General features: G+C 53.5%; 103 protein-coding genes, 3 tRNA genes, 2 pseudogenes and 1 other annotated feature (2 of these 109 only partly in view). Of the genes and pseudogenes, 56 read left to right on the top strand and 52 right to left on the bottom strand.

What is annotated here, in order from left to right:
- Window positions 1-2,477, bottom strand: partial view of a type I DNA topoisomerase gene (topA, locus tag IV433_RS02585; RefSeq protein WP_195812561.1) — the 5' portion only. The gene continues 121 nt to the left of window position 1, outside the view; the window shows 2,477 of its 2,598 coding nt (coding positions 1-2,477); the start codon lies at window positions 2,475-2,477; its stop codon lies beyond the left edge, outside the window.
- A 461-nt stretch (window positions 2,478-2,938) separates the two neighbouring features.
- Between topA and IV433_RS02580 the strand changes: the two genes are divergently transcribed.
- A complete protein-coding gene (locus tag IV433_RS02580) occupies window positions 2,939-3,190 on the top strand; it encodes a YciN family protein (RefSeq protein WP_152325942.1) in 252 nt (83 codons plus the stop codon).
- A gap of 115 nt (window positions 3,191-3,305) precedes the next feature.
- On the opposite strand, the gene sohB is transcribed toward IV433_RS02580, so the two are convergent.
- Window positions 3,306-4,349: a protease SohB gene (gene sohB / locus IV433_RS02575; protein WP_195812562.1), complete on the bottom strand. Its 1,044-nt coding sequence runs from the start codon at window positions 4,347-4,349 to the stop codon at window positions 3,306-3,308.
- A 357-nt stretch (window positions 4,350-4,706) separates the two neighbouring features.
- On the opposite strand from sohB, the gene IV433_RS02570 reads away from it, so the two are divergent.
- Both IV433_RS02570 and cobO read left to right on the top strand, forming a co-directional pair.
- Window positions 4,707-5,468, top strand: a complete 762-nt coding sequence (locus IV433_RS02570; protein ID WP_195812563.1) for a YciK family oxidoreductase — start codon at window positions 4,707-4,709, stop codon at window positions 5,466-5,468.
- Between the two features lie 11 nt (window positions 5,469-5,479).
- Window positions 5,480-6,070 (top strand): cob(I)yrinic acid a,c-diamide adenosyltransferase, encoded by a 591-nt coding sequence (gene cobO, locus IV433_RS02565; RefSeq protein WP_195812564.1) that lies wholly within the window; start codon window positions 5,480-5,482, stop codon window positions 6,068-6,070.
- A 42-nt stretch (window positions 6,071-6,112) separates the two neighbouring features.
- On the opposite strand, the gene cobT is transcribed toward cobO, so the two are convergent.
- From cobT to rnm, 7 genes are all read right to left on the bottom strand, one after another.
- Entirely contained in the window at window positions 6,113-7,156 is a 1,044-nt protein-coding gene (gene cobT, locus IV433_RS02560) for a nicotinate-nucleotide--dimethylbenzimidazole phosphoribosyltransferase (RefSeq protein WP_195812565.1), read from the bottom strand.
- A 27-nt stretch (window positions 7,157-7,183) separates the two neighbouring features.
- On the bottom strand, window positions 7,184-7,780 hold the full coding sequence (gene cobC, locus IV433_RS02555; protein WP_195812566.1) for an alpha-ribazole phosphatase: 597 nt from the start codon (window positions 7,778-7,780) through the stop codon (window positions 7,184-7,186).
- 16 nt (window positions 7,781-7,796) lie between these two features.
- Entirely contained in the window at window positions 7,797-8,549 is a 753-nt protein-coding gene (gene cobS / locus IV433_RS02550) for an adenosylcobinamide-GDP ribazoletransferase (protein WP_195812567.1), read from the bottom strand.
- Between the two features lie 14 nt (window positions 8,550-8,563).
- Complete coding sequence (gene cobU / locus IV433_RS02545) at window positions 8,564-9,118, bottom strand: bifunctional adenosylcobinamide kinase/adenosylcobinamide-phosphate guanylyltransferase (protein ID WP_195812568.1); 555 nt, start codon at window positions 9,116-9,118, stop codon at window positions 8,564-8,566.
- A 122-nt stretch (window positions 9,119-9,240) separates the two neighbouring features.
- Window positions 9,241-10,161: a 23S rRNA pseudouridine(2605) synthase RluB gene (rluB, locus tag IV433_RS02540; protein WP_259228644.1), complete on the bottom strand. Its 921-nt coding sequence runs from the start codon at window positions 10,159-10,161 to the stop codon at window positions 9,241-9,243.
- A gap of 567 nt (window positions 10,162-10,728) precedes the next feature.
- Window positions 10,729-11,349, bottom strand: coding sequence for an L-threonylcarbamoyladenylate synthase (locus IV433_RS02535; RefSeq protein WP_195812569.1), 621 nt, complete (start codon window positions 11,347-11,349; stop codon window positions 10,729-10,731).
- Window positions 11,350-11,420: 71 nt separating this feature from the next.
- Window positions 11,421-12,344: an RNase RNM gene (gene rnm / locus IV433_RS02530; RefSeq protein WP_229893160.1), complete on the bottom strand. Its 924-nt coding sequence runs from the start codon at window positions 12,342-12,344 to the stop codon at window positions 11,421-11,423.
- Between the two features lie 337 nt (window positions 12,345-12,681).
- Window positions 12,682-12,784 (top strand) — a sequence feature (Trp leader region).
- Between the two features lie 42 nt (window positions 12,785-12,826).
- Here rnm and IV433_RS02525 point away from each other — a divergent pair.
- From IV433_RS02525 to IV433_RS02495, 6 genes and pseudogenes are all read left to right on the top strand, one after another.
- Complete coding sequence (locus IV433_RS02525; protein ID WP_195812570.1) at window positions 12,827-14,389, top strand: anthranilate synthase component 1; 1,563 nt, start codon at window positions 12,827-12,829, stop codon at window positions 14,387-14,389.
- A 1-nt stretch (window position 14,390) separates the two neighbouring features.
- A pseudogene (gene trpD, locus IV433_RS26085) lies at window positions 14,391-15,994 on the top strand (bifunctional anthranilate synthase glutamate amidotransferase component TrpG/anthranilate phosphoribosyltransferase TrpD).
- A gap of 3 nt (window positions 15,995-15,997) precedes the next feature.
- Entirely contained in the window at window positions 15,998-17,362 is a 1,365-nt protein-coding gene (gene trpCF / locus IV433_RS02510; protein WP_195812571.1) for a bifunctional indole-3-glycerol-phosphate synthase TrpC/phosphoribosylanthranilate isomerase TrpF, read from the top strand.
- Window positions 17,363-17,405: 43 nt separating this feature from the next.
- Window positions 17,406-18,596 carry a tryptophan synthase subunit beta gene (gene trpB / locus IV433_RS02505; protein ID WP_152325927.1) on the top strand — a complete coding sequence of 397 codons (1,191 nt, stop codon included), beginning with the start codon at window positions 17,406-17,408 and terminating at the stop codon, window positions 18,594-18,596.
- Complete coding sequence (gene trpA / locus IV433_RS02500; protein WP_095921656.1) at window positions 18,596-19,402, top strand: tryptophan synthase subunit alpha; 807 nt, start codon at window positions 18,596-18,598, stop codon at window positions 19,400-19,402. The genes trpB and trpA overlap by 1 nt, the downstream gene beginning before the upstream one ends.
- A 224-nt stretch (window positions 19,403-19,626) precedes the next feature.
- Window positions 19,627-19,941 carry a BON domain-containing protein gene (locus IV433_RS02495; protein ID WP_152325925.1) on the top strand — a complete coding sequence of 105 codons (315 nt, stop codon included), beginning with the start codon at window positions 19,627-19,629 and terminating at the stop codon, window positions 19,939-19,941.
- A 72-nt stretch (window positions 19,942-20,013) separates the two neighbouring features.
- On the opposite strand, the gene ompW is transcribed toward IV433_RS02495, so the two are convergent.
- Window positions 20,014-20,646, bottom strand: a complete 633-nt coding sequence (gene ompW / locus IV433_RS02490) for an outer membrane protein OmpW (RefSeq protein ID WP_195812572.1) — start codon at window positions 20,644-20,646, stop codon at window positions 20,014-20,016.
- A gap of 292 nt (window positions 20,647-20,938) precedes the next feature.
- Between ompW and IV433_RS02485 the strand changes: the two genes are divergently transcribed.
- From IV433_RS02485 to yciA, 4 genes are all read left to right on the top strand, one after another.
- Window positions 20,939-21,340 carry a YkgJ family cysteine cluster protein gene (locus IV433_RS02485; RefSeq protein WP_195812573.1) on the top strand — a complete coding sequence of 134 codons (402 nt, stop codon included), beginning with the start codon at window positions 20,939-20,941 and terminating at the stop codon, window positions 21,338-21,340.
- 88 nt (window positions 21,341-21,428) lie between these two features.
- Complete coding sequence (locus tag IV433_RS02480; protein WP_152325922.1) at window positions 21,429-22,184, top strand: YciC family protein; 756 nt, start codon at window positions 21,429-21,431, stop codon at window positions 22,182-22,184.
- A gap of 99 nt (window positions 22,185-22,283) precedes the next feature.
- Window positions 22,284-22,823, top strand: coding sequence for a septation protein A (locus IV433_RS02475; RefSeq protein WP_152325921.1), 540 nt, complete (start codon window positions 22,284-22,286; stop codon window positions 22,821-22,823).
- A 78-nt stretch (window positions 22,824-22,901) separates the two neighbouring features.
- Window positions 22,902-23,342, top strand: coding sequence for an acyl-CoA thioester hydrolase YciA (gene yciA / locus IV433_RS02470; protein WP_104921632.1), 441 nt, complete (start codon window positions 22,902-22,904; stop codon window positions 23,340-23,342).
- 78 nt (window positions 23,343-23,420) lie between these two features.
- Here the strand turns inward: yciA and IV433_RS02465 are convergent, their stop codons facing one another.
- A complete protein-coding gene (locus tag IV433_RS02465; protein WP_195812574.1) occupies window positions 23,421-24,152 on the bottom strand; it encodes an energy transducer TonB in 732 nt (243 codons plus the stop codon).
- Window positions 24,153-24,365: 213 nt separating this feature from the next.
- Here IV433_RS02465 and IV433_RS02460 point away from each other — a divergent pair, with 213 nt between their 5' ends.
- From IV433_RS02460 to IV433_RS02450, 3 genes are all read left to right on the top strand, one after another.
- Window positions 24,366-24,662, top strand: a complete 297-nt coding sequence (locus tag IV433_RS02460; protein WP_104921630.1) for a YciI family protein — start codon at window positions 24,366-24,368, stop codon at window positions 24,660-24,662.
- Between the two features lie 174 nt (window positions 24,663-24,836).
- Window positions 24,837-25,127 (top strand): TFIIB-type zinc ribbon-containing protein, encoded by a 291-nt coding sequence (locus tag IV433_RS02455; RefSeq protein WP_195812575.1) that lies wholly within the window; start codon window positions 24,837-24,839, stop codon window positions 25,125-25,127.
- Between the two features lie 116 nt (window positions 25,128-25,243).
- Window positions 25,244-25,405: a YnfU family zinc-binding protein gene (locus IV433_RS02450; protein ID WP_015697086.1), complete on the top strand. Its 162-nt coding sequence runs from the start codon at window positions 25,244-25,246 to the stop codon at window positions 25,403-25,405.
- Here the strand turns inward: IV433_RS02450 and IV433_RS02445 are convergent, their stop codons facing one another.
- Entirely contained in the window at window positions 25,406-25,588 is a 183-nt protein-coding gene (locus IV433_RS02445; protein ID WP_195812576.1) for a YciY family protein, read from the bottom strand.
- A gap of 289 nt (window positions 25,589-25,877) precedes the next feature.
- On the opposite strand from IV433_RS02445, the gene cls reads away from it, so the two are divergent.
- Both cls and IV433_RS02435 read left to right on the top strand, forming a co-directional pair.
- Complete coding sequence (cls, locus tag IV433_RS02440; protein ID WP_195812577.1) at window positions 25,878-27,338, top strand: cardiolipin synthase; 1,461 nt, start codon at window positions 25,878-25,880, stop codon at window positions 27,336-27,338.
- A 75-nt stretch (window positions 27,339-27,413) separates the two neighbouring features.
- Entirely contained in the window at window positions 27,414-27,743 is a 330-nt protein-coding gene (locus IV433_RS02435; RefSeq protein ID WP_195812954.1) for an HI1450 family dsDNA-mimic protein, read from the top strand.
- Window positions 27,744-27,814: 71 nt separating this feature from the next.
- On the opposite strand, the gene oppF is transcribed toward IV433_RS02435, so the two are convergent.
- The 6 genes from oppF to IV433_RS02405 all read right to left on the bottom strand — a co-directional run bounded on the left by oppF (window position 27,815) and on the right by IV433_RS02405 (window position 35,379).
- On the bottom strand, window positions 27,815-28,819 hold the full coding sequence (gene oppF / locus IV433_RS02430; protein ID WP_152326347.1) for a murein tripeptide/oligopeptide ABC transporter ATP binding protein OppF: 1,005 nt from the start codon (window positions 28,817-28,819) through the stop codon (window positions 27,815-27,817).
- Window positions 28,820-28,848: 29 nt separating this feature from the next.
- On the bottom strand, window positions 28,849-29,874 hold the full coding sequence (gene oppD, locus IV433_RS02425) for an ABC transporter ATP-binding protein (protein WP_195812578.1): 1,026 nt from the start codon (window positions 29,872-29,874) through the stop codon (window positions 28,849-28,851).
- Between the two features lie 11 nt (window positions 29,875-29,885).
- Window positions 29,886-30,794 carry an oligopeptide ABC transporter permease OppC gene (gene oppC, locus IV433_RS02420; RefSeq protein ID WP_152325915.1) on the bottom strand — a complete coding sequence of 303 codons (909 nt, stop codon included), beginning with the start codon at window positions 30,792-30,794 and terminating at the stop codon, window positions 29,886-29,888.
- Window positions 30,795-30,809: 15 nt separating this feature from the next.
- Window positions 30,810-31,730 (bottom strand): oligopeptide ABC transporter permease OppB, encoded by a 921-nt coding sequence (gene oppB, locus IV433_RS02415; RefSeq protein WP_152325914.1) that lies wholly within the window; start codon window positions 31,728-31,730, stop codon window positions 30,810-30,812.
- A 187-nt stretch (window positions 31,731-31,917) separates the two neighbouring features.
- The gene (gene oppA, locus IV433_RS02410) at window positions 31,918-33,558 is read right to left on the bottom strand and encodes an oligopeptide ABC transporter substrate-binding protein OppA (RefSeq protein WP_195812579.1); all 1,641 of its coding nucleotides are present in this window, start codon (window positions 33,556-33,558) and stop codon (window positions 31,918-31,920) included.
- A gap of 1,176 nt (window positions 33,559-34,734) precedes the next feature.
- On the bottom strand, window positions 34,735-35,379 hold the full coding sequence (locus IV433_RS02405; protein ID WP_104921625.1) for a YchE family NAAT transporter: 645 nt from the start codon (window positions 35,377-35,379) through the stop codon (window positions 34,735-34,737).
- 531 nt (window positions 35,380-35,910) lie between these two features.
- Here IV433_RS02405 and adhE point away from each other — a divergent pair.
- Window positions 35,911-38,580: a bifunctional acetaldehyde-CoA/alcohol dehydrogenase gene (gene adhE / locus IV433_RS02400; protein WP_195812580.1), complete on the top strand. Its 2,670-nt coding sequence runs from the start codon at window positions 35,911-35,913 to the stop codon at window positions 38,578-38,580.
- 120 nt (window positions 38,581-38,700) lie between these two features.
- On the opposite strand, the gene IV433_RS02395 is transcribed toward adhE, so the two are convergent.
- Window positions 38,701-39,309, bottom strand: coding sequence for a thymidine kinase (locus IV433_RS02395; protein ID WP_195812581.1), 609 nt, complete (start codon window positions 39,307-39,309; stop codon window positions 38,701-38,703).
- A 614-nt stretch (window positions 39,310-39,923) separates the two neighbouring features.
- Between IV433_RS02395 and hns the strand changes: the two genes are divergently transcribed.
- Window positions 39,924-40,331 carry a histone-like nucleoid-structuring protein H-NS gene (gene hns / locus IV433_RS02390; protein ID WP_013575950.1) on the top strand — a complete coding sequence of 136 codons (408 nt, stop codon included), beginning with the start codon at window positions 39,924-39,926 and terminating at the stop codon, window positions 40,329-40,331.
- Window positions 40,332-40,536: 205 nt separating this feature from the next.
- Here hns and IV433_RS02385 read toward each other — a convergent pair whose 3' ends face one another.
- The 4 genes from IV433_RS02385 to rssA all read right to left on the bottom strand — a co-directional run bounded on the left by IV433_RS02385 (window position 40,537) and on the right by rssA (window position 45,133).
- Entirely contained in the window at window positions 40,537-41,544 is a 1,008-nt protein-coding gene (locus IV433_RS02385; protein ID WP_195812582.1) for an NAD-dependent epimerase, read from the bottom strand.
- A gap of 9 nt (window positions 41,545-41,553) precedes the next feature.
- The gene (locus IV433_RS02380) at window positions 41,554-42,897 is read right to left on the bottom strand and encodes a UDP-glucose dehydrogenase family protein (RefSeq protein ID WP_152325909.1); all 1,344 of its coding nucleotides are present in this window, start codon (window positions 42,895-42,897) and stop codon (window positions 41,554-41,556) included.
- A 214-nt stretch (window positions 42,898-43,111) separates the two neighbouring features.
- Window positions 43,112-44,125, bottom strand: a complete 1,014-nt coding sequence (gene rssB, locus IV433_RS02375) for a two-component system response regulator RssB (RefSeq protein WP_195812583.1) — start codon at window positions 44,123-44,125, stop codon at window positions 43,112-43,114.
- Window positions 44,126-44,221: 96 nt separating this feature from the next.
- Window positions 44,222-45,133 (bottom strand): patatin-like phospholipase RssA, encoded by a 912-nt coding sequence (gene rssA, locus IV433_RS02370; RefSeq protein ID WP_195812584.1) that lies wholly within the window; start codon window positions 45,131-45,133, stop codon window positions 44,222-44,224.
- Between the two features lie 138 nt (window positions 45,134-45,271).
- Here rssA and IV433_RS02365 point away from each other — a divergent pair, with 138 nt between their 5' ends.
- The 3 genes from IV433_RS02365 to IV433_RS02355 all read left to right on the top strand — a co-directional run bounded on the left by IV433_RS02365 (window position 45,272) and on the right by IV433_RS02355 (window position 46,919).
- Window positions 45,272-45,736 (top strand): YchJ family protein, encoded by a 465-nt coding sequence (locus IV433_RS02365; protein WP_195812585.1) that lies wholly within the window; start codon window positions 45,272-45,274, stop codon window positions 45,734-45,736.
- Window positions 45,737-45,782: 46 nt separating this feature from the next.
- The gene (purU, locus tag IV433_RS02360) at window positions 45,783-46,631 is read left to right on the top strand and encodes a formyltetrahydrofolate deformylase (protein WP_101076920.1); all 849 of its coding nucleotides are present in this window, start codon (window positions 45,783-45,785) and stop codon (window positions 46,629-46,631) included.
- Between the two features lie 203 nt (window positions 46,632-46,834).
- Window positions 46,835-46,919: transfer RNA gene (locus tag IV433_RS02355), tRNA-Tyr, on the top strand.
- A 55-nt stretch (window positions 46,920-46,974) separates the two neighbouring features.
- Here the strand turns inward: IV433_RS02355 and IV433_RS02350 are convergent.
- The 3 genes from IV433_RS02350 to IV433_RS02340 are packed head-to-tail and all read right to left on the bottom strand — an operon-like array spanning window position 46,975 to window position 51,382.
- Entirely contained in the window at window positions 46,975-48,795 is a 1,821-nt protein-coding gene (locus IV433_RS02350) for an ABC transporter ATP-binding protein (protein WP_195812586.1), read from the bottom strand.
- A 1-nt stretch (window position 48,796) separates the two neighbouring features.
- Window positions 48,797-50,230: a M81 family metallopeptidase gene (locus IV433_RS02345; protein WP_195812587.1), complete on the bottom strand. Its 1,434-nt coding sequence runs from the start codon at window positions 50,228-50,230 to the stop codon at window positions 48,797-48,799.
- A 12-nt stretch (window positions 50,231-50,242) separates the two neighbouring features.
- Complete coding sequence (locus tag IV433_RS02340) at window positions 50,243-51,382, bottom strand: ROK family transcriptional regulator (protein ID WP_195812588.1); 1,140 nt, start codon at window positions 51,380-51,382, stop codon at window positions 50,243-50,245.
- Window positions 51,383-51,606: 224 nt separating this feature from the next.
- Here IV433_RS02340 and IV433_RS02335 point away from each other — a divergent pair, with 224 nt between their 5' ends.
- From IV433_RS02335 to IV433_RS02320, 4 genes are read left to right on the top strand one after another with little or no spacing between them, the layout of a single operon-like run.
- Window positions 51,607-53,151, top strand: coding sequence for an ABC transporter substrate-binding protein (locus tag IV433_RS02335; protein ID WP_195812589.1), 1,545 nt, complete (start codon window positions 51,607-51,609; stop codon window positions 53,149-53,151).
- 27 nt (window positions 53,152-53,178) lie between these two features.
- The gene (locus IV433_RS02330; protein WP_195812590.1) at window positions 53,179-54,099 is read left to right on the top strand and encodes an ABC transporter permease; all 921 of its coding nucleotides are present in this window, start codon (window positions 53,179-53,181) and stop codon (window positions 54,097-54,099) included.
- The gene (locus tag IV433_RS02325) at window positions 54,099-54,965 is read left to right on the top strand and encodes an ABC transporter permease (RefSeq protein WP_101076926.1); all 867 of its coding nucleotides are present in this window, start codon (window positions 54,099-54,101) and stop codon (window positions 54,963-54,965) included. Before IV433_RS02330 ends, IV433_RS02325 begins: the two co-directional genes overlap by 1 nt.
- Window positions 54,962-55,891 carry an ROK family protein gene (locus IV433_RS02320; RefSeq protein WP_195812591.1) on the top strand — a complete coding sequence of 310 codons (930 nt, stop codon included), beginning with the start codon at window positions 54,962-54,964 and terminating at the stop codon, window positions 55,889-55,891. The genes IV433_RS02325 and IV433_RS02320 overlap by 4 nt, the downstream gene beginning before the upstream one ends.
- A gap of 61 nt (window positions 55,892-55,952) precedes the next feature.
- Here IV433_RS02320 and IV433_RS02315 read toward each other — a convergent pair whose 3' ends face one another.
- Together IV433_RS02315 and IV433_RS02310 are read right to left on the bottom strand one after the other, a co-directional pair.
- Window positions 55,953-56,843 carry a dihydrodipicolinate synthase family protein gene (locus IV433_RS02315; RefSeq protein ID WP_195812592.1) on the bottom strand — a complete coding sequence of 297 codons (891 nt, stop codon included), beginning with the start codon at window positions 56,841-56,843 and terminating at the stop codon, window positions 55,953-55,955.
- 44 nt (window positions 56,844-56,887) lie between these two features.
- On the bottom strand, window positions 56,888-57,604 hold the full coding sequence (locus IV433_RS02310) for an N-acetylmannosamine-6-phosphate 2-epimerase (RefSeq protein WP_195812593.1): 717 nt from the start codon (window positions 57,602-57,604) through the stop codon (window positions 56,888-56,890).
- 142 nt (window positions 57,605-57,746) lie between these two features.
- Between IV433_RS02310 and IV433_RS02305 the strand changes: the two genes are divergently transcribed.
- The 3 genes from IV433_RS02305 to IV433_RS02295 all read left to right on the top strand — a co-directional run bounded on the left by IV433_RS02305 (window position 57,747) and on the right by IV433_RS02295 (window position 61,436).
- The gene (locus tag IV433_RS02305; RefSeq protein WP_195812594.1) at window positions 57,747-58,619 is read left to right on the top strand and encodes an N-acetylmannosamine kinase; all 873 of its coding nucleotides are present in this window, start codon (window positions 57,747-57,749) and stop codon (window positions 58,617-58,619) included.
- 159 nt (window positions 58,620-58,778) lie between these two features.
- Entirely contained in the window at window positions 58,779-59,606 is an 828-nt protein-coding gene (locus IV433_RS02300; RefSeq protein WP_229893185.1) for a MurR/RpiR family transcriptional regulator, read from the top strand.
- Between the two features lie 300 nt (window positions 59,607-59,906).
- Window positions 59,907-61,436: an MFS transporter gene (locus tag IV433_RS02295; protein ID WP_195812596.1), complete on the top strand. Its 1,530-nt coding sequence runs from the start codon at window positions 59,907-59,909 to the stop codon at window positions 61,434-61,436.
- A gap of 39 nt (window positions 61,437-61,475) precedes the next feature.
- Here IV433_RS02295 and IV433_RS02290 read toward each other — a convergent pair whose 3' ends face one another.
- Complete coding sequence (locus IV433_RS02290; RefSeq protein ID WP_195812597.1) at window positions 61,476-62,054, bottom strand: GNAT family N-acetyltransferase; 579 nt, start codon at window positions 62,052-62,054, stop codon at window positions 61,476-61,478.
- Between the two features lie 192 nt (window positions 62,055-62,246).
- On the opposite strand from IV433_RS02290, the gene dapF reads away from it, so the two are divergent.
- From dapF to aroQ, 5 genes are all read left to right on the top strand, one after another.
- Window positions 62,247-63,086 carry a diaminopimelate epimerase gene (dapF, locus tag IV433_RS02285; protein WP_195812598.1) on the top strand — a complete coding sequence of 280 codons (840 nt, stop codon included), beginning with the start codon at window positions 62,247-62,249 and terminating at the stop codon, window positions 63,084-63,086.
- 324 nt (window positions 63,087-63,410) lie between these two features.
- Entirely contained in the window at window positions 63,411-64,790 is a 1,380-nt protein-coding gene (locus tag IV433_RS02280) for an MFS transporter (RefSeq protein ID WP_195812599.1), read from the top strand.
- A gap of 92 nt (window positions 64,791-64,882) precedes the next feature.
- Window positions 64,883-66,145 carry a gallate dioxygenase gene (locus IV433_RS02275; protein ID WP_195812600.1) on the top strand — a complete coding sequence of 421 codons (1,263 nt, stop codon included), beginning with the start codon at window positions 64,883-64,885 and terminating at the stop codon, window positions 66,143-66,145.
- Complete coding sequence (locus IV433_RS02270; RefSeq protein ID WP_195812601.1) at window positions 66,142-66,975, top strand: amidohydrolase family protein; 834 nt, start codon at window positions 66,142-66,144, stop codon at window positions 66,973-66,975. The genes IV433_RS02275 and IV433_RS02270 overlap by 4 nt, the downstream gene beginning before the upstream one ends.
- Window positions 66,976-66,990: 15 nt before the next feature.
- Window positions 66,991-67,431: a type II 3-dehydroquinate dehydratase gene (aroQ, locus tag IV433_RS02265; RefSeq protein WP_195812602.1), complete on the top strand. Its 441-nt coding sequence runs from the start codon at window positions 66,991-66,993 to the stop codon at window positions 67,429-67,431.
- A gap of 73 nt (window positions 67,432-67,504) precedes the next feature.
- On the opposite strand, the gene IV433_RS02260 is transcribed toward aroQ, so the two are convergent.
- The 3 genes from IV433_RS02260 to IV433_RS02250 form a co-directional block, all read right to left on the bottom strand.
- Window positions 67,505-68,755, bottom strand: coding sequence for an O-antigen ligase family protein (locus IV433_RS02260; protein WP_195812603.1), 1,251 nt, complete (start codon window positions 68,753-68,755; stop codon window positions 67,505-67,507).
- Window positions 68,748-69,860, bottom strand: a complete 1,113-nt coding sequence (locus IV433_RS02255; protein WP_195812604.1) for a glycosyltransferase — start codon at window positions 69,858-69,860, stop codon at window positions 68,748-68,750. Before IV433_RS02255 ends, IV433_RS02260 begins: the two co-directional genes overlap by 8 nt.
- 202 nt (window positions 69,861-70,062) lie before the next feature.
- Window positions 70,063-71,280: a LysR family transcriptional regulator gene (locus IV433_RS02250; protein WP_195812605.1), complete on the bottom strand. Its 1,218-nt coding sequence runs from the start codon at window positions 71,278-71,280 to the stop codon at window positions 70,063-70,065.
- A gap of 151 nt (window positions 71,281-71,431) precedes the next feature.
- Here IV433_RS02250 and galB point away from each other — a divergent pair, with 151 nt between their 5' ends.
- The 4 genes from galB to IV433_RS02230 are packed head-to-tail and all read left to right on the top strand — an operon-like array spanning window position 71,432 to window position 74,914.
- Complete coding sequence (gene galB / locus IV433_RS02245; protein ID WP_195812606.1) at window positions 71,432-72,178, top strand: 4-oxalmesaconate hydratase; 747 nt, start codon at window positions 71,432-71,434, stop codon at window positions 72,176-72,178.
- A complete protein-coding gene (locus IV433_RS02240; protein WP_195812607.1) occupies window positions 72,175-72,900 on the top strand; it encodes a 4-carboxy-4-hydroxy-2-oxoadipate aldolase/oxaloacetate decarboxylase in 726 nt (241 codons plus the stop codon). Before galB ends, IV433_RS02240 begins: the two co-directional genes overlap by 4 nt.
- A 9-nt stretch (window positions 72,901-72,909) precedes the next feature.
- Entirely contained in the window at window positions 72,910-74,034 is a 1,125-nt protein-coding gene (locus IV433_RS02235) for a 4-oxalomesaconate tautomerase (RefSeq protein ID WP_195812608.1), read from the top strand.
- Complete coding sequence (locus tag IV433_RS02230; RefSeq protein ID WP_195812609.1) at window positions 74,027-74,914, top strand: NAD(P)-dependent oxidoreductase; 888 nt, start codon at window positions 74,027-74,029, stop codon at window positions 74,912-74,914. Before IV433_RS02235 ends, IV433_RS02230 begins: the two co-directional genes overlap by 8 nt.
- A gap of 629 nt (window positions 74,915-75,543) precedes the next feature.
- Here IV433_RS02230 and IV433_RS02225 read toward each other — a convergent pair.
- The 7 genes from IV433_RS02225 to IV433_RS02195 all read right to left on the bottom strand — a co-directional run bounded on the left by IV433_RS02225 (window position 75,544) and on the right by IV433_RS02195 (window position 82,717).
- Window positions 75,544-76,500, bottom strand: a complete 957-nt coding sequence (locus IV433_RS02225) for an oligopeptide/dipeptide ABC transporter ATP-binding protein (RefSeq protein ID WP_195812610.1) — start codon at window positions 76,498-76,500, stop codon at window positions 75,544-75,546.
- A complete protein-coding gene (locus IV433_RS02220) occupies window positions 76,500-77,513 on the bottom strand; it encodes an ABC transporter ATP-binding protein (RefSeq protein WP_195812611.1) in 1,014 nt (337 codons plus the stop codon). Before IV433_RS02220 ends, IV433_RS02225 begins: the two co-directional genes overlap by 1 nt.
- 1 nt (window position 77,514) lies before the next feature.
- Entirely contained in the window at window positions 77,515-78,426 is a 912-nt protein-coding gene (ddpC, locus tag IV433_RS02215) for a D,D-dipeptide ABC transporter permease (RefSeq protein WP_152326901.1), read from the bottom strand.
- 4 nt (window positions 78,427-78,430) lie between these two features.
- Window positions 78,431-79,447 carry an ABC transporter permease gene (locus IV433_RS02210; protein ID WP_101076946.1) on the bottom strand — a complete coding sequence of 339 codons (1,017 nt, stop codon included), beginning with the start codon at window positions 79,445-79,447 and terminating at the stop codon, window positions 78,431-78,433.
- Between the two features lie 158 nt (window positions 79,448-79,605).
- A complete protein-coding gene (locus IV433_RS02205) occupies window positions 79,606-81,186 on the bottom strand; it encodes an ABC transporter substrate-binding protein (protein ID WP_195812612.1) in 1,581 nt (526 codons plus the stop codon).
- A gap of 46 nt (window positions 81,187-81,232) precedes the next feature.
- Window positions 81,233-81,814 (bottom strand): D-alanyl-D-alanine dipeptidase, encoded by a 582-nt coding sequence (ddpX, locus tag IV433_RS02200; protein ID WP_101076948.1) that lies wholly within the window; start codon window positions 81,812-81,814, stop codon window positions 81,233-81,235.
- Window positions 81,815-81,844: 30 nt separating this feature from the next.
- Window positions 81,845-82,717, bottom strand: coding sequence for a MurR/RpiR family transcriptional regulator (locus tag IV433_RS02195; RefSeq protein WP_195812613.1), 873 nt, complete (start codon window positions 82,715-82,717; stop codon window positions 81,845-81,847).
- 407 nt (window positions 82,718-83,124) lie between these two features.
- Here IV433_RS02195 and IV433_RS02190 point away from each other — a divergent pair.
- Window positions 83,125-83,200: transfer RNA gene (locus tag IV433_RS02190), tRNA-Asn, on the top strand.
- A 50-nt stretch (window positions 83,201-83,250) separates the two neighbouring features.
- Here IV433_RS02190 and IV433_RS02185 read toward each other — a convergent pair.
- Entirely contained in the window at window positions 83,251-85,014 is a 1,764-nt protein-coding gene (locus IV433_RS02185; protein ID WP_195812614.1) for a sensor domain-containing diguanylate cyclase, read from the bottom strand.
- A 398-nt stretch (window positions 85,015-85,412) separates the two neighbouring features.
- Between IV433_RS02185 and IV433_RS02180 the strand changes: the two genes are divergently transcribed.
- On the top strand, window positions 85,413-86,171 hold the full coding sequence (locus tag IV433_RS02180; protein WP_195812615.1) for an EAL domain-containing protein: 759 nt from the start codon (window positions 85,413-85,415) through the stop codon (window positions 86,169-86,171).
- 68 nt (window positions 86,172-86,239) lie between these two features.
- Here IV433_RS02180 and IV433_RS02175 read toward each other — a convergent pair whose 3' ends face one another.
- Complete coding sequence (locus IV433_RS02175; RefSeq protein ID WP_195812616.1) at window positions 86,240-87,154, bottom strand: GGDEF domain-containing protein; 915 nt, start codon at window positions 87,152-87,154, stop codon at window positions 86,240-86,242.
- Window positions 87,155-87,880: 726 nt separating this feature from the next.
- Here IV433_RS02175 and IV433_RS02170 point away from each other — a divergent pair.
- Window positions 87,881-89,170: a glycoside hydrolase family 68 protein gene (locus IV433_RS02170; protein WP_195812617.1), complete on the top strand. Its 1,290-nt coding sequence runs from the start codon at window positions 87,881-87,883 to the stop codon at window positions 89,168-89,170.
- Between the two features lie 338 nt (window positions 89,171-89,508).
- Window positions 89,509-89,598 (top strand) — tRNA-Ser (locus IV433_RS02165).
- Window positions 89,599-89,912: 314 nt separating this feature from the next.
- On the opposite strand, the gene astE is transcribed toward IV433_RS02165, so the two are convergent.
- Genes astE through IV433_RS02140 form a run of 5 tightly spaced genes read right to left on the bottom strand, consistent with a single transcriptional unit; the run spans window position 89,913 to window position 96,080 of the window.
- Window positions 89,913-90,893 (bottom strand): succinylglutamate desuccinylase, encoded by a 981-nt coding sequence (gene astE, locus IV433_RS02160; RefSeq protein ID WP_195812618.1) that lies wholly within the window; start codon window positions 90,891-90,893, stop codon window positions 89,913-89,915.
- A gap of 18 nt (window positions 90,894-90,911) precedes the next feature.
- Window positions 90,912-92,255, bottom strand: a complete 1,344-nt coding sequence (astB, locus tag IV433_RS02155) for an N-succinylarginine dihydrolase (protein WP_195812619.1) — start codon at window positions 92,253-92,255, stop codon at window positions 90,912-90,914.
- An 11-nt stretch (window positions 92,256-92,266) separates the two neighbouring features.
- Window positions 92,267-93,745 (bottom strand): succinylglutamate-semialdehyde dehydrogenase, encoded by a 1,479-nt coding sequence (gene astD / locus IV433_RS02150; protein WP_195812620.1) that lies wholly within the window; start codon window positions 93,743-93,745, stop codon window positions 92,267-92,269.
- Window positions 93,742-94,815 (bottom strand): arginine N-succinyltransferase, encoded by a 1,074-nt coding sequence (gene astA, locus IV433_RS02145; RefSeq protein ID WP_195812621.1) that lies wholly within the window; start codon window positions 94,813-94,815, stop codon window positions 93,742-93,744. The genes astD and astA overlap by 4 nt, the downstream gene beginning before the upstream one ends.
- A 44-nt stretch (window positions 94,816-94,859) precedes the next feature.
- Window positions 94,860-96,080: an aspartate aminotransferase family protein gene (locus tag IV433_RS02140; protein ID WP_195812622.1), complete on the bottom strand. Its 1,221-nt coding sequence runs from the start codon at window positions 96,078-96,080 to the stop codon at window positions 94,860-94,862.
- A 764-nt stretch (window positions 96,081-96,844) separates the two neighbouring features.
- Here IV433_RS02140 and IV433_RS02135 point away from each other — a divergent pair.
- From IV433_RS02135 to IV433_RS02105, 7 genes and pseudogenes are all read left to right on the top strand, one after another.
- Complete coding sequence (locus IV433_RS02135; protein ID WP_195812623.1) at window positions 96,845-97,834, top strand: autoinducer 2 ABC transporter substrate-binding protein; 990 nt, start codon at window positions 96,845-96,847, stop codon at window positions 97,832-97,834.
- 150 nt (window positions 97,835-97,984) lie between these two features.
- Complete coding sequence (locus IV433_RS02130) at window positions 97,985-99,502, top strand: sugar ABC transporter ATP-binding protein (RefSeq protein ID WP_195812624.1); 1,518 nt, start codon at window positions 97,985-97,987, stop codon at window positions 99,500-99,502.
- Entirely contained in the window at window positions 99,495-100,484 is a 990-nt protein-coding gene (locus IV433_RS02125; RefSeq protein WP_101078742.1) for an ABC transporter permease, read from the top strand. Before IV433_RS02130 ends, IV433_RS02125 begins: the two co-directional genes overlap by 8 nt.
- 1 nt (window position 100,485) lies before the next feature.
- Entirely contained in the window at window positions 100,486-101,439 is a 954-nt protein-coding gene (locus IV433_RS02120) for an ABC transporter permease (RefSeq protein WP_195812625.1), read from the top strand.
- A 29-nt stretch (window positions 101,440-101,468) separates the two neighbouring features.
- Window positions 101,469-103,109, top strand: coding sequence for an FGGY-family carbohydrate kinase (locus IV433_RS02115; RefSeq protein ID WP_195812626.1), 1,641 nt, complete (start codon window positions 101,469-101,471; stop codon window positions 103,107-103,109).
- A complete protein-coding gene (locus tag IV433_RS02110; RefSeq protein WP_195812627.1) occupies window positions 103,106-103,714 on the top strand; it encodes a KpsF/GutQ family sugar-phosphate isomerase in 609 nt (202 codons plus the stop codon). Before IV433_RS02115 ends, IV433_RS02110 begins: the two co-directional genes overlap by 4 nt.
- Before the next feature lie 142 nt (window positions 103,715-103,856).
- Window positions 103,857-104,341 (top strand): annotated as a pseudogene (locus tag IV433_RS02105) (Hcp family type VI secretion system effector).
- A gap of 24 nt (window positions 104,342-104,365) precedes the next feature.
- Here IV433_RS02105 and IV433_RS02100 read toward each other — a convergent pair.
- Entirely contained in the window at window positions 104,366-104,695 is a 330-nt protein-coding gene (locus IV433_RS02100) for a DUF1493 family protein (protein ID WP_195812628.1), read from the bottom strand.
- Window positions 104,689-105,138, bottom strand: a complete 450-nt coding sequence (locus IV433_RS02095; protein WP_195812629.1) for an STM2901 family protein — start codon at window positions 105,136-105,138, stop codon at window positions 104,689-104,691. The genes IV433_RS02100 and IV433_RS02095 overlap by 7 nt, the downstream gene beginning before the upstream one ends.
- Before the next feature lie 252 nt (window positions 105,139-105,390).
- On the opposite strand from IV433_RS02095, the gene IV433_RS02090 reads away from it, so the two are divergent.
- Window positions 105,391-105,876, top strand: a complete 486-nt coding sequence (locus IV433_RS02090; RefSeq protein WP_195812630.1) for a YbjP/YqhG family protein — start codon at window positions 105,391-105,393, stop codon at window positions 105,874-105,876.
- A 52-nt stretch (window positions 105,877-105,928) separates the two neighbouring features.
- Here the strand turns inward: IV433_RS02090 and IV433_RS02085 are convergent, their stop codons facing one another.
- Window positions 105,929-107,362, bottom strand: coding sequence for an aminotransferase-like domain-containing protein (locus IV433_RS02085; protein ID WP_195812631.1), 1,434 nt, complete (start codon window positions 107,360-107,362; stop codon window positions 105,929-105,931).
- Window positions 107,363-107,730: 368 nt separating this feature from the next.
- On the opposite strand from IV433_RS02085, the gene spy reads away from it, so the two are divergent.
- The 3 genes from spy to IV433_RS02070 all read left to right on the top strand — a co-directional run bounded on the left by spy (window position 107,731) and on the right by IV433_RS02070 (window position 110,910).
- Window positions 107,731-108,240, top strand: a complete 510-nt coding sequence (gene spy, locus IV433_RS02080) for an ATP-independent periplasmic protein-refolding chaperone Spy (protein ID WP_195812632.1) — start codon at window positions 107,731-107,733, stop codon at window positions 108,238-108,240.
- 305 nt (window positions 108,241-108,545) lie between these two features.
- Complete coding sequence (locus tag IV433_RS02075) at window positions 108,546-110,612, top strand: carbon starvation CstA family protein (protein WP_195812633.1); 2,067 nt, start codon at window positions 108,546-108,548, stop codon at window positions 110,610-110,612.
- Window positions 110,605-110,910 carry a YbdD/YjiX family protein gene (locus IV433_RS02070; RefSeq protein WP_195812634.1) on the top strand — a complete coding sequence of 102 codons (306 nt, stop codon included), beginning with the start codon at window positions 110,605-110,607 and terminating at the stop codon, window positions 110,908-110,910. The genes IV433_RS02075 and IV433_RS02070 overlap by 8 nt, the downstream gene beginning before the upstream one ends.
- Before the next feature lie 53 nt (window positions 110,911-110,963).
- On the opposite strand, the gene nac is transcribed toward IV433_RS02070, so the two are convergent.
- The 3 genes from nac to IV433_RS02055 form a co-directional block, all read right to left on the bottom strand.
- Window positions 110,964-111,890, bottom strand: coding sequence for a nitrogen assimilation transcriptional regulator NAC (gene nac / locus IV433_RS02065; protein ID WP_195812635.1), 927 nt, complete (start codon window positions 111,888-111,890; stop codon window positions 110,964-110,966).
- Between the two features lie 318 nt (window positions 111,891-112,208).
- On the bottom strand, window positions 112,209-112,994 hold the full coding sequence (locus tag IV433_RS02060) for an SDR family oxidoreductase (protein WP_195812636.1): 786 nt from the start codon (window positions 112,992-112,994) through the stop codon (window positions 112,209-112,211).
- Between the two features lie 49 nt (window positions 112,995-113,043).
- Window positions 113,044-113,943 (bottom strand): GntR family transcriptional regulator, encoded by a 900-nt coding sequence (locus IV433_RS02055; protein WP_195812637.1) that lies wholly within the window; start codon window positions 113,941-113,943, stop codon window positions 113,044-113,046.
- A 192-nt stretch (window positions 113,944-114,135) separates the two neighbouring features.
- Between IV433_RS02055 and IV433_RS02050 the strand changes: the two genes are divergently transcribed.
- Window positions 114,136-114,954, top strand: a complete 819-nt coding sequence (locus tag IV433_RS02050) for an ABC transporter substrate-binding protein (RefSeq protein WP_195812638.1) — start codon at window positions 114,136-114,138, stop codon at window positions 114,952-114,954.
- Between the two features lie 49 nt (window positions 114,955-115,003).
- Window positions 115,004-115,343: the 5' portion of an amino acid ABC transporter permease gene (locus tag IV433_RS02045; protein WP_195812639.1), read on the top strand. Its footprint extends 374 nt past the window's final position; 340 of the gene's 714 nt are visible here — the first part of the coding sequence; it begins with the start codon at window positions 115,004-115,006; its stop codon lies beyond the right edge, outside the window.

Genomic DNA, 115,343 nt, shown 5'->3' with positions numbered 1-115,343 from the left:
TTATTGCCTTCCGGGTCAGCAACTGGCGCATCGGCCAGATAGCTCAGTTTTTCCGGCAGACGATCTTTAAAGCGCTTCAGTTCTTCCACCAGCGGCGCACGGGTTTCGCGCGATTTAGGGAAAGTATTGGCCGCCAGGAAAACACCCGCCGCGCCATCACGTAAAACGAAATAGGCGTCAGACTTTTCACATTGCAGCTCCGGCAAGGGAACCGGATCTTCTTTCGGCGGCGCAACGTCACCGTTACGCAGGATCTTACGGGTATTTTTACACTCGTCGTTGGTGCAGCCCATGTACTTACCGAAACGCCCCATTTTCAGGTGCATTTCAGAACCACATTTCTCACACTCAACGATCGGGCCGTCATACCCCTTGATACGGAATTCGCCTTCTTCGATTTCGTAGCCGTCACATTCCGGGTTGTTACCGCAGACATGCAATTTACGCTGGTTGTCGATCAGGTAGCTGTCCATCGCCGTGCCACATTTGCCGCAACGACGTTTGGCGCGCAGCGCATTGGCTTCCGCTTCATCACCTTCAAGGATGTTCAGAACTTCAGCATCTGCAATCAGATTGATGGTGGTTTTGCAGCGCTCTTTCGGCGGCAACGCATAACCGGAACACCCGAGGAACACACCGGTGCTGGCGGTACGGATACCCATCGGGCGGCTGCACGTCGGGCATTCGATGCTGGTCAGAACCATCTGATTCGGGCGCATACCGCCTTCTTCAGGGTCTTTCTCGGCGGTTTCAAGCTGCTTGCTGAATTCGGTGAAGAACTCATCCAGAACCGCTTTCCATTCCGCTTTATTGTTCGCGACCTGATCCAGCCCGTCTTCCATACGCGCGGTGAAATCGTAGTTCATCAGTTCGCGGAAATTATCTTCCAGACGATCGGTGACGATTTCACCCATTTTTTCCGCATAGAAACGGCGGTTTTCAACGTGAACGTAACCACGATCCTGAATGGTCGAAATGATCGACGCATAGGTAGACGGACGGCCAATGCCACGTTTTTCCAGCTCTTTCACCAGTGACGCTTCGCTAAAACGCGCAGGCGGTTTGGTGAAGTGCTGAGTTGGCAGCAGCTGTTGCAGTTCGAGTTCGGTACCAACTTCAATGGCTGGCAGCGTTCTGTCTTCGTCGCCTTTACGCAACGCTGGCATGACTTTCGTCCAGCCATCGAAACGCAGCGTACGGCCTTTGGCGCGCAGGGAATAATCGCCCGCTTTCACCGTCAGCGTGGTGGAATCGTACTGCGCCGGTGTCATCTGGCAGGCCACAAACTGGCGCCAGATCAGCTGGTACAGACGCTGCGCATCCGCTTCCATATCCTTGAGCTGCTCAGAAACCACGGCAACGTCAGAAGGACGGATCGCTTCGTGCGCTTCCTGAGAGTTCTCTTTGTTGCTGTACTGCAACGGCGCTTTCGGCAGGTATTTATCGCCAAAATTTGTGCCGATGTAGCCGCGAACCATTTCTACAGCGTCCTGGCTCAGGTTGGTGGAGTCAGTACGCATGTAGGTGATGTGACCGGCTTCGTAGAGACGCTGCGCCATCATCATGGTTTTCTTCACGCCAAAGCTCAGGCGCGTACTTGCCGCCTGCTGCAACGTGGAGGTAATAAAAGGAGCACCCGGTTTGCTGCTGGTCGGTTTATCTTCACGATCCACCACCTGATAACGCGCTTTTTCAAGCAGCGAAACAGCCGCGTGGGTTTGCTCTTTATTGACCGGTTTGAACGGCTTATCGAGGTGATGCGTCACTTCCATTTGCAGGGCGGTTTCTTTCTTCGCCAGCAAATCAGCGTGCAGCTCCCAGTATTCTTCCGGCACGAACGCTTTGATTTCTTTTTCGCGCTCAACCACCAGACGAACCGCTACGGACTGAACACGGCCAGCGGATAAACCACGGGCAATTTTCTTCCACAGCAACGGGGAAACCATGTAACCCACCACGCGGTCCATAAAGCGACGCGCCTGCTGAGCATTAACACGATCAATATTCAGCTCGCCCGGTTCTTTAAACGCATTCTGAATCGCGTTTTTGGTAATTTCGTTAAATACGACGCGGCTGAAACGTTTGTCATCACCGCCAATCACTTCCCGCAAATGCCAGGCAATCGCCTCTCCTTCGCGGTCAAGGTCGGTTGCGAGATAGATGTGGTCAGCTTTTTCCGCTAACGCTTTTAACTCAGCAACGACTTTTTCTTTACCGGGAAGTATTTCGTATTGCGCTTCCCAACCATGATACGGATCGACGCCCATGCGATTGACCAGCGCGGTTTTCTCATCCTTTTTTACTTTTTTCTTTGTTTTTTCTTCGGTTGAGTTGGCGGTCTTTTTAGCAGCGGATCCACTGGTTGGTAAATCACGGATATGACCGACGCTGGACTTAACCACGTAGTCATTTCCTAAATATTTATTAATCGTTTTGGCTTTTGCCGGGGACTCAACTATTACGAGAGCTTTACCCATAATTACCTTTACCTGAATGATTCTTCATCATCTGAAGAAGATTTTGTCTAGTTATGCCGCGGCACAATATCACGTCTTTTTTTATATTGCGGCAGTGAGTCAGAACGTCAACTCATTTCTTTAAAAGAAAGAGCAAACTGACTTCCAGAGGTTCAAAACACTGATTCTGCGAGGGATTAACCAGACAGGGTTCAGCAGAATGTGCTCTTTCCTATGTCAAATAATGACCAAGCGTAAACAAAACATTCCACCTGAAGCCACAAAATCCCACACTCTACCTGATTAAAATCGTCACGCAAACTAATTAACACGGAAACGCCCTTTTCGCCAATGTGTTCAATCTTTTCGGCGAATCGTTCAAATAATAACCATAACATAAAGCCATTACCCACAGCCGATTTGCGGTTTTAACAACGTCAGGATTACAATAACGTCAGCAATTATAGTGGGGAGTAAATATCATGCACGAAAATACATCGGCAATAAGTCGCGAAGCTTTACTGGCAGAAGCGAATAAGGTTATCCGTGAGCACGATGAGTATCTTAGCGGAATGGCTGCGACAGAAGTTGAACAGAAAGGCAATGTGCTGGTTTTCCGCGGTGAATTCTTCATGGATGAAAACGGTTTACCGACCCGAAAAACCACCGCGGTATTTAATATGTTTAAACACCTGGCCCATCTTTTTTCAGAAAAATACCATCTCGAAGATTGAGATAAAAAAGCCGCTATAAATGAAAGCGCAACCGGTTAGCTTTCTCAGTAAATCGAGCCGATAAAAAAAGGGACCGAAGTCCCTTTTTCTTTGCGCTTTTAATGAGGAAAACCGTTTACAGCAACGGCTTCTGACTGCGCTGCAACCAGCGCAGGAACAGACGGTCAGCGCTTTCTGCCGCGCTGCTGGTGAATCTGTCCATCATGCGTTTACGGCGGGCATAACGCACCGCAATCACTTCATGATTTTTCATTTCAGCAATCAGTAAATCATCACTGGTGCCGATGGCGTCAATCAGGCCATTTTCACGCGCCTGCGTACCAAACCAGTGTTCACCGGTTGCCACGGTATCGATATCCAGTGACGGACGATTCTGATGCACAAATTCCTTAAACAGCACGTGCGTTTCGTTGAGATCTTCGCGAAATTTCTCGCGCCCTTCTTCGGTGTTTTCACCGAGCAGCGTCAGGGTGCGTTTGAATTCTCCCGCCGTATGCAGTTCAATATCAATATCGTTCTTTTTCAATAAGCGGTTGAAGTTAGGGATCTGCGCAACAACGCCAATTGAACCGATAATGGCAAACGGTGCGGCGACAATGCGGTCAGCTACGCAGGCCATCATATATCCTCCGCTGGCGGCGACTTTATCTACCGCTACCGTCAGGCGGATACCGCTCTGGCGCAAACGAACCAGCTGCGAAGCGGCCAGACCGTAACCGTGAACCACGCCGCCCGGGCTTTCCAGGCGCAACAGCACTTCGTCTTCCGGCGTGGCCACCGCAAGCACGGCTGAAATTTCTTCGCGCAGCGAAGTCACTTCATGTGCGTCCATACTGCCTTTGAAATCGAGAACATACAGGCAAGGTTTGGATTGGGTTTCCCCTGCTTTTGCCTGTAATTTTTTCTGTTTCGCTTCCGCTTTATCCTTTTTCTTCAATTCTTTACTGCGGATTTTCAGCTTCGCAGGACTCAGACGCGCGCTGCGCATTTCACGCTGCATTTCGCGGTACTGCTCCCCTAAATCGACCAGCTGCAACTCACCTTTTCCGTGAGATTTGCGATGACGAAGGCCAACCACCAATACCACCAGCGCACCAATGGCGATCACTACGGTCACTACTTTGGCCAAAAACAGCCCATAAAGAGAAAGTAAATCCACACAAACCGCCTTTTCGATGTGGTAATAAAACCGTTATGAAAGATGCTGAACATTCTAGACAATCGGCGCCGCGTCGTCTTGTTCGAAGATGACATCATGCCAGAGACTAAAAGTGAGTGCGCCATTGTTCCAATTTTGTTACAAAAGAGCTGTCTGTTTTTGGGTTAATTATTGAAACTCCAGCCCATTTAAGGCATATAACCGGTGATCAATTCCGAAACACCCCAAATTCACGCCAAAATGTCGGGCTCCGGTCGAGCGCAACTTCTCCCGTTCCCGGCATTTTTGATACTCAGCGCCCCTGATGTGAAGACGGCCATCGCTGCCACATCGCGCCCCGAACTATGAGGACTACCCATGCATTACCATCCGAAATCTGACCTGCTCAACAACCGTATTATTCTGATCACCGGCGCAGGTGACGGCATCGGGCGCGAAGCGGCGCTGACCTACGCCCGCTTTGGCGCGCAGGTCATTTTACTCGGGCGCACCGAAAGCAAACTGGCCAGCGTTCAGCAGGAAATTGCCGCGAAAAACCTGCGTCCTGCGTTCATTTATGCGCTCGATTTACTGACCGCCAGCGAGCAGGATTGCCAGCGCGTCGCCAGCCAGATTGCCGGATGGGTGCCGCATCTCGACGGCGTTTTACATAATGCCGGGCTGCTGACGGAGATTACGCCGATGGCCGAAATCAGGTTGCAGGACTGGATGAACGTGATGCAGGTGAACGTCAATGCGACGTTTATGCTGACACAGGCCTTGCTGCCGCTGCTGCTCAAACCGGCCAGCGCGTCGCTGGTGTTCACAACGTCCAGCGTAGGGCGCGAAGGTCGCAGCGGCTGGGGCGCGTACGCGGTATCGAAATTCGCCACCGAAGGCATGATGCAGGTGCTGGCCGAAGAACATAAACACACTGGTCTGCGGGTGAACTGCATTAATCCGGGCGGAACACGCACCGGCATGCGCGCGTCGGCGTTCCCTGATGAAAACAAAGATAAACTCAAAACACCGGCTGACATCATGCCGCTGTATCTCTACCTGATGGGCGATGACAGCCGTCGTAAAACCGGTATCAGTTTTGATGCCCAGCCGGGCCGTAAAGCCGGTCCAGCCGAATAACGGAGCCGAACATGACTGAAGATCGCCACAAGCAGCGCCAGCAAAAGCTGAAAGAACAGGTTGATGCGCGCATTGACGCGGCAAAAGAGCAGCGCGGCATTTTGATTGTGTTTACCGGTAACGGCAAAGGCAAAACCACCGCGGCTTTCGGGACGGTGACCCGCGCCGTCGGGCACGGAATGCGCGCGGCGGTGATCCAGTTTATTAAAGGCGAATGGCCGAACGGCGAGAAAAATCTGCTGGAACCGCATGGCGTCGAATTTCAGGTGATGGCGACCGGTTTCACCTGGGAAACACAAAATAAAGAAACAGACACCGACGCCTGTCAGGCCGTCTGGCAGCATGGAAAACGCATGCTGGCCGATGCCACATTAGATCTCGTCGTGCTCGATGAACTGACGTATATGGTCAGTTTCGGCTATCTGGATTTGCAGGAAGTGGTTGATGCGCTGAATGCCCGCCCGGCGCACCAGACGGTGATTATCACCGGCCGCGGCTGCCATCGGGATCTGCTGGAGCTGGCCGATACCGTCAGCGAACTGCGTCCGGTAAAGCATGCTTTTGATGCGGGCATTATGGCGCAGCAGGGCATTGACTGGTAACACCCTGCTTTGCTTTTAAACGTAAGCGTTAAAACTTAAGTTTCAAAGCGCTATCTGACACTCCGCCAGTGTCGCCATTTCATTATGGACAGCACAGGCAGCATCAATCAGCGGTAACGCCAGCGCGGCACCGCTGCCCTCGCCCAGACGCAAACTCAGATCAAAATAAGGCTGCAAACCCAGCGCCTCCAGGGCAATAGTCGCGCCCTGCTCCGCCGAAAGATGTGACGGAATAAGATACGGTTTCAGCGCCGGTGCCATCTGACAGGCCGCCAGTGCCGAGGCGTAAGACAGGAATCCGTCCAGCACCACCGGAATTCCCGCCGCCGCCGCACCGATCATTGCGCCCGCCATACCGACAAGCTCAAACCCGCCGACTTTCGCCATGACATCCAGCGCATCCGCAGCATCCGGCTGATTCACCGCAATGGCTTTTTCCACCACGCTGATTTTATGGGCCAGCCGCTCCGGCGGAAGATTAGCGCCCAGCCCGACCGTTTGCGCAGAGGCTGCGCCGGTGAGCACCGCCACCATCGCCGCCGCGGGCGTGGTGTTTGCCATGCCCAGCTCACCGACCGCCAGCAAAGATAACCCGCTTTCCGCTTTTGCGATCACACGCTCTGCGCTCCAGATCAGCAGCGATTCCGCCTGCTCACGGGTCATCGCCGGGCCGGTCGCAATATTGCCGGTGCCTTGCGCGACTTTGTGGTTCAGCGTGCCGGGAATATCCGGGCCGAGTATCCCGCAGTCGACCAGCGTCACCTGCGCACCGGCGTTACGCGCCAGCACGGAAACACCGGCTTTTCCCTGCACAATATTCACCGCCTGAATTGCGGTGACGACCTGCGGCGAAGGCGTTACGCCTTCGTGCCATACGCCATGATCGGCGGCCATCACCAGAATTTCTTTGCTGGGGAATTTCAGCGGGGCTTTACCGCGAATCGACGCCAGCTGAACGGCCAGTTGTTCCAGACGCCCGAGACTGCCCAGCGGTTTAACCAGGCTGTCCAGACGTTCTGCGGCAGCCCGTGCGGCCTCTGCGTCGGGTTCAGCAATCTGACGGATGATATTTGCCAGCGAAGCCATCGGTGTTCCTTATCGTGATTAAAAAAGTTAAATACCGCTGTCGTTGAAACGTTGGATAACACAGGCGCCCGGGCTTAAATCGATCTCACACAGGCAGCCTTGTTTAAACGGAAAGCGCCACATGTCAGCGGGCGCGAGTTTGAGCATCATCGCCAGCAACAGGCTGAGTGAACCCTGATGCGCCACAATAGCCACGCGGTTTCCCTGCGGACACAGGTGAATTTGCTGCAACGCCTGACGGATCCGCCCGGTGAATTCGGTGAAGGATTCGCCCTGAGGCACTGCCGCTTTTTGCCAGTCCTGACACCACTGCTGATAACCTTCTGCCTCCGAGGCCTCCAGCTCTTTGTGATGGCGCATTTCCCATTCGCCGAATCCCATTTCCCGGAGAAGAGGCTGGCTTTCTACAGCGATTTCACGCCCTTTAACGATAAATTCTGCCGTGGCCAGGCTGCGCCGCATGCCGGAGTGGATCACGCAATCGAGCGGTGTTTCCGCCAGCTGGCGGGCGACGTGCTGCGCCTGCGTTTCGCCCTGCGCGGTCAGCGCGATATCGCTGCTGCCGCAGAAAACGCCGTCAACATTTGCCTGAGTTTGTCCGTGTCGTATCAGATACAGTTTCATTTATTTTTTCCGGATCTCAGTGCCATAAAAGGAAGAACAGAAAAACCAGTTCGCTTAATTCGCAGGCCGCGCCTAACGTGTCACCGGTTTGTCCGCCTATGCGGCTGGCGACAAAGCGGCGGAAGGCGAAGGTTAAGCACAGCGTCACCAGCAGGGCGAACAGAGTGGAGAAACCGGCGATAAACAAAACCAGCGCGGCCATCAGCAGCAGCGTCGCATAAAAGCGCCCTTCGCTGATTTTGCCGATAAACAGGTTGCCCATGCCCGATTCACGCGCGTAAGACTGCCTGAACATCATGACGGACATCATTCCCCGCCCGATAACCGGCGTTACCACCAGAACTGCAAACACTGCCAGCCCGTCGGCGCTTAACTGATAAATCAGCGCCGTGCGCAGCAAAATAGCGACAATCAGTGCCAGTGCGCCGTTGGTGCCAATGCGGCTGTCGCGCATAATTTCCAGAATGCGCTCCCGGCTGCGTACCGAAAACAACCCGTCGCAGGTGTCCGCCAGCCCGTCAAGGTGCAGTGCGCCGGTCAGCATAATGTGAGCGATAACCGCGGCAACCGCCGCCGGAAATGCGCCGACATGCGGAACCAGAATCCCCCAGACCAGCGCAGAAAGCAGGCCGACAACCAGCCCGACGAAAGGGAAACACACAATCCCGCGCGGGTAATCTTTCATTTCAACACCGTCACACCAGCGTTCTTTTACCGGTATGCGGGTGAGAAACTGCAACGTCGCGAGAAACAGACGCCATGTCATCATCGTAATATCCTTTTTTACGCAGAAGTTTTTACCGGCACCGGGATCCCGGAAACCACCAGATATACGTCATCCGCCGCAGCCGCCAGTTGCTGGTTCACCCGCCCGGCGATGTCACGAAAGCGCCGCGACAACAGGTTATCCGGCACAATCCCCATACCGACTTCATTGGTGACGATAATCACTTCCGTTTCACAATGCTGCGCGGCGTCCGCCAGTTCAGTGATTTGCGCCAGAATATGCTGTTCGATGGCGGTGAAATCCATGGCTTCCGGCTCAGCTTCACCGGCCATATCAAACAGCAGATTTGTGATCAGCGTTGTGATGCATTCAATCACGATCGTCGGGAATTCAGTCTGCTTCAGGCGCACAACGTCGCCTAAATCACGATGACTTTCAAACGTATGCCAGTGCGCCGGACGCTGCTGCTGGTGGAAGCGGATCCGCTCGGCCATTTCCGCATCCGTCACCGCTGACGTGGCGATATACAACACGTCTCCGCCCCGTTTTTCTGCGATCTGTTCAGCAAAACGACTTTTACCGCTGCGCGCACCGCCGGTAATCAGCATCATAATCGGCTCCCTTTGGATTGAGCGAACAATCATGTTTCGCCCTGATTTTTGTGCAAAAAAAACCGCAGCCGGTGAGAGCTGCGGTTTATGAGCATAACGGTTAGCCTTTCGCTTGTCAGCGATTAACCCCGTTTAGCCGGTCCGGTGGTACGACGTGCCGGAGCCACAGACGTGTGGCGCTTCACGGCGCGACGGATCTGGTTAGCTTTAACACGACGACGATCGCGCTCAACCGGCAGTTTGCTGACGGTTTCTTCGGTCATATCGACCAGTGTGCGCAGATAGTTGATGTCCGGCAGATCCAGCTCTTTATAGCCGCCGCGAGGCAGGCCTTTAGGCAGGTTCAGGTCACCGTAACGCACGCGGATCAGACGGCTCACCTGAACACCGACGGCTTCCCACAGACGGCGAACTTCGCGGTTACGCCCTTCTGTCAGGGTCACGTTGTACCACTGGTTCAGGCCTTCGCCGCCCTGGAATTTGATGGAGCGGAAAGCGGCAGGGCCGTCTTCCAGCTGTACGCCACGGCTAAGTTGTTTGATTTTTTCATCATCAACCTGACCGAATACACGTACCGCATACTCACGTTCCACTTCACGGCTCGGGTGCATCAGGCGGTTAGCCAGTTCACCGTCGGTGGTGAATAACAGCAGACCGGAGGTGTTAACGTCCAGACGACCCACGGCAATCCAGCGTGAACCGCGCATTTTCGGCAAACGGTCAAAGACGGTCGGACGCCCTTCCGGATCACTGCGCGTACACAGTTCGCCTTCCGGTTTGTAATACGCCAGCACGCGGCAGACGGTGTCCTGAGACTCCATCACCGACAGGATGTGGCCGTCGAGACGGATTTTTGTCCCGCCGGTGACTTCAACACGATCGCCCAGCGTTGAAATTTTACCGTCAACGCTGACGCGGCCAGCCTGGATCATCGCTTCAACTTCACGACGTGAACCGTGGCCCGCACGCGCGAGAACTTTTTGCAGTTTTTCAGTTTGCCCTTCGGTGCTGTCCAGCGCATTTTTCGGCTTCTGGTACTTCACTTCTTCTTCGTCACCGTTTTCATCAAACAATGCTTCAGCTTTAGGCTTGGTGCCACGCGGTTTCAGCGGACGCTTTTTATCATCGCGCGCGTTGTCCGGACGTGCCGGTTTACCCATGCGGGGTTTTTCAATGCGGGAATCAGAACGTGAATCGCTGCGACCTGCGTCAGCACGCGGTTTATCGGTACGCGGTTTGTCAGAACGTGGCTTATCGGTACGTGGTTTTTCACCACGCTTTTCAGCCCGCGACGGTTCCGGACGGCTTTTCGCTGCGCCGGAATTTCTGCCGCTTTTAGGCTTGTCACCAGACGAACGTGCCGGTTTGGATTTGTCGCTGGTGTGCTTCTGGGAATTATACTTCTCGCTCATTGAGCAGCCTCATTTGTCGCCTTCACAGGCGTCGGGGGGAGCCGGCAGCACAATGTGACCCATTGTCTGCCCGCCAAAATTCGTTTATTGCGCTTTAATACAACGACTTACAAAAAAGTCAGCCCGCCATTATACACATTTATCCGCAATTTGTATCCTGCTAAGGGATTTGCGGGCTGATTATTTTTCAAACAGCAGTTACCGGAACGGTGTGGGATCGCCCGCGCCTTCACGGACCACTTCCGGCGATGACTCGGTCAGATCGATGACCGTGGTAGGCTGCTGGCCCAGCGAACCGCCGTCAATGACCAGATCGACCAGTTTGCCCAGGTGATCTTTGATGTCTTCCGGATCAGATTCCGCAAAGTCATTGCCCGGCAGCATCAGCGTGGTGGACATCAGCGGCTCGCCCAGCGCGTCGAGCAGTGCAATTGCAATCGGGTTGGACGGCACACGTAAACCGATCGTCTTACGCTTTTCGCTCATCAGACGGCGCGGCACTTCTTTCGTCGCTTTCAGAATGAACGTGTAGTTGCCCGGCGTATTATTTTTGATCAGACGGAAAGCTGAGTTATCCACGTACGCGTATGTGGAAAGCTCGGACAAATCGCGGCAGACCAGCGTGAAGTTGTGGTTGCCGTCCAGCTGACGGATACGGCAAATGCGCTCCATCGCGTTCTTTTCTTCCAGGCGACAGCCCAGCGCGTAGCCCGAATCGGTCGGGTAAACGATCACATTCCCTTTGCGCAGCAATTCAACCGCCTGACTGATCAGGCGTGGCTGCGGATTTTCAGGATGAATATAGAAATATTGACTCATTGTTCCTCTCAATTCTTTTCAGGTCTGCCCTCTGTGACGTCAGCGTAAAACATGACGTCATATAGCAGGGTTCAGACCAGTTCAATTTCAGGCTGTTTTTCAGTGACCGGCCAGTTTTTCCACACCGGTTCCACACCTGCGGGAAGCCAAAGTTTGCGCCCCAGCTCAATCCACGAGCAGGGCTGATGGAAATCAGAACCTTGCGAAGCCAGCAGTTGATAATCGCGGGCAAAGGTCGCCAGCTGCGCGCGTTCGTTCGGCGCCTGCTGACACTGCGCGACTTCCATCGCATCACCGCCGTGCTCAGAAAAATAGGCCAGCAGGCGTTTCAGCCATTTTGTCGACAGGTCATAACGTCCCGGATGCGCGACAACGGCCTGCCCGCCAGACTGATGAATAGCTTCAATAGATTGTTCTATTGTACACCACTGTGGCGGAACGTAGCCGGTCTTGCCTTTGGCGAGGTACTTTTTGAAGACCTGCGCAATGTTATCCGCCGCACCAAATTCAACCAGATACCGGGCAAAATGTGCGCGGGTTACCGCACCGCCCTGCGCCAGACGCAACGCGCCTTCCCACGCACCTTCGATGCGTGCTTTCGCCAGCCGGCGGCCCATTTCCTGCGCGCGCTGCTGGCGGAGTTCAGCCTGACTTTTCAGCAGGCTCACCATCGCCGGATGTTCAGGGTCGATGCCTAATCCGACAATATGAATCTCATGGTTTTCCCACAGCGTCGAAATCTCAACGCCGTTCACCAGTTGCAGCGGAAGTTGCTGGCTGGCTATCGCCTGCGCCGCACGCGCCAGCCCTTCAGTGCTGTCGTGATCGGTGATCGCCAGAACGCCAACCCGCATTTCAACGGCGCGGGCCACCAGCGCTTCGGGCGTTAAATAGCCGTCCGATGCGGTCGTGTGGCTGTGGAGATCGTAGATCCTGAATGCAGTGCCGGAAGTCTGATCGTCTGCTGAGGGTGAAGCTGTTGTTGGCGAAGTCATCGTCACGTCGGGGATTTAACCTGTTTCTGAATGCAGCACTTATCATAACGCGTTAGCGCTGTGCACGTTAGGGATGATTTCACCCGGTTTTTACGCACGGTTACGGTGCTGTAACAATCTGACCGCACTAAAGGTGTGAAATCAGACAAATTGAGGGTTGACTTTGCCTTCGTGAACTAGTTTACTAGTACGCAAGTTCACGGGATGATTCAGTAATGAACGGCGTGACAAACGAATTCAGAAAGTTTAGGTTTTAAGAACGCGCAGTTCTTATAAACACGAACTTTCCCAAACTTAAAAAGAGTGTCTGATGATGAAAACTCACATGATGGCGGTTCTCAGCTGGTGGCGTACTTCCCCTTGTCGGGCGGAGTAATCACGCATAGCTGTCATCAGACGCTGCAAGATTTCCGAAGCCCGCTTAACGCGGGCTTTTTTGTGGCCGTCTGTTTGAAAACGTTCAGAAAATTTCAGGAAGCAAAATGACTATTCAAAAACCACGTTTAGAATTGCTGACCGCACAAGGATGTTACCGCGGCGATCCAACGGCCATCTTTCATCAGTTGTGCGGCGCGCGTCCGGCGACCCTGCTGCTGGAATCCTCAGAAGTCACCAGCAAGGAAAACCTGAAGAGCCTGTTGATTGTCGACAGCGCCCTGCGCATCACCGCGCTGGGTTCCCGGGTTTCCATTCAGGCACTGACGCCGAACGGTGCGTCGTTGCTGCCGCTGATCGACAGCGCGCTGCCGTCTGAAATTTGCATTGACGTTCGCCCGAATGGCCGCGAACTGACTTTCCCGGCGATCGACCAGATGCAGGATGAAGATGCCCGTCTGCGTTCCCGCTCTGTTTTCGATGCCCTGCGCAGCATTCTGACTTCGGTAGAATCACCGGCACACGAGCGTGAAGCGATGTTCCTCGGCGGCCTGTTTGCTTATGACCTTGTTGCCGGTTTTGAAGATTTGCCGCAGTTAGCGTCCGACCAGCGTTGCCCGGATTTCTGCTTCTATCTGGCAGAAACCCTGCTGGTGCTCGACCACCAGAACCGCACCTGTCGTTTGCAGGCCAGCCTGTTTACGCCGTCTTCTGAGGAAAAACAGCGTCTGCATGAGCGTCTGGAACAGCTGCAACATCAGCTGCAATTGCCGCCACATAACATCCCGCACCAGAGCGTGCCGGAAATGCAGCTGAGCGTGAACCAGACCGATGAGGTGTTTGGTGCCGTGGTTGAGAAAATGAAAGTGGCAATCTGCGCCGGTGAAATCTTCCAGGTTGTGCCGTCACGCCGTTTCTCCCTGCCATGCCCTGCTCCGCTGGCGGCCTACGAAACGCTGAAAAACAACAACCCAAGCCCGTATATGTTTTTCATGCAGGACAACGATTTCACGCTGTTCGGCGCGTCACCGGAAAGCGCACTGAAATACGATGCAACTAACCGCCAGATTGAAATTTATCCGATTGCCGGTACCCGCCCGCGTGGTCGCCGTGCTGACGGCTCACTGGACTTGGATCTCGACAGCCGCATCGAGCTGGAAATGCGCACCGACCATAAAGAGCTGGCCGAGCATCTGATGCTGGTGGATTTAGCCCGTAACGATCTGGCGCGTATCTGCGAGCCAGGCAGCCGTTACGTCGCGGACCTGACCAAAGTTGACCGTTATTCCTTCGTGATGCATCTGGTGTCCCGCGTTGTCGGCACGCTGCGCGCCGATCTGGATGTGCTGCACGCTTATCAGGCCGTCATGAATATGGGCACGCTGACCGGCGCACCAAAAGTCCGCGCCATGCAGCTGATTTCAGCCTCTGAGCAAACCCGTCGTGGCAGTTACGGCGGCGCAGTGGGCTATTTCACCGCACACGGTGATCTGGACACCTGCATCGTCATCCGCTCCGCGTATGTGGAAGACGGCATTGCCACCGTTCAGGCGGGCGGCGGCGTGGTGCTCGATTCCGTACCACAAGCCGAAGCTGACGAAACCCGTAATAAAGCCCGTGCCGTGCTGCGCGCCATCGCCACTGCCCACAATGCGAAAGAGGTATTTTAAGATGGCCGACATTTTACTCATCGATAACGTGGATTCCTTTACGTACAACCTGGTCGATCAGCTGCGTTCCAGCGGCCATAACGTGGTGATTTACCGTAATCAGATCCCGGCTGACGTGATTATCGAAAAACTCAGCCAGCTGGAAAAACCGGTGCTGGTGCTTTCTCCGGGCCCGGGTACACCGTCTGAAGCGGGCTGTATGCCGGAACTGCTGAAACGCTTGCGCGGTCAGTTACCGATTATCGGTATCTGTCTCGGACATCAGGCGATTGTGGAAACCTACGGCGGTTTCGTCGGTCAGGCAGGTGAAATCCTGCACGGTAAAGCCTCTTCTATTACGCATGACAACGAAGCGATGTTCGCGGGGATGAATAACCCGCTGCCGGTGGCGCGTTATCACTCGCTGGTCGGCAGTCAGATCCCCGAAGGGCTGACGGTTAACGCCCGTTACGGCGACATGGTGATGGCGGTGCGTCACGAAGAAGATCGCGTTTGCGGCTTCCAGTTCCATCCGGAATCCATTTTAACTTCACAGGGTGCGCGTCTGCTTGAGCAGACACTGGCCTGGGCTTTGGCGTAAGGAGAACTGTCATGAAAACGCAAACTATCCCCGGCATTCTCGAAAATCTGTATCAGGCTCAGGCGATGACGCAGGAAGAAAGCCAGCAATTATTTACCGCCATCGTGAACGGTGAGCTGGAACCCGCGCAGTTAGCGGCGGCGCTGATCAGCATGAAGGTGCGCGGCGAGCAGCCCGCTGAAATCGCCGGTGCCGCAAAAGCGTTACTGGCACACGCCGAACCGTTCCCGCGCCCTGATTATCCGTTCGCGGATATCGTCGGCACCGGCGGCGACGGCACCAACAGCATCAATATTTCCACCGCCAGCGCCTTTGTGGCGGCGGCCTGTGGCGCACGCGTGGCGAAACATGGTAACCGCAGCGTGTCCAGCCGTTCAGGTTCATCGGATTTACTGGCCGCTTTCGGCATCCGTCTGGATATGCCAGCGGAAGAATCCCGCGCGGCGCTGGACGATTTGAATGTGTGCTTCCTGTTCGCACCGCAATATCACACCGGTTTCCGCCATGCGATGCCGGTGCGCAAGGCGCTGAAAACCCGCACGCTGTTCAACGTGCTCGGCCCGCTGATTAACCCGGCGCGTCCGCCGCTGGCACTGATTGGCGTGTACAGCCCGGAACTGGTGAAGCCGATTGCAGAAACCCTGCGCGCCCTCGGTTACGAGCGTGCGGCGGTGGTTCACGGCGGCGGAATGGATGAAGTGGCGATTCACTCGGCAACACAGGTTGCTGAACTGAAAGACGGCGAAATCACCACCTATGAAGTGACACCGCAGGACTTCGGGCTGGACAATTATCCGATCGAATCCCTGCTGGGCGGCGAGCCGGAAGAAAACCGTGACATTCTGGCACGCTTATTACAAGGTAAAGGTGATGCGGCCCATGAAGCCGCGGTAGCCGTCAATGTGGCGATGTTACTGCGTCTTTTCGGTCAGGAAGATTTGAAGCAAAACGCTCAACAGGCTTTAGATGTCATGCGCAGCGGTGAACCCTACCAGCGCGTGACTGCATTGGCAGCAAGAGGATAAGTGATGCAGCAGGAAACCGTGCTCCACAAAATTGTTCGCGATAAGGAAGTTTGGGTCGCGGCACGCAAAGAACAACAACCGCTGGCCAGCTTTCAGAACGAAATAACTCAAAGCCAGCGCAGTTTTTACGACGCGCTTCAGGGCGCAAGAACGGCTTTTATTCTTGAGTGCAAGCAGGCTTCTCCTTCCAAAGGAAAGATCCGTGAGAACTTTGATCCGGTAGAAATTGCCGGTGTTTACAAAAACTACGCATCGGCCATTTCCATTCTGACGGACGAAAAATACTTCCAGGGCAGCTTTGATTTTCTGCCGCTGGTGAGCAAAACCGTCACGCAGCCGGTGCTGTGCAAAGACTTCATTATCGACCCGTATCAGATTCATCTGGCGCGCTTTTATCAGGCCGATGCCATTTTGCTGATGCTCTCCGTACTCAACGATGAACAATACGTGCAGCTCGCCGCCGTCGCGCACAGCCTGAATATGGGTGTGCTGACCGAAGCCAGTAATGAAGAAGAGCTGGAACGTGCGGTGAATCTGAAAGCGAAAGTGGTCGGTATCAATAACCGTGATCTGCGCGATCTGTCGATTGACCTGAACCGTACGCGTGAACTGGCACCCCGCGTGCCGCACGGCGTGACGGTCATCAGCGAATCCGGCATTAATACCTACGGCCAGATCCGCGAACTCAGCCGTTTTGCTAACGGTTTCCTGATTGGCAGCGCGCTGATGTCAGAGCCAGACCTGAACACCGCCGTCAGCCGTGTGCTGCTTGGCGACAACAAAGTGTGCGGCCTGACCCGTGCGCAGGATGCGAAAGCCGCCCATGATGCCGGTGCGATTTACGGCGGACTAATTTTTGTCGACGCCTCTCCGCGTTTCGTGACGCAGCCGCAGGCGAAAGAAGTGCAAAACGGCGCACCGCTGAAATACGTCGGCGTGTTCCGTGATACGCCACTGGCTGACGTCGCGCAAACCGCTCAGGCGCTGAATCTCACCGCCGTGCAGCTTCATGGCGATGAAGATCAGGCGTATATCGACGCGCTGCGCAGCGAGCTGCCTTCTGCGGTGCAGATCTGGAAAGCGCTGAGCGTGAAAGACACGTTGCCGGCACGCAATCTGAATCACGTTGACCGTTATGTTCTCGATAACGGTAAAGGCGGAACAGGGCATCGTTTCGACTGGAGCAAACTGGCCGGGCAAGACCTGAGCAATGTTCTGCTGGCCGGTGGCCTGAGCGCAGATAATTGCGTCGAGGCCGCGCAGCTCGGTTGTGCGGGTCTGGATTTTAATTCAGGCGTCGAGAGCGAACCGGGCATTAAAGATGCGGGTAAAATTACCGCCGTATTCCAGACACTGCGGGCTTATTAATTCCCCGCAGTGACGCAAAAATTGACAGACAGGATGGAATCACATGACTTTACTTAATCCCTACTTCGGCGAATTTGGCGGCCAGTACGTCCCGCAAATTCTGATGCCTGCGCTGGTGCAGCTGGAAGAAGCTTTTGTCAGCGCGCAGCGTGACCCGGCGTTTCAGGCTGAATTCATCGATTTACTGAAAAACTATGCAGGCCGCCCGACGGCGCTGACATTGTGTAAAAACCTGACCGCAGGTACCAAAACCAAGCTGTATCTCAAGCGTGAAGATCTGTTGCACGGCGGCGCACACAAAACGAACCAGGTGCTGGGTCAGGCGCTGCTGGCAAAGCGCATGGGCAAGACCGAAATCATCGCTGAAACCGGTGCCGGTCAGCACGGCGTGGCGTCCGCTCTGGCCTGTGCCCTGCTCGGCCTGAAATGCCGGATTTATATGGGCGCAAAAGACATTGAACGCCAGTCACCGAACGTGTTCCGTATGCGTCTGATGGGCGCTGAAGTGATCCCGGTTCACAGCGGTTCTTCCACGCTGAAAGATGCCTGTAACGAGGCACTGCGCGACTGGTCTGGCAGCTATGAAACCGCTCACTATATGCTGGGAACCGCTGCGGGCCCGCATCCGTATCCGACGATTGTGCGTGAATTCCAGCGCATGATTGGCGAAGAAACCAAAGCGCAAATGCAGGAACGCGAAGGCTGTCTGCCGGACGCCGTGATCGCCTGCGTCGGCGGTGGCTCTAACGCCATCGGCATGTTTGCTGATTTCATCGATGACACCAGCGTGAAGCTGATTGGTGTTGAACCGGGCGGGCTGGGTATCGAAACCGGGCAACACGGCGCGCCGCTTAAACACGGACACGTTGGTATCTATTTCGGGATGAAAGCCCCGATGATGCAAACCTCAGAAGGCCAGATTGAAGAATCTTATTCCATTTCTGCCGGTCTGGATTTCCCGTCTGTCGGGCCGCAGCATGCTTTCCTGAACAGCATCGGCCGCGCGGAATATGTGTCGATTACCGATGACGAAGCGCTGGACGCCTTTAAAGAATTGTCCCGCCATGAAGGGATTATTCCGGCACTGGAATCTTCACACGCGCTGGCTTACGCGCTGAAACTCATCAAGGAAACGCCAGAGAAAGAACAAATTCTTGTGGTGAATCTTTCTGGCCGCGGCGACAAAGATATTTTCACCGTACATGACATCCTGACTGCCCGGGGAGAAATTTAATGGAACGTTATCAGCAATTATTTAAGCGTCTGGAAAGCAAAAAAGAAGGGGCCTTTGTTCCCTTCGTGACGCTGGGCGATCCGGGCGTTGAGCTGTCGCTCTCTATTATCGACACGCTGATTGAAGCCGGTGCCGACGCACTGGAGCTGGGCATTCCGTTCTCTGATCCGCTGGCCGACGGTCCGACGATTCAGAACGCCAACCTGCGCGCGTTTGCCGCCGGTGTGACGCCAACGCAATGCTTCAATATGCTGGCGCGCATTCGCGAAAAACATCCGGATATCCCGATTGGCCTGCTGATGTACGCCAACCTGGTGTTCCATAACGGCATTGAAACTTTCTACCAGCGTTGCGCTGAAGTGGGCGTGGACTCCGTGCTCGTCGCCGACGTGCCGTTTGAAGAATCGGCCCCGTTCCGCGCGGCGGCGTTACGTCACGGCATCGCGCCGATCTTCATCTGCCCGCCAAATGCGTCAGACGATCTGCTGCGTGAGATTTCCTCCCATGGCCGCGGCTACACCTATTTGCTGTCACGCGCCGGTGTGACCGGGACGGAAAAACGCGCGCTGACGCCGCTGAATCACCTGGTCGATAAGTTGCGCGAATATAACGCAGCGCCGCCTTTGCAGGGCTTCGGTATTTCAGAACCTTCACAGGTGAAAGAAACGCTGGCCGCCGGTGCGGCGGGTGCGATATCCGGTTCCGCGACGGTACGCATCATCGAGAATAATCAGCATCAGCCATCAGAAATGCTGGCTCAGCTTTCCCGTTTCGTCAGTGAAATGAAAGCCGCCACCCGCGCATAATCACAAGCGTTTCGGTGAACAGAACCTTATTCAATGCCTGACTAAGGTTCTGTTTCTTTTAAATTCTTACGTTTTTTTTCTCCATTCGATTTGTATAAACCCCGCCAATAATCCAAACTAAAATCACTCGGCAAATCAATAACAATACGGGTGCTCGAAGTATTGTTTGCCTGAGTCTGAATCGGGTGACTTTTGGTTTTATAACAAAGCATGGAGAGTTATTTATGAAGCTATTCAAGACATTGTCTGCTTTCTGCATGGCCGCTGTGGTCGTCATGGCCGTGGCTGCCTGCGCACCGACAAAAAAATCTGAAGGCACGGGTGGTTACATCGATGACACCGTAGTCACCACGAAAGTCAAATCCGCCCTGCTGGCCGATAAGACCATCAAATCACGGGAAATCAGCGTTGAGACCTTCAAAGGCCGCGTTCAGTTAAGTGGTTTCGTGACGTCAACGGCAGATGCAAACCGTGCGGTAGAAGTCACGCGTGGCGTGGCGGGTGTACGTTCCATCGAGAACGATATGCGACTGAAATAATCAGAGATCTTTCTGATGAAATGCGAAGAGGCGCCAGAGCGCCTCTTTTTTTATGCAACGTGACAGGCAATATCAGAAACGATAGCCGACGCCAAACATAAAGACCCATGGATCAATCCGGGTGTTGATGTTTTGCTGCTCGCCGCCCGCTTTGAATTTAACTTCTGTATCGATATCCATCCACCAGACAGACATGTTGATCAGCCAGTTATCATCCAGGTTGTAATCCAGACCCGCCTGCGTGGCCACGCCCCAGGAATCTTTCACGCTCAGATCAGAAAGCCCGGCATCGCGCCCGGTCTGGTTGAAATTCGTATCGTAGAACGTGGTGTAGTTGATACCCAAACCGAGGTACGGACGCAGTTTGTCACGCTTATCCCCGAAGTAGTATTGCGCCATCAATGACGGCGGTAACTGTTTAACTTCAGCGATTGTTCCGGTGCTATTCAGACCGACTTTATGCTGGAACGGCGTCGCAGCCAGCAGTTCCATCCCGATGTTGTCGGTGAACATGTAGCCGAGCGTCAAACCCATCTGCGTGTTGTTATTGATGTTAAAAGAACCCAGCCCCAGCACGTTGTCTGAACCTTCGGTTGGACGAACGGTTGCTGTCCCTACACGAACAATCACATCCCCTGCTTCATGTGCGCTCGCGATTGCCGGAAATGCCGCTGCTGCCACTAATGCCCAATATGCTGCTTTCATTGTCCCTTCCCTTTGTATGGTTTATTTATTGGCCGCGCGAATGATACCTACTCTTTGGTACGGTTTGATCAATGCGGGATCACATCTTTAAAACAATTTTTCAGAAATTGCATCTTTCTCAATCCGATCTAAATATCTAAAAACAAAGGAATTGATCTGCATCAAAAACGAGGGGATTTTGCTGTTTCATGAAAGCCCAAAATTTCAGTTGCTAAAAAAAATGCCGCTGCGTAATTTGCCTGAACCCTGTTGGTTTTGGTTTGGTGCCGTAAGGAGTCGGTAGCTTCCCAAGATGAGCGAAATTAATAATCCTTGTATGACCTGTGGCGCATGCTGCGCCTATTTCCGTGTTTCATTTTATTGGGCTGAATCTGAAGAGGCTGGCGGCGTTGTTCCGCAGTCACTGACAGAACAAGTCACGCCTTTTTTGAGCTGCATGAAAGGCACCAACAGCAAGACGCCTCGCTGTGTGGCTCTGGAAGGGGAAGTGGGACAATCGGTTTCCTGCTCTGTTTACCTTAACCGCCCGACACCCTGCCGCGAGTTTGATCAGTCGGGGCTGAACGGTGTCGGCAATACGGCCTGCGATCGCGCACGTGCGCGTTACGGCCTGCCGCCGCTGGATGTGGATTTACCGATGATCGATGTCGGGGCTTTCACGCCAGAGCTGGCAGAGGTTCATCAGGCTGACTGACAGGAAGTCAGCGCAAAAGTATCGGCGGGGACCTATTACAGGTTACAATCCCTGCCTTGTTATTTTTAGCTTGTGCCAAGGAGCGTCCATGTCTATCACGGCCAGTACATTGTACCGTGACAGTTATAATTTTTTGCGTAATCAGCTGAGTAGCGTTTTCGCGCTTTCCCTGCTGGCCGCATTAATTACCGTCATATTGAGCTGGATTTTAAGCCCGTCAGCCGATCAGCTTGATGCTATCGGGCAACTTATGAACAACATGGCGGGCATGAGCGTCGCCGATATGATGGGTTTCATTGAACAACAGGTCACGCCGGAACAGCAAAGCGCCATTTTCCGCTATAGCATTGCGGCGCTGTTCTCTACGCTTGCCGGAAATGTGATTCTGGTTGGCGGGATCCTGACGCTGATCCAGCTGGTTTCACAGGGCGTGCGCGCCAGCGTAACCCAGGTGGTGACCGCTTCTTTGCCTGTGTTGCCGCGCTTAATCCTTTTGCTGTTCGTCTTCAGCGTGATGTTCCGTCTCGGTCTGGCACTGCTTTTCGTGCCTGCATTTCTGATTGCTATTGCCTGGTCAATGTCGCCAATCATCGCCTGTAAAGAGCAGGTCGGGATGTTTAAAGCGATGCGTCTGAGCACCCGTCTGGCCTTCAGCCATGTGCGCCTGGTTGCGCCGGGCGTTTTGATGTGGATTCTGGCGCAGGTGGTTCTGATGCTTTTCGTCGGCGCGTTAAGTGCGTTGAATCCGATGATAAGCGCGGTGATTTTCGGCGCGCTCAGCAATGTCATCACGGCATTTATCCTGATTTATCTGTTCCGTCTTTACATGAAATTACATGTTTAATAGTGACATAACTTTTTAAGGGGCGCTCCGGCGCCCTTTTCTTTTGTCCGGTAAATGATTCCGGTATAGTCATCACATATATAAAACATGGAATGAAGTATGAAGCAGCTCCTCGATTTTCTTCCCCTGATTGTCTTTTTTGTGGTTTATAAGCTTTACGACATTTTTGTCGCATCAGGCGCGTTGATCGCTGCCACTGCGCTGGCGTTAGTCATCACCTGGGTGATGTATCGCAAAATTGAGAAAATGACGTTAATCACCTTCGCCATGGTGGCTGTTTTTGGCACCCTGACGCTGGTCTTCCATAATGATGAATTCATTAAATGGAAAGTCACCGTCATTTACGTTCTGTTCTCCGGCGCTTTACTGATAAGCCAGCTGGTTCTGAAAAAGCCTCTGATTCAGCGCATGTTAGGCAAAGAGCTGACGCTTCCCGACCACGTCTGGAATAAGCTGAATGTCAGCTGGGCGATTTTCTTCCTGCTGTGCGGTCTGGCAAATATCTACGTGGCTTTCTGGCTGCCACAGAATATCTGGGTTAACTTCAAAGTGTTCGGGCTGACTGTTCTGACGCTGGTCTTCACGCTGCTCAGCGGCATCTATATTTACCGGCACATGCCGGATGATGAAAAAAAATAAGCATTCTTCTGCACGGGCCTTCTTTTGAAGGCCTTCGTTGTTTTGAATAAAACATTGATCACTGTGAAGCAATCAAACATGAACGAAAAACAAAGTTTACCCAATGGTGAAATGGTACTGCGCACGCTGGCAATGCCGGCTGACACCAATGCAAACGGCGATATCTTTGGCGGATGGCTGATGTCACAGATGGACATGGGCGGCGCGATCCAGGCGAAGGAAATCGCCAAAGGCCGCGTAGTGACCGTTCGTGTGGACGGCATGACGTTCCTCAAGCCAGTAGCGGTAGGTGATGTGGTGTGTTGTTATGCGCGCTGTATTCGTACCGGTAACAGCTCGATCACCATCAACGTCGAAGTGTGGGTGAAGAAGGTCTCCTCAGAGCCTATCGGACAGCGCTACAGAGCCACTGAAGCGGTGTTCACGTACGTTGCGGTGGATGAATCTGGAAAATCCCGTCAGTTGCCTGACGGCCGCAGCAATTTCAGTGTCGATTCTGGCGGTGTGTCTCAGGATTAAACAGAACACGAACAGTATGAAAGACAAAGGTCGCCATGAAGGCGACCTTTTTTATGGAGCAACGGGCACGATGCCGCTTTATTCGACGGTGGTGCCGCCTTTGATTTTGAACACCAGGTTAACCACTAAGTTGCTGGCGGCCTTCGGTTCGTAACGCCATTTCCCCATCGCCTGTTTCACTTCACGCTCAAACATATTGCGCGGCTCAGCGGAAAGTACGCGGATATTTTGTACGCGGCCATCACCGTCGACATCAAACTGCACGCGGACACGCCCTTCGATACGCAGCGCCAGCGCACGCGCCGGATACATGGGTTCACCACGTTGCAGCGGTCGCGGCCCGGTATTGCTCTGGGCATTGGTGGACGCAGGTGGCTGGCTCACTGGCTTCGTAACCGGCTGATTGCTGGTCACGGGCGCGGTTTGTACCGTTTGCGTTGGTTTTTCTACCGGACGTTCAACCGGTTTCACTTTTGGCTTCACGACCGGTTTTTTCACCGGCTTAGGTTTAGGCTTCGGCGGTTCCGGGATCACAACCGCTTCCGGCGGCGGCGGAGGCTCTGGCACCACTTCCGGTTCAGGCTCAGGTTCCGGCGGTGTTGGCTCAGGCTGTGGCGGCGGCGGAGGTGGCGCAAAGTCAGCCGGGTTGACCATCGTCACACTCATGACTTTTTGTTCCTGCGTCGGCAACTTAATTGACTCACCGACTGCCATGTACAAAACACCCGCAATAACAGCAATGTGCAAAGTGACAGAAAGAACGGCAGGCAACGTAACCTTGCGGATAAATCTAAACTTTTTTAGCGGCATAATGATTCATTTTCCCCGTGAAGCCGCAAGTTTAAATGTAAATAGCAATCATATTCAACACCGAGATGACAACTATTCTCAAATAACCTTTGCTTTGATCCCACGCAAAGCACTTTCCCCGGGCTTCAGGTTTAGCTATGTTGATTCTGCAAAATGATCTGACTGCCGATGGCGGCCAGAAATTGCTCAATAAAAACCCATTAAAGGTGACTCATGCTTTACGTTATTTATTCTGAAGACGTTTCCGACTCACTGGAAAAACGCACGCTTGCGCGCCCGGCGCACATCGAACGTCTGAAAAAATTACAGGAACAAGGCCGCGTCCTGATTGGCGGCCCGACACCGGCCATCGACAGCGAAGATCCGGGCGCTGCGGGAATGACCGGTTCCCTGCTGGTCGTCGAATTTGAAACGCTGGAAGCCGCCAAAGTGTGGGCTGACGCTGATCCGTATGTTGCCGCAGGTGTTTATAAATCGGTGACGGTGAAACCGTTCAAACGCGTATTCTGATTTCCGGCGGGCAGTCTCAGGCTGCCCGCCTTCTGCTTATCTGCGCTTCATCCCTGCCGCTGCCCTTCTTTTAAGCAACTTTACTTTTGCTTACAGCAATTGATTGTCTAAATATCCGGTTACCTGAACATTCACTGCATCACTTATTAATTAATACCGAGCGGAGAGCCCGATATGCAATGTCCTGTATGCAAAGAAAGTCAGCTGGTTATGTCTGAACGTCAGGGGATAGAAATCGACTATTGCCCGGATTGCCGTGGCGTCTGGCTGGATCGGGGAGAGCTGGATAAAATCATCGAAAAATCCGCCGTGATCCAGCAGACGGAACGCCCTTCCGCACCGCGCTATGAAGAACCCGCGCGCCGCGACGATCACCGCCATCACAGCGGGCATGACAATCGCGGGCACTATTCCTCACAAAAGCCGTATAAAAAGAAGAGTTTTCTTTCTGAGCTTTTCGACTGAGTAACGGAAAGCGCGCGCCGCAGCAGAAACGCTCTGGCGCCATTTCTCCAAAGCCGTCACATTGCTTTCATCCGTTGTGTGTTAGGATGCCTACCCCTGCCCACGAGGTAAGCACTATGTCATTCTTCGACGGATTGAAGTTTCTAACCAGTACGACCACGAAGGTCACCTGCCCGGAATGCGGTTACGTTTCTGAACAGATGAGCGCTAAAGTTCGCAAAAACTCCACGCTGGTGTGTAAAAAATGTGGCGCGCTGTTTCAGCCTAAATCCCGCTAATCACGCATTCCATTCGTAGTTCACGGCATACAATGACAAACGCTGATGTTGCTGATGATGAATCTGACGAATTCGGTAGATGTGACGATAGCGTCTCGACTGACCTTCCAGCCAGCGGCTTCTCCGGCGCTGAGTCTGGCGTAACATGCGCCAGCGGCTGACTTCATTTTTACTGCGTTTCATTCACCTGTGTCCCGTGATGACCGTTATTAACGGAAGCGTTTCTTAGCCGGAAAATTTCTCATCGTAAAAAACTGCGGGGACATTATAGGCCGATGACGTTGTGATCCAAGTCTTGTTTTTCCCTTATTCAGCGTTATCAGCTAACCTTGATGTCAGGACAGTGAAAGTTTTATTAATCGGATACAGATTTAAGAGGTAGCTGATTGATTGGTGGGATAAAGTTGGTTAAAAGTTCCCCCCTTTCCCGTACACTCACTTCGACAACTTGCGAACAGGATTTTTCGCCTTTATGACAACATTTTATACGGTAATCAGCGGACTTCTGGTTTTCGGTTACTGGTTACTGATTGCCGGCGTGACCTTGCGCATTTTGATGAAACGCCGCGCAGTGCCTTCTGCCATGGCGTGGTTGCTGATTATCTACATCATTCCGCTGGTCGGTATTATTGCCTATCTTTCATTCGGTGAACTGCATTTAGGTAAACGCCGCGCCGAGCGCGCTAAAGCCATGTGGCCTTCAACGGCGCGCTGGTTGAACGATCTCAAAGACTGCAAACGAATTTTTGCCACTGAAAACAGCGAAATTGCCGCGTCGCTTTTCCAGCTTTGCGAACGCCGCCAGGGCATTGCCGGTGTTAAAGGCAATCAGCTGCAATTGCTGACAACCAGTGATGACGTGCTGAAAGCCATGATGCGCGACATCGGGCTGGCACGCAGCAACATTGAGATGGTGTTTTACATCTGGCAACCCGGCGGGCTGGTGGATCAGGTTGCAGAATCGCTGATGGCCGCATCGCGTCGCGGCATCCACTGCCGTCTGATGCTGGATTCCGCAGGCAGCGTCGCATTCTTCCGCAGCCCTTATCCGGCTATGATGCGCAATGCCGGTATTGAAGTTGTGGAAGCGTTGCAGGTGAATCTTTTCCGCGTGTTCCTGCGCCGCATGGACTTACGTCAGCACCGTAAAGTCGTGCTCATCGACAATTATGTTGCCTATACCGGCAGCATGAATATGGTCGATCCGCGCTTCTTTAAACAAAATGCCGGCGTGGGTCAGTGGATTGATCTGATGGCACGTATGGAAGGCCCGGTGGCGACCACCATGGGCATTGTGTATTCCTGTGACTGGGAGATTGAAACGGGTAAACGCATTCTGCCGCCCGAACCCGATCTCAATCAGATGCCGTTCGAGCAGGAAAGCGGCCATACGATTCAGGTGATCGCGTCCGGTCCGGGTTTCCCGGAAGATATGATCCATCAGGCGCTTCTGACCGCCACGTATTCTGCGCGTGAACAACTGGTGATGACCACACCGTATCTCGTGCCGAGCGATGATTTATTGCACGCGATTTGTACCGCCGCACAGCGTGGCGTGGACGTCAGTATTATTCTGCCGATGAAGAACGATTCAATGATGGTTGGCTGGGCGAGCCGGGCATTCTTTGGCGAACTGCTGGAAGCCGGTGTCAAAATTTATCAGTTTGAAGACGGTCTGTTGCATACCAAAAGTATTCTGGTCGACGGCCAGCTCAGCCTGGTCGGCACCGTGAATCTGGATATGCGCAGCCTGTGGCTGAATTTCGAGATTACGCTGGTCATTGATGATGCCGGATTTGGTGATGATCTGGGGCGTGTGCAGGAAGATTATATTGCCCGTTCGCATCTGCTGGATGTTGAGGCGTGGCTGAAACGGCCTTTCTGGCACCGCATCGTCGAACGTTTGTTCTACTTTTTCAGTCCGCTGCTGTAAAAGCCGCTTCGGGCGTGATGTAATACACGCAGTACCGGCTTGTATAAGCCTGAATACATTCATCTGTAAACGAGAATTAATATGGACCTGAATAATCGCCTGACCGAAGACGAAACGCTTGAACAAGCCTATGACATCTTTCTGGAGCTGGCCGGAGATAACCTTGATCCGGCAGATATCCTGATCTTCAATCTGCAATTTGAAGAACGCGGCGGCGCTGAATTATATGATCCGGCGGAAGACTGGGTTGAGCATGTTGATTTCGACTTAAACCCGGATTTCTTCGCCGAAGTTGTCATTGGTCTGGCCGATGCGGAAGACCAGCCGATTAATGATATTTTCGCGCGCGTTTTATTGTGCCGCGAGAAAGATCACAAGCTGTGTCATATCCTCTGGAAAGAATGATTTGTCACTCCGGACGAAAAAAAACCTGCCAATGGCAGGTTTTTTTATGCGTCAGTTTTGGCGCCTGATCATCAGAGCGGATCAACTTTCAGGCAGGAAACCGCATGGCGGAAACTACCTTCCAGCAACGGGCGGGTTATCGCACATTCCGGCCCGGCAATCGGGCAGCGCGTACGGAACACGCAACCGGATGGCGGGTTGATCGGCGAAGGCAACTCCCCTTCCAGCAGCTGGATGGTTTTGTTGCGCTCTTTGTCCGGGTCCGGAACCGGCACCGCAGACATCAGCGCGCGGGTATACGGATGCTGAGGATTGTTATATACCTCGTCATACGTGCCCAGCTCAACCGCGTGACCCAGATACATAACCAGAACACGGTCAGAAATATGTTTAACCACCGCCAGATCGTGCGCGATGAATATCAGTGACAGTCCCATTTCACGCTGCAATTGCTGCAACAGGTTGACGACCTGCGCCTGAATGGAAACGTCCAGCGCTGAAACCGGTTCGTCACAGATAATCAGTTTTGGCTCAAGGATCAGCGCGCGGGCAATACCGATACGCTGGCACTGGCCGCCCGAAAACTCGTGAGGGTAACGGTTGATCAGGTTAGGTAACAGCCCGACCTTCAGCATCATCGCCTTCACTTTTTCTTTCACCTCGGTACGAGGCATTTTCGGGTTATAGGTTTTCAGCGGCTCGGCGATGATTTCGCCGATAGTCATACGCGGATTCAGGGACGCCAGCGGATCCTGGAAAATCATCTGGATATCGCTGCGCGTGTGACGCCATTCGCTGTCAGACATGTTCAGCAGATCTTTGCCCAGCCAGGCCACACGCCCGTCTGTGGCTTTAACCAGGCCAATCAGTGCGCGGGCAAACGTCGATTTGCCGCAACCCGATTCGCCTACCACGCCCAGCGTTTCGCCTTCGTAAAGACGCAGCGTCACGCCGTCTACCGCTTTCAGCGTTTTGGACGGTTGCCAGAACCATTGTTTACCGTCTTTGATGTCGAAATGGACTTTCAGATCTGCCACTTCGAGCAGAACTTTTTTCTCGGGCGCGAACGAATTCATAGCCGCACTGTTCATTACTGTGTTGTCTGTCATACCAGTTCCTCCAGCGGCTTGTAGCAGGCACGTAAGCGACCATCACCGAAACGCTCAAGCGGCGGCGCAGAGGCACAAATATCCATGGCATGCGGGCAACGTGGCTGGAACGGGCAGCCTTTCGGCAGACGCAACAGGTTCGGCGGGTTGCCAGGAATAGTCAGCATCGCCCCACCCTCGGCATCCAGACGCGGAACTGCATTGAGCAGGCCGATGGAATACGGATGGCAAGGCTCGTAGAAGACATCGCGTGCGCGGCCATATTCCATGGTGCGACCGGCATACATCACCAGCACTTTGTCGCAAATACCGGCAACAACACCCAGGTCATGGGTAATCATGATAATGGCGGTATTAAACTCAGCTTTCAGCTCGTTGAGTAACGTCATAATCTGCGCCTGAACGGTCACGTCCAGCGCCGTGGTTGGCTCATCAGCAATCAGCAATTTCGGGCGGCACAGCAAGGCCATTGCAATCATGACACGCTGGCGCATACCACCAGAGAATTCATGCGGGTACATTTTCATACGCTTGCGGGCTTCCGGCATTTTCACCGCATCCAGCATCCGCACGGACTCTTCAAACGCCTCGCGTTTGCTCATCTTTTTGTGCAAAACCAGGACTTCCATCAGCTGTTCGCCAACGCGCATGTACGGGTTGAGGGACGTCATCGGATCCTGGAAAATCATCGAAATCTGTTCTGCACGCAGCTTGTTCAGCTGGTTTTGTGGCAGATTCAGGATTTCGCGACCGTTGAATTTCGCCGTCCCGCCGATGCGGCCGTTGCTGGCCAGCAGCCCCATCAGGGCGAAGGCGGTCTGGGATTTACCGGAACCGGATTCCCCGACAATACCGAGCGTTTCACCGGCACGCAGATCGAAGTTAAGGTCGTTAACGGCGGTAACATCACCGTCCGGGGTTCCGAAGGTCACGCGCAGGTCTTTGACATCTAAAAGAATCGGCGACGCTGTGCCCTCAGTTGCGGCAGGTGCTGCAAATGTGGAATTTTCAATTGTGCTCATGGTCGCACTCCTTAACGATCTTTCGGGTCGAGGGCATCACGCAGGCCATCACCGATAAAATTGAAACAGAACAGAGTGACAACCAGGAAACCTGCCGGGAACAGCAGCAACCAGGGTGAAACTTCCATCGAGTTGGCGCCGTCGCTCAGCAACGCGCCCCAGCTGCTCAGTGGCTCCTGCGTGCCCAAACCCAGGAAGCTCAGGAAGGATTCGAACAGGATCATGCTTGGAACCAGCAGTGACGCATACACCACCACAACGCCCAGCACGTTAGGAACGATGTGACGCAAAACGATATTGCGCGTGTTCACACCACTCACCAGCGCGGCTTCGATGAATTCTTTGCGTTTCAGGCTGAGGGTCTGGCCGCGAACAATACGCGCCATGTCCAGCCAGGACACCATCCCGATTGCCACGAAGATCAACAGGATATTCTGCCCGAAGAACGTCACCAGCAGGATAACGAAGAACATGAACGGGAAGGAGTTAAGGATTTCCAGCAGGCGCATCATGGCGGAGTCGATTTTACCCCCCAGATAGCCGGACAAAGATCCGTACAGCGTACCGAGGATCACCGCCACCAGGGCTGCAGCCACACCGACCATCAGGGAAATGCGTCCGCCGATAGCCACACGCACCAGCAAATCACGGCCAGAAGAATCGGTGCCGAAATAGTGGTGAGAGGCGAAATCAGGCGCGCCAGACATCATGTTCCAGTCAGTATCGTCGTAGGCAAACTGTGACAACATCGGCGCAAACGTAACGAAGAGTGCGATAAAGGCCAGCACAATCAGGCTGGTGACCGCCGCGCGGTTATGCATAAACCGGCGTCGCGCGTCCTGCCACAAACTGCGGCCTTCAACTTCCAGCTTTTCGCTGAAGTTTTCGACGACGTCGCTATTTTTTTTACTTAAGATCATTGACGTACTCCGGCATTAATAACGGATTTTCGGGTCGATGACGGCGTACAGCACGTCGACGATTGCATTGAACAAAATGGTCAATGCGCCCACCAAAATGGTCAGGCTGAGAACCAGCGAGTAGTCACGGTTTAATGCTCCGTTAACAAACAGCTGGCCAATACCCGGCAATCCGAAAATGCTCTCGATAACCATAGAACCGGTGATAATCCCAACGAAAGCCGGCCCCATATAAGACAGTACCGGCAGCAGCGCGGGTTTCAGTGCGTGACGCAGGATAATGCGACGCAGCGGTAAACCTTTGGCGCGAGCCGTACGGATGAAGTTGGAGTGCAGAATTTCAATCATAGAACCGCGGGTGATACGCGCGATACTGGCAATATACGCCAGTGAGAGTGCGACCATCGGCAGGATCATGTATTTCGCTCCGCCGCCATTCCAGCCACCGCCCGGCAGCCATTTCAGGGTAATCGCAAATATCAGCACCAGTAACGGCGCAACCACGAAACTGGGGATAACCACCCCGGTCATCGCGACGCCCATCACGGTATAATCCCATTTCGTGTTTTGATTCAGCGCAGCAACAACTCCCGCCGAGACACCAAAGAAAATCGCCATGATAAATGCCGCCAGTCCGAGTTTCGCGGAAACCGGGAACGAGGCCGCAACCAGATCATTAACGGTGTAATCCTTGTATTTGAACGACGGGCCAAAATCGCCTTTCGCCAGCTGTTCTAAATAGTGGAAATATTGCTTATACATCGGGTCATTGAGGTGGTATTTCGCCTCAATGTTCGCCATCACTTCTGGCGGAAGATTACGCTCACCCGTAAAAGGGCTGCCCGGTGCGAGACGCATCATAAAAAACGAGATGGTGATCAGAATGAATAGCGTCGGAATCGCTTCCAGACAGCGGCGTAAAATAAACTTTAACATTGCCCGTACCTGTTTCTAAGCCTGTCACTACAGCTTGATAGTTTATGGCTTGGTCACGACGGCCATCGGGTGATTACCGTCGTGGTGGCTCTTTGCTTCAGCACGAAAATTTCGCGCTAAAAACTTTACCTTCATCAAAATATAACGAGCAGGGCAGCTCGGGGATGCCCTGCTCAGCACTATTTAATTAGTGTTTGATGATGTACAGATCTTTCACGTAGACGTTGTCTTGTGGATCTTTACCGGTGTAACCCCCGACGTAAGGTTTCACCAGACGGGCGTTCACATAGTAATAAACAGGTACGATGGCAGAGTCTTTATCCAACTGAGTTTCCGCTTTCTGATAAAGCGCTGCGCGTTCTTCGTCAGTTTTCACATTCAGAGTATCAGCGATGTCTTTATCAAACGCCGGGCTCTTATAGTGCGCGGTGTTGTTGCTGCTGTCAGACAGCATGGTGTTCAGGAAGGAAGAAGGTTCGTTGTAGTCAGAGCACCAGCCCGCACGCGCAACGTCGAAGTTGCCCTGATGACGGCTGTCGAGGAAGGTTTTCCATTCCTGGTTTACCAGTTTAACGTCGACGCCCAGGTTTTTCTTCCAGATAGCGGCAGCAGCGATAGCCAGTTTTTTGTGCAGATCAGAAGTGTTGTACAGCAGATCAAACGTCAGAGGCTTAGCGGAAGTGTAACCTGCTTCGGCCAGCAGTTTTTTCGCCTGCTCGTTACGTTGTTCCTGTGTTTCTTTGAACCAGGCCGGAGGCGTCAGTTTTGCACCATCGGTGTAAGGCGGGGTGTAGCCGTACGCTGGCAGATCGCCCTGCGCTTTCACTTTGTTCACGATGATGTCGCGATCCAGGCCCAGTTTCAGCGCTTCACGAACGCGGGAATCGGTGAATGGTGCTTTCTGGTTGTTGATTTCGTAGTAGTAAGTACACAGATACGGGTCAACATGAACTTCAGCCGGGATTTCTTTTTTCAGTTTCTGGAACAATTCGATCGGCATGTTGTTGTAAGTCATGTCGATTTCGCCGCTGCGGTAGCGGTTTACGTCTGTCACTTCAGAAGAGATTGGCAGGTAAGTCACCTGGTTGATCACAGTTTTCGCGTTGTCCCAGTAAGTCGGGCTACGTTCCAGGACGATACGTTCGTTGACGGTCCAGGCTTTAAGGGTGTACGCGCCGTTGCTCACGTAGTTTTCAGGCTGAGTCCATTTGTCACCAAATTTCTCAACCACTTTTTTATTTACCGGCTTCATCGCGGTGTGAGACAGCATTTTTACGAAATACGGAACAGGTTCGGTCAGTGTCACTTGCAGGGTATGGTCATCAATCGCCTTCACACCCAGGGTATCAGGGCTTTTCTTGCCGCTGATGATGTCATCGATGTTTTCGATGTGCCCGTATTGCAGGTAGCTCTCGTATGGAGAAGCGGTTTTCGGGTCAGCCAGGCGCTGCCAGCTGTAAACGAAATCTTCTGCAGTGACAGGATCGCCATTTGACCATTTAGCTTCCGGACGCAGGTGGAAGGTCCAGACTTTAAAATCTTTGTTATCCCAACTGGTTGCTACGCCAGGAATTACGCTGCCGTCTTTGCTGTCGGTATTGACCAGGCCTTCAAGCAGATCACGGATGACGTTTGATTCCGGCACGCCTTCAACTTTATGCGGGTCAAGTGACTGAACTTCAGAACCGTTATTACGCACCAGTTCTTGTTTTGCAGCCAGTGTCACGCCAGCAGGCACATTGGCCGCAAATGCGTTATTGACAGAAATTGTGCCCACTGCAGCCATGATGCATGCAGCCAGCAGATTTTTTTTTGTGATGTTGGTCATTTTTATTTAACTCCAATTTTTATTATGAACTTGCACGCCCGGGTGCAAGATAAACCCTTGCTGGGTCAATGGGTTTCAAAAGCAGGAACGAATTGCTCGAGAAAGGCCCCCCATGTAGTACCATCCGCAGATGGCTGTCCCCTATTACTGCATATTGCTACATCTCAGGTTTGATGAAACGTCAGGCTGTATTCGCCGTGCGGTTTCCGGGATCGATGAGGATGATCCCACTCCATTTGATAACCCCGTACGCCACTCCACAATGTTCAGTCGTACACCAGGCGATCACATTCTGTTATTTCTGTACTTCACCCGATTATTTTCTTTTAACCCGAATTAAGGCGATAGAAAATCCGTCGCAGTTAAGCGCTGTCATTCATTTTAATCTGAAGAAGTACTGAAGATTTGTTTTGTTGAATCGGGAGAGTCAACACAAGGTTGTTAATTGTCGTCATCTCAGTGCCTGACTTTCTTTTCACGGAAAGCGAGCGAGGATAATTTTGTGATACGCATGATGACACGACACTCTCCAAAACAAATGAAATTGCTTCAATCTCTCTATGCCTGGCAAGATTCATTCTCACTCAGAGCATGACTCTAAACAAAATTCCATTTTTGAAGACGATTTGAAAATTATCAGAAGCCTGATACGGGCGCCAATAAATTTTGCAAATTTGTTACGTAATTCTCTTTTATGCGTTAAGTGTGCCAGAAGGACACCCGCGACCTCGCATCAGAAATGGCACTTAACCCATTGTTATATGTCGAGTTAACACGCTATTTCTCACACCTTTTTGTAAAGGCGGTTGTTCAGGAACTGCTCTGACACAATCAGTTAACAATGGGATGATTTCAAGGATAAAGCGCTGTTAACTGCTGTGTTAACACTAATAACATCTCGGTACGGCCTGCACAAGCCTTACAGAATGATGTGGATAAATTAACGGCAATACGGGCAATAAATAACAGTATTTAGCGAAGAATTAGCTAAGTTTATTAGAATAAATGGAGACTTGGATTAAAAAGGAAGGTGAGACGGAGATTTACGCCACATTAGGGTGCAAATGCTCTCAATTAAGCCATTAGCTGCACTATATTAATGCACAGGATTATAAGAAGGGATAATAATTCTCACGGATAACGTTAATGTATCCGCGAGAATTTGCTGGCTAAGAATCAGAGCAAACCGGGGAAAATAGCTTTAATACCGGTGACGATAAACTCAATACCGAGTGACATCAGTAAAAGACCCATGATACGGGTAATGACGTTGATGCCGGTTTGCCCTAACAGGCGGACTAATAAAGGTGCCGCACGGAACAGCAGCCAGCAACAAAATGCAAAGAAGATTATAGCAACGGTCAGCCCCAGCAGATTCTGCCAGCCGTTGTAGCGTGAGCTCCAGACAATCGTCGAGCTTATCGCACCCGGCCCGGCCATCAGCGGTAACGCCAGCGGAACCACGCCAACGTTTTCACGGATCGCCGTTTCTGACTTCTCCTGTTTATTCTGCTTATCTTCACCCAGCTTGCCGCTGATCATCGACATCGCTATCGTCACCACCAGGATCCCGCCGGCAATACGGAACGAATCAATGGAAATCCCGAACAGGTGCAAAATCGCATCGCCAAGGAAGAGCGCCGTCGACAAAATAATGGCCACTGACAGGTTGGCTGTCATGTTGGTCTTATTACGCCCTGCCGCTGCCTGATAGCTGGTCATGCTGATAAACACCGGCAAGATCCCCACCGGGTTGACCAGTGCAAAAAGGCCGACGAAAAATTTGATATACCCTGAAAAATCTAATAAAGATTGGCTCACGCAGAACTCCGCACAAATATGCCAGCAGAAGAAGGTTTTGATGGGCGCTAATGTACTGGAATCCCCGTAAAGGCGCCACGCCGTTTCATAGTTTTTATCACCAGATTTCGAAATAAAGGTAGTGAATAAGGCTTTTGTTAAAAATGAGTTTTTTTATTGATAACTTTAGCTACTAAACTGTATTATCCATGGGTAAATTTGATAATCATTCTCAACAACACCCTGCTGAAAGGTGTCAGCATCGGTATTTAGTGATCCAGATCAAATTCACCCTGCCTACAAATAGGTAAGCTCAGTACATAGTCACTCAGCGTTACTTGAAGACAAAACGTTCAGTGATAAAGGTGATTTAAAAGATATCGACTTTACCCGGTGCTTCACAACTGAAAGCTCTTTGAGCAAATAAAGAGACAAAGACAACACATTGAGATCCTTAGCATTAATTAGTTTCTCACGGTGACTGATAGCAGGTCTATACTAGCCTTTGGCGGATTATTTACTAAAAGAGTTTAACTTTATCAGGAGAGCATTATGGCTGTAACAAATGTCGCTGAACTAAACGCACTCGTAGCACGAGTCAAGAAGGCACAGCGCGAATATGCCAACTTCAGTCAAGAACAAGTAGATAAGATTTTCGCTGCCGCCGCCCTGGCTGCTGCCGATTCTCGAATTCTCCTTGCCAAACTGGCTGTTGAAGAATCCGGAATGGGTATCGTCGAAGACAAAGTGATCAAAAACCACTTCGCCTCTGAATATATCTACAATGCTTACAAAGATGAAAAGACCTGTGGCATTCTGGGTCAGGATGATACTTTCGGTACCATCACTATCGCTGAGCCAATCGGCCTGATCTGCGGTATCGTTCCAACCACCAACCCGACTTCCACTGCGATTTTCAAAGCGCTTATTAGCCTGAAAACCCGTAACGGCATCATCTTCTCCCCGCACCCACGTGCAAAAAATGCGACCAACAAAGCTGCTGATATCGTGCTGCAAGCCGCTATCGCTGCAGGTGCACCAAAAGACATCATCGGCTGGATTGATGAACCAAGTGTAGAACTTTCTAACCAATTAATGCATCACCCTGACCTGAACCTGATTCTGGCAACCGGTGGTCCTGGCATGGTTAAAGCCGCATACAGCTCTGGTAAACCCGCCATCGGTGTAGGTGCAGGTAACACCCCAGTTGTTGTTGACGAAACTGCCGACATCAAACGTGTTGTCGCTTCTGTTCTGATGTCTAAAACCTTCGATAACGGCGTAATCTGTGCTTCTGAACAGTCAATCATCGTCGTTGATTCTGCTTATAACGCAGTTCGCGAACGTTTCGCTTCCCATGGCGGCTACATGCTGCAGGGCAAAGAACTGAAAGCGGTTTCTGATATCATCCTTAAAAACGGTGGCCTGAATGCTGCTATCGTAGGTCAGCCAGCAGTCAAAATTGCTGAAATGGCCGGCATCAAAGTTCCTGCTAACACCAAAGTGTTAATCGGCGAAGTCAGCGTTGTTGACGAATCTGAAACGTTTGCACACGAAAAACTGTCCCCTACCCTGGCAATGTACCGTGCTAAAGATTTCGAAGATGCGGTAAACAAAGCTGAGAAACTGGTAGAAATGGGCGGTATCGGCCATACCTCTTGTCTGTACACAGACCAGGACAACCAACCAGAACGTGTGAACTATTTTGGCAACAAAATGAAAACCGCACGTATCCTGATCAACACCCCGGCTTCACAGGGTGGTATCGGTGACCTGTACAACTTCAAACTTGCTCCTTCTCTGACGCTGGGTTGCGGTTCATGGGGTGGTAACTCCATCTCTGAAAACGTCGGTCCTAAACACTTGATCAACAAGAAAACTGTAGCGAAGCGAGCAGAAAACATGTTGTGGCATAAACTTCCGAAATCAATCTACTTCCGCCGTGGCTCACTGCCAATCGCGCTGGAAGAAGTGGCAACGGATGGAGCGAAACGCGCCTTCATCGTGACTGACCGTTACCTGTTCAACAACGGCTATGCTGACCAGATCACCAGCGTTCTGAAAGGTCATGGCATTGAAACTGAAGTGTTCTTCGAAGTTGAAGCGGATCCAACACTGAGCATCGTTCGTAAAGGTGCTGAGCAAATGAATTCCTTCAAACCAGACGTTATCATCGCTCTGGGTGGCGGTTCCCCAATGGATGCCGCGAAGATCATGTGGGTTCTGTACGAACACCCGGACACTCAGTTTGAAGATTTGGCGCTGCGCTTTATGGATATCCGTAAACGTATCTACAAATTCCCGAAAATGGGCGTGAAAGCAAAAATGATTGCGGTCACCACCACTTCCGGTACAGGTTCTGAAGTCACTCCGTTCGCCGTTGTCACCGACGATGCAACTGGTCAGAAATATCCACTGGCTGACTATGCACTGACACCTGATATGGCTATCGTTGACGCAAACCTCGTCATGAACATGCCAAAATCACTGTGTGCCTTCGGTGGTCTGGATGCAGTGACTCACGCACTTGAAGCTTACGTTTCTGTACTGGCTAATGAATATTCTGACGGTCAGGCTCTGCAGGCACTGAAATTGCTGAAAGAAAACCTGCCAGCAAGCTACAAGGACGGCGCTAAAAACCCGGTTGCTCGTGAACGTGTTCACAATGCGGCAACTATCGCGGGTATCGCGTTTGCCAACGCCTTCCTGGGGGTTTGCCACTCAATGGCCCACAAACTGGGCTCTGAGTTCCATATCCCGCACGGCCTCGCTAACGCCATGTTGATTTCTAACGTGATTCGCTACAACGCCAACGATAACCCAACTAAACAGACTGCTTTCAGTCAGTATGACCGCCCGCAAGCGCGTCGCCGTTACGCAGAAGTTGCTGACCATCTTGGTCTGGGCGCTCCTGGTGACCGTACTGCACAGAAAATTGCAAAACTGCTGAACTGGTTGGATGAAATCAAAGCGGAACTGGGCATCCCAACGTCTATTCGTGAAGCTGGCGTTCAGGAAGCAGACTTCCTGGCTAAAGTAGATAAACTGTCTGAAGATGCGTTCGATGATCAGTGTACCGGTGCTAACCCACGTTACCCTCTGATTGCAGAACTGAAACAGATTCTGATGGATACCTACTACGGTCGCGAATTCAGCGAAGAAGTTGCTGAAGAAGTGGTTGTTGCAGCGCCTAAAGCTGAGAAGAAAACCAGCAAAAAATAATCTGCTGAGATTCTGATAGCAAAAAACCCGCCGAAAGGCGGGTTTTTTATTTCAGGAAACAAAGTAGGCTAAACGGTTTATCCTGACGACATCATCCTTTCCAGACGCGCTGTAATGGCCTCAGACGGACTTAGGGTCATCCTTCGTGTCAATAGCCGCCATCGCCTCTTTGTAATGCTTACGGCACACGGAGACGTAGCTTTCATCCCCACCAATAACAACCTGTGCGCCATCATGCAGCGCATTGCCATTTTCATCTAAACGCAGATTACGGTTTGCCTTACGGCCACAATGGCAAATCGTTTTGAGCTCAACCAGCTTGTCCGCCCAGGCCAGTAAATATTCGCTGCCTTCAAAAAGCTCTCCACGGAAATCCGTCCGCAGCCCATAACAAAGCACAGGCACATCCAGATCGTCCACAACGTCTGTGAGCTGCGATACCTGCAACTTGGTAAGAAACTGGCACTCATCTATCAAAACGCAGCTCAGACGCTGTGAGCGGTTCTCCTGCGCTATCAGATTAAAGAGCTCAGTGTCTTTGTTATAAAGCTCTGCATCGGACGACAGCCCGATACGGGAGCTGACTTTCCCGACGCCAAAGCGATGATCTAATTCTGCGGTCAGCACCAGTGTACGCATACCACGTTCTTGATAATTATATGAAGATTGCAACAACGAGGTAGACTTACCGGCATTCATTGCCGAGTAATAAAAATAAAGCTGAGCCATGAAACAGTGACCCCATATGTATTGGATGGCATAAATTTTCGGCGGCTATTGTACCACACGCCAGCCAGCCTATAACAATAAGTAGAAAGGGATTATCCCCTTCCGGTCGATGTGACATTGCATTTGAAAAAAACACAGAAATTTACAAACAGAGATTATAAAAGCATTAGATGATAATTAGTTAACGTTACTCATTACCTACGGATGTACTCCTTATATGTTACAGGGTCGGCATAATTGTATTGTCTATACATTAATGGGCGATCCCAGGGAGATCCAATGTATTGATCATTCGCCGGGCAGGATCTTCGCGCTCTCATTTGCCATATCTTTACATTGAATGTCTTCACTTATCCTTTAATTTTGTGAACAATCGCATGCTTATAAAACTCCCTATGAAAAGCAACAATAACCTCTGGCAAAGTATTGAAACGCGGGTTATGGCCCCCAGATAAATAGCCGGTCTGGCCCCAACTATATTTTCATACGATAAACACTATTTGCTTTAAATGCGTAAATTAAGGTCAGGCAAACAAATTGGCTATTGCAGAATAGCAAAGAGCATTCTATTATTAGCCAAACGCCCCCCACCAATATAATTCGAGACTAGTATAATGAGCGAAGCATTAAAGATTCTGAACAACATCCGTACTCTGCGTGCGCAAGCAAGAGAATGCACTCTGGAAACTCTGGAAGAGATGCTGGAAAAATTAGAAGTTGTTGTGAACGAGCGTCGCGAAGAAGATTCTCAGGCAGCTGCTGAGATTGAAGAGCGCACACGTAAACTGCAACAATATCGCGAAATGCTGATTGCTGACGGTATTGATCCTAACGAATTGCTGCAAACTATGGCTGCTACTAAAGCAACCGGTAAAGCAAAACGTGCAGCACGTCCTGCTAAATACAAATACGTTGATGAGAACGGCGAAAACAAAACCTGGACTGGCCAGGGTCGTACTCCAGCTGTAATCAAGAAAGCAATCGAAGAGCAAGGTAAATCACTGGACGATTTCCTGCTGTAATTGCCCTTATTAACAGCAATGTTAATACAAAAAGCCCGTCATCACTGACGGGCTTTTTTTTACTTTTAAAACCGCGCGTTTTCTCATTCGCAATTCACGCTTTTAAACTACGCAAAGCAATAAATCAGCACGATTAAATAACCATCAGAATAAGCTGAATTCATAAAAAGGCCGCCCGCAGGCAGCCTTCAGCGAAAAAACAAACTCAGACCTGATAGAACCCGCGATACCAGTCGACAAAGTTCTGCACGCCCTGCTCCACCGGAGTTTCGGGCTTGAAGTTAATAGCCTTATACAACGGCGCTGTATCAGCGCTGGTGTCTTTTACATCACCAGGCTGCATCGGCAACAGATTTTTATCCGCCACCGTACCCAGAGCCTTCTCCAGCGCACTGATATACGTCATCAGCTTAACCGGATTGTTATTACCGATATTATAAACAGCGTATGGCGCAGAACTGCTTGCCGGAGAACCGTTTTCTACTGTCCACTCTGCATCAGGCTGCGGGATAACATCCTGCAAACGTACAATCGATTCCGCGATATCATCAATATAAGTAAAGTCACGGTACATTTCGCCGCGGTTATAAACATCAATACTCTGCCCGGCAATCATGGCTTTGGTAAATTTAAACAATGCCATATCCGGACGGCCCCACGGACCGTATACGGTAAAGAATCGTAATCCGGTCGTAGGAATGCCATAAAGATGTGAATAAGTGTGAGCCATTAATTCGTTGGCTTTTTTGGTCGCGGCATATAATGAAACCGGATGATCGACAGAATCATCCGTTGAGAAAGGCTGTTTTTTGTTCAGGCCATAAACCGAGCTGGACGAGGCATACAACAAATGCCCGACTTTATTATGACGACAACCTTCCAGAACGTTAACAAAACCGATGAGGTTAGAATCAGCATACGCTAAAGGGTTTTCGATGGAATATCGGACACCAGCCTGCGCAGCCAAATGAATAACGCGCTCAAAACGCTGCTCTGCAAACAATGCCGCCATACCTTCCCGGTCAGCCAAATCCAGCTTAATAAAGGTAAAGTCGTCTTTATTCTCAAGCTGAGCAAGCCGGGCAAGTTTGAGGTTGACGTCATAATAGTCATTCAGATTATCAAGACCGACAACTGAATGGCCTGCCGCCAGCAAACGTTGTGACACATAGAACCCAATAAAGCCCGCTGCGCCGGTTACCAGATATTTCATGAAGTCTCCTTACAAAACGGGATTGATTGATGCACCACGGCCAATGCCATAGTAAGTAAATCCGCGTTTTTCCAAACGTTCCGGATCGTATAAATTACGACCGTCAAAAATGACCGGCTCTTTCAATGCCTTTTTAATGGCATCAAAGTCTGGCGCGCGGAAATTCTGCCACTCGGTACAAATAATCAACGCATCGGCATTTTGTAATGCGGACTCTTTTGTCCCCATCAATTCCAGATCGTCACGTTGCCCGTAAATACGCTGAGTTTCATTCATCGCTTCTGGGTCATACGCTTTGATTTTTGCACCTGCAGCCCAGAGCTGTTCCATTAATACGCGGCTGGATGCTTCACGCATGTCGTCGGTATTTGGTTTGAATGACAGGCCCCATAGCGCAAATGTTTTGCCTTTCAGGTCATCACCAAAGTGGCGCTGAATGAACGTTGGCAATTTATATTTTTGCTGATAATTGACCTGCTCAACAGCCTGAAGCAGTTTTGGCTGGTAGCCAATGTGTTCAGCGGTACGGATCAGCGCCTGAACGTCTTTCGGGAAACAGGAACCGCCGTAACCGCAGCCTGGATAAATGAAGTGGTAACCGATGCGGGAATCAGAACCAATGCCCTGACGCACTTTTTCGATATCTGCGCCCAGCATTTCGGCCAGATTGGACATCTCATTCATGAAGCTGATTTTGGTCGCCAGCATGCAGTTTGCAGCGTATTTGGTCAGCTCTGCGCTGCGGATATCCATCAGGATCATGCGGTCGTGATTGCGGTTGAACGGCTCGTACAGTTCACGGATAGGGTCAATGGCATCCGGATTATCCGTACCAATAACGATACGCTCAGGTCGCATGCAGTCAGCCACTGCCGCGCCTTCTTTGAGGAATTCAGGGTTAGAGACCACGTTAAAATCGATATCAACGCCGCGTTCTTTGAGTTTTTCCGTCATCACAGCGCGAACTTTATCGGCGGTGCCAACAGGAACGGTGGATTTATCAATGACCACTTTAGGTTCGGTCATGTGCTCGGCGATGGTGCGCGCCACAGCCGTGACATATTTCAAGTCTGCGGAGCCATCTTCATCCGGAGGTGTACCGACAGCAATAAACTGAACCGTTGCGTGCGCCACGCCTTCAGCCGCATTGGTGCTGAACAACAAACGCCCTGCTTCATAGTTCTGCTGAACCAGCGGAGTTAAACCTGGTTCGAAAATTGGGATCTGCCCATTTTTCAGGTTTTCTACCTTTTTAGCATCAACATCGATGCACAATACTTCATGCCCGACTTCAGCAAGAACCGCCGCCTGAACAAGTCCGACGTAACCGATACCAAAAACTGTTACTTTCATCAGCGAATTCCTATTTGTTATTTATAATCAACGCAAAATAGACAGCCAAAATTCCGAACCGGATTATACCAGTTTCAGCCGCTCGTGCCGCTGGAAAGGCATATTTTGCATAAGATAGGTCTTAGAAGAAGGGGATAAAACAGAAAGGCAAAATAACCTGCGGAAAAAATACTCAATATTATGAAGACATTGATATTAATACGTCAGAATTTGCTCACTCAACCGAGAGCATTAATCTCAGACGTCCACCCGATCCCCACACCTGACACTGCCACGCCTCACACCGCTGACTGATCTGATTGGAATACGTTGCGCCGGTGGTGCCCAGCGGAACGCCATTACTCAGCTGAATCATATTTGTCCCGGTATTTACGTTTGCGTGTAATCCCGCAGACACCAGAATGAGGTTTTTTTGTTCAGCGTGATAATAACCCAGCAACAACGGGAATTGTCCGTCGAGATTGGCTTGTTTGAATACATGATTCACTTGTTTCAGTAATGTCGACATTTGCGGTAAACGCTGATGCTGATTACTCAAATGCTCCCGCAACAAACTGTTGAAAATAGCGCGCAGTAATAATGCCGCGAGAACGCCATTTTCATTTGCACGCGTCACATCCAGACAATAAAAACCCAAATCTTTCGAAGACAGCGCCGCAATATCGAGCACCAGTCCCGGCTTATCCGCCGTGGTCAGTTGCCGGTAATTAATCCGGCAATGCGCCAGCGTTTGCTGAACCGGCGGCTGCAATTCCTGCAATAAACGCTGCGCCTCGTTGGGATTACGGCACAGCGCTTCCCAGTCCTGGACCAGCGAACTCTCCTCCATCGCCTGCGATGAAAACAGTTTGGGATATAAAGAAGAGAGCAGCGCCTCGCGCAAACGCTGGAGATCATTAATCGGTTTGAGCAGAACATCTTCGACGCCAAGCCGCAGCATCGACGCCACGTCGGTCATTTTATCGGTCGCGGAGATCACCAGAACGGGGATTTTATTGCCCTGCAATCTTAAGTTTTCGACAAACTCCATGCCGCCCATTTCGGGCATCGCTAAATCGCAGAGGATGAGATCAGGGGGATAATCTTCGACCAGAGACAATGCTTCCAGCCCGTTTTGCGCTTCTGTAAAGGTGGCACCCAGGGAACTTACATAGCCAGCAAGGAGAGATCGAAAAACCGCTTCGTCTTCAACGATGAGAATATGCTTGCTTGTAAGTGGCTTGTCCATCAGGGTCCCCCAGAATTTCTTATTCTAATAGTGGCTCATAAAGCCTGTTTCTGCTTGGCAGAATTGTCAGATTCCGGCAATCACATTTTAAACCATTCAGAACTGTCTATTTTTTATCAGGGGCAGCAAATGCTCTCTCTGTTTTTCAACGGCGAGGCGTCCGGCCTCAATCGCTTCTTCAGCACGATGGAAATCCAGCGTCGAGATTTGCGGACAATAAGGCTGGATCAGCACATCCGGCGGATCCCCTGCCATACGGTTACGTTTGAGCCGGTTTTCCAGCACCTGAATGGACGTGGACATAATCTCCATCGCCGACGGGCTGACATTCGGTTTGCGTGCGTTAGGCCGGGTCAGGCGCTGGCGAATTCTGTCACGCCAGCTCAGATCTTTCTCGGTATCCAGTGCTTCGTCCGTAGGTTGTACGGTCAGTAAATCCTGTTGCATCAGATGAGCGTCATGCTGCAAATCGACGGCAATCACGATATCCGCCCCCAACGCGCGGGTCAGCGAGATGGGTACCGGGTTCACCACCGCGCCATCGACCAGCCAGTAACCGTTATGCCAGACCGGTGCCAGCAGGCCGGGCATACTACAGGACGCGCGCACTGCCTCAGGCAAATCCCCTTTGGTCAGCCACAACTCGCGCCCGGTGCTCAGGTTTGTCGCCACCGCGCCGAATTTCTTCGAACACTTTTCAAAATCCGTGATGCGGATAATCTGCCCGACGGCGTTAAACACGCGCTCGCCGCGCAACAGGCCACCGCGTTTCCAGGAGAAATCCATCAGCCGCAGTACGTCCCAGTAACTGAACGAACGCACCCAGCTTTCCATCGACGGCAAGCGGCCACTGACATACGCCGCGCCCACCAGCGCGCCGACGGAACATCCGGCCACCACATCGACCTCGATATCCATATCTTTCAGGGCATTGATCACCCCGATATGTGCCCATCCTTTTGCTGCGCCGGAGCCTAACGCGAGGCCAATGGTGACTTTTCTGCTCATCTGATGACCTTAATATTGCGCAATAGTGAAGAATCGGCCGGGAAGCGCGTTGTCACCCGGCAAGTTTGTTAGGTAACATATCACTTTGGTGCATTCAATAGCGCAACCTGCGCCCCTGCAGCCGATTCAGGAGTTCCCGTGTCACAACTTTGCCCTTGTTGCAGCAACCTTTCCTATGAAGAATGCTGCCAGCCGTACCTTTCTGAGACCAAAGTGGCGCCCACTCCGTCGGCCTTAATGCGTTCGCGGTACACCGCGTATGCGATGCAAAATGCGAGTTATCTGATCGCCACCTGGCACCCGGACTGTCAGCCCGAACAATGGCGCAGCAGTTTACAGGAAGGCTTCGCCAATACGCACTGGCAAGGATTGCAGGTTATTGCGTCGCAGGACGGACGTGATGCAAACGAAGGCTTTGTCGAGTTTGCGGCGCGTTTCACCGAGCCCGGTGATGAAAAAGTTCATCTCATCCATGAACGCTCGCGATTTCTTCGTTTGAAAGATCGCTGGTACTATATCGACGGAATTAAACCGCAGACAGGCCGCAATGACGCCTGCCCGTGCGGATCGGGTAAAAAATATAAGAAGTGCTGCGGTAAATAAACCGGCTGCTTAATTAATACGAGAATTCGACAGGATCCACACCCTCATGCCGCAACAGAACGTACAAACTAAGGTGTTACGCACCATTTGCCCTGACGCAAAAGGTCTGATCGCCAAAATCACTAACATTTGCTACAAACACGAACTCAACATCGTGCAAAACAACGAATTTGTGGATCACCGCACCGGGCGCTTCTTCATGCGTACGGAGCTGGAAGGGATCTTCAACGACAACACGTTGCTCGCCGATCTGGACAGCGCGCTGCCTGCCGGTTCAGTGCGTGAACTCAACAGCACCGGGCGTCGCCGCATCGTGATTCTGGTCACCAAGGAAGCACATTGTCTGGGCGACCTGCTGATGAAAGCGGCTTACGGCGGTCTGGATGTGGAAATTGCTGCGGTTATCGGTAACCACGATACGCTGCAAACGCTGGTTGAGCGTTTTGATATTCCGTTCCATCTGGTCAGCCACGATGGCCTGACCCGCGAACAGCACGACAGCGCTATGATTGCGCAAATCGACCAATACCAGCCTGATTATGTGGTTCTGGCGAAATACATGCGCGTCCTCACGCCAGGTTTTGTCCAGCATTACCCGCATCAGGTGATCAACATTCACCACTCGTTCCTGCCGGCCTTTATCGGTGCACGTCCGTATCATCAGGCTTACGAACGAGGCGTGAAACTGATTGGTGCCACGGCGCACTACGTTAATGACAATCTGGACGAAGGTCCGATCATCATGCAGGACGTTATCAACGTCGATCACACCTATACCGCTGAAGATATGATGCGTGCAGGCCGTGACGTTGAGAAAAATGTGCTCAGCCGCGCGTTATACCGCGTGCTGGCGCAGCGCGTATTTGTTTACGGTAACCGCACCGTTATTCTGTAATCCGCGCGCCTGACGGTGCTTTTCGCTCAGAGAAGCACCGTTAAGGGCAAAAAAACCGCAAACGAACTTTTTTATCGCTTTCAGCGCTTTACACATCCGTTTCATTTGGTATTATGCGCCCCGTTCGCAGCTAACCGCTGTAACGAGAAATCATCCATGTAGCGCATGATGATTTTTAAAAGAGTAAAGACCACGAAAATTGTGGTGGGGTTCCCGAGCGGCCAAAGGGAGCAGACTGTAAATCTGCCGTCATCGACTTCGAAGGTTCGAATCCTTCCCCCACCACCATCTCAAGACTCATCCCTGAGTCTCTTCTCCAAAAAGCACCTTTCCAGATTCCAATTCAAACCTGAACAAAATGTCCTGCTGAAACTTCCTGATACTGCCTTTGCGGTGGAATATAACCGTTATCGCGCACCGGGCTTTTCAGCTCATCGACCTGCATCTGCCTTTTCAGCATTCTGCGCGACGGATCTGGCACCGGCACTGACGCCATCAGCTTGCGCGTGTACGGATGCTGCGGATTATCGAATATTGCCGCACGCGGTCCGATCTCCACAATTTCCCCCAGATACATGACCGCCACGCGATGACTGACCCGCTCGACCACCGCCATATCGTGCGAAATAAACAGATACGACAGATTCATGCTTTCCTGCAAATCGAGCAGCAGATTGACCACCTGCGCTTTCACAGACACATCCAGCGCGGAAACCGATTCGTCGGCCACTATCACTTTGGGATCCAACGTCAGCGCGCGGGCGATACAAATTCGCTGACGCTGCCCGCCGGAAAATTCATGCGGAAAACGACGCATCATATCCGCCGACAGCCCGACTTTTTGCATCAGCGACGCCGCTTTTTCCCGCGCATCGCTGCGGTTATGCAGTTTGTGTTGCAGCATCGGTTCGATCAGCGCGTCGCCAATGCGCATACGCGGATTCAGGCTGGCAAACGGATCCTGAAAAATCATCTGGATGCGCTGACGCATTTGCAAAATATCGCGTTTACCCAGATTCATCACATCAAAACCGTCGAAATCAATCGCACCGCTGTGCGGTTTTAGCAAACGCGTCACGGCGCGGCCGGTCGTCGATTTTCCGCAGCCGGATTCCCCGACCAGTGAAAGCGTTTCGCCCTGGAATAATTCGAAGCTGATGTTTTCAACCGCATGCACCGCGCCGACCTGACGGCTGAATACGCCGCCATAGACCGGAAAACGCGCGCTCAGATTCTTCACCGAAAGCAGCGGCGTTAGCCCGACATCGACCGTTCCGGCCACTTCCTGCGGCGTATTCGCCTCACCGGTTTGCAGACTGATTTGCGGGAAACGCAGCGGCCAGTCGCGGCCACGCATTGATCCGAGTTTGGGCACGGCGGCCAGCAGCGCGCGGGTATAAGGATGTTGCGGGCGATGGAAAATATCCTCCGTCGCCCCGCTTTCCACCGCTTCGCCGCGATACATCACCAGCGTCCGGTCGGCGATTTCCGCCACCACGCCCATATCGTGCGTAATGAACAAAACGGCCATGCCCTCTTCTTCCTGCAACGTCTTAATCAAATCCAGAATCTGTCCCTGAATCGTCACGTCCAGCGCCGTTGTCGGTTCATCGGCAATCAGCAGTTTGGGTTTCAGCGCCAGCGCCATGGCAATCATCACGCGCTGACGCATCCCGCCGGAAAACTGATGCGGGTATTCATCAAACCGTTTTGCCGCATTGGGAATGCGCACCTTCTCCAGCAGTTTCAGCGTTTCCGCCCGTGCCTGCGAAGAGGACATTCCCCGGTGACGTTTCAGGCTTTCGGCGATTTGCCGCCCGATGCTAAACGTCGGATTGAGCGACGTCATCGGTTCCTGAAAAATCATCGCCATCTCGTTGCCGCGAATATCGCGCATCTCCTTATCCGATAACGCCAGCAAACTGCGCTGATTCAGCCGTACTTCTCCTTCAATCTGGCTGCTTTGCGCCTTGAGCAGACGCATTACCGACAGCGACGTTACGCTTTTTCCCGAACCGGATTCGCCGACAATCGCCAGCGTTTCGCCGGGATAGACGTCAAACGACAAATCGCGCACCACCGGCAGCCAGTCGTCTTCCCCGCGAAAGGACGTGGTCAGATGCTTAACGCTCAGCACGGGCTGACGGTTTTGCGGCTCGTTCATCTTATTTGCTCCTTGCCGACAGCTGAACCTGCGGCACATAGCTGAAATCGCGGTCGAACGGGAAAGTTTTGCGCGCCTTGCGGTTGCGCGGAAGACGTTCGACGAACTGATCGACCACGCCGTTCGACAGCGCCATCAGATTCGGGCTGGCAATCGGCGCCAGCTCCGGTGACAGATAACCGGATTTCACCACCACGATATCGGCGGTATGCGGATCCAGCTCCAGCACGGTGAAATCGCTGATGTTGTGATACGGGCGACGGCGCGCCGACACCACCACGTCAATGCCGCCAGTGCGCAATACCGCCTGACGGTCAGCCGGTGCCAGCGCATCGAGCAGGAAAATCACTTCAAACTCGCCTTTCACCTGCGGGCTGGAGTGATCCAGCGAAGCGCCCAGCGTCAGCGTTAATACTGATCCGACACCGGCGTTAAACGCCGCGTCGGTCGCAGGCGCGTCAGCAATTCCGGCCACCACCACATTTTGCGCATACTGCTTAATCAGTTCCTGCAACACGTCCGCACGATCACCGACGCCACCGCCGGTCGGGTTATCGCCGGAATCTGCCAGCACCACCGGACGGGTTTCGCAGTCAATCGCCTTGCGCACGCAGGCTTCCACCGTGTCGGTTTCACAACCGAACACGAAATCTTCACGCACATCCCAGTAAGCCTGCGCCAGAGTGGTTGCCTGAACTTCGAGCGCCGCACGATCCGTGCCGGTCATGATCACCGCCGCCGTCGCACGCGGTTCATCGGCCCAGACATAACCGACCATCAGCGAGCTGTCCCAAACGCCGTCCACTTCATCCATTTCCGGCAGACGGGCATACAAACTTTTCGCCGGTTCATCTTCCGTGCTGGTGCGTTCGCCCGGCAGTACAACCGGCACCGGCACCCACAGCAGCGTCGGTTTTTCGCCGGTTTGCAGATGCTTCACTAACATGGCCACCGAGCGGCGCATGGTTTCTTCCACGTCGATGTGCGGCGCGGTGCGGTACGTCGAAAACATATCAATGGCATCGATAATTCGCTGCGAAACATTGCCGTGCAAATCGTAACTGACGCTGATCGGGCAATCCGGCCCGACGGCTTTGCGCGCAGCGGCAATCCAGTCGCCTTCCGCATCTTCCAGCCCCTCGACATACATCGCGCCGTGCATCGCCAGATACAGGCCATCAAACGGTTTTTGCGCTTCCAGCCCGGCCAGCATTTCCGCTTTGAATTTGTCGTAAGTCGCCCGCGCGACTGGCCCGCCGGCAATGGCGCGGGCGTGGATTGTCGGCAAAAACGTCGCCGGATAATCTTGCAGGAAACGAAAACGCGGCGACGCCAGCAGCTGCGCGTCACGAACCACAGTGAAATCCTTTTCCTCGTTGAGAACCGGGTTGTAAGTGCTGCATTCAATATGAATACCGCTGACAGCTATACGCATGTTGATGATTCCTCAGACTGGCTTCAGGCCGACAAGAAAGCGGTGCGCAGCAATGCTTGCCGCCGCGCGCGCCCAGGTGTCGTCGTTTAGGGTGAAAGTGCGAACCGGCGTTTTCCCGGCGTTACCCGGCAACACGTTGGCTTCGATAGATTGCTGAACCACGGTGCCAAACAGGCCGGAAAAATCCGCGTCCTGATGGGCAATCAGGATCATGTCCGGGTCATTAATCTGAATAAGATGGGATATCGCCAGGCCAAGCGCAGAACCGGCGCGATGCAGAATGCGGATAGCCGCGCTGACACCCTGCATCGCCTGTTGTTCCAGCCCGCCGATGGTGGTGGCGTCCAGCCCTTCGGCTCTGGCCATTTCCGCAATCGCATTGAGCGAGGCCAGCGTGTCCAGACAACCGCGCTTTCCGCAGCGGCAGGGCGAACCGTTGAGCTCCAGCGTGCAGTGGGCAATTTCCCCGGCACCGCCGTGCAGCCCGCGGTGCAATTTTCCGGCAATGAAATGCGCGCTGCCGATCCCCGCACCGTGGCTGACCAGTGTAAAACTGCTCAGATCACGCGCCTGACCGAAGTTTTTCTCACTCACCGCCAGCGCTTTAGCGTCGTTCTCAATCGCCACGTCCATGCCGGTGGCCTGCGAAATCAGCTTGGCCAGCGGCACATCACGCCAGCCCAGCAGCGCCGACTGCACGCAGGTGGACTGATGTTCATCAATCAGGCCCGATAACGTCACCCCGAGCCCGACCATTTTTTTGGCCGCTTCAGGATGCGGCTCAAGCAAGGCCGGCAACGCCAGCGCGATGTTTTCCGCCAGCCGCTGCGGGTCAGAATCAGCCGCAAACGACACCCGCGAGAGAATTTCGCCGTGCAGATTGATCAGCGCCATCTGCGCCGGATTTTGCAGCAAAGAAACGCCTGCAAACCACGCGCCGTCCGGGTGAACCACAAGGCGCACCGACGGCCTTCCCTGCCCGCTGCCGGGTACCGTTTCGGCTTCATGCAGAAAACCGGCGTCGATCATCTCGCGAACCACGCCGCCTATCGCCGCCTTGCTCATTCCCGAAAGCTGCGCCAGCTCTGTGCGGCTGATGCCGCCGGAGGCATTGACCGCCCCCAATATCTGACGTTGCAAAGTTGTTAGCATATTCGTTTCGCTGCTCTCAGTTTTGGCTCATCTGCATTGACATTAAACGGTAAAAATGGATATATCAATGCCAATTAGTTCACAAAATAAACTAAATGTTTCGACATAAGTATTTCATATGAACTATTTGTTAAAAAATGTCTTGTAATGAGATCTGTCGAATAACGCAATAAAACGACGTAGCCAGAACCACTTAATCCGATTTTTCACGCAGAGGGCAGAACATGAAGATTACCCGTTACATCCGGCGTCCCGTGCAGTTATCACTGCTGAGCAGCGCCCTTCTCGCCGCGTTTTCGCTGCCGGTTTTCGCCGCCACGCTGAACGTGATGCAAAACGAAGCGCCGCGCAGCATGGACCCGGGCAACCAGACCGCCACGTTTACCGGCACGGTGCTGGATCCGATGTACGAAGGTCTGCTGCGCATGTCGCCTCAGCTGAAACCGGAAGCCGCGCTCGCCACCTCATGGAGCAGCGATGAAAGCGGTCTGGTCTGGACATTCAAACTGCGCAGCGGTGTAACATTCCACGACGGCACGCCGTTTAACGCCGACGCCGTAGTCGCCAACTTCGCCCGCCATCTCGACACCAAACGCGGGCTGGCCGCCAGCGGACGTCTTCGCACCTTCCTCGACAGCGTGACCAAAACCGACGAATCCACCGTTGTCTTCAAACTGAAAAAACCGTATCCGGCCTTCCTCAATTTACTCACCACCGGCGCGTGTCTGATGGTCAGCCCGGCGGCGGATAAAACCGGCACGCTCGACAGCAAAGCCGTCGGCACCGGCCCGTACAAAATGGTGCAGTACAAAACCGGCGAATTCGTGCTGGAAGAAAAATATCCGGGCTACTGGGGCGATAAAGCCGCCGGGCCGGACGACATCAAATGGACGTGGAGCGCCGAGCCGTCAGTCATGAACATGGCGTTGCAGGCCGGTGAAACCGACGTCATCAACCCGGTGCCGCCGCAGTTCGCCCGCGTACTGAAAAACAATCCGAAATTCAGCCTGCACGAAAGCCCGGGTGCCGCCGTGTTCTGGGTCGCGCTCAACACCGATCTCAAACCGCTTGGCGACGTTCGCGTCCGTCAGGCGTTGAACTACGCCACCGACCGCGACGGGCTGGTGCGCGCCATCATGTCCGGCTTCGCGCAACCGGCGAATTCCCCGCTGGCACCGGTTACCGCCGGTTATGACAAAACGCTGAACCCGTATCCGCTGGATCTCGCCAAAGCCAAAGCGCTGTTAAAAGAAGCCGGTGTCGCTGACGGATTCAGCATGTCGATTGCGGTACAAGGTCAGGACGCGCGGATCGGCCAGGTGCTGCAAAGCATGTGGGCGAAAATTGGCGTGAAACTGGACGTACGCATTATGGAAAGCGGCGTATGGACCAAAGCCGCGTTTGCCGATCAGGCCGGGAAAAAAGCCGATAACACCGGCGCAATTCTGGCGTCATGGTCTTCCGGCGCGAACGGCGCAGACCTGCAACTTCGTCCGCTGTATTACAGCAAAAGCTTCGCACCCGGCGGCGCAAACCTCGGCTTCTTTAACGATCCGAAACTCGATGAAATGTTAGATAAAGCCGCGTCAACGCTGGATGAAAATACCCGCAACGCGATTTACGTCGAGGCGCAGAAAGAAATCAACCAGCAGGCGCCACAGGTCTTGCTGTACTACCAGAATGATTTGTACGCCACCGGCACCGGGATTTCCGGCGTGACGATGATTCCGGGCGGTCAGATCGTGGTCAAAGACGCACAGAAAAAATAACAGCGTCATTTACGGTGGAAAAGAGTGATGAAAGCCTATCTTGCCAAAAAGCTAATCGCTTTCCCGATCATCCTGATCGGGGTTTCGATGCTGATTTTTGTGTCCATCCGCGCGCTGCCGGGCGATCCGGCACGCCTGATGGCCGGGCCTGAAGCCACACAGGAAGCGGTGGACGCCATGCGCGTGCGCCTCGGACTGGATCAGCCGCTGGTCACGCAATACCTGCATTTTGCCGGTAATGTGCTGCACGGCAATCTCGGCGTCTCGTTGCAGTCGCAACAACCGGTGACGCAGGAAATCGGCGAGCGTATGCCTTACACCCTGATGCTCGCCGTGCTGTCATATTTCCTGGCGGTAGCGATTGGCGTTCCGGCGGGCATGATAGGCGCGGTTTACCGCAACCGCTGGCCGGATTTTGGCGTGATGCTGCTGGCGATTGCCGGTGCGTCCATCGCCAACTTCTGGCTCGGGCTGATGGCAATGAATACCTTTTCGGTGAATCTCGGCTGGCTGCCGCTGCTCGGTGCCACGTCGTGGAAAAGCTACATTTTGCCCTCCGTCACGCTGGCGGTTTTACCGATGGCCGTGATGGCACGCATGACGCGTTCGAGCATGCTCGACGTCTTGTCGGAAGATTATATCCGTACCGCGCGCGCCAAAGGGTTATCCGCCACCACGGTTTATTGCAGCCACGCCTTTCGCAACGCGCTGATCCCGATTGTCACCATTGTGGCGCTCAATTTCGGCAGTCTGATTGGCGGCGCGGTGGTCACGGAATCCGTCTTCAACTGGCCGGGCATTGGCCGTCTGCTGGTCGATTCCGTGCGCTATCGTGATTATCCGGTGATCCAGGGCGTCGCGCTGGTGGCCGTTTGCGGCGTGGTGGTGATGAACCTGCTCGGTGAATTACTGATAGCCTTCCTGAATCCAAAAATAAGGTTCGACTAATGTCTGCCATTATCACGCAATTACCCCGTCGCAAACCGCGCACGCTGCGGTTGTTTCGCTGGTGCTGGCGTCATCCTGCGGTGACGCTCGGCGGCCTGATTGTCGGCCTGATCGTCCTGATGGGGTTATTCGCGCCGCTGATTGCCCGCCACGATCCTTACGCACAGGATCTGATTGATACCCTGCTCGCGCCAAACGCCGATCACTGGTTTGGCACCGACGATTACGGCCGCGATATCTTTGCCCGCGTCATTTACGGCGCCCGGATTTCCATTGTCGAAGTGGTGCTGAGCGTCGGGCTGGCGATGATTATCGGCATTCCGTTAGGGATTATTGCCGGTATGGCCGGTCGTTATACCGACATGATCATCATGTGGTTTATGGACATGCTGTTTGCGTTTCCGGGCATCGTGCTGGCAATTCTGGTGGTCAGCATTCTCGGCGGCGGGCTGGTCAACCTACTGATCGCCATTTCCCTGTTTGCGATCCCGGTCTATGCGCGTCTGAGCCGTAACCTCACGCTCGGTTTAAAGCAGATGGAATACGTCGAAGCCGCGCAGGCACTCGGCTTGTCGAATTACCGGATTATTGTCCATTACATTCTGCGCAACGCCATCGGCCCGATCATTGTGCAATCGACGCTGACCGCGGGCACCGTTATTCTGGCCGCCGCCAGCCTCTCATTTTTAGGTTTAGGCGTGCAACCGCCGATGCCGGAATGGGGTACCATGATGAGCGATGGCCGTAACTTCCTCGGCATTAATATTTACCTTTCGCTGTTCCCGGGTCTGGCCATTATGCTGACCGTGCTTGGTTTTAACGTACTGGGCGACGGGCTGCGCGACTTACTGGACACACGCTCATGAGTTCTGCGGTTTTCTGCGCCGATATCGGCGGTTCATTTATTAAGTTTGGCGTTTCACGTGCTTCCGGCGAAGTGGAAGAATGCGGCAAAGTGCCGACACCCGTTTCGTCGTGGGATGATTTCGTGGCGGCAATGCAAAACTTCATCACACAGTTTGGCGGTGATTTACCCGCGTCTGCCCCGCTGGCGATTTCCACCGCCGGGCTGGTTTCTCCGCAAACCGGCGAACTGCTGGCGACCAACATTCCGGCCTTCACCGGACGTTCACTGGCAAAAGATCTGAGCGCGGCGCTGAACCGCCCGGTCACCGCCGCCAACGACGCCGACTGTTTTGCACTGGCCGAAGCCCATGCCGGAAACGCGCAAAATCATGCGGTGGTTGTGGCGATTATTTTGGGTACCGGCGTCGGCGGCGGCGTGGTCATTAACGGCCATCTGGTTCGCGGCCACGGTGGCGTCACCGGCGAATGGGGACACGGCGCCATCACGCGCACCGAAGTCATGATTGACGGCGAAACCTACGCCGTTCCGCGCCTCAAATGCGGCTGCGGTCAGACCGGTTGCCTCGATATGCTGGGTGCCGCACGCGGCCTTGAGCGCCTGCATAAGCATTTCCATCAGCAGGATAAAACCAGCCTGGAGATCGTCAGCGGCTGGCAAGCCGGTAATGCGGCCTGCGGGCTGACGGTAAACGCCTGGCTGCAAATCGTATCCGAACCGCTGGCGCTGCTGGTGAATATTCTCGGCCCTTCACGGATTGTCGCGGGCGGCGGCCTGGCGTCTGCAACGGCGCTGATTGCGGCGCTGGATCAGGCGGTGCGTAAAGGAGTTTTACATAATTATGCGGAGACACTGCTGGTACCGGGGAAATTTCTGACAGCTGGCGGGCTGGTGGGGGCATCAGTGATGGGGAGAATAGAAGGATAGTTTTTGCTCCTCCCCCTGCGAAGGGGGAGGTTGGGAGGGGGTTTAGCAACGAACTCCCGGGCTATAAACCTAATGCATCGCGCATGCGGTTTTCGACGGTTTGCTTTTGTTCCCGGGTCAGTGCGCGCAGCGGAAGGCGCGGGTTGCCGGCGTCGATGCCGTGCAGTTTCATCGCGGCTTTGCCTGCGGCGACACCGCCGAACTCCACCAGTACGCAGATCAGCGCCACAACGCGATCCATGCCCTGACGGACGGCGGTCTGATTCCCGGCGTTAAAGTCTTCAATGATTTTATGGAACAGCGGCGCGGCGTAGTTATAGGTGCTGCCTACTGCGCCGGTGGCACCGACGGCCAGACCGCCGGGCAGATGTTCGTCTACGCCAAACGGAATATCGAATTTACCGCCGCTGACGCGCTGGCAGCGCTGGAATTCATACAAATCTGCGCTGTTGAATTTAATGCCGGACAGGTTCGGGATTTTGGATCCGCCTTTGATCAGGAACTGTTCCATATCCAGATTCACGCCAGACATGCCGGAATGGTAATAATAGAAACCTTTTGACGGTGCCGCCGACGCTATCGCCTGGCAGTAATCAATCAGGTCATCCACGTTTGCCGGTTTAAAGAAGCACGGCCCGATAACCGACGTGGCAAAAATATCCAGCGTTTCGGCGTGGCGCGATAATTCCACCGCGTCTTTAATACTGAGTGCGCCGGTGTGCAGCGTAATGCTTAATTTGCCCTGCGCGGCTTTCACCCAGCGTTCGGCTATTTTTTTACGTTCTTCAACTGAACAGTGAATGCCTTCACCGGTAGTTCCACAGACGTAAACGCCCTTCACGCCTTCGTTCACCAGATGTTCCGCTATCTGATCGATGACCGGAAAATTCACCTCACCCTGCGCATCAAACGGCGTGTGTGGAGCAGCAATCAGACCTGTTAATTTTTTCATGTGCTTTCTCATCAATGGGAAGTTAAGGGAATCAGTCCGTTTTTTCAGAAACCGGTCAGTTTGTTCTGTTCGTTTTGCGCAATGGCCTCACAAAACCAGCCGCAAATATGTTCGATACGCGTCACGGCAGATCCGACGGTAACGGCGTAAGCGCCCGCCGCCATCACTTCAGCGGCCAGCGCGGGGGAGTTGTAACGGCCTTCGGCAATCACCCGGCATCCGGCCTGCGCCAGTGCGCGGACCAGCGCGATATCCGGCGTTTCGGGCACCGGCGTTTGGGTATAGCCCGAGAGCGTCGTGCCGATAAAATCACAGCCAAGTTTTTGCGCCAGCAGGCCATCTTCAAGGCATGATGCGTCGGCCATCGTCAGGCATCCCGCTTCGCGGGCGCGCTGATATAACGCCTCAACCGGCACGGGGCGAAAACGCTGCGTGACGTCAAAAGCAATAATGTCGGCTCCGGCGGCGCTCAGCGCGTCCACGTCTTCCGGCCACGGCGTGATCCGCACGTCAGAATCCGGCAGGTCGCGTTTAATAATGCCGATAACCGGTGCATCCGTTGACCGGCGCACCGCTTCAATGTTGCGAATGCCTTCAATACGCAGCGCCACCGCCCCGCCGTCGAGCGCTGCGCACGCCATCGCGGCGACGATTTCCGGTTTGTCCATGGCACTGCCGGGCACCGGCTGGCAGGAAACGATCAGCCCGCGGGCAAGCCGGGTCAGGAGATCATTCATGTTGCGCACGTTTGTCTTTACCATGAACTTAAAACTCCAATATTAAATTTTAAATGAAGTATAACTCCAATCATGGTAGATCTTTTGTTCTCAGCGCGCAATGGCGCAAATCGCGGTTACCGCTTCATGTTAGTGACCGGCATTCAGTTTTGTGAGGAAAACTCAGATGGGAAACGCGTTAGCACTGGATATTGGCGGGACAAAAATTGCGGCGGCCATTGTGGCGGAAGACGGCACGCTGTCTGAACGTCAGCAGATCGCCACGCCGCACGGTGATGCCGCCGGGTTAGCCGGCGCGCTGGAAAAACTGATTACGCCATGGCGTAACCGGGTGGATCTGATTGCCGCTGCCTCGACCGGCATTATCAGCCAGGGGCGGCTGACCGCGCTGAACCCGGCGAATCTCGGCGGGCTGGCGGGGTTTCCTCTGCAGGACTGCATCCGCGCCGTAGCGGATTTACCGAATGTCGTGCTCAATGACGGACAGGCCGCGGCGTGGGCGGAATATCAGGCCGTGCAGGAAACCTGCGATAACGCGCTGTTTGTCACTGTCTCAACCGGCGTGGGCGGCGGAATTATCTGGAACAGAAAATTATTAACCGGCCGCAACGGGCTCGCCGGGCACATCGGCCATACCGCGTTTGATCCGCAGGGCGGGCTGTGCGGCTGCGGGCGTCGCGGTTGTGTCGAAAGCGTCGCATCAGGCACCGCCATCGGCCATGCGATGATGGAGAACGCCAGACCGCTGGGCGCGGAACAGGTTTTCGAACGCGCCCGCGCGGGTAACAGCAAGGCGCAACGGGTGATCGGTCGTTCAGCGGCGGCCGTTGCGTCAATGCTGGCGGACATGCATATCTCGCTGGATCTGGACGTCGTCATGATGGGCGGCAGCGTCGGGCTGGCGGAAGGGTATCGGGAAAAAGTGGCGCATGCGCTTAACCAGTTACCGGCGATTTACCGGGTTGCGCTGCTTCCGGCGCATCACCGGCAGGACAGCGGTTTAATCGGCGCGGCGTTATGGGCCAGAGCCACGCTGTAGCCCTGCGCGGCGGTAATCAGGCTTCACGGAGTCAGCCAACTATGTAATGATGTGCACCGGTTAAATCATTGTTTCTGTCACTCTTTCCCCCGAGGTGTCCACGTGAAAACGGGTGCTCAACATTTCAAACCAGGTAAAATTCTTGATGCTCTGGGGGCGATGCGAAACAGCCTGACCCGCTCCGCGCAGCGCATTGCGGTTTATATTCAGGCCGAACCTTCCAAAGTCACGCAACTTTCCCTCGCTGAACTTTCCACCCTCACGCAGGCCGGTGAAGCCACGATTATTCGTTTCTGCCGCACGCTGGGTTACAAAGGTTTTCAGGATTTCAAAATGGATCTGGCGATCGAAGTGGCGACGCGTCCGGATCCTGAAGAAAGCCTCCTGGACGCCGATGTTCAGGACGCCGACAGCCCGCAGGCGATTGCCGGAAGATTGCAGTCGGCGATCAATAACGTGCTGACCGAAACCATTAATCTGCTGTCGCTGGAAAACGTCGAACAGGTGGTGAAACTGATGCGCCCCGCTGACCGGATTTGTATTTTCGGGCTGGGCTCTTCCGGCATTACCGCTGAAGACGCCAAAAGCAAGCTCATGCGTATCGGGCTGCGCGTTGACGCGGCGACCAACAATCATTTCATGTACATGCAGGCTTCGCTGATGAAGCCCGGCGATGTCGCCATCGGCATCAGCCATTCGGGCACCTCCGCCGAAACGGTGCATGCGCTTAAACTGGCGAAAGAAGCCGGAGCGACCACCGTCGCGCTGACTCACAATGTCGGTTCTCCCATCACCGGCATGGCCGATTACGTGCTGATTAACGGCAACAAGCAGGGTCAGTTGCAGGGCGACTCCATCGGCACCAAAATCGCACAACTGTTCGTTCTTGACCTGATTTACGCGCTGCTGGTGAAAGCCGATCCGGTGCAGGCGGAGCAAACCAAACGTAAAACCACGCAGGCCATCAGCCAGCACGGCACCCGCTAAAACCATTTCCTGCCGCATTTTCAGGCTTTCATCGCGCTGATCCTTTTTCAGCGCGCCTTCTGACCTCTCCATCCTGCTGCTTATCTTTCCCTGTTCAGCATTTCACCTTCTTTATCACACTTTTCTCAGTCCGTGATTGAAATGCCGGAGCGATCTAATACACTCAAATGGAGTTTTACTCCTAATTAACATTTCGCTTGGAGCAAAACACGAAATAACCCGAAGACGAAAACAGAGACGATGAGCGACCCCTGACAACAATTTTGCCCGTGACCGACGGGATGTGGAGAGAGCGACGATATGAGCAATTCATTACAGCCTCGTGCTGACAGGCCAGAGACAAAAGCGCCCCGCTGGTACAAACAATTGTCACCTGCGCAATGGAAAGCCTTCGCCGCCGCCTGGGTCGGTTACGCCCTGGACGGGTTTGATTTTGTGATTATCACGCTGGTGCTGACGGACATTAAACAGGAGTTCGGCCTGACGCTTTTACAGGCCAGCAGCCTGATTTCCGCTGCCTTCATCTCCCGCTGGTTTGGCGGATTAGTGCTCGGCGCGATGGGCGACCGGTATGGCCGCAAGCTGGCGATGATCACCAGCATCGTCCTGTTTTCCTGCGGCACGCTGGCCTGCGGGCTGGCTCCGGGTTACACCACATTATTTATCGCACGCCTGATTATCGGCATCGGCATGGCGGGCGAGTACGGCTCCAGCTCAACCTACGTGATGGAAAGCTGGCCGAAAAACATGCGTAACAAGGCCAGCGGATTCCTGATTTCGGGCTTCTCGATCGGTGCCGTGCTGGCGGCGCAGGCATACAGTTACATCGTTCCGGCTTTCGGCTGGCGGATGCTGTTTTACATCGGATTACTGCCGATCGTGTTCGCGCTGTGGCTGCGTAAAAACCTGCCCGAAGCCGAAGACTGGAAAGAATCTCAGCGCAAAAACCAGCAAAACAAACAACACAGTGACCGCAATATGGTCGATATTCTCTATCGCAGCCGCCTCAGTTATCTCAATATCGGGCTGACTCTTTTTGCCGCCGCGGCGCTGTACGCCTGTTTCACCGGCATGGTGTCTGCGCCTTTCATCGCCGTGCTCGGCATTTCCTGCGCCGCCATTTTCATCTGCTTCATGGTGCAAACCAGCGGCGAACGCTGGCCGACCGGTGTGATGCTGATGCTGGTGGTGTTTTGCGCCTTTCTGTATTCGTGGCCGATCCAGGCATTGTTACCGACCTACCTGAAAATAGATCTGGGTTATGACCCGCATACCGTCGGTAACGTCCTGTTCTTCAGCGGGTTCGGCGCGGCGGTCGGCTGTTGCGTTGGCGGCTTCCTCGGCGACTGGCTGGGCACGCGCAAAGCCTACGTCACCAGCCTGCTGATTTCTCAGTTGCTGATTATTCCGCTGTTCGCCATCAAAGGTTCGGACATGCTTTTCCTCGGCGGGCTGCTGTTCTTACAGCAAATGCTCGGTCAGGGCATTGCGGGTTTACTGCCTAAACTGCTCGGCGGTTATTTTGATACCGAACAGCGCGCGGCCGGTCTGGGTTTCACCTATAACGTCGGTGCGCTGGGCGGCGCACTGGCACCGATACTGGGCGCGTCTATTTCCCAGCATCTCAGCCTCGGTACTGCGCTGGGTTCGCTGTCATTCAGCCTGACGTTTGTCGTTATTTTACTGATTGGCTTTGATATGCCTTCCCGGGTACAGCGTTGGATCCGCCCTTCCGGCCTGAGAACGCACGACGCCATCGACGGCCAGCCCTTCAGCGGCGCAGCGGGGGTAAAACCGGCGTTTCAGAAACCGGGATGCGCGCGCAGTTAAACCAGCAGACAGCAAAAAGGGCCGCTAAGGCCCTTTTCTTTATGCGAGATATCCGCGTTTGAGCCGGTACAGGCAATGCTCCTCAAGCCAGCTTCCCTTCTCTACCGCCGGATGGTTGAAGTTTTCGCTGATGTCACACGTCATCCCCATTTTCTTCATCACCGCCTGCGAGCGCACATTCGGTAAGGCTGTAAAGGCCACGATTTCATCCAGCCCGAGCTGTTCAAATCCGGCATTCAGCGCTGCATGCGCCGCCTCGCTGCAATAGCCTTTTCCCCACACGTCAGCACGAAGCCGCCAGCCGATTTCCACACACGGCGTAAACGGCAAATCATAACCGGGCGTATGCAGGCCAACAAAACCGATAAACTCACCGGTTTCACGCAGCTCAACCGCCCAGATCCCCCAGCCGCGCACCGCAATCAAATCCCGGCAACGGGTGAGCATCTCGTCGCTTTTTTCACGGGTCATTGTGGACGGAAAAAACTCCATCACCCGCGGGTCAGCATTCATTTCGGCAAACGGATCGGCATCGCTGTCGCGCCACTGCCGCAGCGTCAGGCGGGGCGTCACGATTTTCAGTGGCGGAAAGGCCACCGGAACGGTAAAGGTTTCCATGAATAACTCCTTGTTGTGGCTCGCGGAATAACCGGCGAAAGTGTTTATTACCACACGCGGCGCGAATTTTACATTCGTGAACTCATCAGCCCGGGAATCCGCGTGGTAAATCCAGTCAAAATAAAGCTGACAAACCGCCGTTTTCCCATTACATGTATTCATATCAATGATGAATATATTGGGATCACAAACATGCTTTTTCACCGCTATCACGGGCTGGGTAACGATTATCTGGTCTGCCATCACAGCGTCGCCAGCCTGCTGACAAATCAGCAAATTCAGCGCATCTGTGACCGCCATTACGGCATCGGTTCTGACGGATTACTGATCGACATCGATGACGCAGAAATCCCGACATTGCGCATCATCAATCCCGACGGATCCGAGGCGGAGAAAAGCGGCAACGGCCTGCGTATTTACGCCCGTTATCTGTCTGATATTGGCCGCGTCGGGCATGCGCCTTTTCTGGTGAATACGCTGGGCGGTCAGGTGCGTTGCGAAGTCGCCGAAGGCGCGCATCAGGTGATTGTGGATATGGGGCAGGCAAAATTTTCGCCGTCGGCGTTACCGGCGAGCGTCGAAGGCGACGACGCGCTGGCGTTTCCGCTGGTCGTCGGCGGCCATCAGCTCAGCGCCACACTGGTGTCGATGGGCAATCCGCATTGCGTGATATTGGTGAAAAAGCTCGACCTGGATTTAGTCAGACAACTGGGCGGAGAAATAGAAACGCTGGCGATTTTCCCGAAACGCACCAACGTGCAGTTTGTTGAAGTGCTGGATCGCAACAATATCAGCATCGGGATCTGGGAACGCGGAGCCGGTTACACGCTGGCGTCCGGCAGCAGCAGTTGCGCCGCCGCCAGCGCCATGCGCAAACTCGGACACGTGGACGACAACGTCACGGTGCATATGCCGGGCGGCACACTGGCGATAAGCTTCAGCGGTGATTTTCAGGTCAGCATGCGCGGACCGGTGCAAAAAATCGCCTCCGTCACCCTCGATGACGACTGCTTTTGGGGCATGCCGGAATAAATTTTCTCCGCCCTTTTCTCCCCGCTCTCTTTGCATTTTCACATTAACTCCCTCCGACGGCAGCCAGCCTGCCGTTATTCGGTTACCCGTCGTGATAAACAAAACTCATACCTGCATAATGATTTTATGGCAGACAGCACGCTTTCCAGCCCCTAAGTTGGTTATCAGGAAGCACCACAATGAATAACCAACTCATTGTTTAATAAAAAAATAATTTTAATAAAACCCCATCACGGCACGCCGGTGTGCTCCGGAAGTCAGTGAGTATTTTTTCAAAGTTTTAATCCGATCACATATTAATAAAAAAAACAGAGAGCGTACCCTATGAGCAACAACACCATCGTGGATGTTAAAACGTGGATAGACGAACGCCCGATATCAAAATATCAATGGGTGGTTCTGGGGCTGTGTTTCATCATCATAATGTTCGACGGCTACGACGCGGCGGTGATGGGTTTTATCGCCCCGGCGCTGATTGAAGACTGGGGTATCAGCCGTGCGGAAATGGGGCCGATCCTGGGTGCTGCCATGTTCGGCGTCGCCATCGGTGCGCTGATTGCCGGGCCAAACGCCGACCGGTTTGGACGAAAACGCGTCCTGATGTGGTCCATTCTCTGCTTCGCCCTGTTCAGCCTGCTGAGCACCTTCGCCCGCACGCCGATGGAAATGGCTATTTTGCGCTTTCTCACCGGCCTCGGTTTAGGCGCGGTCATGCCCAACACCGTCACGCTGGTCTCGGAATACATGCCTGAGCGCCGCCGCAGCCTGATGATCACCGTGATGTACAGCGGCTTTAACGTCGGATCCGGTGCCGGTGGCTTTGTCGCCGCCGGTTTGTTACCGCATTTTGGCTGGAAAGCGGTGATCTTCGCAGGCGGCATTGTGCCGCTGCTGATGCTGCCATTGCTGATGTGGATCCTGCCGGAATCGGCGATGTACATGGTGGTGCGCAACGTTGCGAAAGAGAAGATTGCCAAAGTGCTGACCCGCGCCGGTGGCCTGTTCAGCGCGGAAACTAAATTCGTCCTGAAGGCGCCGGTGATTCAGAAAAAAGCCAAAGTCTTTCAGTTGTTCACCAACGGTTACGCCAAAGGCACGATTGTCCTGTGGGTCACGTATTTCATGGGGCTGTTTGTGATTTACCTGCTCAACGGCTGGCTGCCAACCATTATGCGTAACGGTGGTTTCTCGCTGGAACGCGCCGCCATCGTCGCCGGTTTATTCCAGCTCGGCGGCACCTTCGGCGGCCTGATGGTCGGTGGTCTGATGGATAAATTCACCGCGAAACGCGTCATCGCCGGTTTCTACATCATGGGCATGGTAAGCCTGCTGTCGCAGGGTATCGGCAACTTCGGCCCGGACGTGCTGGCGCTTCTGGTCTTCATCAGCGGCGTGTGTATTAACGGCGCACAGACCGGGCTTCAGGCATTTTCCCCGGCCTTCTACCCGACCGAAATGCGCGCCACCGGCGTCTGCTGGATGCACGGCATTGGCCGCAGCGGCGCCATCATCAGCTCGTCTATGGGCGGCATCCTGCTGGGGGTTTTCTCCGGCGAGAACATGATCTTCATTATTCTGGCGTTGCCTGCCCTGCTGGCTGGCCTGAGTATTCTTTTGCACCGCGCGGCACACCCGGCCGAGATGATCAAAGGCGTTGATATTACTGACATCCCGGAGTTGTCGCGCACCATGAACATCCGCTAACCTTGCGTTAGCCTCCTGATAATTAGAAACATAAATACACTGACGCAGCGGCTGCGTTGCGATTACCCTACAAAAAGTTCAGAGGATTTAAGATGGCTAAGATCATAGGCGGTTTAGCGGTTTCACATACCCCGACTATCGGTTTCGCAGTGGATCATAACAAACAGGACGAAAGCGCCTGGGCACCGATTTTCGAGAGTTTTGCGCCGATGCAAAAATGGCTCGAAGAAAAGAAACCCGACGCGCTGGTGTATATCTTCAACGACCACGTCACGTCCTTTTTCTTTGATCACTATTCGGCGTTTACGTTAGGCATTGATGACCACTACGAAGTCGCGGATGAAGGCGGCGGCCCGCGCGACCTGCCGCCGGTGAAAGGCCATGCGGCGCTGTCTCAGCACATCGGTGCCAGCCTGATGGCGGACGAATTTGATATGTCGTTCTTCCAGGACAAACCGCTGGATCACGGCCTGTTTTCACCGCTTTCCGCGCTGATGCCGCATGAAGGCGGCTGGCCGACGCAAATCGTTCCGCTGCAAATCGGCGTGTTGCAGTTCCCGATCCCGACGGCTCGCCGTTGCTACAAACTCGGTCAGGCGCTGCGCCGCGCCATCGAAAGTTTTCCGGAAGATCTGAACGTGGCGATTGTTGCCACCGGCGGCGTTTCCCATCAGGTTCACGGCGAACGTTGCGGCTTTAACAACCCGCAGTGGGACGAACAGTTTGTCGATATGATCGTGAACGACCCGGAACGTCTGACTGAAATGACGCTGGCGGAGTTCGCCACGCTCGGCGGGCTGGAAGGTTCGGAAGTCATCATGTGGCTGGTGATGCGCGGTGCACTTTCCGCCAACGTGAAGAAACTGCATCAGGCCTATTACCTGCCGTCGATGACCGGTATTGCGACGCTGATCCTCGAAAATCAGTCCCGTGAAGCACCGGTGGACGTGCAGCAGCGCCAGCGCGATAAAATCGCACAACAGCTGGCGGGCGTGGAAAAACTGCCGGGCACCTATCCGTTTACCCAGGCGCGCAGCCTGAAAGCCTTCCGGATGAACCGGTTCCTGCATCGCCTGATCCAGCCCGCGTGGCGCGAGCGTTTCCTCACTGACCAGAACGCGATGTTTGCCGAAAACAAACTGACCGCTGATGAACAAAAACTCCTGCGCGAACTCGACTGGCGCGGGATGATTCATTACGGCGTGAGCTTCTTCCTGCTGGAAAAACTCGGTGCCGTGGTGGGCGTGTCCAACTTACATATTTATTCCGCGATGCGCGGTGAAACGCTGGAGGAATTCCAGAAGACCCGCAATCAGCAAGTTCTCTACTCTGTAGCAGGTAAAGCGAAAGCATGACGATATTTGAGCAACCCAAGATCGACACCCATCATCACGTGTTTGATCCGGCGCGCTTCCCGTACCTTCCGGACACGCCGTACCGTCCGGAAGGGCACGAGATTGGCACCGCCGATTATTACCGCGCGGTGATGCAAGCCTACAACATCCGCCACTCCCTGATTGTCGGCCCGACGTCAGGGTATAACACTGACAGCTCATGCCTGCTGGATGCGCTGGAAAAAGGCAATGGCCGCTTCAGGGGCATCGCCGTGGTACCTTTTGAACTTCCGCTGGAAAGACTCGCCGCGCTCAAACAGGCCGGCGTGGTCGGTATCGCGATGAATGTGGCGATGCTCGGCACGGCACCTTTTTTACACCTCGATGCCCTGATGGGGCGCCTGACCGAACTGGACATGTTCGCCGCCATTCAGGTACAAGGCGACCAGTTGCTGGCACTTTTGCCGCTGATCAACCGCACGAAAACCCGCCTGCTCATCGATCACTCAGGCCGCCCCGATGTGACGAAAGGTTTGCAGCAACCGGCGTTTCAGGCGCTGTTGCAGCTCGCGAGCCAGCAACGCACCTGGGTGAAACTGTCCGGCTTATCGAAATTCAGCCGTCAGCCTTTTCCGTATCAGGACGGCCACACTTATCAGCACGCGCTGCTTGAGGCATTCGGCGCTGAACATTGCATGTGGGGTTCCGACTGGCCGTTCCTGCGCGCAGAACACCGGATGGACCTCGGCACGTTGCTGATGCTGGTGGAACAGTTATTCCCGGATGAGAAAACGCGGCACCAGATCCTGTGGCAGACACCAAAAGACCTGTTTGGTTTTGCAGATTACTGAAGAAAGGAAGACCCGATGAACTACAAAATTGCCGTCTTTAACGGCCCGAACCTGAATCTGCTCGGCACCCGCGAACCGGAAACTTACGGTTATGACACGCTGGCCACCATCGAAACACTGTGTCATCAGACCGGAAAAAGCTGCGGTGCGGAAATCGAATTTTTCCAGACCAACCACGAAGGCGATTTGATCGACCGCATTCAGGCCTGTCGCGGCTCTGCCGATGCCATTGTGCTGAACGCCGCCGCCTGGACCCATACCTCGGTCGCCATCCGCGACGCGGTCACCGCCGTAAGCCTGCCGCTATATGAAGTGCACATCACCAACGTGCATAAACGCGACGCGTTCCGCCACCACTCATTCCTCTCCGACGTTTCCGTCGGTGTCATCTGCGGTTTCGGCATTCAGGGCTACGAATACGCCATCCGCCAGGCGGTGGTGAATTTGAATAAGTGAGTTATCGGAAAGGATGATACTGGCAGGCATTCAGCATCAGGGCCCAAAGCGGGCCCTGATGCTGGTATAAAAATCATTTCACTGCTTTGAAAGGTTTGAGGCTGCAAATCGCCAGCGCAATGACAAATAGTGTGGCCGTCTGGCTATTCAAAATCACTGAATCGGTCAGCCCGGTAATAAACAACACAATAAACGGTATCATCACGCCTTTTATATCGCATTTCCTGATGCCACCGACAATGATAACGCCATAGATTAATAGCAACGATAATGTGCCTAAGAGCCCCTGCAAAGTGGTGACTTCGAGGAATTCATTATGCATGTTGTACTGAACATTGGTATATCCCTCAATATTTTCAGGATGATTCGTTTTAATGAATTTCCGCGCGATTTCGGTTCTTTCATCCGGCGATGAAAAGCCTAAATGGCTATGCAGGAAAAAGTTTCCACTTTCCCAGATTGCCATCCGCGCACCTAAGGATGTGGAACTTTGAACATCATATTCCTGAATATCATTGATCCCTTGCGCCCAGCGTTTTCCTGTAACACCCATAATAACGGCAATGGCCAGAATAATAAGTCCGGTTACGCGCCAGTTCCTGATCAGGTTGATTTTATACTCAATCAGCATAAAGGTAATCTTGAGGAAAATAAGCGCCAGAACGGTTATTCTCGTTCCGCATAAATACAAAATAGCGAAAGTCACGACAAACGCGATTAAATCTAAAATTTTAGAAGACGCATTATGCTCCAGACGGCTTAAACCAAGATGCGCACAGTAAATGAAGATAACCATATAAGACGATATGGAGGCCGCATCCGTGGTCAGTTTAATGCGTTCGTTAAGCGTAAGATGCTCATGTAACCCGACTCCCAGCGTAATCATCAACCCGATGGTGATGATGATCTTGCTTAACAGGATGGTTCTTTTCGTCACCAGAAAACCGTAGACAGAAAAACAGAGCAAAATAAAGGCACCCAGAAGGATCCTTTTGCTGCCCAATAAATAATTATTAATGATACCCGCACTGGCCGGGGACGGCGTGACGCCATCATGTTTGAATATCATGGCCCAGGTAAACCTGACAACGGCTAAAAACACCAGCGAAAGGAATATGCCGAGGTAAAATCTCTCACTCTTGCAGGCGAAATGTTTTTTAAAAAATGCATACAAAACAGTGAAAAAAGAAACATACGATAAGACGTAAAAGATCTTCTGAGGTAAGCCTGTGACAAACATACTTAACGCCAGTGAAATACACAGTCCAATGACAGTCGTGTTAACAATTATTTTCAAAATCCGTGTTTCATTGTGGTTAAGCATTTTTATCCTCAGAGATTTTATTAAGGATCATCTTGAAGTTTTCCATATACTTGTCTTCATAAAATTTCCCTATGCTTTCTTTGATTAAAGCATGTTCGGGCAGGGCCACAGCCATGCCGGTTTGTTGCAGAATTTCAGAGAGACGCACACTATCATTTTGCGGATAAAGCCTGCCATTTATATTGTTTTCAATTATTTCGGATGGACCGCTGACGCAATCGGAAGAAATACAATAGATCCCGCGGGAAATAGCCTCCAGCAAGACAAGCGGGAACCCTTCGAAATTCGAGGTCATCGCCAGACAGCTAACTTCCCGAATGCTTTCCTCGACATATTTCCAGGGATCACTTTGCCAGCCATGCCATGTAACATGGCCTGAAATACCCAGCGTATGCGTATAAGCCTGGCATTCAGCCACATCCTCTCCGTCACCGACAATTTCCAGGGACCAGGGAATGTTGATTTTCCGGACAGCATCGAACAAATCTTTTAACTGTTTTTGCCTTTCGAAATGAATCCGGCCTACGTACAGGATTCGAAGATGAGAGGGTCTTGGAATAACGACTTCTGTCTTTTTAACCGGATTAAACACTACATCAACATCGGCCGGAGCGACGCCCAGGGCCACGAGTTGATTCTTAATCTCCCCGCTGATGGCGAAATGATGACGTGCAGACAAAAGATAATGCGGACGGTATCTTTCTTTGGGAGGAAGATGCATCCAGGTCGACAAAACAGATTTCTGTCCTGAATATTTGATTGCGCGATACGCCATCAGATTAGGGATAGTATTGAGCGTAATAACGTGATCAGGTTTATGTTTCTTAATAAAGAACATCAGTCTGAGCGTATGTATAAAGTTTTTGATTTTTTTATTTCTTAATTTACACACACTTTCATGGAAGACAGCATTATCCAACCACGTTCTGGACTGCGTTTTTTCGCCACTGTTAATCACGAAGAATCCGGCATCAAACTCATCGCTCTTTTTAAATTCAGATACGATTTGGCTTGTTACGTTTTCCATTCCGCCCCGCCCGATGAGCAAATCCGTCACCAGAACGACTTTCTTTTTGCGAGCCACTTCGTTTTCTGTAGTTTTCATAATTCATCTCTTTGCAAGCTCCTGAATTGCAGGGGCTAAATCTTACTCCGCAAGTTTCACGACTATTGAGGGTATCTCAGTGAGACAGATAAGCAGCGTAACGAAAAATCTGCACTATCTTACATCAAAACCCCGGGCCAGCTATGTTCTGAACGCCAGCAGGCGCGTCTTCCGCAACAAATTAGAACAATCTGTAATGCCCTTAAGCACTGCAAACCTGCCGGATTTCCTCCACCAGCGCCTGGGCGGCGGGGGAAAGCAGGCTTCCTGCGCGGAAAGTCAGGCCGATGGCGCGGTGTGTATCGGCCAGATCCAGCGGCAGTTTTATCAGCTCGCCGCTTTCCAGTTCATGCTCAAGCTGGCGGGCGGAAACGGCGGCCAGCATATCCGAACCGAGCAGCAAGCCGCGCACGATGCCCAGATCGCCGCTTTCCACCACCGGATCGGGCGGCGGAATTTCCATCGCGGTAAAGCTGTTGTCCAGTAACCGTCGCGCCGGGGTTTCCGCACGCGGTAAGACCCAGCGCGCGGTACGCAGATGTTCCTGCGTTACCGGTTCACGGAGCAGCGGATGCCCTTTTCGCGCCAGAATCACCATGCTTTCGGTGAACAGCGTTTCTGTCACCATATCCGCCGCATAATCGTTCGAACGCAGCGCGCCGAAGATGAAATCCACCTCGCCCGAACGCAACTCGGACGCCAGCGCGCTGAACGCGCTTTCATTGGTGATCACTTTGACGCCGCCGTAACGCTGCGTCAGCCCGATGATCGCCTGTGGCAGCAAACGTGTCCGCCCGAGCGGCAGCGCGCCGACCTGCACGGTGCCTTCCAGCACGCCACGACGGGCGGCGATATCGGCGGGAATATGCCGCAGTTCGTTAAGCGCACGACGCAAATTCGGCACGATATCCTGCCCTGCCAGCGACGGCATCATGCCGTGCGGCGTGCGTTCCAGCAGCGCCAGACCGGCACCGTTTTCCAATACCTTTAACGCCGCGCTGACCGCTGGCTGGCTCAGCCCGAGCAGCGTGGCGACCGTCTGCATATGCCGCGTTTTACACAGCGAAATGAAAATCTGCAAACGACGGACATTAAACAGATACAGCGGTTCAGTTTCGCTGCGCGTTTGCCCGGCTTTGCCGTGTAATTTCGCCAGCTGCGACGGGATCAGCCGCAGTTCGGCAATCGCCCGGCGCGCACGCGGCAGCACGCATTTACCAAAATCGGTGAGCAACATTCCGTTGGCATGACGCTCAAACAGAGGCACGTCGAGAGCCTGTTCCAGATCGCGGATCGCCCGCGTCACCGCCGACTGCGTGCGGTAAAGCTCATCGGCTGCACGCGATACACTTCCCTGATCGACCACCTGACAAAAAGCGCGTATTTGCATCAGGTTACTCAGCATCTCGTCTTGTGCCATCCCCTTCTCCCGTCAGGTTTTTTTTCGTGACATCCCTCAGCAATATAAATAAAACGCATACCCCCTGCAATCAAATGAATTACCCGCCGCAGGCTCGGACTGACAGCATGGAACTCAGGCAATCTGATCACCCTAAACCCAGGATCTATCCATGACTCAGCCAAAAAAAGATGAAAGCAAAAGTGCATTAGTCGTCAGCGCCCACTCCGCCGACTTCGTCTGGCGCGCAGGCGGTGCCATCGCGAAACATACGCAGGCCGGTTACGCCGTTCACATCGTTTGCCTGTCTTTCGGCGAGCGAGGCGAATCCGCCAAACTGTGGCGTAAAGGCAATATGACCGAAGAGATTGTGAAAGCGTCGCGTCGCGAGGAAGCGATGGCCGCGGCTGAAATTCTGGGTGCTACCGTCGAATTTTTTGATATGGGCGATTATCCGCTGCGTGCCGATAAAGAATCGCTGTTCCGCCTGGCCGACGTTTTCCGCCGCGTGCAGCCGCATTTCGTTCTGACGCATTCCCTGAAAGACCCGTACAACTACGATCATCCGATGGCCACCCATCTGGCGCAGGAAGCGCGAATTATCGCTCAGGCAGAAGGTTATAAACCCGGCGAAACCATCGTCGGCGCACCGCCGGTTTACTGTTTCGAGCCGCATCAGCCGGAACAGTGCGAATGGAAACCTGACGTGCTGCTCGACATCACCGACGTCTGGGACAAAAAATATCAGGCGATTCAGTGCATGGCCGGCCAGGAACATTTGTGGGAATACTACACCCGCGTCGCCCAGCAGCGCGGCGTTCAGGCCAAGCGCAACGTCGGCATCACCAGCACCAAAAACATCGTTTACGGCGAAGGTTATCAGAGCATCTTCCCGCGCGTGACGGAGGATTTAGCATGAGCCTCATCGGCAAAAAAGGCGTGGTGGTGCGCAATATTCCACGAGCAAATTCTGTTGATGTCACGGCGCTGGCCGCTTTTGGGGTGGCCACCGTTCACGAAGCGCAGGGCCGCACTGGATTGATGGATCCCGCCATCCGTCCGATCCAGCAAGACTGCGCCATTTCCGGCAGCGCCGTCACCGTGCTCACCGCACCGGGCGATAACTGGATGTTCCACGTCGCCGTCGAACAATGTCAGCCGGGCGATATTCTGGTGGTCGCACCGACATCGCCCTGCTCCGACGGATTCTTCGGCGATCTGCTGGCCACTTCGCTGAAAGCACGCGGCGTCGTCGGGCTGGTGGCAGATCTTGGCGTACGTGATACCAAAACGCTGCGTGATATGGGATTCCGCGTGTGGTCACGGGCGGTTTACGCGCAGGGTACGGTGAAAGAAACGCTCGGATCGGTCAACGTGCCGGTGGTCTGCGCCGGTCAGCTGGTGTATCCGGGCGATGCCATTGTGGCGGACGACGACGGCGTGGTAGTGGTTCGCCGCGAAGACGTCGCGCGGGTGCGTGAAGCCAGCCGCCAGCGGGAAGCGCTGGAAGAAAGCAAACGGGCGCGGATGGCCGATGGCGAACTCGGGCTGGATATTTACAACATGCGTCCACGTCTGGCCGAAAAAGGGCTGAAATATTACGACTCCACCGCGGAGCTGGAACTGGCCGCCAAAGGCTGAGGAACCGTTATGCCACAGACCCGAATTCCCTGCCTGTTAATGCGCGGCGGCACGTCTAAAGGCGCCTTCTTTCTGGCTGACGATCTGCCGCGAGACCCGGCGTTACGCGACCGCGTTTTGCTGGCCGTTATGGGGTCGCCCGATCCGCGCCAGATAGACGGGCTGGGCGGTGCCGATCCGCTGACCAGCAAAGTAGCAATAATCCGCCCTTCTGCCCGCGCTGACGCCGATGTCGATTACCTGTTTGCGCAGGTTAACGTGGACAACGCCGTGGTGGACTACGGCCAGAACTGCGGCAATATTCTGGCCGCCGTCGGCCCGTTCGCCCTCGAACGGGATCTGATTGCCGCTCGAAACGGCATCACGCCGGTGCGTATTTATATGGAAAACACCGGGCAGATTGCCACGGCGCATGTCCCGGTTGAAGACGGTCAGGTTTGCTATCAGGGCGATTTGCGTATCGACGGCGTGCCGGGCACGGCGGCAAAAATCAGCGTGGAATTTGCGGATATCGCCGGTTCCAGCTGTGGCGCTTTACTGCCCACGGGCAATGCGCGGGACGTTTTCGACGGTACCGAAGTCACCTGTATCGATAACGGCATGCCGGTGGTTCTGCTGCGCGCGGCAGATTTAGGCCGCAGCGGCTATGAAAGCCGTGAACAGCTCGACGCCGATTCTGAGCTGAAAGCGCGTCTTGAATCGATCCGTTTACAGGCTGGTTTTAAAATGAATCTCGGCGACGTTTCACAGCGTACGGTACCTAAAATGACGCTTATCGCGGAACCGCGAAACGGCGGCGCAATATCGAGCCGGACGTTCATTCCACACCGCTGCCACGCCTCGATTGGCGTGCTCGGTGCGGTCAGCGTCGCCAGCGCCTGTCTGATCCCCGGCTCCGTGACCGAGGGACTGGCGCACACGCCGTCCGGTGGTATTCATGGCCCGGTATCGCTCATCAGCGTGGAACATCCGACCGGCGAATTCAGCGTTGAACTGCAACTCGACCCGGATAAAAGCGGCGCACAACGGCTGGCCGGATGCGCCCTTCTGCGCACCGCCCGCCTGATTTTTGAAGGCCGCGTCGCCATTCCCGCCAGCGTCTGGGGCGGCCATCAGGAGGCAGAGCATGACTGACATTACCCGTATAGCGATAATCGGTTTAGGCGAGGTCGGCACCATCCTTGCCACCGATTTGAAACAGCAGGATCCGCCGCCGGACATCGTCGCGTTCGATAAACAAACCGGCTCCGGCATCATCCGCGAACGCGCACAGCGCGCGGGGATCCGGCTGGCAGATTCACTGTCCGAAGCGCTCGCAGGCAGCCAGATTATTTTCTCCGCCGTGACCGCAGCGGAATCCCTGAACGTCGCCACCGCCGCTGCGCCTCATATCACGGCGCAGCACACCTTTCTCGATCTGAACTCCGTTTCCCCGAACACCAAACGCGCCGCGATGGCCGCAATCGAACAGGCTGGCGGCCATTACATCGACGTTGCCGTCATGGCCCCTTATCCGCCCGCAAGGCTGAAAACACCGTTACTACTTGGCGGAACACACGCACATACCGTCAGCGAATGGCTGAACCAGTGCGGGTTTAACAGCAAAGTCCACAGCAACGGGGTCGGCGAAGCATCGGCCATCAAAATGTGTCGCAGCGTGATGATCAAAGGGCTGGAAGCCCTGACCGCCGAATGCCTGAGCGCTGCGCGTCAGTACGGTGTCGAAAACGAAGTGCTGGCCTCGCTGCACGCCAGTTTCCCGTCACTCGGCTGGGACGACAAATTGCCGCATTACCTGATCAGCCGGATTGCCGAACACGGAAAGCGCCGCGCCGAGGAAATGCGGGAAGTGGTAAAAACCCTGGAAGATGCCGGCGTCGCCGGCGCCATGAGCAGTGGGATTGTGCGCGTGCAACAAGAGGTTGTTGATGAACTGGCGGCAAAAGGGGTGAGGTATTCGGACCTTGAGCCGTTTAATTGGGTGAGTATGGTGGATCTTTTGCATCGCCGGTGATGCGAACCGGAAAGACTTCAGTTTTTCACTTGCAGTGAGAGGCTCGCGTCTGACCGGGAAAGTTTCGGTTTTTCAATTGCGGTGATCGCTCAGTTCAACACCTTGGGCTCGCCGCCCAAACTGGCCTCAAGGAGCGCCTATCGCCGCGCCCCTTGAGAATCCCGGGCTCTTTAACTGCGCGCTATCGCTGGGTCGAAGGATGTGTTCTGTTACTTCCGCGTGTGGCGCGAAATCTTGCCGCTGCGCGGTTCCTTCCTCGAGGGCTTCGAGCCTTGTGGTCTCGAACCCTCGGTCAGCAAAATTTCTGAGCGCGCCATCCCACCTGTTTAAAAGACAAAACCAGTCTGCATTTGAATTTAGAGAAGTCAGTGGCCGCTTTCAAAACGACGTCGAATGAGTGATGAGAAACGGCGAGAGTCTCTTTTCTCGCTGGTTCGAATCCGAAATGAGAGCACCGCGCAGCGGCGGCGTTTGCGGCACTAGCCGGAGTTTCTGGAACATAGTCCGCGAGCGGTAGCGCGCAGTTAAAAAGCGCGGGAGTCAAGAGGGCGCGCGCGTTAACGCGCCCTTTGGGCCAGTTTGGGCGGCGAGCCCAAGGTTTTGATGTTTATTACGGTTACAAAGCGCTCTTATGCCCGCTCCGGCATAACCCGATGACATCTCACCACCACCTCGTTTGCCCCGCAAACCAGATCCTGCGGCATCTGGCATCCATCGCCCGCCAGCGGGCATCGCTCCCGGAAATAGCATCCCATCGGCAGGTTCCGGTTGCCCGGTAACTCCCCTTTTTTATCGACGACGCCGTCATCTAACAGCCGTCCGGCGCGGGGCACGGAATCGAGCAGCAAACGGGTGTACGGATGCTGTGGTTCTGTCAGCACTTTTTCTGCGGCGCCCAGTTCGACGATCTGCCCGAGGTACATTACCGCCACGCGGTCACTCATGTGGCGCACGACGGAAACATTATGGGAAATCAGCACGAACGTCAGGCCGCGCTGGCGTTGCAGTTCCACCAACAGGTTGAGGATCTGCGCCTGTACGGAAATATCCAGCGCCGAGGTGGGTTCGTCGAGCACGATGATGTCCGGCTCTGACGACAACGCGCGGGCGATGGAAATGCGCTGGCGCTGACCGCCGGAGAATTCATGCGGTAAACGGTCCAGATATTCTTTGCGGATGCCGACCTGCCCGGCCAGCGTGGCGGCGAGTTCACGGCGTTCGCGGCTGCTGTTGTGTTTCTGCACAAACACCGGTTCGGTGATAATTCGCCAGACGGGCAGACGCGGATCCAGCGACGATTGCGGATCCTGAAACACCATTTGCATGCCGGAACCGAACCACGAATTATCATGGCGCGCCCGGTGAATTTCTCCGCTGCTTGGCTTTTGCAACCCCATCAGCAACTGAGCCAGCGTGCTTTTACCGCAACCGGATTCGCCAACTATCCCCAGCGTTTCGCCGCGAATGATATTCAGATCCAGCCCGTTGAGCGCGTGGACGTAACCGGTCGGTTTGCCGCGCCAGTTAAAACTGGCAGGGAAACGCACGCGGACATCCTGCAATTCGACTAACGCTTCAGCAATCATCAGGAAATTTCCTCAGTGCGGTGGATGGGGATTTGCGGATGCCAGCAGGCCACCGACTGACGCGGAAATTGCGGCAACGGCGCGAGCCCCGGCGTTTGGGTGCAGCGGTCATCGGCGTGATTACAGCGTCCGCGAAACGCACAGCCCTGCGGCAGTTTCGAGAGATTCGGCACAGTGCCCGGAATGGCTTTGAGCAGGCTGCGCGGTTCGCCATTTTCCGGCGCGGCCTGCAACAGACCGATGGAATACGGGTGCGACGGCGAGTCGATCACGTCCGTCGTGTTGCCGCTTTCAATCACATGCCCGGCATACATCACGTACACGCGGTCGCAAAGTTGTGAAACCACCGCCATGTCGTGGGTGATGAATAAAACGGCGGTGCCGCTGGCGCGGGCTTTACGCTGCAAAAGGCGAAGAACCTGACGCTGGACGGTGACATCCAGCGCAGTCGTCGGTTCATCGGCGATAATCAGTTCGGGTTCGCAGGAAAACGCCATCGCAATCAGCACGCGCTGGCGCATGCCGCCGGAGAGTTCGAACGGATAACGCGACATCACCTGCTCCGCGTCGGCAATCTGCATATCCTCCAGCAGGCCGGTGGCTTTTTTCCAGGCCTGCGCTTTGCTGATTTTCTGGTGCAGGCAGATCACCTCGCACATCTGCCGCCCGATTTTGCGTGTCGGGTTCAGCGCGTTCATCGGTTCCTGAAAAATCATCGCCACCCGCGCGCCGCGCAGCGTACGCATCTGTTCTTCACTGGCGTGAACCACATCGGTGCCCAGCATGCGCAATTCCCCGCCGGTCACGGTGAAACCGTCCGGTGGCAGAAGACGCATCGCCATCATCGCCGTGACTGATTTACCGGAACCGGATTCACCGACCACGCCGACAATTTCGCCCGCACGTACCGACAGCGATACCTGATTGAGGGCTTTCACTTCGCCGCCGTAGACCGGGAAAACCAGTTGCAGGTTGTCGATTTCCAGAACCGGCGCGTTGTTTTGTTCCGCCATTTCAGCGCCCTCTGCTTTTCGGATCGAGCAGGTCGCGCAGACCGTCGCCGAACAGGTTAAAACCGGTGGCGGTGATCAGGATCGCCACGCCGGGGAAGGCGGAATACCACCACTGGTCGAGAATATAATTGCGGCCATTCGATACCATCGCGCCCCATTCGGCGGTCGGTTGCTGTGCGCCAAGACCGATGAACCCTAAGGTTGCGGCCATCAGAATCGACGTGCCGATATCGAGTGATGCCTGCACCACCAGCGGCGGCATCACGTTGCGCAAAACGTGCCAGGTAATAAGATGCCAGCGCGATGCGCCAAAGGTGCGCGTGGCCTGCATGTACGCCTGATGACGCAACATCAGTGTCTGGCCGCGCGCCAGCCGGACGTAAAACGGAATGCGCACCACGGCAATCGCCAGCATCGCGTTGAACAGACTCGGCCCGAGCGCCGCCGCGAGCGCCATTGTTAAGACCAGCGACGGCACCGACAGCATGATGTCCATGCAGCGCATAATCAGCGCGTCCACAACACCGCCGACCACGCCGGAAAAACAACCAAGCAGTGAGCCAATCGTGCCCGCAATAATCACCACCGCCAGCCCGGCGGCGACCGATTGCTGGCTGCCGATCAGCACGCGGCTGAACAGGTCGCGACCGACTTCATCGGTGCCAAACCAGTGCGCGGCAGACGGTGCCTGCAAGCGGTCGGTCAGGCTGATGGCGTTCGGGTCGTGTGGCACCAGCCACGGCGAAAAAATCATGATAAACAGGACGATGAGCATGATCGCCAGCCCGAGCATCGTCAGCGGGCTGCGGCTCAGCAGATGAAACGTCCGCCGCCAGGTGGCGAAGCGCGGTTTGACGTCCGGCGGCACAATACCCGCACGGTGGTTATTCACGCCAGGTTCAATCACAGACATTCGCTCACCCCTCCCGGCCAATGCGCGGGTCAATCCACACATACAGCAAATCCACGCACAAATTGACGATGACGTAAGCAAACGACACCACCACCGCAAAGCCCATCACCGCCGGGAAATCCAGCGCCTGAATCGAATTCACCACATAAGCGCCCATTCCCGGCCAGGCGAAAACCGTTTCGGTCAGCACCGCGCCGTAAAGCAGATCGCCCATCGCCAGCCCGAGTACGGTCACGGACGGGATCAGCGCATTCGGCAGCGCGTGACTCAAAATCACCCGCCAGCGCGATAAGCCGTTGGCGCGCGCGGTGCGGATATAATCTTCACTCAGCTGTTCAAGCATCGCAGAACGGATTTGCCGCGCCACAATGCCCATGTGGACGAACGCCAGCGTCAGCGCGGGCATCGCCAGATGCTGAAGGCTGTTCCAGAACGTGTCCCAGTTACCGGTCAGCAGCGAATCGAGCACATAAAAGCCGGTGATATTGGCCGGCGGATCCAGCCAGTCGTCCAGCCTGCCGCCGCCCGGCAACAGGTTCAGATGTCCATAGAAGAGAATTATCACGCCCAGCCCCAGCCAGAATGCCGGGGTGGAAATCCCCAGAACCGACAGCAAACGCACCAGATGATCGGGGAATTTATTGCGGTACACCGCCGACAGCACGCCCAGCGGTATACCCAGCACGATGGCCAGAAACAACGCGCTGACGGCCAGCTCGAGCGTAGCGGGGAAGAAAGCCTTAAGATCGTCGAGAACCGGCCTGCCGGTGCGGATCGACGTCCCCAAATCGCCGTGCAACAGGTCGCTCACATAACGGAAAAACTGCACATACAAAGGCTGATTCAGCCCGAGCTGCTCGCGGATATGTTCGACCATTTCGTTGCTTGCACGGTCACCCGCCAGCAGACGCGCCGGATCGCCGGGGATCATGTGCGAGATGATAAAAGTGATGACGCAAACGCCCGCCATCACCAGTATCAAACCCCAGCATCGCTGACGGATTAGAGTCCAGAAAGTCATATTTCCCCTTAAAACCCTGCATATTTCGCGCTGCTGATGCGTTGGCTGCGCTCACTCACCCCGGTCACATAGTTCACTATGCTCCCGGGGATCCCTTCACTTGCCGCCTTTCCGCAACCCGAACTATTTTGGGTTTAAAGCGGAAATCCTGCGGATAATTACTTCTTGCTCATTTGGGCAACATTAAAGACCTGCTCAAGCATCGGGTTGAAAACGAAACCTTTGACGTCTTTGTTCATCGCGACCTGATAGTTTTTCTGGAACAGATAGACATACGCCGCTTCGTCGATGACAATTTTCTGCGCCTGCTGGTAGTAATCCGTCCGCTGTTTCTGATCCGTTACCGACACCGCTTTTTTCAGCAGCGCATCGACGTCAGGATTGGAATAGAACGAACGGTTGCCCGGCAGCCCTTTTTTGTCGGACTCGAACCAGTAGTTCATGAACATGTACGGATCGGCGAAATCCGGGCTCCAGTTACCGATCGAAATGTCGTAATCGCCCTGCCCGATACGGTCGCGCATGGTGGCGTTCGCCAGTTTTTCCAACTTCACGTTGATCCCGGCCTGACCGAGGCTGGCCTGCACGGCAAGCGCGATGGATTCCCAGTTCGGATCGTTATCGGAATAGAGGAAATCCAGCGTCTGCGGCTTGTCTTTCACTTTTTCCAGATCGGCTTTCGCCTGTGTCAGATCCAGGGTGTATTGTTTGGCCGTCGGGTCAAAACCCCACATGCCATCCGGGATCGGCCCGCGCATTTGTTTGGCGTTACCGCCGAGAATGCCCTTCACCATGCCCTGATAATCCACCGCAGACGAAATCGCGCGGCGCAAATCCACCTGATTAAGCGGCGTTTTGGCGTTGTTGAGATACAGATACGTCACGCGCAGCGACGGGAATTCCTCAACCGCTACTTTGTCTTCTTTCTTCAGCGCCGCCAGCTGATCCATCGGCAGTGAATCGGCAATATCCAGATCGCCGCGCGACAGTTGCAGACGGCGCGTGGCGCTCTCACCAATAATCTTGACCGTGACACGTTTAAAAGCCGGTTTTGCGCCGTTGTAGTGCGGGTTCGGCACCAGCACCAGTTGCTGGCCTTTCTGCCAGCGATCAAGTTTATACGGGCCGGAACCGGCGGTATGACCGGCCAGCCAGGCCTTGCCCTCATCAGCCGGATTGGCTTTGGCAATCGCCGGATTCACAATGCCCGCACCGTCATTGGCCAGCGTATACAGGAATGGCGCGAACGGCGTTTTCAGCGTGAACGTCACGGTCAGCGGATCCACCACCGTCACCGCCATGTCTTTTGGAAAGGCTTCCGACGGCCCCTGCGCAATTTTCATCAGGCGTTCAAACGACCATTTCACCGCATCGGCATTGACGTCGGTGCCGTCGTCAAATTTCGCGCCCGGCTTGAGTTTAAATGTCCAGACCAGCTGATCCGGCGACGCCGTCCAGCTTGCCGCTAAGTCCCCTTCTACCTGCGTGGAGCCTTTGCCGTTTTCGGTTTTGTACTGCACCAGACGCTGGTACGCCGGATACGTCACCGTCCAGTCGTTGTTATCGATTGTCACCGCGGGATCCAGCGTTTGCGGGTCAGCGGCTTTGCCGATCACCAGCATGTCTTTCGGAACGGCGGCCTGCGCGGCAAAACTCAAACCTGACAGGGCGAGAAAAATGGCACCGGCGATCCGTGTTTTATGGGTTTTACGGAACGTGCTGATTGCTGTGTTGCTCATCGGAGAACTCCTGGCTTTATGAAAAGTGATAAGAGACTTGCAATGATTACGCGGCGTTAACCGGCGGATAGCAGCCGAACCGCTCGTCCAACAACGGATACGTTTTGGCATCCGGTAATTCGAAGTGCCACCACTCGCTGGTGATGCCTTTAAAACCGCCCGCCGCCATCACGGCGTTGAGCAGTAAACGGTTTCGCTGGATCACCGGCGGTAAATCCGGGTAAAACGGGTGCGAAACTTCGGTCATTTCATCAAATCCCGCGCCCATATCCAGCACATCGCCCTGTTCATCAAGCAACGTCAGATCAACCGCCACGCCCCGGCTGTGGTGCGAACCGAGTTTGATATCCACGACGTAATCCGGATTCGGGAATGCCGCCCATAAACAGGCCTGCGCCGCCTGCGGCCGGTAGGCGTCGTAGATTTTCAGCCGGAATCCCGCCAGCTTCGCGACCGCATTGCAGCGCACCAGCGCAGCGGCCGCGTCGGGGTGCAGCAGGCAGCGCGATTCACGGTAAATCGGCTGACCGGTCAGGTTATCGGCGGTGGCATATTTCAGGTCGATCACCGCGTCTGGCAGGCTTTGCGCCAGATCAATCAGGGCAACGTCGGGTATTTTTGTGTTCATCAATAAACTCTGTCCGCTGGTTTTAGAAAATTACGATTCAAATTGTCCGAGCTGTTTCTGCAAAATCCGGTTGTTCGCCAGCCGCTGTTCCACATCGTTCCCGCGCAGTTCCAGCACCGAAGAACACAGCAGGTTGAAGAGGCAGCTGAGCGGCGCCATCGAATCCCAGAACTGGCCGGTATCCGTTTTCACCTGCAATAAATCAACCGGATAATCGCGCGCCCACGGACAGTAAATGTCGGTGATCAGCGCCACGTTCAGGCCACGTTCGCAGGCCGCTTCACAATAGGTTTGCGCCATTTTTGAGTAAGCGCGGGTATCGGTCACCACCAGATAAGGCTGCGCGAATTCCGAATTGAGCGATTCCACGTAAGTGCCGGAAAGCCCGTCGGCGAAATAGACTTTCGGACGAAGATATTCGAGATAGCTCGAAAAATTATTGGCGATGCCGCGCACCGACTGAATGCCGAGAATAAACACCGCGTCGGCCTCTGCCAGACGGCGGCTGACCTGCGCAAAACTGTCGGTCTGTGCCAGCTGATAAACGTGATTAATGGCTTCAAGTTCGAGCGTCAGCGATTGCTCTAATTTTTCCTGTTGCGGCTGTTTGCTGCGTTTGCGGTAAGCGCCCAGACGGTCAGTGACGACCCACGGCTGATACGCAGTTCCGCTTTGCTGGCGCAGCGTTTGCTTGAAATCATCCAGGTTGCGGTAGCCCAGGCTGCGCAGGTAACGCCCGACAGAAATGCCGCTGGTCGCCGCGCTGCGCGCAATGCTGTCGGCGGTTTCGAACGGAATTTGCGCCAGATTCGCCAGCAGATATCCGGCAATGCGCTTCCCCGTCGGCGTTTGCGCGGAGAATGACGCTTCGATTTGTTCAATCACATCCTGCGCTGGCTGCATCGGTTAATCCCCTGTTGCTGCTTTTGTTGCTTCATTGTCAAAAAACTAGCCGTTGTTAGTAAAATAACAATGCACGGGGTGTGCCAGTTCCCACAAATGTGTGAAATTTGTGCAGCAGATCGGGGTTTGTGACGATTTAATGAACAAAAAGTGGCAAAGAACGTGCTTAGGAATTTGTAAAACGCTGCTTACACGCAACCACTGCACAACAATCAGGCAACTTGTGGTTGTTTTTAGTGCAAAGGGTTTACGGGATGATGAGAAAAGAAGTAAAAATGGGAGAGGATTTAATCACTTTGTCTTAAGAGTCAACAAGTTGAATATTAAGAGAGCACTCAGACAAGTTTTTGCGTTAACCCTTTGACATGCCCACAGCCAGTCGCTATTATTCGCCCCGTTCCAACGATTCCTCTGTAGTTCAGTCGGTAGAACGGCGGACTGTTAATCCGTATGTCACTGGTTCGAGTCCAGTCAGAGGAGCCAAATTAGAGACGCCCGCTTAAGGAAACTTAAGCGGGCGTTTTGCTTTGGTATTAAATCTGACTTTTATTTCTGTCGTGATACCAGACTTCCAAATCACCGGCCCTCATCGGCCTGGCGTAAACATAACCCTGTACCTCGTCACACCCCAACCCACGCAGGATGTCGACCGTTTGGTCATCTTCCACACCTTCGGCCAGCACCACATAATCAAGTTGCTTAAGCAACCTGACAACGTTGCGCACAATGATTCGGCTGGCTTTATCGCTGGCAATTTTACTGACTATCGAACGGTCGAGTTTAATGATGTCCATGGGGATCTGACGCAGATAATTGATATTGCTGTAGCCCGAACCAAAATCATCCAGTGAAATTTTAAATCCGCGTAACTTCAGCATCTCAAGCCCGTTGAGAGCCGCCGGGCTTTCCAGCATTTTCTCCGTTTCCAGACATTCAACACCCAGCAAAGCGGTTGTCAGCCCGGCATTTCGCATTTTTTGGTCGAGTTCATCAGCAAAATCGGGCCGCGAAAAATCGCTGGCGGCCAGATTAATTGAAACAGGCAGAGAAATTCCCTGATCGCGCCACAGGCCTAACTGGGCGATGGCATGATCAATCACCCACCCCGTGAGCTCCCGCATCAGGCTGGTCCGTTCCACCAGCGGGATAAATAACCCCGGTAAAACCTCACCGTGCGTAGCATGCTTCCAGCGCAGCAGCGCTTCGACGCCCGTAATCTGACCGGTCAGCAGCGAAACTTTCGGCTGATAGACCAGATACAATCCCCGGTCTTCATGGAGCGCCTCTCTCAGCCCCGTGAGCAGGCTGAAATCATTCTTCTTACGGTTATCGAGCACCTCATCGTAGGTCATATACCGGTGCCCGTGACTTATTGCTTCATGCAATGCACTCACCGCGCGACGCAGGATTTCACCCGGCGTCATGGCGTTATCACAGCAGCCTGAATCGCCGATATGAATATCCAAATCCAGCGGAACCTCAGGGTTGATTTTGGCCTGTATTCCCCGCAGACAGCGGGCGACATTTTCGAGGGCCGAATTCTCTTTATCGTGGGTGAAATAGGCAAACCGCCCCACCGCCACGGCGTAAAGTTGTTCGGTCAGTTGCAGCCGGGCCTGAAGCTGCACCGCCATGTCGCGCAATAAATTTTCCACGGCGGTCATGCCCAGTGACCGCGCCATTTCGTACGCAAACGGCATGTCGATACAGTCAATGATGACGAGTTTGAACGTGCTCTCTTTTGACACAGCGATATCTTTAAGCATCCGCTGCCGGTTCGGCAACAGCGTCACAATGTCGATATATCCGACGTTATGCCAGGACGCCAGAAAGCCCGACACTAACCCGGCCAGTTGTTCGAAAATATTAATCTGCTCGCCGGACAGAGTGCGCGGTTGAGTATCTAAAAGGCACAATGTCCCTACGGCTACCCCATCCTGCGTTTTGAGCGGGCAACCGGCATAAAAGCGAACAAAAGGCGCCTCAGTAACGGCGTCGTAAGTTTTGAAATCAGGATGCCGTTGAGTATCCGGGCAAATATACGTTTCGCCGTGTTCCAGCGTATTTGTGCAAAATGCTTCGCCGAGGCTCGTTTCTGTCACCGTCATATTCTGGGCGGATTTGATGTACTGTTTTTCATCATCCAGAACGGAAACAAAGCACATCGGCATATCGAGTAGCTGGCAGGCCAGAAGTGTATATTTTTTTAACGCCTCATCCCGGACCTCATCATGGCTCTTGAGCAGGTTTATCGCTGCGCGCTTTTTACTTTCATCGCTGCTGAGATCAGTCAACATAGCAATACTCCGTTGTAATGAGTCTTTTCTATTCCCTTGCCTGTGGTCATACCTTCGTTAGCCTGACAAAGGTGACAACATTGGCGTCACATCACATCCTATCGCCACATTATAAAGTTTCCCAGTAAATGTCGGCGTCAACTACCGCATGCTGCCCACATCGTATTGTGAACAGATCCCTAATAGAAAACCCTTGCCTGCGGTGTCCGCGGGAATATCCATAACGGACAGCCCTCGAAAATATTATGATTGCTAATGTTTTTATCCGTTTTTTAAAAAGATATAACGCTTAAAATCAGTCAATTAGATTTGTTTCATCGATCAATAGATATTAATCAATAGGTTTTATCATAGGAAAGATCGATCGATATGTGTTTATTAATTCGCGAAAGTGATCAATGATCACCTCTGCGAAATGGCGGACTTTTAAGGAGGAGATGATGTTGCGTTTAAATTTTCAAGTCTCATGCAAATTCAGATGTGAGCCTATCTATAGTGTCGGAGGTTTACTACATGCAGTCGAATTATTAACGGGCTTCGAAGGTGGATACAGCGGCGGAAAAATCGAACCTCAAAAATTTATCAGTTCCCTGGATACAAAATCTAAACACCAGTTATTGCTAGCACAGCTCACTGAAATTAACGCGCGATCCCCGTTTTTTAAACGAAATAAATTGCTTTGCTCCCTCAATATCGACCAAAGCATGGCAATTATGATATTAGAAGATCATCATATAAAAGAAATCCTGGACAGTAATGATTTTATAAGACTGGAAATATCTGAACGGTTCCCCAAAATAGATAAATTAGAAGGCAATATACTGGTAGACACGCTGTCCGGCAAATATAAACTATGGCTAGACGACTACGGTACTGATTTCAGCAATATCAATACGCTGAAAAACACTCAATTTGAATCAGTCAAAATAGATAAAAAATTCTTTTGGGAAAATGGTGATTCCGTCATGTGGCCAACCATTATCGATAATATCAGCCAGTATTGCAGCTCAATCATTGTTGAAGGTGTTGAAACCGGAACCCAGCTAAGAAATCTGCGATATAGCGGCGTCTCCTGTGCACAAGGTTTTCTGTTCCCTTCCGTTCCCCTGGAAGATATCGAAATACTGATGCCCGGGAAAGGTCAAACTCATTTATAAATACGTTAATCTATCCTGTGAACGATATCGATAAATGAGTCATCTGCCGCGACGTAACAGCAACAATGTCAGGCGGCGGATTCACTGAGTGTCATGGTCTTATTTTTCCCGCTTGTTTTGGCTGTATATAGCGCGTTATCCGCGGCTGCTATGGTTTCAAGCACTGATTGTGTTTCAATGTGCTCAGCCAGGCCTATGGAAACGGTGACATGTACTTCATGGCTGTCTAACTTTATGTTGCTGTCCTGAATAACAAGCCTGATGTCCTCTGCTATCCTGGCTGCATTCGCTAAATCAGCGTTTATAAAAACAATGAACTCTTCCCCGCCGTATCTGCCGACGAAATCATTGTCCCTGACATTTTCCTTCACAAGATAAGCAATTCTTTTAATCACTTTATCGCCAAAAGGATGCCCGAAGGTATCATTCAGATATTTAAAGTTATCAATATCCAGCATGAGCACACAAAATTTCTCACAATAAGATTCATTCAGTGATTCAATATAGGCATCAATACTTCTTCGGTTGTTGATCCCTGTGAGGGGATCCGTTTTTGAAGCTTTTTTGAAAAACAACTCTCTTTTAGATAAATTAATTAAGTTATTTAAAAAAACATAGACCAGCGAGATATACAGCAAACTCAGAATGGTTTTAATTATGGCAAGAGCCCAGTAGCCATTTTCATTCAGTGCGCTGATGTGTGTGAGCAAATTAAAGGCTTGCGCAATACAGTATGAGTATATTACGTAACGGATCCGCATCCGTCCCCTGACATTAAAGAGGAGTAACATCACAAAATAAACAAGTGAAAACGCATCATAGAATGTCGATATGCCAAATAAAAAAACAGCACTGACAATCAGGCTTGCAAAGAATGTCGGATACCCGAAGACAATAAGGCCAAAAGTGATTGGGGATATAACAACACTGTAAATACTTGTATTATGTTGCTCCCCGATATTGAATAAATAAATGCTAGCCAAACCCAGGACTATTCCTAGCAATATTTTCAATGATACGTGTTCGCTCAGGGCAGAGCTGTAGTTTATCAATGGAATGGAGATACAAGTATAGGTTATACATATACCCACGAGCGTGTTAATAAACGTTAACTCTATGAAGTCCATAACAAGGTAGCCACTGTAATTAAATCACACGAAAGAGTGTATCTTTTCCACAAACAAGTAACAAGGAAGCCTGTCAGGTAGAAACTGGCGTTGTTATCAGGAATATTTGCTTGTTTTTACGAAGATACACTTTCCTGTATGCGTAGCGAACAAGTTTTTTCCACAATATTATTGTTTCAGGCGAGAAAAAGCAGGTTTTATAACTAAAAAATTTCACCACTGAACCAGGAAGATTTCATGTTGATAAAAGAGAATTCATTAATTTTCCTAAAGTATTGGCGCTTCTGCAACTCGAAATAAGGACTTCATTATGGTTTTTTATATTTCAAACTCTTACAAACTGACTGCTCCCCTGCATGTACCCGGATAATTTTTTAAGAAAATAATACCCCTTTATATTTATTCCGTTTAATTCACTCTGCGCCCTGCCGTCCCTCACACAACTCGATCTGCTTTATCAGATTATTTTTATTCTTCAATATTAATCCTGCCAGACGGTCCTGAATTTATAAATCAGACGGACAAAATGGTGAGTTAATAAATTGGATTTTATTTTTTACTTTAAAAATGATGAGGTGGTTTATGAGTAAGATTTATGACAACGATTTGCAGGAACAACCGGCGAAAAATTCAAGCATCTGGACACGTGCAGACGCCCTGAAAGTGAACGAAAATGACCCGACCACAACGCAACCGCTGGTCAGTGCTGATTTCCCGGTAATGAGTGACACGGTGTTCATCTGGGATACCATGCCACTGCGTGATATTGACGGAAAAGTACTCTCAGTTAATGGCTGGTCCGTTATTTTCACACTGACAGCTGATCGTGAGCCTGAAAATCCTGACTATATTGATGCCAATGGTAACTACGATATTGCTCTGGATTGGAATAATCGTCATGGCCGGGCAAAAATGTGTTTCTGGTATTCCAAAACAGGGAAGAATTGGAAATTTGGCGGCCGTGTAATGAAAGAAGGTGTTTCTCCTACGACCCGGGAGTGGGCTGGCTCCCCTATTTTGTTAAATAATCAGGGTGAGATTGATCTGTATTACACAGCGGTCACGCCGGGCGCTACGATTGTCAAAGTCCGTGGCCGCATCACGACCTCTAATAAAGGTGTCAGTCTTAGCGATTTTACGAACGTGAAGGCACTGTTTGAGGCTGACGGCAATCTTTACCAGACAGAAGCACAAAACCCGTACTGGGGTTTTCGCGACCCGTTCCCCTTCCGCGATCCAAAAAGCGGCAAATTATATATGTTGTTTGAAGGAAATGTGGCCGGTGCGCGGGGTACACATATTGTCGGCCCTGACGAGATCGGTGATGTTCCGCCGGGTTATGAAAATGTGGGTAATTCACGTTATCAGACAGGCTGCGTAGGTATTGCAGAAGCCGATGACGACAATGGGGATAGCTGGACATTGCTCCCGCCGCTGGTGACCGCGGTTGGCGTGAACGACCAGACTGAGCGCCCGCATTTTGTGTTCCAGGACGGTAAATATTATCTGTTCACAATCAGCCATAAATTTACTTATGGTGATGGTTTAACAGGGCCGGATGGGGTCTATGGCTTTGTCAGCGACGAGATTTTTGGACCTTATGTTCCGCTCAACGGTTCAGCATTAGTGCTGGGGAATCCGCCATCTCAGCCCTTCCAGACCTACTCGCACTACGTCATGCCCAATGGATTAGTGACGTCATTCATTGATAGCGTCCCTGCAGACAAAACTACCACCGGTATGGATTACCGCATCGGCGGCACGGAAGCACCTACGGTCAAAATCAAGATTAAGGGTGATCGCACTTTTGTGGTCGATGAATATGATTACGGATACATTCCGCCAATGGCTGACGTAATCCTTAAAGCCTGACCCTCTGCGTTTTCTGGCTTACGTTAATATTTGTTTGCCTTCACAATGCCCGGTGCGCTGCATCGGGCATTTTGCCCCATTATAATTTTCAATAACCGTTCACCCTTTACGTATCCCTATCCCCTTTAAAGCCAGCGCCTGAGCCGCAGCTCCGTTCATCCGTCCGGAATTGGTCATGCCGATGGCGGCCACCGGCTTTTACCCACTCTCCGTTTACTAAATCGTCGTCCTGAATGCTCTGTGAGCGTCTGACACAAAACCCCGAAATTCTGCTTGACCCTTCGGGGCTGTCTCCCTATAGTAGCGCCCCGTTGCAGCGCTTGCGGTGTAACAAATCCGGTGAGGTGTCTGAGTGGCTGAAGGAGCACGCCTGGAAAGTGTGTATACGAGTAATCGTATCGAGGGTTCGAACCCCTCCCTCACCGCCATATAAAAGAAAAAGGTTCTGATGAAAATCAGGACCTTTTTCTTTTATAGTCTTAAAGCATCTAATTCCATGATTCTCATCCATGAAAAAGGCGGGGTTTACCCGCCTCTGTGAGGTCAATATCCTTTAGAACCAGTCATATTCATCAAGCATTGCTTCCATGACATCCTCCGGCAACTGTGGTCATTACGTTTTCATGTTATGAAAACATGTAATAAATTCAACACCCTGCTGAATTTCCTGAGCACAAAATACGCAGAATAAAACCGGCTTGCAATACTGTATGAACAATTCAGGGATGCATCTCGCAAAAATCTACATCTTCGCCAGCATCAGACCTGCTCTCAGCCCCAGCGCGACGTTCGGGTTCGGGAAAAGCACCACTTCCTCCTCTTCTTCCACCCGATACGTTTTGCCGGTTTCTTTCGCGATCACTGCGCCTTTTTTAAAAGGCGTGAAGTTCAGCGCATCGGCGGGAACAAACAGATGGAAATCTTCCTGCGAGCGGATCACATCCTGCACCACGCGGAAATGCAGCATAGGCTCGGAGGTTTCACGTGCAGGCAGAGGCTCGCCGCTGACTAGGGTTTCCAGCCCGCGGCGAATCCCCGTGAACTGTGAGTGATCGTTGCTGCCAAACGGCAGCGCTTTACCCAGCTCTAACGTGCAGCTGTCGGCCTGAAATACTTCACTGCTGAAATGGGTAAATGTGCCGCCCGGCGAACGGTGATGCACCAGCGCGTCCAGCCCGCACGCGCTGAGCCATGCCAGCATCGCCTCGCTTTTTGGTCTGGTCTGCAACGGCAAAAGCCCGAAGCGGACATGCAGGGAGCCGCGAATGGCGGTGTGCAAATCATAATGAAAACGCTGTGCGGCACCCGCCGCCGTGGCGCTGCGGTAAAACAGCGCCATCGCCTGCTCGAGTTCCTGCGCGCGTCGCGTTTCATCATTCGGGGTATAACGTGCGTGACGTCCGCCAAACATGCGGTTCATATCGGCGTCAGCAAACCGCTTATTGAGTCGCATGGACGGCGGATTGCCCAGCAACACCAGCAACCGTACCCGCAGCGCTCTTGCGCCGGAAAGCAGTTCACCGGTCAGCTGATTCAGCAGTTCTATCGGCGCCGTTTCATTGCCATGAATCCCCGTCGAAATCACGACGGCGGTGTCACAAGGCACACGCGGCGACAGTTCGAGAATGCCCTCACCACGCCACTGCCAGTCCAGCGTTTCGGTTTGTCCGGCCGGTTCAGTGACCGGCCCGCCCGCCAGCGTCACCGCTAACAAATCAAACATAACTCACTCCTTTGAGGATCAGCGCTGGAACGGGTAAATGGCACCCAGCCCGAGAATGTTGGTCAGCTCATCCAGCGCAGTGCGCACTTCGGTCAGCAGTTGCGGATCCGCCAGATCTTTGGCCTGCATCCGGTCACGGTAATGCGTATCCACCCACGTATTCAGGCGCACAAACTGGCTGTCGCTCATGATCGACGCAACATTCACCGCATTCAGCTCATTCCGGTTCAGCGCCACGCGCAACCGCAGGCAGGCCGGGCCGCCACCGTTGCGCATACTTTCACGTAAATCAAACACTTCAATCTGATTCACTGGCCCACCGCTTTCGATTAATTCGGACAAATAGGCCCAGACGCCGCTGTGCTGGCGCGACTCTTCCGGCACCACTAACAACATTTTTCCGTCGGATTTGGTCAGCAGCTGACTGTTGAAAAGGTACGTTGCCACGGCGTCATCCAGAGAAACTTTCGCCTGCGGCACTTCAATCGGCTGGAAATCCAGTTCCAGTGCGGCCATTTTGCGGCGGATTTCACTGAGCGCGCTGGCCGTATTCACAAACGCCTGCTGATGATGGAACAGCACGTTGCCGTTGCTAACCGAAATCACATCGTTATGGAAAACGCCGCTGTCGATGGCCTGCGGATTTTGCTGAATAAATACCGTTCTTTTTTCATCGAGCTGATGCAAACGCGCCACCGCGTCACTGGCCAGACGCGTCTGGCGCGCCGGATAACGCACCGGTTCGTTTTCGCCGGTCACCAGCCCGTCGCGGCCATACACAAAAACCTGCACGCCAGGTTTGTCATACGCGCCACATAACCGGTTATGGTTTGCGGCACCTTCATCACCTAACGCGGCCACCTGCGGCAGCGCGTCGTGATGCGCGAAATAGCGATCCGCGTGGAACGTCGCGCGCAAAATGGCCGACGTGGTTTCGGCTTCTATCGCCCGGTGAAATTTATTATTCAGGTTAGCGACGGTGAAATGCACACGCCCGTCGCCGCTGTCCGCCGAAGGGGAAACCGTCGCCGCATTCGCCACCCACATGGATGACGCCGAACTCAGCGACGACAACAGACGCGGTGAATACGCCTGCGCTTTTGCCAGCACTTCGCGGTCGCTGCCACCGAATCCCATCTTACGCAACGTGCTGAGATGTGGCCGTTCGTGTGGCGGCAAAATCCCCTGCGCAAAGCCCAGATCGGCCAGCGCTTTCATTTTCAGCAGGCCCTGTTTCGCCGCCAGACGGGGGTTAGCGACGGCGTTCTGATTTTTAGTCGAGGCTTCATTGCCGAAAGACAGCCCCGCGTAGTGATGCGTTGGCCCGACGAGTCCGTCAAAATTTGCTTCACATCCAGACATTCCAGCTCTCCTCAGGTTGTGCGGAAATCAACACCCGGCGACAGCGTCGCAGGAAGTTCCAGCTTGTCTGTTTCCAGCGAGGCCATCGGCCACGCGCAGTAATCCGCTGCATAATAAGCGCTCGGGCGATGGTTACCGGAAGCACCAATACCGCCGAATGGCGCATTGCTCGATGCCCCGGTCAGCGGTTTGTTCCAGTTCACAATCCCCGCCCTTGCTTCCAATAATAGCTGCTCAAACTGAACGCGCTCTGTTGAAATCAGCCCGGTCGCCAGCCCGAAGCGGGTCTGATTGGCGAGACGGATGGCGCTGTCAAAATCGCTGTAACGGTAAATGCTCAGCAGCGGGCCAAAATATTCTTCATCCGGAATGCCGGCCACGCCAGTGAGATCAATAATCCCCGGCGTCAGCACCGTATTCAGCGGATCCGGACGCGTCAGCAGCAACAGTGGTTTGCCGCCAAGTGCCAGCAATTCGTCCTGCGCTTTCAGCATGTTGCGCGCTGCGGCATCGGAAATCACACCGCCCATAAACGGTTGCGGTTCGTCATTCCAGCCGCCCACGCGCAGCTGCATCGTGACATCCAGCAGGCGTGCGATAAACGCATCACCCGCCGCGCCTTCTTTCACCAGCAAACGGCGCGCGCAGGTACAACGCTGCCCGGCAGAAATAAACGCGGACTGAATGGTCAGATTAACCGCGGCATCGATATCCTCAACCGGTTCAACAATCAGCGCGTTATTGCCGCCCATTTCCAGCGCCAGAATTTTTTCCGGCTGCCCCGCCAGCTGGCGATGCAGCTGATAGCCCGTGCCCGCGCTGCCAGTAAACAGCAGCCCGTCGATATTCCCGCAGGCCGCCAGCGCTTCACCGGTCGTGCGCCCGCCCTGCACCAGATTCAGCACGCCTTCCGGTAAACCGGCCTGCTGCCAGAGTTTCACGGTTTCTTCCGCCGTTTTCGGCGTCAGCTCGCTCGGCTTGAAAACGAGGGTATTGCCCGCCAGCAATGCCGGAACGATGTGGCCGTTTGGCAGATGACCGGGGAAGTTATACGGCCCGAACACCGCCAGAACGCCGTGCGGACGGTGGCGTAATACCGCTTCGCCGTCCGGCATCGCGGTGTGTTTTTCGCCGGTACGCTGCTGATTGGCTTCCAGAGAAATGGCTACTTTGCCGATCATCGCCTGGATTTCTGTCAGCGTTTCCCAGCGCGGTTTGCTGGTTTCCTGGCTGATGATTTCCGCCAGACGGGTTTTATGTTCGGTCAGTAAATCCGCAAAACGTTTAATCACCTCGCTACGTTCAGCCACGGTTTTACGGGCCCACGCCGGAAACGCCGTGCGTGCTGCCGTGCAGGCCATTTCAACGTCTTGCGCGTCAGCGCTCAGTGCCGACCACAACAACGTATTATCCGCCGGATTGGTTTTGCTGAGCTGCGCGCCCTGCCCGCTGCGCCACTGGCCCTGAATAAAGAGTGCGGGTTGCATCATGCGAGACTTTCCTTTTTGTGAAATTGTGTCGGTTGGGTGGCGCTGCTGCCGGGAAAAAGTGCCACGGCGCGCAGGCTGTCGCCTTCACGAACGCCGAGCATGTCGGCTTCGCGGGCGTTTAACTGAACAGATTCCGGCGAATCGCCGCCGGGGATCAGCAAGGCGCGAAAATTCTGGTACTGCTCGTTGGCGACCAGATATTGTGGCTCGTCACGGTCAGCGCGATGTTCTGCCAGCCGGGCTGGCAACAGGCGGCTTTCTCTGACGGCGCGCAGCGAATCAATTTCGCCTTCCAGCGTCGGGCCCGCGTCAAAAATATCAACGTAGCCTTCGTAGCGCAGCCCTTCGCCTTCCAGCACGGCGCGCGCCGGTGCGGTTTGCGGATGGACAGCACCAATCACTTCCCGCGCTTCGTGGCTGAGCAGTTCGGTGTATAGCGGATGTTTCGGCATCAGTTCGGCGATAAAGGACTTTTGCCCCATACCGGTCAGGCGGTCGGCTTCGGCGAATTCCATACCGAAGAAATGCCGCCCGACGCTGTCCCAGAACGGAGAACAGCCGTTGTCGTCGGACATCCCGCGCATCTCCGCAATCACCTTGCGGGAGAAATATTCGCGAAAAGCCGCCAGAAACAGGAAGCGAACTTTTGATAACAGCTGGCCGTTTTTTCCGTGGCGATAATCCGGATCGAGGAACAGCGTGCAAAGTTCGGTGTAACCGGTGTGGTCGTTGCTGAGAAACAGCGTCGGCACCGGTTTGTAGATATTCAGGCTTTTTGAGGCGTGAACCAGCGTGCCGAGGCGGAAGTTATACCAGGGTTCGCTCAGCCCGACGGCCACTTCGATGGCGCTGACGCCCACGACTTTTTCAAGTTCCGTGTCTTCGAGCACAAACAAATAGCCCTGATCGGCTTTCTCAAGGCGACCTTCCCAGGTCGCCACCGAACGCTCAATGCGTCCGCGTAAATGCGCTTCATCCTTGGGCAAAGACGTTAAACCGATGCCGGTTTTGCCTGACAACAGCAGGATATCGGCGAGATCGCCGGGCCGCACAGGTCGAATCAACATCATGATGCTCTACCTCTTTCATCCCAAAGCTTATTTATGCCAGACCATCACACGCAAAGGCGCGCCACGGCGCGTTCCAGGCGGTTCAGCCCTTCTTCAATATCTGCACCGGGAATAATCAGCGACGGCGCGAAGCGCAGCACGTTTGGCCCGGCAATCAGCGCAATCAGCCCTTCCTCGGCTGCCAGCGTATTCAGCTGTTTCGCCTGATCTTTATAGCGTTCACTCATCACCGCGCCGAGCAACAGGCCTTGCCCGCGCACTTCGCTGAAGACGTGATAACGGTCGTTAATGCGTTTCAGGCCGTCGATAAACCACTGGTGACGTTTCTGCACGCCCGACAGGACTTCCGGCGTATTAATCATCTCAAAAACTTTACCCGCCACCGCCGTCGCCAGCGGGTTGCCACCGTAGGTAGTGCCGTGCGTGCCCGGCTGGAACAGAACGGCGTAGCGGTCAGTCGTCAGCATCGCCCCAATCGGGAAACCGCCGCCGAGCGCTTTGGCGCTGGTTAAAATGTCCGGCACCACGCCGTAATGCTGGTAGGCATACAGCTCGCCGGTACGCCCAACGCCGGTCTGGACTTCATCAAAAATCAGCACCGCCTGATGTTTGTCGCACAGCTCACGCAGCCCTTGCAGGAATTGCGCATCGGCAGGCACCACGCCGCCTTCGCCCTGGACCGGTTCAACAATCACGGCACAGGTACGCGAAGAAATCTGGCTGGCAACGGCGGAAAGATCGTTAAACGGCAGATGCGTAATGGCCGGTGGCAACGGCGCAAAATCTTCGGAATATTTAGGCTGACCGCCAGCGGTGACGGTGAACAACGTGCGGCCGTGGAAGGCGTTTTTGAAGGCAATAATCTCGTTCTTATCGCCACCCGCTTTATGCCCGTACAACCGCGCCAGTTTGAGTGCCGCTTCATTGGCTTCCGCACCGGAATTACAGAAAAAAACTTTGTCGGCAAACGTCGCGTCGATCAGTTGTTTTGCCAGACGCAGCACCGGCTCATTGGTATAGCCGTTGCCCAGATGCCAGACTTTATCGGCCTGCTCATGCAGCGTCTTACGAATTTCAGGGTGCGCATGTCCCAGCGCATTCACCGCAATACCGCCTGCAAAATCCACGTAGTCTTTGTCGGCCTGATCCCACAGCCAGGATCCTTCGCCACGCACCGGAATAAACGCGGCCGGAGCGTAAACCGGCACCATCCAGTCATCAAAGTTATGGCGGCTGACATTTTGCGGCTGCTGTTGGTGTTCCATATAAACCTCTTTATTAAGTCTCAGTGACTGGCTGAATTCAGGGTGACCGTTTCCGCCCCCCGGACTGGCAGGGAATACAGTTATTAATTTGTTATTTAAAAGTTAATAAATAATCTCACTCAGTCACATCATAGATTGCAGTCTTCGTGCCAGCAAAGGGAAAAAGTGAATAAAAAAGGCGACACCCAGAAAAAACAACCACTTAATACCGCCTGTTATTCACTTAAATTGCATAAAAAATGAATAAAAGAAAAAATCCCCTTTTGCAGCAACGAGGGGAAAGGAATGAGTATGCAGGGAATTATTTTGATTTCTGATGGCAGATATTGTGCAGGATTGTGATCTGGCGCTGATGCGCTGATGCACTGCGGCAGCACATCGCCCGATAGCGGTGCAATCACGCACCCGTTTGGAGCATTTCCGCCCCGTGACCGTGTTCACATTCTGCGCAAATAAAAACGTGTGAGAAAGTTTTAGGGCTCAAAAATCCATCAGCTTTGTTTTATTGATACGTGGTTGTTATTAAATTGTTACACAACCGTGATCTTGTTATCGGTAACTTCAGTTCTCTCTGCAACGCATGCCTGAAACTCGAATTTATGAAACTTAAATTTAACCTTATTGCTCATATAAATTAACAATTACGGACTTTGATCACACTTCGTTCACGAGCACGCGAAAAGCGCTTTCCCGTTAAGTTAATCTCTGATTGCGGCATTTACCCCGACCGCCCCTACACAAACCCTCATAAGAAAGGTACAGACATGAAATTTAACCTCGCATTAGTCAGTGCATGTGTGGTTTCAGCATGCATGTTATTCACGACACCGACTTTCGCTGCCAATAAACCCTACGACATCGCCGTCGTGGCGAAGGTCACCGGCATTCCCTGGTTCACCCGCATGGAAGTTGGCGTAAAAGAAGCGGCGCAGAAACTGGACGTCAACGCGTATCAGGTGGGTGCTTCAACGCCAGACCCGGCTCAGCAGGTGAAAGTCATTGAAGATCTCATCGCTAAAAAGGTGGATGCGATTATCGTGGTGCCGAACGATGCCAAAGTGCTGGAACCGGTGCTGAAAAAAGCCCGCGATCAGGGCATCGTCGTATTAACCCACGAATCCCCGGATCAGCAGATTGGTCAGTGGGATATCGAAACCATCGACAGCCAGAAATATGCTGAAGCCAATATGGATGAACTGGCAAAAGATATGGGCAGCAAAGGCGGTTATGCTATTTATGTCGGTTCCCTGACCGTGCCATTGCATAACGCGTGGGCTGACGCGGCAATTAAATATCAGAAAGAAAAATACCCGGATATGCACGAAGTCACCTCACGTTTGCCGGTGGCTGAAAATATCGACAAGTCCTACTCCACCACGCTGGATCTGATGAAAACCTATCCTGATCTGAAAGGGATAATCGGTTTCGGATCACTCGGCCCGATCGGTGCCGGTCAGGCCGTACAGCAAAAACGTGCGAAAAATAAAATCGCCGTCGTCGGTATCGCGATGCCAGCGCAGGCCGCGCCTTACCTGATGCGCGGTGACATTAAGAAAGTCCTGCTGTGGGACCCGAAAGATGCCGGTTACGCGCTGGTTACCGTTGCCGACCAGCTGTTGCAGGGTAAAGAAGTGACGAAGGATCTGACCATCGACACCTTAGGGAAAGCCGATGTGGATACCGAAAAACACGTGATTCGCTTTAATAAAATCCTCGAAGTCACACCGGATAACGCGAAATCACTCGGCTTCTGATTTCATAAAATAGTTTTCATTTTTACCGGAGATACATTATCTCCCGCGCCACACCAGGGGAATGAAACAAATAGGGCGTTGTTTGTTGTGCCGTATTTGTTTCCCCCAAAATCCTCAAAAAAAATAAATATATGCTGTAAGGATAATGTGATGAATACACTCACGCCCGTCGTTCCTGCTGAGGCGTTTATCAGCCTCGATAAAATCAGCAAAAAATTCCCCGGCGTACTGGCACTGGATAACGTCTCGCTCACCTTAAATAAAGGCGAAGTACATTGTCTGGCGGGCCAGAATGGCTGCGGGAAAAGCACAATTATTAAAGTCATTTCCGGCGTTTATCAGCCGGAAAAAGGCGCCGCGATTACGCTGGACGGCAAACTATTTCATTCCTTAACGCCGCAACTCTCTTCTTATTACGGCATTCAGGTGATTTATCAGGACCTTTCTTTATTCCCCAATTTATCGGTGGCCGAAAATATAGCGATTCACCGCTATTTGCCGGGCGGCGATTTTTGGGTACATCGCGAGGCAATGCGCAAAAAAGCGATAGCGGCTATGCAACGGGTTGGGGTTTCTCTCGACCCGGATCGTAAAGTCGAAAAGTTATCGATCGCCGACCGTCAACTGGTGGCAATATGCCGGGCAATCGCTGCTGACGCCAGCCTGGTGATCATGGACGAACCCACCGCGTCACTGACCCGCACCGAGGTGAACGGCCTGCTGCGGGTGGTTAATGAGCTGAAAGCGGCGGGCATTTGCGTGGTTTTCGTCAGCCACCGTTTAGATGAAGTGATGGAAGTCGCCGACCGGATAAGTGTCATGCGCGACGGCAAACTGGTCGGCACCTATCCGGCGAGTTCGCTCGACAGCAACGAGCTGGCATTCCTGATGACCGGGCAACGTTTTAGCTACAGCCATCTGCCGCACCGCGCGCCCGCTGAAGCCACGCCGCTGCTGGAAGTCAGCCATCTGAGCCGCAAAGGCCAGTATCAGGATATTTCGCTGTCGCTGCGTCAGGGCGAAATTACCTCGATTATCGGCCTGCTGGGATCGGGGCGCACCGAACTGTGCCTGAGCCTGTTCGGCATGAGCCAGCCTGACAGCGGTGAAATCCGCGTGAACGGCAATGCGGTGAAATTTCACAGTAACCGCGACGCTATCCGCCACGGCATCGCGTATGTCTCTGAAGATCGCCTGACGCAAGGGCTGGTCATGGAGCAGTCAATTTATGACAACACGCTGGTGTCCATTTTCGACAAGCTGCACACCGCCACCGGCCTGATGGATCACCGCAAAGCGGCCGCCGTGGTGAAAGATCTGATCCGCGACCTGAACATTAAAGTCTCGGACAGCGCGCTGCCGGTTAAAACGTTATCCGGCGGGAATGCGCAGCGAATCGCCATCGCCAAATGGGTGGCGACGCAGCCACATATTCTGATCCTGGATTCGCCGACGGTCGGCGTGGATATCGCCAACAAAGAAGGCATTTACCGTATTGCGCGCGATCTGGCGGAATCCGGCATGGCCGTTCTGATGATTTGCGATGAAATTCCCGAAGCTTATTACAACAGTCACCGCGTGCTGGTGATGCGCAAAGGCCAGCTGGTGGCGGAGTTTGCTCCGCACCAGAGCAGCGAAGCGCAGATTGCGGAGGCAATCAATGGATAACAAAAAGCTCTCCAAATTGTTTTCTCAGCACGAATTCTGGCTGGGATTACTGGTTCTGCTGCTGGTCATCGGTCTGAGCCTGCGCACCAGTGAATTTATGACGCTCGGCAATCTCACCGACGTCGCCACCAGCTACGCCATTCTCGGCATTCTGGCCTGTGGCCTGTTCGTGGTGCTGATTGCCGGCGGCATTGATATCTCCTTCCCTGCCGTGACCTCAATCGGCCAGTACGTAATGGCGAGTTACATCATTCACCACGGCGGCAGTTTTCCGCTGGCGTTTGCGATGTCGATGGGTACCGGTTTGCTGCTCGGGCTGGTGAACGGATTCCTGGTCTACTGGCTGCGCGTTCCGGCAATTATCATCACCATTGCCACGCTGAACCTGTTTTACGGTTTGCTGGTTTATCTGACCAACGGCACCTGGCTGTACGGTTTCCCGGACTGGTTTATGAACGGCATCAGCTGGTTCTCGTTCACTGCCGCCGACGGCTATGACTACGGCCTGACATTGCCGCTGCTCAGCCTGCTCGGTGTGATTATCGCCACCGGCGTACTCATGAACCGCACCCGCGTAGGCCGCCAGATTTACGCGATGGGCAGCAACCGTGACGCCGCCTCGCGCCTCGGCCTGAACATTCTGCGCCTGCACTTCTACGTTTACGGCTTTATGGGTTTGCTGGCGGGCATTGCGGCGGTCGTACAGGCGCAAATCACGCAGTCGGTCGCGCCCAATTCCCTGCTCGGTTATGAACTGACGGTGCTGGCGGCGGTGGTGTTAGGCGGTACCAGCATGACCGGCGGGCGCGGTTCGCTGACCGGCACCATTCTCGGCGTAATGCTGCTGGCCTTCCTGCAAAACGGGCTGACATTACTGAGCATTTCGTCTTACTGGCATCAGGTTTTCAGCGGCGTGATCATTCTGGTCAGCATCAGCAGCACCGCGTGGAACGAAAAACGCAAACTGGCGAAGGGGATGTGACATGACGACCTTAACCCGAATTCTCCCCGGCGACCGCATCATCCGCTTGCAGTTGCTGATCATCGTCGCTGTCGCCGTGCTGTTTTCCTTCACGCTGGGCGGCAGTTTTTACAGCGTCGGCAATTTCCAGTCGATTTCCTCGCAGTTGCCGATTCTGGGCATGCTGGCGTTAGGCATGGGCATCACCATGCTGACCGGCGGTATCAACCTTTCCGTCATTGCCGGGGCTAATGCCTGTTCGCTGGCGATGGCTGCGATTCTGGTGGCGCATCCTGACCAGCCGGGTTATTTCGCGCTGGCGATGCTCGCCGGGCTGGCCGTTGCGGTGGTGATTGGGGTGCTGAACGGCGCGCTGATTGCGTACGTCGGCGTTTCCCCGATTCTGGCAACGCTCGGCACCATGACGCTGATTGCCGGGCTGAACATTTTACTCACTAACGGTGCAGTGATTTCCGGCTTCCCGGCGGCGATTCAGTATCTGAGCAACGGCAGCCTGCTGGGTATTCCGGTCGCCCTGCTGCTTTTCCTGCTGGTGGCGCTGCTGCTGTGGGTTTTGCTGGAACACACCACGCTCGGCCGCAGTTTGTATCTGATGGGTTCCAACGAACAGGCCACGCGCTTTAGCGGCGTCAACACACATAAAGTCACCATCGCGGTGTACGTACTTTCCGCCCTGCTTGGCTGGGGCGCGGCGCTGCTGATGATGTCTAAATTTAACTCGGCGAAAGCGGGCTACGGCGACTCGTATCTGCTGGTGACCATTCTTGCGTCCGTGCTTGGCGGGATCAACCCCGACGGCGGATTCGGGCGGGTCATCGGGCTGGTGCTGGCGCTGATCGTCCTGCAAATGCTGGAAAGCGGCCTGAACCTGATGGGCGTCAGCAGTTACCTGACGATGGCACTCTGGGGCGGCGTCCTGATCCTGTTTATCGCCTTACAAAACAGAAAATCTTAAGCGAATTGCTTTTACCGAAGGGAAAAAACATGGCGAGTTATTTTATTGGAGTTGACGTAGGAACCGGCAGCGCCCGTGCGGGCGTCTTCGACATGACCGGCCGCATGGTCGGTCAGGCCAGCCGCGAGATTACGCTGTACCGCCCGAAAGCCGATTTCGTCGAGCAGTCTTCCGATGAGATCTGGCAATCCGTCTGCAACGCCGTCAAAGACGCGGTGAATCAGGCCGACATCAACCCGATTCAGGTAAAAGGCATCGGCTTTGACGCCACCTGTTCGCTGGTGGTGCTCGATAAAGAAGGTAAACCGCTGACCGTCAGCCCGTCCGGCCGCAGCGAGCAGAACATTATTGTTTGGATGGATCACCGCGCCATCACGCAGGCCGAACGCATCAACGCCACCGGCCACCGCGTGCTGGAATTCGTCGGCGGGATTATTTCGCCAGAAATGCAGACGCCAAAACTCCTGTGGCTGAAACAACATATGCCGACGACGTGGAATAACGTCGGGCATCTGTTTGATTTGCCAGATTTCCTGACCTGGCGCGCCACACAAAGTACCACGCGTTCACTGTGTTCAACGGTGTGTAAATGGACCTATATCGGCCACGAAGACCGCTGGGATCCGAGCTATTTCCGCCAGATTGGTCTGGAAGATTTGCTGGAAAACAATGCCGCTAAAATCGGCAGCGAAGTCAAAACCATGGGCGAACCGCTGGGCCACGGCCTGACACAGCGCGCCGCCGCTGAAATGGGGCTGATGGCAGGAACCGCGGTCAGCGTCTCCATTATTGATGCGCACGCGGGCAGCCTCGGCATTCTCGGTGCCAGCGGCGCATCGGGTGAATCCGCCGATTTCGACAACCGCATCGCGCTCATTGGCGGCACTTCTACGGCGCATATGGCGATGTCCCGCAGCGCACGCTACATCGGCGGCATCTGGGGGCCATATTTCTCCGCGATCCTGCCGGATTACTGGCTTAACGAAGGCGGCCAGTCCACCACCGGAGCGCTGATCGACCACGTGATTCAGTCACATCCGTGCTATCAGGATTTACTGAAACAGGGCAAAGACAGCGGCAAAACCATTTATGAAATACTCAACAGTCTGCTGCGCAAAATGGCGGGTGAACCGGAAAACATCGCGTTCCTGACCCAAGACATTCATATGTTGCCCTACTTCCACGGCAACCGTTCGCCGCGCGCCAACCCGACGCTCACCGGCACGCTGACCGGCCTGAAACTCTCGCGCACGCCGGAGGACATGGCGCTGCATTATCTCGCAACGATCCAGGCGCTGGCGCTCGGCACCCGTCATATCATTGAAACCATGAATCAGAGCGGCTACCGCATTGATACCATGATGGCGAGCGGCGGCGGCACCAAAAACCCGGTGTTTGTGCAGGAGCATTCCAACGCGACAGGCTGCGCGATGCTGTTGCCGGAAGAGAGCGAAGCGATGTTGCTCGGCAGCGCCATGATGGGCACCGTGGCCGCCGGCGCGTACGATTCTCTGCCCGAAGCGATGGCCGCCATGAGCCGCATAGGCAAAACTGTCACGCCGCAAACCAACAAAATCAAAGAGTATTACGACCGCAAATACCGCGTATTTCATGAGATGTATCACGACAGCATGAAATACCGCCGCCTGATGCAGGGGGAAGAACAATGACCGCTGACGAGGAATTTCAGCTGGCGTGCCAGGGCTGGCGGACGTACAGCCAGGAACTGCTGGCACTGCAAAACCATCTGGACGCTGATATCTGGCGTCAGTTGCTGACGCTGGTGACCGGTTGCAAAGGCAAAATTGCCGTCACCGGCGTCGGCACTTCCGGCATTGCAGCACGTAAAATTGCGCACATGCTGGCGTGTGTTGAACAGCCGTCGGTGTATATCAGCGCCACCGACGCCGCGCACGGCGACCTGGGTTTTCTGCGCAGTGACGACCTGATTATCCTGATTTCACGCGGCGGAAATTCCGAAGAACTGACGCGCCTGTTGCCGACTCTGAAAACCAAAGGCGTCGCCATCATCAGCGTGACAGAAAATCTGGATTCCGCCATTGCGCGCGCCGCCACGCTGGTCGTGAAAACGCATATCCAGCAGGAAATAGACCCGCTCAATATGCTGGCCACCACGTCCATTGTTCTGGTGCTGGCCGTTTTCGACGCGCTGTGCGGCAACATCATGCTGCGCAACGGCTTCGATCAGCAAAGGCTTCTGAAAGTGCATCCCGGCGGAAATGTCGGGAAGACATTAAGGGAGCAGGATTTGTGAATCCGGGCGGCAAATAAGCGTTTCGGCTAATGCGTTTGCGTATAACAAACCTCTGAAAAATAAGCTAAATCACAAATCGATAATTGTTTATGCCTGCTCGCAGGCTTAACGTAAAACTTCAAATTTATAGGGAGTTTTACGAATGGCAATTCCAGCTTATTTATGGCTCAAAGATGATGGCGGAGCGGATATCAAGGGTTCTGTTGATGTTATGAAGCGCGAAGGGAGTATTGAGGTTCGTGGGTTTACTCATAATTTAAATATCCCCACTGACAATAATACGGGGAAACTAACGGGAACCCGTAAACACGCAGCAATGCTGATTGAAAAAGAGTTCGATTCATCAAGCCCTTACCTCTATAAAGCAGTCGCCTCTGGCCAGACATTCCATTCAGCAGAATTAAAATGGTATTGCATCAATGATGCCGGTCAGGAAGTGGAATATTTCAATATGTTCATGGAAGGCGTAAAGGTCGTATCGATAACGCCAATTATGCACGATATTTTTCTGTTACAGGCACCGGTCATAACGAATCCGTTCAGTTCCGTTATGAGAAAATCACCTGGAAGTATTGCGACGGGAATATCCAGTTTACAGATGCATGGAATGAACGGGCAATAGCGTAATAATTGTAAAGGGGCGAAAGCCCCTTAATCATAAAGCCATTTTCCAGCCCTGGCTGATTCCGCAAACATCTTAACCGTGAGTGGTTTTTTAGTTTGCACGAGAGGTTTTTTTGTAAACCAGGAACGGAAAAACCACTCCATCTCCCAGGGATAATAACAATCCCAATTGATAGCCGAGACATCAACCCCAAAAACTTCATCGTATTTCTCAATCGCCTCTATAAATTCTGTTGTATCTAAGGCGTATTCCTGAAGAATTGTATCAAGTTCAAGTGGAATTTTTTTAAAAGACCATGTTGCTAAAGTTGACAGCTCTTCGCGAAAAAATAGCAGCACTGATTCATCCGTCACCATATTTTATCGTTCCCCCGCGCGAGCTTGTTGTAATGGGACGTAGTCTTATAGACGATTGCCGCGACATCTCCCGCAAGCAGTACCCACCCCAGCACAGGCACGGTCCGGCCAACAAAAGCGCCCAAATTATTGACATACATTGGCTTTAACACCCTGATGCTTGCGTTAGTAAATGTTGGAAGCTGAAAAGGTAAAGTAACATCCAAGTACCGTCTAGCCGCTAATGAAGCCACTGACGTCCCCTTTGTCGTTAAGGCTACTTTTCCTCTTGTAGCAATGGAGGGTTGACCAAGAATAATAAGAGCCATTGCACCCAGATCGGTAATGCCACTGAAATGGTCTCCGATTTCATCAAGAAATATCCAAAAGAAAAGTTCTCCGGCGGAAATATTACAAACGCCTTTATAAAAGTACGTTCCGCGAAGTTCCTCTCCCGTATCCATTCGAAATACCCATTAATTTACAAGGGCTTTAGCGTACTCTCAGCAAATTGCGCTGACAATTAGCGGTCTCGCTACTAAACAAGGGATTTTTCATTTCTGTTGCAACTCTATGGCATATAACAAACTTCTGAAAATGACTTCCTGCGCATTCAGTTTATTGTTCTACAGACCTTCGCGGCGTACTTTGTCAGCTCAATTAATATCAGATTAGGGAAAATCATGAGCTGGAAGCGATGCTTACCGGAAGAACTAATGCGCATACTTATCCTATTAGCTCTCAGCTTGTTAACAGCGTGTTCTTCCCGTTCCGATGATAATCAGTTGGTGATTAAACAGGTCACCGATTTTTATGGATTTTATCTTGCGGCTTTTCTGAAAGATCCTCCTCCGACGTATGAGTCGCCTGAAATGCGTCGTTATGTAGCAACTGACACCTTAAGCCGACTTGCCGCCGTGGATAAAATCCCGGAACAGGAGATCGTTAGCGCAGATTATTTTACGTACACGCAAGATTATGACGCAGCGTGGATCCCAGCGTTTAAGACCGGGTCCATACGCAGTATTCCGGGCGGAAAAATCGTGGATGTCTGGCTTGGGATTGACCATGGAAAGAGCCTTCACCTTGAGACGTATTTGAAGCGTGAAGACATGACATGGAAAATATATCGGGTACGCAATATCTCTGATAATTATGAAGCCCCGATTTTCAGCGCGGGGAGGATCCAGCGCGGCTGGTAAACCGTAAAATCTCAGCCGTCTGAAAAGGCGGTGGGGGTTAAGCACTTCCCGATCACCCCCGAATTTCCTCTGCCACCAGCGCCGCCAGCACTGAAATAGCGCGGGCGGTGTGCGGCCCCCATTCGAATGATGTATTGATGCGCAAACAATGGCGGAAACGTTCGTCGGCGGAAAACATCGTGCCCGGCGCGACGCTGACGCCTTTGGCCAGTGCGCGCTGATAGACACGTGCGGCGTCCACGTTATCGCCCAAATCGAGCCAGAGGAAATAGCCGCCCTGCGGTTGGGAAACCGAAACCTGCGCGGGGAATTCTTTGATGATGGCATGATGCATCGCCATTTGCCGCTGTTCCAGCACACGGCGCAGGCGGCGTAAATGGGTGTCGTAACCGCCCTGCTGCCCGCCTTTTTGCAGGAAATCTGCCAGTGCCAGCTGCACCGGCACGCTGGCGGATAACGTACTCATCAGCTGCAAGCGTTCAATACGCTCAACGTATTTCCCTGCCGCTACCCAGCCGACACGAAAACCCGGTGCCAGACATTTAGAAAATGAAGAACAATGAAGGATTTCGCTGCGGTACGCCGACGCCTTCAGCGGCACCGGGCGTTCACTGCCAAAATACAGTTCGCTGTAAACGTCGTCTTCGATTAACGCCACCTGATGCCGTTGCAGGATATCCACCAGCCGCGCCTTATTGTCGGACGGCATCGTACAACCGAGGGGGTTCTGAAAACTCGACATCAGCCAGCAGGCTTTGATCGGATAGGTTTCCAGCGCTTTTTCCAGCGCATCGGGATCCATACCAAAACGTACGTCGGTCGGAATAGCAATGGCTTTCAACTTTCGCCGTTCTATGGCCTGCAACGCGCCATAAAATGCCGGGGATTCAATCGCCACCCAGTCACCCGGCTCGGTCACGGCCTGCAAACTCAGCCCTAAAGATTCCATCGCGCCAGACGTAATGACGATTTCATCGGGCGCAACTTCTATACCATTCTGAGCATAACGGCGGGCAATGCTGCGGCGCAGTTCTTCGTTGCCCGGCGGCAAATTGGCGGTGGCGCTGTGCGGTGACATCCGGCGGACGGCGCTGGCAAGCGACCGCGCCAGACGCGGCTGCGGGAATAATGTCGGATCGGGAAATGCCGAACCCAGCGGTACAACGGAAGGATCCTGCCCCGCTTTCAGGATATCGAAAATCGCATCGTTGACGTCCACCTGTTCGGCGGCGTGCAAGCGTTCATCGGGCTGGCGGCGAACCGGACGCTGCAAACCTGCCGCGACGTAATAGCCGGACTGCGGGCGCGCAACGATCACGCCCTGACTTTCCAGCAACTGGTACGCCTGTAACACCGTCATCAGGCTCAGCCCGGACTGTTTGCAGGACTCACGTAAGGAAGGCAGGCGGTCGCCCGGCAGCCAGACCTGAGTGTCGATTTGTCTGCGCAAGGTGCGCGCGAGAGTTTCGTAGCGGGATTCAGTCATGGGCACTCTGCACTGTTATATAAGGTGTTAACGAAAGGGTAACTATTATGCCGGTGTTTGCCCACTTCCGGCGATGTAAACCCGGCATCAACAACAAACAATCTTTACTTAAGAAGTCTGGCGGCCAAACATTCACCATGTTAATGTGTGAACTCACCGCATTACTCAGATTTATCTGAACTTCCATTCATGCCTGTTCTCGCAACCTTACGCTTTCTAAACATTTTCTCCACGATCGGATGAAAAGTGACACTTCGGCTTTCACTCTTTTACATCTTGCCCGCATTACTATTCATTGGATTCAGTAGACTTGCTTTCGTCGAAACAAAACGGGCGATGTGCCTGAATCTCCAATGAGGAATTTAATTATGCGTAAATTTACCGCAATGATTGTGGCTTCAACTCTGGCTCTGAGCTCTGCTTCTTTCGCGTTTGCTGCTGAAACCACGGCCACTCCGGCAACTGACGCACCTGCTGCGACTCACGGCAAAATGATGCACCATAAAGGCCCGCATCATATGAACCCGTTCGCAGGTCTGAACCTGACTGAGCAGCAGAAAACTCAGATGAAAGAAATTATGAAAGACAGCGGCGCGCGCCCTGACCGCGCTGCAATGAAAGCGCAGATGGATCAGATGCACACCTTAGTCGCTTCAGACAGCTTCGATGAAGCGAAAGTGAAATCGCAGATTGATACCATCACCAAAGCACAGTCCGACCGCATGCTGGATCGCGCACGTGCCGAAAACAAAATGTATAACCTGTTGACACCTGAGCAGAAAAAACAGTTCAACGAGAACTACCAGAAACGCGCTGCCAAAATGGAACAGATGCGTGACCATAAACCAGGTCAGCCAAAACCTGCTGACGCTGAGTAATCTCCAAGGCAGTTAAGCCTGAAGTTCTGACCCAAACCGGCCTTTCACAGGCCGGTTTTTTTCGTTTTATCTCTGCGCCGCCACAAATTTAATGTCATCCGACCAGTCTTCCCGTCGCAAAGCGTCAACCGCATCACATTTTCATCTTTAACTTCATACTTTCCTTTTTAAAAACACTATTTTTACCCAGTAATTTAACAAAGTCGCAACGCGCACTTCGCCGTCCGACCCATACCTCTCATCCTCATACTCTATAGAAAAAGTGGCCAGCCTCGTGCCGGACCACTGACAAGGAGTTGCATATCATGAAAAGCGTCAAGTCCGGGTTAACCTGGCTGGTGGTGGCGTTAATCGGCGCCTTCGCCTTCGGGATGCTGGCTTTAAGCCGCGGAGAACACGTCAACGCCCTGTGGCTGGTGGTGGCCGCCATTGCCTGCTACAGCATTGCCTACCGTTTCTACAGTCTGTTTATTGCTGAAAAAGTTTTTGAACTCGATGACAAGCGCATGACGCCGGCCGAGCGCCATAATGACGGGCTGGATTATGTCCCGACCAATAAATGGGTTTTATTTGGCCACCATTTTGCCGCGATTGCGGGTGCAGGTCCGCTGGTCGGGCCGATTCTCGCCGCACAAATGGGCTTTCTGCCGGGTACCATCTGGATTTTGGTCGGTGTGATGCTCGCCGGTGCCGTACAAGACTTCCTGATCCTGTTCATTTCGACCCGCCGTGACGGCCGCTCTCTGGGTGAAATGGCGAAGCAGGAACTGGGCAGTTTTGCCGGAGTTGTGACCATGCTAGGTGCCTTGGGCGTCATGATCATTATTCTGTCTGCGCTGGCATTAGTGGTAGTGAAAGCGCTGGCCGACAGCCCGTGGGGTTTGTTCACGATTGCTGCAACGATCCCGATCGCCCTGTTTATGGGGATTTACATGCGTTTTTTGCGTCCCGGAAAAATTGCCGAAGTGTCGGTGATTGGGTTCGCGCTGATGATGCTGGCGATTGTTTACGGCGGAAATGTCGCAGCGGACCCGGTCTGGGGCCCGTTTTTTACTCTGCACGGCACAACGCTGACCTGGGTTCTGGTGATTTACGGCTTTATCGCTTCAGTTCTGCCGGTCTGGCTGTTGCTGGCGCCGCGTGATTATCTCTCAACGTTTCTGAAAATCGGCGTAATCATTGGTCTGGCGGTGGGTATCGTCTTCGCCATGCCGGAGATGAAAATGCCCGCGGTTTCGCGGTTCATCGATGGCACCGGCCCGGTCTTCTCCGGCAGCCTGTTCCCGTTCCTGTTTATTACCATTGCCTGCGGCTCAATCTCAGGTTTCCACGCGCTGGTTTCCAGTGGTACAACACCCAAACTGGTCGAGCGCGAAAGTCATATCCGCTTCATCGGTTATGGCGCAATGCTGATGGAATCTTTTGTCGCCATCATGGCGCTGATTTGCGCGTCAGTGATCGACCCGGGCGTCTACTTCGCAATGAACTCCCCGGCGGCGCTGATCGGGACAACCGTTGAAAACGCCTCTCAGGTGATCAACGGCTGGGGCTTTGTAATCACCCCTGAAATTCTGACGCAAATAGCCAAAGATGTGGGCGAGAATTCCATTCTCTCCCGTGCGGGTGGCGCGCCGACTTTCGCCGTCGGGATGGCGCACATTATTACCGACGTTTTCAACAGCCGCGCCATGATGGCGTTCTGGTATCACTTCGCCATTTTGTTTGAAGCATTATTTATTCTGACGGCCGTGGATGCTGGTACCCGCGCCTGCCGCTTTATGGTGCAGGATCTGGTTGGCGTAGCAGTTCCTTCGCTGGCGAATAACCGGTCGTGGGTGGGGACGATTGCAGGGACAACAGTCGCCGTAGCGGGCTGGGGTTTCTTCGTTTATCAGGGCGTGGTCGATCCATTAGGCGGCATCAATACTCTGTGGCCATTATTCGGCATCGGTAACCAGATGCTGGCTTCCATGGCGCTGATTCTGGGTACTGTGGTGCTGTTCAAAATGAAAAAACAGCGCTATGCGTGGGTCACAATTTTGCCGACTGTCTGGCTGTTTATTACCTCCATGACCGCAGGCTGGCAGAAGATTTTCCACGAGAAACCCTCCATCGGATTCCTGGCACAGGCGAAAAAATTCAATGCCGGGATCGAAAGCGGGGAAATCATCAAACCGGCTAAAACCCTGGCTGATATGCACACCATCGTGCTGAATAATCAGATTAACGCCATTCTGTGCGGGTTCTTTATGCTGGTGGCGGTCACTATGCTGATTTCAGCGTTCTTCGTGATCCGCCGTGCGCTAAATTCTGCCACACCAACGGTACACGAAACGGCTGTTGTGCAACGTCGTGAGGCGCGCCATGTCTGAGTCACGTTCGTTATTTAAAACGCCCCGGCTTACCGCGTTCCATATCATCCGCTGCCGTCCGCTGTTCATTGTCGAGCCGAAACCGCACAACATCGCCGGGTGGCTGAGACTGGCCGTTAAGCGGACGGCGCAAAGTTTCAGGCTGATGGTAGGGGTTCAGGATTATAGGAACTACGTGGCACATATGCAGGTGAGGCACCCGGAAATGGCCCCCATGACTGAGCGGGAGTTTCACCGCCGGTGTCTGGAGGCGCGGTTCCCGAGTGAAGGCGGGAAGATGGGCAAGTGCCCGTGTTAAACACTGAAAAATACCTCCCCTTGTAAAAGGGGAGGACGTCTTTACAACCGTAGTCAGCTGGCCGCCAGCAGCGGTTCGCGTTCTGACGTGGCCTGCTCAAAAACCAGCGACAGCAAGATTTTTTTCACCGCCGCCGCTTCCTGCGACAGGGCCAGCGTTTCTGAAACACATAGTGAAAGCGGAACCTGAATCGCCGGGCTGCTGATGCACGACATCCACGCTTTGGCCGGGCCCGTCATGGCGCGGGCGGCGGATTCCGGCAAAATGGTGGCGCCCAGACCGCTGGCAACGGCAGCCGTCAGCGTGGCGGAGGACTCGATTTCACCGATAATATTGGCCGTCAGACGGCGAACCGCCATGGCATCGTCAACCAGACGGCGCATCACGTTGTATGAACGCGGCATGAACAGGTTGAGTTTCGCGACATCACACAGCTCGACATATTTTCCCGGATTGGGCACGGCATGCGTGCCGACCAGATACAAATCTTCTTTCATCAGCGGCTGACTGCTCAGCCCGACATCGTTATTTGTGCCGTACAACACCGCCATATCCATACGGCCGTTGAGCACTAAATCCCCGAGCGCCGTGCCGAAATTTTCGTTGAGATACAACAAAATGCCCGGATGTTGTTTACGCACGGCCTGCAATAACGGCAACGCCAGCTGGGAAGCCGCAGTGCCCGGCGCAAGCCCGACGGACACCTGCCCGCTCAGCGACTGACCCGCGCTGTTCACCGCACCGTGGATCTGATCACACTGACGCAAAATCGCCTGCGCATGTGAATAAAGAATGTTCCCGGCTTCAGTGGGCGTCACGCCGCGCTTGGTGCGAATCAGCAATTGTTGCTGCAATTCCCCTTCCAGCGTCGCCAGTTGCTGGCTCAGTGCCGGTTGTGCGATATGCAGAACATCAGCGGCCTGCGTCAGGCTGCCGATATCGACGATTTTCACGAAGTACTTCAGACGTCTGAGATTCATCTCTGTCTCCAATTGGCCCGGAAAGGGAACACCGTTGGGTAATGATTAGCGTGACTAATAAAAGCAAGATCTGCGCCAATCTCCGTGGGGCAGATGAAATAGCGGCTCGCCGCAGGCTAATGCCACGGAACATAAGAAAAAACGATTGCTGAAACGTTTGAAAAAACCGGCGGGGTAAAAAAACTTAAGTGAAATAAAACCGAACTGTCCATCGTGGTGCACCAACATAATGCATTCTTATGAACAAGGTTGCAGGATTAGTCAGGTTAATACCGGCAAAAGCTCCCCACAAAACCGCGGGGCCTTTGCCGTAAAAAATCACACCGACGGGATCATTCCGCCATCAACGCGGATAACAGAACCGGTCACATAAGAAGCCTGCTGGCTGGCGAGAAATGCCGCCACCGCGCCGTATTCTTCCGGTTTGCCGTAACGTTTCGCAGGAATGCCCGCCGCACTTTTCGCCGCCACGTCTTCAACGGAAACGCCTTCACGCCCGGCGCGCGCAGCATCCAGCTGCCCCAGACGCCGCGTGGAAATCCGCCCCGGCACCATTACGTTCACCGTAATACCGTCAGCCGCCACTTCAGATGCCAGCGTTTTTGACCAGCCGACCAGCGCCATGCGCAGCGTGTTGGATATCCCGAGATTCGCGATCGGAGCCACAACGCCGGACGAAGTGCTGGTGATAATCCGCCCCCAGCCTGCGTTATGCATATCCGGCAGCACTTTGTCGGTGAGAAGAATCAGCGGGCTGACCAGCGTCGCAAACTGACTTTGCCACAGTTCCGGCGCAACCCCTGCGGCTTTGGTCGGTGGCGGCCCGCCGGAGTTGTTGACCAGAATACCGACCGGCCCGTACGTTCGGCGGATTTGCATCAGCACATCGTCAAAACTTTCCGGTGCCGTGAGATCCAGCACCCACGCCTGCGCCGTTCCGCCCTGCCCTTCGATAAGGCTGACCGTTTCCTGCAATGCGCCAAGCGTTCGCCCGCACACCGCGACCTGAGCACCTTCCGCTGCCAGCGCAATCGCCATGGCCCGGCCCAGACCGCCGCCCGCGCCGCTGACCAGCGCCACGCGGCCCTGAATCCCAAAATCCATCACTTTTTCCTCTGGTTAACGTACGAAAAATTAAATTTCAATCAAAGGATTACCCAACTTTGCTGACCTTGTTGAGCACCATCTGATAAGCCGATTGCAGGTGGCTGCGCATCATTTCTGCCGCCTCTTTCATCCGCCCTTCCAGCACGGCGTCGATGATGGCGACGTGTTCGCCGCACCATTCGCGCACACGCTGTTTATTGGTGTAACTGCCGAACTCAAGCAGGCGTCGCAGCCGGTTTTGCTGCTGGATCGCCTGTAAAACAAAAATATTGCCGCTGAATTCCGCCAGCATTTCGTGGAACGTGGCGTCCGTTTCGAAAATCTGACGGCCATCAACGGCGAGAATATCGGGGTGAGTAATCAGATAGATATGCTGCATACGCAGCCGCCGGAGCGCGCTTTTGTCGGCGTGGAATCCCGCCCCCAGCATCGCGCCCGGTTCAATCATCAGGCGGAATCCGTAGCCGTTGCTCAGCGCCACGTCGGTGTTGAGCGTCGGTAAAAATGACCAGCCATGTCCCTTGTTACGGGCGATCAGGCCGTCCTCAGATAACCGGAGCAACGTGCGCGCCAGCACACCGCGGTCGGCTTCATAGCGCTGGGCGATTTCCGTTTGCGTCAGGGAATCGGGCAATTTTCCGGCGATTCGATCTTTGACCAGCTGCTCGTACAGGTCCTGATCGCTGGTGGCCGGAATATCGATGCTGATGCGCTGAAGTTCATCGAAGGCTTTCAGCAGGAAAAAACCCTGATTGCGGCGCGCTTCGATAATTCCCAATTCACATAGCAATTTCAACGCAGTACGCACCGGTGTGCGGGAAACGCCGAGCATATCGGCTAATTGTTGCTCCCGCAGATGGTGACCTGGCTCAAATTTTGCTTCACGTATCAGGTCAAGGATTTGGTTTGCCAGACGCCTTCCGCTGGCTGTCGTTGTTTGGGTCATGGAATAGCAACACCTGAAAGTATTTGTTGTTTAGGTTTGTACAATATCACAAGCCTTGAGGATGGTGAAGTCTGGTTAAAAAGCCCCCAAATCGTGCAACAAATGCACCAAAAAAGAGCCTTGACTCGCAAATTTAATTGTATTTAATGAGACACAAAGAGCAATCCTGCTCATGGGAAACTGGAGTCTGTCATGTCAAAAAAAGCTTTTTTGCGCCGATATGCCGCCGTCTCTCTGGCCGCAATTTGCCTGAGTGCCCCGCTGTTCAGCCAGGCCGCCGCGCCTGCTCTGGTCAGCAAAGGTCAGCTGACGTACGGCACCGCTGCCACGTTCATGCCGTTTGAATTTACGAAAGACGGCAAGCTGACCGGCTTCGATATCGACCTCATCACCGCCTTGTCGAAAAAGCTGGCGCTGACACCGGAACCGATGTCGATGGAATTCAAAGGACTGATTCCGGCGTTGCAGGGCAAACGTCTGGATATCATCAACTCCGCGATGTACATCAACCCGACCCGCTCTGAGCAGGTTGATTTCGTGCCTTACCTGAAAATCGGCAGCCGCGTGATTGTGGTGAAAGGCAATCCGGAAAAAATCACTGGCCGCGATTTATCCCTGTGCGGCAAAAACATCGCCGTCACGCTGGGCGGTATCGAAGAAAGTCAGGCGCGGGCAGATAACCAGAAATGTCTGGATGCCAAAAAACCGGCGCTCACTGTGCTGACCTTCCCGGCCGCAACCGATTCTGCGGTCGCTGTGGCGCAAAAACGCGCTGATGCCGAATTCCTCTCCACGCCGGGCGCAGTCGCGCTGCTGAGCGAAAAAGGCGACACCTTCGAAGCCGTCGGCGCGGAGTTTGAAACCGACACGCACATTGGTTTTGCGGTGCGTAAAGGTGATGCCGAAATGAAATCCCTGCTGGAAAAAGGCTTACAGGACGTGGTGAAAGACGGCACGTACCAGAAACTCGTCACTAAATGGCAGTTCCCGGCTTCAGTGTCCATTTTCTGATGTTGTGAAGTCCGGCCTTAAAGCTTTGCCCTGACGTTGAGGAAAGTTCATGTCGCTTGATCTTGTTTGGCAATACCTGTTCTCACCGGCGTTCTTTCAGGGCGCATTAATGACCTTGTTGTTAACGGTGTGCTCGTTGTTCTTCGGCATTATTGCAGGGCTGATTCTGGCCCTGCTCCAGGAATCCCGCTTCCGGGCGGGTTCCGTTCTGGCGTTCTTTTATCTGTGGCTGTTTCGCGGCACGCCGGTTCTGTTCCAGATTATTTTTGTCTACAACGTACTGCCGACTTTCGGCCTGCGTTTCTCGGCGTTCACCTGCGCCGTTATGGCGCTCTCCTTAAATGAAGGCGCGTACATGGCGGAAATTCTGCGCTCCGGGTTACAGGCCG

This window comes from Rahnella laticis, from assembly GCF_015644585.1.
GTDB classification, from domain to species: domain Bacteria; phylum Pseudomonadota; class Gammaproteobacteria; order Enterobacterales; family Enterobacteriaceae; genus Rahnella; species Rahnella laticis.
This window is presented reverse-complemented; position numbering and strand designations above follow the sequence as displayed.

Excerpts from the sequence above, each read along its gene's own strand:
- IV433_RS02580 (WP_152325942.1), top strand. The coding sequence starts at position 2,939 with ATGCACGAAAATACATCGGCAATAAGTCGCGAAGCTTTACTGGCAGAA.
- IV433_RS02570 (WP_195812563.1), top strand. The coding sequence starts at position 4,707 with ATGCATTACCATCCGAAATCTGACCTGCTCAACAACCGTATTATTCTG.
- cobO (WP_195812564.1), top strand. The coding sequence starts at position 5,480 with ATGACTGAAGATCGCCACAAGCAGCGCCAGCAAAAGCTGAAAGAACAG.
- cobT (WP_195812565.1), bottom strand. The coding sequence starts at position 7,156 with ATGGCTTCGCTGGCAAATATCATCCGTCAGATTGCTGAACCCGACGCA.
- cobC (WP_195812566.1), bottom strand. The coding sequence starts at position 7,780 with ATGAAACTGTATCTGATACGACACGGACAAACTCAGGCAAATGTTGAC.
- cobS (WP_195812567.1), bottom strand. The coding sequence starts at position 8,549 with ATGATGACATGGCGTCTGTTTCTCGCGACGTTGCAGTTTCTCACCCGC.
- cobU (WP_195812568.1), bottom strand. The coding sequence starts at position 9,118 with ATGATGCTGATTACCGGCGGTGCGCGCAGCGGTAAAAGTCGTTTTGCT.
- IV433_RS02535 (WP_195812569.1), bottom strand. The coding sequence starts at position 11,349 with ATGAGTCAATATTTCTATATTCATCCTGAAAATCCGCAGCCACGCCTG.
- rnm (WP_229893160.1), bottom strand. The coding sequence starts at position 12,344 with ATGACTTCGCCAACAACAGCTTCACCCTCAGCAGACGATCAGACTTCC.
- IV433_RS02525 (WP_195812570.1), top strand. The coding sequence starts at position 12,827 with ATGACTATTCAAAAACCACGTTTAGAATTGCTGACCGCACAAGGATGT.
- trpCF (WP_195812571.1), top strand. The coding sequence starts at position 15,998 with ATGCAGCAGGAAACCGTGCTCCACAAAATTGTTCGCGATAAGGAAGTT.
- trpB (WP_152325927.1), top strand. The coding sequence starts at position 17,406 with ATGACTTTACTTAATCCCTACTTCGGCGAATTTGGCGGCCAGTACGTC.
- trpA (WP_095921656.1), top strand. The coding sequence starts at position 18,596 with ATGGAACGTTATCAGCAATTATTTAAGCGTCTGGAAAGCAAAAAAGAA.
- IV433_RS02495 (WP_152325925.1), top strand. The coding sequence starts at position 19,627 with ATGAAGCTATTCAAGACATTGTCTGCTTTCTGCATGGCCGCTGTGGTC.
- ompW (WP_195812572.1), bottom strand. The coding sequence starts at position 20,646 with ATGAAAGCAGCATATTGGGCATTAGTGGCAGCAGCGGCATTTCCGGCA.
- IV433_RS02485 (WP_195812573.1), top strand. The coding sequence starts at position 20,939 with ATGAGCGAAATTAATAATCCTTGTATGACCTGTGGCGCATGCTGCGCC.
- IV433_RS02480 (WP_152325922.1), top strand. The coding sequence starts at position 21,429 with ATGTCTATCACGGCCAGTACATTGTACCGTGACAGTTATAATTTTTTG.
- IV433_RS02475 (WP_152325921.1), top strand. The coding sequence starts at position 22,284 with ATGAAGCAGCTCCTCGATTTTCTTCCCCTGATTGTCTTTTTTGTGGTT.
- yciA (WP_104921632.1), top strand. The coding sequence starts at position 22,902 with ATGAACGAAAAACAAAGTTTACCCAATGGTGAAATGGTACTGCGCACG.
- IV433_RS02465 (WP_195812574.1), bottom strand. The coding sequence starts at position 24,152 with ATGCCGCTAAAAAAGTTTAGATTTATCCGCAAGGTTACGTTGCCTGCC.
- IV433_RS02460 (WP_104921630.1), top strand. The coding sequence starts at position 24,366 with ATGCTTTACGTTATTTATTCTGAAGACGTTTCCGACTCACTGGAAAAA.
- IV433_RS02455 (WP_195812575.1), top strand. The coding sequence starts at position 24,837 with ATGCAATGTCCTGTATGCAAAGAAAGTCAGCTGGTTATGTCTGAACGT.
- IV433_RS02450 (WP_015697086.1), top strand. The coding sequence starts at position 25,244 with ATGTCATTCTTCGACGGATTGAAGTTTCTAACCAGTACGACCACGAAG.
- IV433_RS02445 (WP_195812576.1), bottom strand. The coding sequence starts at position 25,588 with ATGAAACGCAGTAAAAATGAAGTCAGCCGCTGGCGCATGTTACGCCAG.
- cls (WP_195812577.1), top strand. The coding sequence starts at position 25,878 with ATGACAACATTTTATACGGTAATCAGCGGACTTCTGGTTTTCGGTTAC.
- oppF (WP_152326347.1), bottom strand. The coding sequence starts at position 28,819 with ATGAATTCGTTCGCGCCCGAGAAAAAAGTTCTGCTCGAAGTGGCAGAT.
- oppD (WP_195812578.1), bottom strand. The coding sequence starts at position 29,874 with ATGAGCACAATTGAAAATTCCACATTTGCAGCACCTGCCGCAACTGAG.
- oppC (WP_152325915.1), bottom strand. The coding sequence starts at position 30,794 with ATGATCTTAAGTAAAAAAAATAGCGACGTCGTCGAAAACTTCAGCGAA.
- oppB (WP_152325914.1), bottom strand. The coding sequence starts at position 31,730 with ATGTTAAAGTTTATTTTACGCCGCTGTCTGGAAGCGATTCCGACGCTA.
- oppA (WP_195812579.1), bottom strand. The coding sequence starts at position 33,558 with ATGACCAACATCACAAAAAAAAATCTGCTGGCTGCATGCATCATGGCT.
- adhE (WP_195812580.1), top strand. The coding sequence starts at position 35,911 with ATGGCTGTAACAAATGTCGCTGAACTAAACGCACTCGTAGCACGAGTC.
- IV433_RS02395 (WP_195812581.1), bottom strand. The coding sequence starts at position 39,309 with ATGGCTCAGCTTTATTTTTATTACTCGGCAATGAATGCCGGTAAGTCT.
- hns (WP_013575950.1), top strand. The coding sequence starts at position 39,924 with ATGAGCGAAGCATTAAAGATTCTGAACAACATCCGTACTCTGCGTGCG.
- IV433_RS02385 (WP_195812582.1), bottom strand. The coding sequence starts at position 41,544 with ATGAAATATCTGGTAACCGGCGCAGCGGGCTTTATTGGGTTCTATGTG.
- IV433_RS02380 (WP_152325909.1), bottom strand. The coding sequence starts at position 42,897 with ATGAAAGTAACAGTTTTTGGTATCGGTTACGTCGGACTTGTTCAGGCG.
- rssB (WP_195812583.1), bottom strand. The coding sequence starts at position 44,125 with ATGGACAAGCCACTTACAAGCAAGCATATTCTCATCGTTGAAGACGAA.
- rssA (WP_195812584.1), bottom strand. The coding sequence starts at position 45,133 with ATGAGCAGAAAAGTCACCATTGGCCTCGCGTTAGGCTCCGGCGCAGCA.
- purU (WP_101076920.1), top strand. The coding sequence starts at position 45,783 with ATGCCGCAACAGAACGTACAAACTAAGGTGTTACGCACCATTTGCCCT.
- IV433_RS02350 (WP_195812586.1), bottom strand. The coding sequence starts at position 48,795 with ATGAACGAGCCGCAAAACCGTCAGCCCGTGCTGAGCGTTAAGCATCTG.
- IV433_RS02345 (WP_195812587.1), bottom strand. The coding sequence starts at position 50,230 with ATGCGTATAGCTGTCAGCGGTATTCATATTGAATGCAGCACTTACAAC.
- IV433_RS02340 (WP_195812588.1), bottom strand. The coding sequence starts at position 51,382 with ATGCTAACAACTTTGCAACGTCAGATATTGGGGGCGGTCAATGCCTCC.
- IV433_RS02335 (WP_195812589.1), top strand. The coding sequence starts at position 51,607 with ATGAAGATTACCCGTTACATCCGGCGTCCCGTGCAGTTATCACTGCTG.
- IV433_RS02330 (WP_195812590.1), top strand. The coding sequence starts at position 53,179 with ATGAAAGCCTATCTTGCCAAAAAGCTAATCGCTTTCCCGATCATCCTG.
- IV433_RS02325 (WP_101076926.1), top strand. The coding sequence starts at position 54,099 with ATGTCTGCCATTATCACGCAATTACCCCGTCGCAAACCGCGCACGCTG.
- IV433_RS02320 (WP_195812591.1), top strand. The coding sequence starts at position 54,962 with ATGAGTTCTGCGGTTTTCTGCGCCGATATCGGCGGTTCATTTATTAAG.
- IV433_RS02315 (WP_195812592.1), bottom strand. The coding sequence starts at position 56,843 with ATGAAAAAATTAACAGGTCTGATTGCTGCTCCACACACGCCGTTTGAT.
- IV433_RS02310 (WP_195812593.1), bottom strand. The coding sequence starts at position 57,604 with ATGGTAAAGACAAACGTGCGCAACATGAATGATCTCCTGACCCGGCTT.
- IV433_RS02305 (WP_195812594.1), top strand. The coding sequence starts at position 57,747 with ATGGGAAACGCGTTAGCACTGGATATTGGCGGGACAAAAATTGCGGCG.
- IV433_RS02300 (WP_229893185.1), top strand. The coding sequence starts at position 58,779 with ATGCGAAACAGCCTGACCCGCTCCGCGCAGCGCATTGCGGTTTATATT.
- IV433_RS02295 (WP_195812596.1), top strand. The coding sequence starts at position 59,907 with ATGAGCAATTCATTACAGCCTCGTGCTGACAGGCCAGAGACAAAAGCG.
- IV433_RS02290 (WP_195812597.1), bottom strand. The coding sequence starts at position 62,054 with ATGGAAACCTTTACCGTTCCGGTGGCCTTTCCGCCACTGAAAATCGTG.
- dapF (WP_195812598.1), top strand. The coding sequence starts at position 62,247 with ATGCTTTTTCACCGCTATCACGGGCTGGGTAACGATTATCTGGTCTGC.
- IV433_RS02280 (WP_195812599.1), top strand. The coding sequence starts at position 63,411 with ATGAGCAACAACACCATCGTGGATGTTAAAACGTGGATAGACGAACGC.
- IV433_RS02275 (WP_195812600.1), top strand. The coding sequence starts at position 64,883 with ATGGCTAAGATCATAGGCGGTTTAGCGGTTTCACATACCCCGACTATC.
- IV433_RS02270 (WP_195812601.1), top strand. The coding sequence starts at position 66,142 with ATGACGATATTTGAGCAACCCAAGATCGACACCCATCATCACGTGTTT.
- aroQ (WP_195812602.1), top strand. The coding sequence starts at position 66,991 with ATGAACTACAAAATTGCCGTCTTTAACGGCCCGAACCTGAATCTGCTC.
- IV433_RS02260 (WP_195812603.1), bottom strand. The coding sequence starts at position 68,755 with ATGCTTAACCACAATGAAACACGGATTTTGAAAATAATTGTTAACACG.
- IV433_RS02255 (WP_195812604.1), bottom strand. The coding sequence starts at position 69,860 with ATGAAAACTACAGAAAACGAAGTGGCTCGCAAAAAGAAAGTCGTTCTG.
- IV433_RS02250 (WP_195812605.1), bottom strand. The coding sequence starts at position 71,280 with ATGGCACAAGACGAGATGCTGAGTAACCTGATGCAAATACGCGCTTTT.
- galB (WP_195812606.1), top strand. The coding sequence starts at position 71,432 with ATGACTCAGCCAAAAAAAGATGAAAGCAAAAGTGCATTAGTCGTCAGC.
- IV433_RS02240 (WP_195812607.1), top strand. The coding sequence starts at position 72,175 with ATGAGCCTCATCGGCAAAAAAGGCGTGGTGGTGCGCAATATTCCACGA.
- IV433_RS02235 (WP_195812608.1), top strand. The coding sequence starts at position 72,910 with ATGCCACAGACCCGAATTCCCTGCCTGTTAATGCGCGGCGGCACGTCT.
- IV433_RS02230 (WP_195812609.1), top strand. The coding sequence starts at position 74,027 with ATGACTGACATTACCCGTATAGCGATAATCGGTTTAGGCGAGGTCGGC.
- IV433_RS02225 (WP_195812610.1), bottom strand. The coding sequence starts at position 76,500 with ATGATTGCTGAAGCGTTAGTCGAATTGCAGGATGTCCGCGTGCGTTTC.
- IV433_RS02220 (WP_195812611.1), bottom strand. The coding sequence starts at position 77,513 with ATGGCGGAACAAAACAACGCGCCGGTTCTGGAAATCGACAACCTGCAA.
- ddpC (WP_152326901.1), bottom strand. The coding sequence starts at position 78,426 with ATGTCTGTGATTGAACCTGGCGTGAATAACCACCGTGCGGGTATTGTG.
- IV433_RS02210 (WP_101076946.1), bottom strand. The coding sequence starts at position 79,447 with ATGACTTTCTGGACTCTAATCCGTCAGCGATGCTGGGGTTTGATACTG.
- IV433_RS02205 (WP_195812612.1), bottom strand. The coding sequence starts at position 81,186 with ATGAGCAACACAGCAATCAGCACGTTCCGTAAAACCCATAAAACACGG.
- ddpX (WP_101076948.1), bottom strand. The coding sequence starts at position 81,814 with ATGAACACAAAAATACCCGACGTTGCCCTGATTGATCTGGCGCAAAGC.
- IV433_RS02195 (WP_195812613.1), bottom strand. The coding sequence starts at position 82,717 with ATGCAGCCAGCGCAGGATGTGATTGAACAAATCGAAGCGTCATTCTCC.
- IV433_RS02185 (WP_195812614.1), bottom strand. The coding sequence starts at position 85,014 with ATGTTGACTGATCTCAGCAGCGATGAAAGTAAAAAGCGCGCAGCGATA.
- IV433_RS02180 (WP_195812615.1), top strand. The coding sequence starts at position 85,413 with ATGATCACCTCTGCGAAATGGCGGACTTTTAAGGAGGAGATGATGTTG.
- IV433_RS02170 (WP_195812617.1), top strand. The coding sequence starts at position 87,881 with ATGAGTAAGATTTATGACAACGATTTGCAGGAACAACCGGCGAAAAAT.
- astE (WP_195812618.1), bottom strand. The coding sequence starts at position 90,893 with ATGTTTGATTTGTTAGCGGTGACGCTGGCGGGCGGGCCGGTCACTGAA.
- astB (WP_195812619.1), bottom strand. The coding sequence starts at position 92,255 with ATGTCTGGATGTGAAGCAAATTTTGACGGACTCGTCGGGCCAACGCAT.
- astD (WP_195812620.1), bottom strand. The coding sequence starts at position 93,745 with ATGATGCAACCCGCACTCTTTATTCAGGGCCAGTGGCGCAGCGGGCAG.
- astA (WP_195812621.1), bottom strand. The coding sequence starts at position 94,815 with ATGATGTTGATTCGACCTGTGCGGCCCGGCGATCTCGCCGATATCCTG.
- IV433_RS02140 (WP_195812622.1), bottom strand. The coding sequence starts at position 96,080 with ATGGAACACCAACAGCAGCCGCAAAATGTCAGCCGCCATAACTTTGAT.
- IV433_RS02135 (WP_195812623.1), top strand. The coding sequence starts at position 96,845 with ATGAAATTTAACCTCGCATTAGTCAGTGCATGTGTGGTTTCAGCATGC.
- IV433_RS02130 (WP_195812624.1), top strand. The coding sequence starts at position 97,985 with ATGAATACACTCACGCCCGTCGTTCCTGCTGAGGCGTTTATCAGCCTC.
- IV433_RS02125 (WP_101078742.1), top strand. The coding sequence starts at position 99,495 with ATGGATAACAAAAAGCTCTCCAAATTGTTTTCTCAGCACGAATTCTGG.
- IV433_RS02120 (WP_195812625.1), top strand. The coding sequence starts at position 100,486 with ATGACGACCTTAACCCGAATTCTCCCCGGCGACCGCATCATCCGCTTG.
- IV433_RS02115 (WP_195812626.1), top strand. The coding sequence starts at position 101,469 with ATGGCGAGTTATTTTATTGGAGTTGACGTAGGAACCGGCAGCGCCCGT.
- IV433_RS02110 (WP_195812627.1), top strand. The coding sequence starts at position 103,106 with ATGACCGCTGACGAGGAATTTCAGCTGGCGTGCCAGGGCTGGCGGACG.
- IV433_RS02100 (WP_195812628.1), bottom strand. The coding sequence starts at position 104,695 with ATGGTGACGGATGAATCAGTGCTGCTATTTTTTCGCGAAGAGCTGTCA.
- IV433_RS02095 (WP_195812629.1), bottom strand. The coding sequence starts at position 105,138 with ATGGATACGGGAGAGGAACTTCGCGGAACGTACTTTTATAAAGGCGTT.
- IV433_RS02090 (WP_195812630.1), top strand. The coding sequence starts at position 105,391 with ATGCGCATACTTATCCTATTAGCTCTCAGCTTGTTAACAGCGTGTTCT.
- IV433_RS02085 (WP_195812631.1), bottom strand. The coding sequence starts at position 107,362 with ATGACTGAATCCCGCTACGAAACTCTCGCGCGCACCTTGCGCAGACAA.
- spy (WP_195812632.1), top strand. The coding sequence starts at position 107,731 with ATGCGTAAATTTACCGCAATGATTGTGGCTTCAACTCTGGCTCTGAGC.
- IV433_RS02075 (WP_195812633.1), top strand. The coding sequence starts at position 108,546 with ATGAAAAGCGTCAAGTCCGGGTTAACCTGGCTGGTGGTGGCGTTAATC.
- IV433_RS02070 (WP_195812634.1), top strand. The coding sequence starts at position 110,605 with ATGTCTGAGTCACGTTCGTTATTTAAAACGCCCCGGCTTACCGCGTTC.
- nac (WP_195812635.1), bottom strand. The coding sequence starts at position 111,890 with ATGAATCTCAGACGTCTGAAGTACTTCGTGAAAATCGTCGATATCGGC.
- IV433_RS02060 (WP_195812636.1), bottom strand. The coding sequence starts at position 112,994 with ATGGATTTTGGGATTCAGGGCCGCGTGGCGCTGGTCAGCGGCGCGGGC.
- IV433_RS02055 (WP_195812637.1), bottom strand. The coding sequence starts at position 113,943 with ATGACCCAAACAACGACAGCCAGCGGAAGGCGTCTGGCAAACCAAATC.
- IV433_RS02050 (WP_195812638.1), top strand. The coding sequence starts at position 114,136 with ATGTCAAAAAAAGCTTTTTTGCGCCGATATGCCGCCGTCTCTCTGGCC.